The 115,343-nt window shown below is 62.1% G+C and carries 95 protein-coding genes, 7 tRNA genes and 2 other RNA genes (2 of these 104 cut by a window edge); 33 read left to right on the top strand and 71 right to left on the bottom strand.

The features are described from left to right. On the bottom strand, positions 1-24 hold the 5' end (the start) of the coding sequence (gene xcpS / locus PCA10_RS10015; RefSeq protein WP_016491957.1) for a GspF family T2SS innner membrane protein variant XcpS. 1,191 nt of this gene lie to the left of the window's left edge; the window shows 24 of its 1,215 coding nt (coding positions 1-24); its start codon is at positions 22-24; the stop codon falls past the left edge of the window. Next, the gene (gene gspE / locus PCA10_RS10010) at positions 25-1,512 is read right to left on the bottom strand and encodes a type II secretion system ATPase GspE (RefSeq protein WP_016491956.1); all 1,488 of its coding nucleotides are present in this window, start codon (positions 1,510-1,512) and stop codon (positions 25-27) included. Between the two features lie 265 nt (positions 1,513-1,777). Here gspE and PCA10_RS10005 point away from each other — a divergent pair, with 265 nt between their 5' ends. Together PCA10_RS10005 and gspD are read left to right on the top strand one after the other, a co-directional pair. Beyond that, complete coding sequence (locus tag PCA10_RS10005; RefSeq protein ID WP_016491955.1) at positions 1,778-2,425, top strand: type II secretion system protein N; 648 nt, start codon at positions 1,778-1,780, stop codon at positions 2,423-2,425. A 4-nt stretch (positions 2,426-2,429) separates the two neighbouring features. Further along, the gene (gene gspD / locus PCA10_RS10000) at positions 2,430-4,382 is read left to right on the top strand and encodes a type II secretion system secretin GspD (protein ID WP_016491954.1); all 1,953 of its coding nucleotides are present in this window, start codon (positions 2,430-2,432) and stop codon (positions 4,380-4,382) included. A gap of 570 nt (positions 4,383-4,952) precedes the next feature. Here gspD and PCA10_RS09995 read toward each other — a convergent pair. The 16 genes from PCA10_RS09995 to leuC all read right to left on the bottom strand — a co-directional run bounded on the left by PCA10_RS09995 (position 4,953) and on the right by leuC (position 23,312). Next, the gene (locus PCA10_RS09995; protein WP_016491953.1) at positions 4,953-5,732 is read right to left on the bottom strand and encodes an SDR family oxidoreductase; all 780 of its coding nucleotides are present in this window, start codon (positions 5,730-5,732) and stop codon (positions 4,953-4,955) included. Beyond that, positions 5,729-6,940: an O-succinylhomoserine sulfhydrylase gene (locus tag PCA10_RS09990; protein WP_016491952.1), complete on the bottom strand. Its 1,212-nt coding sequence runs from the start codon at positions 6,938-6,940 to the stop codon at positions 5,729-5,731. Before PCA10_RS09990 ends, PCA10_RS09995 begins: the two co-directional genes overlap by 4 nt. Before the next feature lie 77 nt (positions 6,941-7,017). After that, the gene (gene purF / locus PCA10_RS09985; RefSeq protein WP_016491951.1) at positions 7,018-8,523 is read right to left on the bottom strand and encodes an amidophosphoribosyltransferase; all 1,506 of its coding nucleotides are present in this window, start codon (positions 8,521-8,523) and stop codon (positions 7,018-7,020) included. Between the two features lie 88 nt (positions 8,524-8,611). Next, positions 8,612-9,124 (bottom strand): CvpA family protein, encoded by a 513-nt coding sequence (locus PCA10_RS09980; protein ID WP_041770609.1) that lies wholly within the window; start codon positions 9,122-9,124, stop codon positions 8,612-8,614. 95 nt (positions 9,125-9,219) lie between these two features. Beyond that, positions 9,220-9,927, bottom strand: coding sequence for an SPOR domain-containing protein (locus PCA10_RS09975; RefSeq protein WP_016491949.1), 708 nt, complete (start codon positions 9,925-9,927; stop codon positions 9,220-9,222). A gap of 5 nt (positions 9,928-9,932) precedes the next feature. Continuing rightward, positions 9,933-11,219 carry a bifunctional tetrahydrofolate synthase/dihydrofolate synthase gene (gene folC, locus PCA10_RS09970; RefSeq protein WP_016491948.1) on the bottom strand — a complete coding sequence of 429 codons (1,287 nt, stop codon included), beginning with the start codon at positions 11,217-11,219 and terminating at the stop codon, positions 9,933-9,935. Beyond that, on the bottom strand, positions 11,216-12,088 hold the full coding sequence (gene accD / locus PCA10_RS09965; protein WP_016491947.1) for an acetyl-CoA carboxylase, carboxyltransferase subunit beta: 873 nt from the start codon (positions 12,086-12,088) through the stop codon (positions 11,216-11,218). The genes folC and accD overlap by 4 nt, the downstream gene beginning before the upstream one ends. A 302-nt stretch (positions 12,089-12,390) precedes the next feature. After that, entirely contained in the window at positions 12,391-13,008 is a 618-nt protein-coding gene (locus PCA10_RS09960) for a phosphoribosylanthranilate isomerase (RefSeq protein ID WP_016491946.1), read from the bottom strand. 56 nt (positions 13,009-13,064) lie between these two features. After that, positions 13,065-13,925, bottom strand: a complete 861-nt coding sequence (truA, locus tag PCA10_RS09955) for a tRNA pseudouridine(38-40) synthase TruA (RefSeq protein WP_041770197.1) — start codon at positions 13,923-13,925, stop codon at positions 13,065-13,067. A gap of 3 nt (positions 13,926-13,928) precedes the next feature. Further along, complete coding sequence (locus tag PCA10_RS09950) at positions 13,929-16,868, bottom strand: motility hub landmark protein FimV (protein WP_016491944.1); 2,940 nt, start codon at positions 16,866-16,868, stop codon at positions 13,929-13,931. Between the two features lie 142 nt (positions 16,869-17,010). Beyond that, positions 17,011-18,039, bottom strand: a complete 1,029-nt coding sequence (locus PCA10_RS09945; protein WP_016491943.1) for an aspartate-semialdehyde dehydrogenase — start codon at positions 18,037-18,039, stop codon at positions 17,011-17,013. A gap of 110 nt (positions 18,040-18,149) precedes the next feature. Beyond that, entirely contained in the window at positions 18,150-19,262 is a 1,113-nt protein-coding gene (asd, locus tag PCA10_RS09940; RefSeq protein WP_016491942.1) for an aspartate-semialdehyde dehydrogenase, read from the bottom strand. Between the two features lie 56 nt (positions 19,263-19,318). Further along, positions 19,319-20,401 (bottom strand): 3-isopropylmalate dehydrogenase, encoded by a 1,083-nt coding sequence (gene leuB, locus PCA10_RS09935; RefSeq protein ID WP_016491941.1) that lies wholly within the window; start codon positions 20,399-20,401, stop codon positions 19,319-19,321. 42 nt (positions 20,402-20,443) lie between these two features. Further along, positions 20,444-21,208: a class I SAM-dependent methyltransferase gene (locus PCA10_RS09930; protein ID WP_016491940.1), complete on the bottom strand. Its 765-nt coding sequence runs from the start codon at positions 21,206-21,208 to the stop codon at positions 20,444-20,446. A 19-nt stretch (positions 21,209-21,227) separates the two neighbouring features. Next, a complete protein-coding gene (leuD, locus tag PCA10_RS09925; RefSeq protein ID WP_016491939.1) occupies positions 21,228-21,872 on the bottom strand; it encodes a 3-isopropylmalate dehydratase small subunit in 645 nt (214 codons plus the stop codon). Positions 21,873-21,887: 15 nt separating this feature from the next. Next, a complete protein-coding gene (leuC, locus tag PCA10_RS09920; RefSeq protein ID WP_016491938.1) occupies positions 21,888-23,312 on the bottom strand; it encodes a 3-isopropylmalate dehydratase large subunit in 1,425 nt (474 codons plus the stop codon). A gap of 170 nt (positions 23,313-23,482) precedes the next feature. Between leuC and PCA10_RS09915 the strand changes: the two genes are divergently transcribed. After that, complete coding sequence (locus tag PCA10_RS09915; protein ID WP_016491937.1) at positions 23,483-24,370, top strand: LysR family transcriptional regulator; 888 nt, start codon at positions 23,483-23,485, stop codon at positions 24,368-24,370. Positions 24,371-24,480: 110 nt separating this feature from the next. Further along, positions 24,481-28,152: a sensor domain-containing protein gene (locus tag PCA10_RS09910; protein ID WP_016491936.1), complete on the top strand. Its 3,672-nt coding sequence runs from the start codon at positions 24,481-24,483 to the stop codon at positions 28,150-28,152. A gap of 58 nt (positions 28,153-28,210) precedes the next feature. Here the strand turns inward: PCA10_RS09910 and PCA10_RS09905 are convergent, their stop codons facing one another. Continuing rightward, the gene (locus PCA10_RS09905; protein ID WP_016491935.1) at positions 28,211-28,657 is read right to left on the bottom strand and encodes an Hsp20 family protein; all 447 of its coding nucleotides are present in this window, start codon (positions 28,655-28,657) and stop codon (positions 28,211-28,213) included. A gap of 114 nt (positions 28,658-28,771) precedes the next feature. On the opposite strand from PCA10_RS09905, the gene PCA10_RS09900 reads away from it, so the two are divergent. Then, a complete protein-coding gene (locus PCA10_RS09900) occupies positions 28,772-29,518 on the top strand; it encodes an SDR family oxidoreductase (RefSeq protein WP_016491934.1) in 747 nt (248 codons plus the stop codon). Here PCA10_RS09900 and PCA10_RS09895 read toward each other — a convergent pair. After that, the gene (locus tag PCA10_RS09895) at positions 29,515-30,489 is read right to left on the bottom strand and encodes a tRNA dihydrouridine synthase (RefSeq protein ID WP_041770195.1); all 975 of its coding nucleotides are present in this window, start codon (positions 30,487-30,489) and stop codon (positions 29,515-29,517) included. The two genes, PCA10_RS09900 and PCA10_RS09895, sit on opposite strands and share 4 nt — an antisense overlap. Positions 30,490-30,613: 124 nt before the next feature. On the opposite strand from PCA10_RS09895, the gene PCA10_RS09890 reads away from it, so the two are divergent. Then, entirely contained in the window at positions 30,614-31,006 is a 393-nt protein-coding gene (locus PCA10_RS09890) for a hypothetical protein (protein ID WP_016491932.1), read from the top strand. A 3-nt stretch (positions 31,007-31,009) separates the two neighbouring features. On the opposite strand, the gene PCA10_RS09885 is transcribed toward PCA10_RS09890, so the two are convergent. From PCA10_RS09885 to PCA10_RS09830, 12 genes are all read right to left on the bottom strand, one after another. After that, complete coding sequence (locus PCA10_RS09885; protein WP_016491931.1) at positions 31,010-31,459, bottom strand: acyl-CoA thioesterase; 450 nt, start codon at positions 31,457-31,459, stop codon at positions 31,010-31,012. Continuing rightward, positions 31,456-32,106 carry a bifunctional 4-hydroxy-2-oxoglutarate aldolase/2-dehydro-3-deoxy-phosphogluconate aldolase gene (locus PCA10_RS09880; RefSeq protein WP_016491930.1) on the bottom strand — a complete coding sequence of 217 codons (651 nt, stop codon included), beginning with the start codon at positions 32,104-32,106 and terminating at the stop codon, positions 31,456-31,458. Before PCA10_RS09880 ends, PCA10_RS09885 begins: the two co-directional genes overlap by 4 nt. A gap of 112 nt (positions 32,107-32,218) precedes the next feature. Continuing rightward, entirely contained in the window at positions 32,219-33,061 is an 843-nt protein-coding gene (locus PCA10_RS09875; protein ID WP_016491929.1) for an alpha/beta hydrolase, read from the bottom strand. Positions 33,062-33,072: 11 nt separating this feature from the next. After that, positions 33,073-33,612, bottom strand: coding sequence for a TetR/AcrR family transcriptional regulator (locus PCA10_RS09870; RefSeq protein WP_016491928.1), 540 nt, complete (start codon positions 33,610-33,612; stop codon positions 33,073-33,075). Between the two features lie 169 nt (positions 33,613-33,781). Further along, positions 33,782-33,857 (bottom strand) — tRNA-Glu (locus PCA10_RS09865). 64 nt (positions 33,858-33,921) lie between these two features. Beyond that, positions 33,922-33,997: transfer RNA gene (locus PCA10_RS09860), tRNA-Ala, on the bottom strand. 43 nt (positions 33,998-34,040) lie between these two features. After that, positions 34,041-34,116, bottom strand: a tRNA-Glu gene (locus tag PCA10_RS09855). A 62-nt stretch (positions 34,117-34,178) separates the two neighbouring features. Beyond that, positions 34,179-34,254 (bottom strand) — tRNA-Ala (locus tag PCA10_RS09850). A gap of 43 nt (positions 34,255-34,297) precedes the next feature. Continuing rightward, positions 34,298-34,373, bottom strand: a tRNA-Glu gene (locus PCA10_RS09845). Positions 34,374-34,414: 41 nt separating this feature from the next. Next, positions 34,415-34,490, bottom strand: a tRNA-Ala gene (locus tag PCA10_RS09840). Between the two features lie 145 nt (positions 34,491-34,635). Next, entirely contained in the window at positions 34,636-36,117 is a 1,482-nt protein-coding gene (gene gltX / locus PCA10_RS09835) for a glutamate--tRNA ligase (RefSeq protein WP_016491927.1), read from the bottom strand. A gap of 26 nt (positions 36,118-36,143) precedes the next feature. Next, on the bottom strand, positions 36,144-37,064 hold the full coding sequence (locus PCA10_RS09830) for a LysR family transcriptional regulator (RefSeq protein WP_016491926.1): 921 nt from the start codon (positions 37,062-37,064) through the stop codon (positions 36,144-36,146). 107 nt (positions 37,065-37,171) lie between these two features. Here PCA10_RS09830 and PCA10_RS09825 point away from each other — a divergent pair, with 107 nt between their 5' ends. From PCA10_RS09825 to PCA10_RS09815, 3 genes are read left to right on the top strand one after another with little or no spacing between them, the layout of a single operon-like run. After that, entirely contained in the window at positions 37,172-38,218 is a 1,047-nt protein-coding gene (locus PCA10_RS09825) for an HlyD family secretion protein (protein ID WP_041770194.1), read from the top strand. Continuing rightward, on the top strand, positions 38,208-39,767 hold the full coding sequence (locus PCA10_RS09820) for an MDR family MFS transporter (protein WP_016491924.1): 1,560 nt from the start codon (positions 38,208-38,210) through the stop codon (positions 39,765-39,767). The genes PCA10_RS09825 and PCA10_RS09820 overlap by 11 nt, the downstream gene beginning before the upstream one ends. A 42-nt stretch (positions 39,768-39,809) precedes the next feature. Continuing rightward, complete coding sequence (locus PCA10_RS09815) at positions 39,810-40,709, top strand: EamA family transporter (RefSeq protein ID WP_016491923.1); 900 nt, start codon at positions 39,810-39,812, stop codon at positions 40,707-40,709. Positions 40,710-40,748: 39 nt separating this feature from the next. On the opposite strand, the gene uvrB is transcribed toward PCA10_RS09815, so the two are convergent. Continuing rightward, positions 40,749-42,764, bottom strand: a complete 2,016-nt coding sequence (gene uvrB / locus PCA10_RS09810; RefSeq protein ID WP_016491922.1) for an excinuclease ABC subunit UvrB — start codon at positions 42,762-42,764, stop codon at positions 40,749-40,751. 184 nt (positions 42,765-42,948) lie between these two features. Here uvrB and PCA10_RS09805 point away from each other — a divergent pair, with 184 nt between their 5' ends. Both PCA10_RS09805 and PCA10_RS09800 read left to right on the top strand, forming a co-directional pair. Beyond that, positions 42,949-44,145, top strand: a complete 1,197-nt coding sequence (locus PCA10_RS09805; RefSeq protein ID WP_016491921.1) for an amino acid aminotransferase — start codon at positions 42,949-42,951, stop codon at positions 44,143-44,145. Positions 44,146-44,214: 69 nt separating this feature from the next. Beyond that, positions 44,215-44,290 (top strand) — tRNA-Asn (locus PCA10_RS09800). A gap of 348 nt (positions 44,291-44,638) precedes the next feature. On the opposite strand, the gene PCA10_RS09795 is transcribed toward PCA10_RS09800, so the two are convergent. From PCA10_RS09795 to PCA10_RS09735, 18 genes are all read right to left on the bottom strand, one after another. Then, positions 44,639-44,956, bottom strand: coding sequence for a ComEA family DNA-binding protein (locus PCA10_RS09795; RefSeq protein WP_041770193.1), 318 nt, complete (start codon positions 44,954-44,956; stop codon positions 44,639-44,641). 62 nt (positions 44,957-45,018) lie between these two features. After that, complete coding sequence (locus tag PCA10_RS09790; RefSeq protein ID WP_016491919.1) at positions 45,019-47,022, bottom strand: polysaccharide biosynthesis protein; 2,004 nt, start codon at positions 47,020-47,022, stop codon at positions 45,019-45,021. Positions 47,023-47,105: 83 nt separating this feature from the next. Continuing rightward, positions 47,106-48,281 carry a DegT/DnrJ/EryC1/StrS family aminotransferase gene (locus tag PCA10_RS29555; protein WP_016491918.1) on the bottom strand — a complete coding sequence of 392 codons (1,176 nt, stop codon included), beginning with the start codon at positions 48,279-48,281 and terminating at the stop codon, positions 47,106-47,108. A gap of 32 nt (positions 48,282-48,313) precedes the next feature. Then, positions 48,314-48,937 carry a NeuD/PglB/VioB family sugar acetyltransferase gene (locus tag PCA10_RS29550; RefSeq protein WP_081663928.1) on the bottom strand — a complete coding sequence of 208 codons (624 nt, stop codon included), beginning with the start codon at positions 48,935-48,937 and terminating at the stop codon, positions 48,314-48,316. Continuing rightward, complete coding sequence (locus tag PCA10_RS09780; RefSeq protein ID WP_016491916.1) at positions 48,934-49,542, bottom strand: sugar transferase; 609 nt, start codon at positions 49,540-49,542, stop codon at positions 48,934-48,936. The genes PCA10_RS29550 and PCA10_RS09780 overlap by 4 nt, the downstream gene beginning before the upstream one ends. Next, a complete protein-coding gene (locus PCA10_RS29360; protein ID WP_016491915.1) occupies positions 49,539-50,741 on the bottom strand; it encodes a glycosyltransferase family 4 protein in 1,203 nt (400 codons plus the stop codon). The genes PCA10_RS09780 and PCA10_RS29360 overlap by 4 nt, the downstream gene beginning before the upstream one ends. 2 nt (positions 50,742-50,743) lie before the next feature. Then, positions 50,744-51,853 (bottom strand): glycosyltransferase family 4 protein, encoded by a 1,110-nt coding sequence (locus PCA10_RS29545; protein ID WP_016491914.1) that lies wholly within the window; start codon positions 51,851-51,853, stop codon positions 50,744-50,746. Next, the gene (locus tag PCA10_RS30280; protein WP_144276961.1) at positions 51,850-53,274 is read right to left on the bottom strand and encodes an O-antigen polymerase; all 1,425 of its coding nucleotides are present in this window, start codon (positions 53,272-53,274) and stop codon (positions 51,850-51,852) included. The genes PCA10_RS29545 and PCA10_RS30280 overlap by 4 nt, the downstream gene beginning before the upstream one ends. Continuing rightward, the gene (locus PCA10_RS30275) at positions 53,264-54,229 is read right to left on the bottom strand and encodes a glycosyltransferase family protein (RefSeq protein WP_016491912.1); all 966 of its coding nucleotides are present in this window, start codon (positions 54,227-54,229) and stop codon (positions 53,264-53,266) included. The genes PCA10_RS30280 and PCA10_RS30275 overlap by 11 nt, the downstream gene beginning before the upstream one ends. Positions 54,230-54,235: 6 nt before the next feature. Continuing rightward, positions 54,236-55,510 (bottom strand): flippase, encoded by a 1,275-nt coding sequence (locus tag PCA10_RS29540; protein ID WP_144276959.1) that lies wholly within the window; start codon positions 55,508-55,510, stop codon positions 54,236-54,238. Further along, the gene (locus PCA10_RS29535) at positions 55,458-56,768 is read right to left on the bottom strand and encodes a nucleotide sugar dehydrogenase (protein ID WP_144277030.1); all 1,311 of its coding nucleotides are present in this window, start codon (positions 56,766-56,768) and stop codon (positions 55,458-55,460) included. The genes PCA10_RS29540 and PCA10_RS29535 overlap by 53 nt, the downstream gene beginning before the upstream one ends. Before the next feature lie 228 nt (positions 56,769-56,996). Then, on the bottom strand, positions 56,997-58,046 hold the full coding sequence (locus tag PCA10_RS29530) for an LPS O-antigen chain length determinant protein WzzB (RefSeq protein ID WP_016491909.1): 1,050 nt from the start codon (positions 58,044-58,046) through the stop codon (positions 56,997-56,999). A 212-nt stretch (positions 58,047-58,258) separates the two neighbouring features. Continuing rightward, positions 58,259-58,543, bottom strand: coding sequence for an integration host factor subunit beta (gene ihfB, locus PCA10_RS09760; RefSeq protein ID WP_016491908.1), 285 nt, complete (start codon positions 58,541-58,543; stop codon positions 58,259-58,261). A gap of 149 nt (positions 58,544-58,692) precedes the next feature. Beyond that, on the bottom strand, positions 58,693-60,372 hold the full coding sequence (gene rpsA / locus PCA10_RS09755) for a 30S ribosomal protein S1 (protein ID WP_016491907.1): 1,680 nt from the start codon (positions 60,370-60,372) through the stop codon (positions 58,693-58,695). A 281-nt stretch (positions 60,373-60,653) separates the two neighbouring features. Continuing rightward, positions 60,654-61,826 (bottom strand): acetylornithine deacetylase, encoded by a 1,173-nt coding sequence (gene argE / locus PCA10_RS09750; protein WP_016491906.1) that lies wholly within the window; start codon positions 61,824-61,826, stop codon positions 60,654-60,656. After that, entirely contained in the window at positions 61,819-62,496 is a 678-nt protein-coding gene (locus tag PCA10_RS09745; protein ID WP_016491905.1) for a DUF1028 domain-containing protein, read from the bottom strand. Before PCA10_RS09745 ends, argE begins: the two co-directional genes overlap by 8 nt. An 11-nt stretch (positions 62,497-62,507) precedes the next feature. Beyond that, complete coding sequence (locus PCA10_RS09740) at positions 62,508-62,939, bottom strand: RidA family protein (protein WP_016491904.1); 432 nt, start codon at positions 62,937-62,939, stop codon at positions 62,508-62,510. 57 nt (positions 62,940-62,996) lie between these two features. After that, entirely contained in the window at positions 62,997-64,316 is a 1,320-nt protein-coding gene (locus tag PCA10_RS09735) for a flavin-containing monooxygenase (protein ID WP_016491903.1), read from the bottom strand. A 354-nt stretch (positions 64,317-64,670) separates the two neighbouring features. Between PCA10_RS09735 and PCA10_RS09730 the strand changes: the two genes are divergently transcribed. Beyond that, the gene (locus tag PCA10_RS09730; protein ID WP_016491902.1) at positions 64,671-66,302 is read left to right on the top strand and encodes a VRR-NUC domain-containing protein; all 1,632 of its coding nucleotides are present in this window, start codon (positions 64,671-64,673) and stop codon (positions 66,300-66,302) included. Between the two features lie 2 nt (positions 66,303-66,304). Continuing rightward, positions 66,305-68,551, top strand: coding sequence for an ATP-dependent DNA helicase (locus PCA10_RS09725; protein ID WP_016491901.1), 2,247 nt, complete (start codon positions 66,305-66,307; stop codon positions 68,549-68,551). Between the two features lie 131 nt (positions 68,552-68,682). Here the strand turns inward: PCA10_RS09725 and PCA10_RS09720 are convergent, their stop codons facing one another. Beyond that, positions 68,683-69,372 (bottom strand): endonuclease, encoded by a 690-nt coding sequence (locus PCA10_RS09720; protein ID WP_016491900.1) that lies wholly within the window; start codon positions 69,370-69,372, stop codon positions 68,683-68,685. A gap of 289 nt (positions 69,373-69,661) precedes the next feature. Here PCA10_RS09720 and PCA10_RS09715 point away from each other — a divergent pair, with 289 nt between their 5' ends. Next, a complete protein-coding gene (locus tag PCA10_RS09715) occupies positions 69,662-69,973 on the top strand; it encodes a hypothetical protein (protein WP_016491899.1) in 312 nt (103 codons plus the stop codon). Positions 69,974-69,993: 20 nt separating this feature from the next. On the opposite strand, the gene PCA10_RS09710 is transcribed toward PCA10_RS09715, so the two are convergent. Further along, positions 69,994-70,875 carry a DMT family transporter gene (locus tag PCA10_RS09710; protein WP_016491898.1) on the bottom strand — a complete coding sequence of 294 codons (882 nt, stop codon included), beginning with the start codon at positions 70,873-70,875 and terminating at the stop codon, positions 69,994-69,996. Positions 70,876-71,222: 347 nt separating this feature from the next. Here PCA10_RS09710 and PCA10_RS09705 point away from each other — a divergent pair, with 347 nt between their 5' ends. The 9 genes from PCA10_RS09705 (at position 71,223) to putA (ending at position 85,175) form a co-directional block, all read left to right on the top strand. After that, positions 71,223-72,356, top strand: a complete 1,134-nt coding sequence (locus PCA10_RS09705) for a PAS domain-containing protein (RefSeq protein ID WP_016491897.1) — start codon at positions 71,223-71,225, stop codon at positions 72,354-72,356. After that, complete coding sequence (locus PCA10_RS09700) at positions 72,353-73,831, top strand: sigma-54 interaction domain-containing protein (protein ID WP_016491896.1); 1,479 nt, start codon at positions 72,353-72,355, stop codon at positions 73,829-73,831. Before PCA10_RS09705 ends, PCA10_RS09700 begins: the two co-directional genes overlap by 4 nt. Positions 73,832-74,100: 269 nt before the next feature. Beyond that, complete coding sequence (locus PCA10_RS09695; protein ID WP_016491895.1) at positions 74,101-74,703, top strand: dimethylamine monooxygenase subunit DmmA family protein; 603 nt, start codon at positions 74,101-74,103, stop codon at positions 74,701-74,703. Next, positions 74,700-75,668: a PDR/VanB family oxidoreductase gene (locus PCA10_RS09690; RefSeq protein ID WP_016491894.1), complete on the top strand. Its 969-nt coding sequence runs from the start codon at positions 74,700-74,702 to the stop codon at positions 75,666-75,668. The genes PCA10_RS09695 and PCA10_RS09690 overlap by 4 nt, the downstream gene beginning before the upstream one ends. Before the next feature lie 13 nt (positions 75,669-75,681). Beyond that, positions 75,682-76,722, top strand: coding sequence for a heme-dependent oxidative N-demethylase family protein (locus PCA10_RS09685; protein WP_016491893.1), 1,041 nt, complete (start codon positions 75,682-75,684; stop codon positions 76,720-76,722). Positions 76,723-76,828: 106 nt separating this feature from the next. Further along, positions 76,829-78,355, top strand: coding sequence for an APC family permease (locus tag PCA10_RS09680; RefSeq protein WP_016491892.1), 1,527 nt, complete (start codon positions 76,829-76,831; stop codon positions 78,353-78,355). Positions 78,356-78,425: 70 nt separating this feature from the next. Beyond that, positions 78,426-79,850: a gamma-aminobutyraldehyde dehydrogenase gene (locus PCA10_RS09675; protein WP_016491891.1), complete on the top strand. Its 1,425-nt coding sequence runs from the start codon at positions 78,426-78,428 to the stop codon at positions 79,848-79,850. 467 nt (positions 79,851-80,317) lie between these two features. Next, the gene (locus tag PCA10_RS09670) at positions 80,318-80,887 is read left to right on the top strand and encodes a TetR/AcrR family transcriptional regulator (protein WP_041770188.1); all 570 of its coding nucleotides are present in this window, start codon (positions 80,318-80,320) and stop codon (positions 80,885-80,887) included. Positions 80,888-81,197: 310 nt separating this feature from the next. Beyond that, entirely contained in the window at positions 81,198-85,175 is a 3,978-nt protein-coding gene (gene putA / locus PCA10_RS09665) for a trifunctional transcriptional regulator/proline dehydrogenase/L-glutamate gamma-semialdehyde dehydrogenase (RefSeq protein WP_016491889.1), read from the top strand. A 332-nt stretch (positions 85,176-85,507) separates the two neighbouring features. On the opposite strand, the gene PCA10_RS09660 is transcribed toward putA, so the two are convergent. From PCA10_RS09660 to dnaX, 5 genes are all read right to left on the bottom strand, one after another. Then, complete coding sequence (locus PCA10_RS09660) at positions 85,508-86,041, bottom strand: PaaI family thioesterase (RefSeq protein ID WP_016491888.1); 534 nt, start codon at positions 86,039-86,041, stop codon at positions 85,508-85,510. Positions 86,042-86,256: 215 nt separating this feature from the next. Further along, complete coding sequence (locus PCA10_RS09655) at positions 86,257-87,405, bottom strand: acyl-CoA dehydrogenase family protein (RefSeq protein ID WP_016491887.1); 1,149 nt, start codon at positions 87,403-87,405, stop codon at positions 86,257-86,259. 108 nt (positions 87,406-87,513) lie between these two features. Next, the gene (recR, locus tag PCA10_RS09650) at positions 87,514-88,113 is read right to left on the bottom strand and encodes a recombination mediator RecR (protein WP_016491886.1); all 600 of its coding nucleotides are present in this window, start codon (positions 88,111-88,113) and stop codon (positions 87,514-87,516) included. Positions 88,114-88,292: 179 nt separating this feature from the next. Next, positions 88,293-88,619, bottom strand: a complete 327-nt coding sequence (locus PCA10_RS09645) for a YbaB/EbfC family nucleoid-associated protein (RefSeq protein WP_016491885.1) — start codon at positions 88,617-88,619, stop codon at positions 88,293-88,295. Between the two features lie 11 nt (positions 88,620-88,630). Then, on the bottom strand, positions 88,631-90,829 hold the full coding sequence (gene dnaX / locus PCA10_RS09640; protein ID WP_041770187.1) for a DNA polymerase III subunit gamma/tau: 2,199 nt from the start codon (positions 90,827-90,829) through the stop codon (positions 88,631-88,633). 142 nt (positions 90,830-90,971) lie between these two features. On the opposite strand from dnaX, the gene PCA10_RS09635 reads away from it, so the two are divergent. After that, positions 90,972-91,700 (top strand): substrate-binding periplasmic protein, encoded by a 729-nt coding sequence (locus PCA10_RS09635; protein ID WP_016491883.1) that lies wholly within the window; start codon positions 90,972-90,974, stop codon positions 91,698-91,700. Between the two features lie 28 nt (positions 91,701-91,728). On the opposite strand, the gene ffs (PCA10_RS29355) is transcribed toward PCA10_RS09635, so the two are convergent. Continuing rightward, an RNA gene (ffs, locus tag PCA10_RS29355) (signal recognition particle sRNA small type) lies at positions 91,729-91,824 on the bottom strand. A 146-nt stretch (positions 91,825-91,970) separates the two neighbouring features. On the opposite strand from ffs (PCA10_RS29355), the gene PCA10_RS09630 reads away from it, so the two are divergent. From PCA10_RS09630 to PCA10_RS09615, 4 genes are all read left to right on the top strand, one after another. Further along, entirely contained in the window at positions 91,971-93,290 is a 1,320-nt protein-coding gene (locus PCA10_RS09630) for a site-specific integrase (protein ID WP_016491882.1), read from the top strand. Between the two features lie 490 nt (positions 93,291-93,780). After that, a complete protein-coding gene (locus PCA10_RS30270; protein ID WP_016491881.1) occupies positions 93,781-94,545 on the top strand; it encodes a hypothetical protein in 765 nt (254 codons plus the stop codon). 716 nt (positions 94,546-95,261) lie between these two features. Continuing rightward, complete coding sequence (locus PCA10_RS09620; protein ID WP_016491880.1) at positions 95,262-95,486, top strand: hypothetical protein; 225 nt, start codon at positions 95,262-95,264, stop codon at positions 95,484-95,486. A 159-nt stretch (positions 95,487-95,645) separates the two neighbouring features. Beyond that, positions 95,646-95,849 carry a hypothetical protein gene (locus PCA10_RS09615; RefSeq protein WP_016491879.1) on the top strand — a complete coding sequence of 68 codons (204 nt, stop codon included), beginning with the start codon at positions 95,646-95,648 and terminating at the stop codon, positions 95,847-95,849. Between the two features lie 43 nt (positions 95,850-95,892). On the opposite strand, the gene PCA10_RS09610 is transcribed toward PCA10_RS09615, so the two are convergent. Beyond that, complete coding sequence (locus PCA10_RS09610) at positions 95,893-96,615, bottom strand: hypothetical protein (protein ID WP_016491878.1); 723 nt, start codon at positions 96,613-96,615, stop codon at positions 95,893-95,895. Between the two features lie 345 nt (positions 96,616-96,960). Between PCA10_RS09610 and PCA10_RS09605 the strand changes: the two genes are divergently transcribed. Then, the gene (locus tag PCA10_RS09605) at positions 96,961-97,668 is read left to right on the top strand and encodes a recombinase family protein (RefSeq protein WP_016491877.1); all 708 of its coding nucleotides are present in this window, start codon (positions 96,961-96,963) and stop codon (positions 97,666-97,668) included. A gap of 503 nt (positions 97,669-98,171) precedes the next feature. Here PCA10_RS09605 and PCA10_RS09600 read toward each other — a convergent pair. The 7 genes from PCA10_RS09600 to PCA10_RS09590 all read right to left on the bottom strand — a co-directional run bounded on the left by PCA10_RS09600 (position 98,172) and on the right by PCA10_RS09590 (position 102,549). Further along, a complete protein-coding gene (locus PCA10_RS09600; RefSeq protein ID WP_016491876.1) occupies positions 98,172-98,363 on the bottom strand; it encodes a hypothetical protein in 192 nt (63 codons plus the stop codon). 90 nt (positions 98,364-98,453) lie between these two features. After that, positions 98,454-98,864 (bottom strand): hypothetical protein, encoded by a 411-nt coding sequence (locus PCA10_RS09595; RefSeq protein ID WP_016491875.1) that lies wholly within the window; start codon positions 98,862-98,864, stop codon positions 98,454-98,456. Between the two features lie 66 nt (positions 98,865-98,930). Further along, the gene (locus PCA10_RS30265; RefSeq protein ID WP_016491874.1) at positions 98,931-99,236 is read right to left on the bottom strand and encodes a hypothetical protein; all 306 of its coding nucleotides are present in this window, start codon (positions 99,234-99,236) and stop codon (positions 98,931-98,933) included. Between the two features lie 320 nt (positions 99,237-99,556). Further along, positions 99,557-99,922: a hypothetical protein gene (locus PCA10_RS29525; RefSeq protein ID WP_016491873.1), complete on the bottom strand. Its 366-nt coding sequence runs from the start codon at positions 99,920-99,922 to the stop codon at positions 99,557-99,559. Further along, positions 99,922-100,353: a hypothetical protein gene (locus PCA10_RS29520; RefSeq protein ID WP_016491872.1), complete on the bottom strand. Its 432-nt coding sequence runs from the start codon at positions 100,351-100,353 to the stop codon at positions 99,922-99,924. Before PCA10_RS29520 ends, PCA10_RS29525 begins: the two co-directional genes overlap by 1 nt. A 360-nt stretch (positions 100,354-100,713) precedes the next feature. Then, an RNA gene (ffs, locus tag PCA10_RS29350) (signal recognition particle sRNA small type) lies at positions 100,714-100,810 on the bottom strand. A gap of 104 nt (positions 100,811-100,914) precedes the next feature. Then, complete coding sequence (locus tag PCA10_RS09590; RefSeq protein ID WP_016491871.1) at positions 100,915-102,549, bottom strand: methyl-accepting chemotaxis protein; 1,635 nt, start codon at positions 102,547-102,549, stop codon at positions 100,915-100,917. A 318-nt stretch (positions 102,550-102,867) separates the two neighbouring features. Between PCA10_RS09590 and PCA10_RS09585 the strand changes: the two genes are divergently transcribed. Next, positions 102,868-103,170 carry an HU family DNA-binding protein gene (locus PCA10_RS09585; protein ID WP_269451146.1) on the top strand — a complete coding sequence of 101 codons (303 nt, stop codon included), beginning with the start codon at positions 102,868-102,870 and terminating at the stop codon, positions 103,168-103,170. Positions 103,171-103,253: 83 nt separating this feature from the next. Here PCA10_RS09585 and ligA read toward each other — a convergent pair whose 3' ends face one another. From ligA to PCA10_RS09565, 4 genes are all read right to left on the bottom strand, one after another. Next, positions 103,254-105,626 carry an NAD-dependent DNA ligase LigA gene (gene ligA / locus PCA10_RS09580; RefSeq protein WP_016491869.1) on the bottom strand — a complete coding sequence of 791 codons (2,373 nt, stop codon included), beginning with the start codon at positions 105,624-105,626 and terminating at the stop codon, positions 103,254-103,256. A gap of 67 nt (positions 105,627-105,693) precedes the next feature. Beyond that, positions 105,694-106,509 carry a cell division protein ZipA gene (gene zipA, locus PCA10_RS09575; protein WP_016491868.1) on the bottom strand — a complete coding sequence of 272 codons (816 nt, stop codon included), beginning with the start codon at positions 106,507-106,509 and terminating at the stop codon, positions 105,694-105,696. A 236-nt stretch (positions 106,510-106,745) separates the two neighbouring features. After that, positions 106,746-110,234 carry a chromosome segregation protein SMC gene (gene smc / locus PCA10_RS09570; protein WP_016491867.1) on the bottom strand — a complete coding sequence of 1,163 codons (3,489 nt, stop codon included), beginning with the start codon at positions 110,232-110,234 and terminating at the stop codon, positions 106,746-106,748. A gap of 13 nt (positions 110,235-110,247) precedes the next feature. Continuing rightward, positions 110,248-110,907, bottom strand: a complete 660-nt coding sequence (locus PCA10_RS09565; protein ID WP_016491866.1) for a GntR family transcriptional regulator — start codon at positions 110,905-110,907, stop codon at positions 110,248-110,250. 497 nt (positions 110,908-111,404) lie between these two features. Between PCA10_RS09565 and xdhA the strand changes: the two genes are divergently transcribed. From xdhA to PCA10_RS30610, 3 genes are all read left to right on the top strand, one after another. Continuing rightward, complete coding sequence (gene xdhA / locus PCA10_RS09560) at positions 111,405-112,844, top strand: xanthine dehydrogenase small subunit (RefSeq protein WP_016491864.1); 1,440 nt, start codon at positions 111,405-111,407, stop codon at positions 112,842-112,844. Next, positions 112,837-115,233, top strand: coding sequence for a xanthine dehydrogenase molybdopterin binding subunit (gene xdhB / locus PCA10_RS09555; RefSeq protein ID WP_016491863.1), 2,397 nt, complete (start codon positions 112,837-112,839; stop codon positions 115,231-115,233). Before xdhA ends, xdhB begins: the two co-directional genes overlap by 8 nt. Positions 115,234-115,299: 66 nt before the next feature. Then, positions 115,300-115,343, top strand: partial view of a hypothetical protein gene (locus tag PCA10_RS30610; protein ID WP_158491040.1) — the beginning only. Its footprint extends 106 nt past the window's final position; 44 of the gene's 150 nt are visible here — the first part of the coding sequence; its start codon is at positions 115,300-115,302; its stop codon lies beyond the right edge, outside the window.

Below are 115,343 nucleotides of genomic sequence, written 5' to 3'. Positions count from 1 at the left end.
TGCGAGGTATTCGAATGCGGCCATTTATTCTTCCTGGGTCACCCGCAGCACTTCTTCCACCGTGGTGACCCCTTGCAGCACCTTGCGTCGGCCGTCCTCGCGGATGCTGGGGCTGGACAGGCGCGCGTGGCGGATCATTTCCTGCTCGGAGGCGACGCTGTGGATCAGGCTGCGCATGTGGTCGTCGAACACCACCAGTTCGTAGATCCCGGTCCGTCCGCGATAGCCCTGCTGGTGGCATTGCCCGCAGCCACGGGCGCGATGCAGGGTCGGTGCGCTGTCGGCTTCCACGCCCAGCAGCAGGCATTCGGCGGCATCGGCCTGGTAGGCCTCCTTGCAATGCGGGCAGAGCACCCGCACCAGGCGCTGGGCCAGCACGCCGAGCAACGACGACGACAGCAGGAAGGGTTCGACCCCCATGTCCACCAGGCGGGTGATGGCGCCGATGGCGCTGTTGGTGTGCAGGGTCGACAGCACCAGGTGACCGGTGAGCGATGCCTGGACGGCGATCTCGGCGGTTTCCTGGTCGCGGATCTCGCCCACCATCACCACGTCCGGGTCCTGGCGCAGGATGGCGCGCAGGCCACGGGCGAAGGTCATGTCGACCTTGGTGTTGACCTGGGTCTGGCCGATGCCCTCGATGTGGTACTCGATGGGGTCTTCGACGGTGAGGATGTTGCGGGTGCGGTCGTTGAGGGTCACCAGGCTGGCATAGAGGGTGGTGGTCTTGCCCGAGCCGGTGGGCCCGGTGACCAGCAGGATGCCGTGGGGACGACGCACGGTGTCTTCCAGCAGATGCCGGTCGCGCTCGCTCATGCCCAGGTGCTGCAGGGTCAGGCGCCCGGCCTGCTTGTCCAGCAGGCGCAACACCACGCGCTCGCCGTTGGCCGAGGGCAACGTCGAGACACGGATATCGACCTCCCGTCCGGCCACCCGCAGGGAAATGCGGCCGTCCTGGGGGATGCGTTTTTCGGCGATGTCCAGCCGCGCCATCACCTTGATCCGCGACACCAGCAGCGCCGCCAGCTCGCGCTTGGGTTCCAGCACCTCGCGGAGGATGCCGTCGACGCGAAAGCGCACCACCAGCCGCTTCTCGAAGGTTTCCAGGTGGATGTCCGAGGCGTTTTCCTTGATCGCCTCGCCGAGGATGGCGTTGATCAGGCGGATGATCGGCGCGTCGTCCTCCTGCTCCAGCAAGTCCTCGGTTTCCGGAATCTGCTCGGCCAGGGCGGCGAGGTCGAGGCTGCCGCCCAGGTCCTCGGCCAGCTGCATGGCCGCGGAGGAGTCATGCTGATAGGCCAGGGCCAGGGCCTGGTCGAAGGCCTCGCCCGTGAGCGGGCGCAGCGGCAGGCTGCGGCCGGCGAAGCGCCTGGCCTCGGCCAGGGCCACCAGTTCGACACCGGGACGGTGGGCCAGGCAGGGCTCGGTCCCGTCGATCAGCAACACGCCGTGTCGCTTGGCGAAGCCGAAGGGCAGCCGTCGCAGGGGCGATTCAACCAGTGGTGGGTTCATCCTTGGGTGCCTATTTCAAGTGAGTCCGCAAACAAGTATTGCAGCGCAATCTGACGCTTGTGCAGAGCCACGGTTCGATTCTTATGATGTGTGTGAACAAAACCACCTAAAGCCGTAAAAATTCACAGATATCTTTAGCACAGCGACACACTGCCAACATCCTCCAGATGGCCGAGCATGGTGTCCCAAGGCGCTGCTATGATCAAAGCAGTTCTGCGTACCTATAAGACCAAAAGAACAACACAGCATTAGGAGTCGTACCCACTTGCACGCACCGGAATCCGCGCATCGGCTGCAGCGCCATGCGCCAGCCCTCGTTGCTGCGCTGCTGGTTCTGGCCATGGTCGCCAGCTTCGCCTGGCAGACCCGGCAATGGCTGCGTCTGGTCGAGGCGCCGGTCGCGGCGCCGCAGCAACAGGGCACTCCGCTTGCCAGCGCGCAACCGCTGCAGAATCTCGAACCGCTGTTCGGCCCCGGGGTGAAGATCCAGCCCAGCGGCCCGCCCCCCACCACCAACCTGCGCCTGACCCTGCTCGGCAGCTTCGTCCATGCCGGGCCCGACAAGTCCATCGCCATCATCCAGTACGAAGGCGGCAAGCCGCGCCGCTTCGTGGCCGGAGACGAGATCACCAGTGGTGTGAAAGTGCACGGGGTGTATCGCAATCGCGTCGAGATCGAACGCAATGGTCGCCTGGAAAGTCTCAGCTTTCCGGCGCCGCGCTCGCGCTTCACCCCGGTGAACGGCAACGCCGCCGAAGATCCTTCCGCCGCCGTGATCGACGACCTCAATGGCCTGCAGGAAGACAACGCCGCCGAATTGCGCGAGCGCATGGAAAAGCTGCGCCAACAGATGGAGGACCCGGAGAACAGCGTCTCCGAGCCTCCCACCGAACAGCCCCAGGATAGCGAATGACACGATGACCCTGACCTTCTCGCGCCTCACGCTCGCCCTGATCGCCGCCGGGATGCTCGCCGCCCCCCTGCCCCTGCTCGCCGCAACGACGGCGCCGGGCAGCGCGCAGCAACAGCAGCAGGATGGCTGGACCATCAACCTCAAGGATGCCGACATCCGCGAGTTCATCGACCAGATCGCCGACATCACCGGCGAGACCTTCATCGTCGACCCGCGAGTGAAGGGCCAGGTCAGCGTGGTATCGAAGGCGCCTCTGGGGCTCAACGAGGTCTATCAACTCTTCCTTTCGGTGATGGCCACCCATGGCTTCACCGTGGTGACCCAGGGCGACCAGGCCCGCATCATCCCCAATGCCGAAGCCAAGGCCGAGGCCGGCAGCAGCCGCCCGGGCGCCGAGAGCCTGGAAACCCGCGTGATCCAGGTGCAGCACACGCCGGTGACGGAACTCATTCCACTGATTCGACCGCTGGTCCCCCAGTACGGCCACCTGGCCGCCGTGACCTCCTCCAACGCCCTGATCATCAGTGACCGCGCCGCCAACATCGCGCGGATCGAAGACCTGATGCGCCAACTCGACCAGAAGGGCGACCGCGACTACACCGTGCTGAACTTGCGCTACGCCTGGGTGATGGACGCCGCCGAGGTGCTCAACGCCTCCCTCAATCGCGGCCAGTCCAAGGGCACCTCGGGCACCCAGGTGATCGCCGACTCCCGCACCAACCGCCTGATCATCCTCGGCCCGCCGTCCGCCCGAGCCAAGCTGGCGGCACTGGCGCAATCCCTCGATACGCCGACCTCGCGTTCGGCCAATACCCGGGTGATCCGCCTGCGGCACAACGACGCCAAGACGCTGGCCGAAACCCTCGGCGAACTGTCCGAGGGCCTGAAAAGCGAAGAAGGCGGCGGCGAAGGCGCCCCAAGCGGCAGCGGCAAGCCGCAGAACATCCTGATCCGCGCCGACGAGAGCCTCAACGCCCTGGTCCTGCTGGCCGAGCCGGACGTGGTCACCGCCCTGGAAGACATCGTCCGCCAGCTCGACGTGCCCCGCGCCCAAGTCATGGTGGAAGCCGCCATCGTCGAGATTTCCGGCGATATCACCGACGCCCTCGGCGTGCAGTGGGCGGTGGATGCCCGTGGCAGTACCGGTGGCCTGGGCGGGGTGAACTTCGGCAACACCGGCCTCTCCCTGGGCACCGTGCTCAACGCCATCCGCGACGACGAGATTCCCGACAACCTGCCGGACGGCGCCATCATCGGCATCGGTTCGGAAGACTTCGGCGTGCTGATCACCGCGCTCTCGGCCAACAGCAAGAGCAACCTGCTGTCCACCCCGAGCCTGCTGACCCTGGACAACCAGAAGGCGGAAATCCTGGTGGGCCAGAACGTGCCCTTCCAGACCGGCACCTTCACCACCGACGCCTCAGGGGCGAACAACCCCTTCACCACCATCGAACGCCAGGATATCGGCGTGACCCTGAAGGTGACGCCGCACATTACCGAAGGCGCCACCCTGCGCCTGGAAGTCGAACAGGAAATCTCCTCCATCGCCCCTTCCGCCACCCTCACCGCCCAAGCGGTGGACCTGATCACCAACAAGCGCTCGATCAAGAGCACCATCCTCGCCGAGGACGGCCAGGTGATCGTGATGGGCGGGCTGATCCAGGAAGACGTCACCCAGACCGACTCCAAGGTGCCGCTGCTGGGCGACCTGCCCATCATCGGCCGGCTGTTCCGCTCCACCCGCGACTCCCACGTCAAGCGCAACCTGATGGTGTTCCTGCGCCCCTCCGTGGTGCGCGACGCCGCCGGCCTCGCGGCGCTGTCCGGGAAGAAATACAACGACATCCGCATAGTCGGCGAACACGAAACCGACGGCCGTCCGTCCGTCCTGCCGCGCAAACCGGTGGAGCTGTTCGACGGCCGGCAGGAGCCGGCGGTGGACCTGCGCAGGCATTGACCGCTAGCGCACACGGGATTTCGGGGAAGAGCTGTTCGCGCTGGATTGGCTATTGGGTGTGAGGTTCTGTTGCCCAGCTCATTGTCGAGTGGGCTGCAAGTTTCTGTTTCGCCTTCCCGGGCGACTTCCTTTGGCAGTCGTCGGAATGCCGCACCACCCAAAGGAAGCAAAAGGCTTGCCCCGACATCCGGGTTTGGCTGCGCCAAACTCCCCTCGCTACATCGTCGCTCCGGGGGCACGGCGCGAAGGGCCATCCATGGCCCTGCGCGCCTCTCGCGGCATCCATGCCGCTCGTCCCCCTTCACAACGATTCCACTCGACCTCCTGAAGGGGCGGAGTCCTTGCCTCATCTCTTCAGCAAGGTTGCAAGCCATGAGTGGGCATCAGGATTGTCTGTCGCTTGCCAACGCGAGTCGCCCCTCGCCCGCTTGCGGGAGAGGGGCGGGGGAGAGGGGCGGGGGAGAGGGAAGCATCCGCCGGCTAGGAGTCAGGTAGGGCAATCACAGCGAATTGCCAATCCGATACACCCAGCCTCCCGGTGCAGCCGCCCTGCCCTATCCCAGCCAAAGCTCAGCCGAGATAGATCATCTTGCGGGTCATGCCGCCATCGACGATGAACTCCTGGCCGGTGACGAAGCCCGCGTTATCCGAGAGCAACCAGGCCACCTGCGCCGCCACGTCCTCCACCAGGCCCACGCGACCTACCGGGTGCTGCCCGTGATCGGACTCGCCCAGCGGCGCCTCCAGCCGTGCGCCGAGGTCGCGGGCATCGATCCAGCCGGGGCTGACGGCGTTGACCCGAATGTCCGGCCCCAGGCTCACGGCCAGGGCATGGGTCAGGGCCAGCAGGCCACCCTTGCTCGCGGCGTAGGCCTCGCTGTCGGGCTCGGACTGATGGGCACGGGTGGAGGAGATGGTGACGATGGCGCCGCGATGGCCGCGCAGATAGGGCGCGGCGTGCTTGGCCAGGAGCATGGTGCCCGTCAGGTTGACCGCCAGCACACGGTTCCAGCGTGCCAACTCCAGGCTTTCCAGCGGCGGGTTGTGGGGTTCGGTGACGGCGGCGTTGCTCACCAGGGCGTCGAGGCGACCGAACTGTCCCAGCACCTCGGCGATGCCCACCGCCACCTGGCTTTCATGGGCCACGTCCATGGCGACGAACCAGGCATTTTCGCCCAGGGCCTTGGCGACCCTGGAACCGCGAACGCGGTCGACATCGGCGAGCACCACCTGCCACCCCTCGGCGATCAGCCAGGCGGCGACGCCCAGACCTATCCCGCGCGATGCGCCAGTGACCAGGGCGACCTTGCCGTTATGGGCACTGGCCGCCTTCAGGGTCCAGTCGATCACAGCGCCGCGAGCCCGCGCTCCAGGTCGGCCTTGAGGTCGGCCACATCTTCCAGGCCGATGGCCAGGCGTACCAGGCTGTCGCGGATACCCGCGTTGGCACGCTCCTGTGGCGACAGGCGACCGTGGGAGGTAGTGGCCGGGTGGGCGATGGTGGTCTTGGTATCACCCAGGTTGGTGGTGATGGAGATCATCCGGGTGGCGTCGATGAAGCGCCAGGCTGCTTCCTTGCCACCCTTGACCTCGAAACTGACCACGGCGCCGAAGCCCTTCTGCTGACGCTTGGCCAGTTCGTGCTGCGGATGGCTTTCCAGGCCGGAGTAGTAGACGCGCTCGACGCCGGGCTGGGTTTCCAGCCAGCGGGCGATTTCCAGGGCGCTGGCGCAATGGGCCTGCATGCGCACGCGCAGGGTTTCCAGGCCCTTCATCATGACCCAGGCGTTGAACGGGCTGAGGGTCGGGCCGGCGGTACGCAGGAAACCCACCACTTCCTTCATGTGCTCGGCGCGGCCGGCGACCACGCCGCCCATGGTGCGGCCCTGGCCGTCGATGTACTTGGTGGCCGAGTGCATGACGATGTCGGCGCCCAGCTTCAGCGGCTGTTGCAGAGCCGGTGTGCAGAAGCAGTTGTCCACCACCAGCAGCGCGCCCTTGGCGTGGGCGATGTCGGCCAGGGCGGGGATGTCCACCAGTTCGGCCAGGGGGTTGGACGGCGACTCGACGAACAGCAGCTTGGTGTTCGGCTTGATCGCCGCTTCCCAGCCGGCCAGGTCGGACAGCGCCGGGTAGTCGACCTCGATGCCGAAGCGCTTGAGGTACTTCTCGAACAGGCTGATGGTGGAGCCGAACACGCTGCGGGACACCAGCACGTGGTCGCCGGCGCTGCACAGGCTCATGGCGATGGCCAGGATCGCCGACATGCCGGAAGCGGTGGCCACGGCCTGCTCGGCGCCTTCCAGGGCGGCGATGCGCTCCTCGAAGGTGCGCACGGTCGGGTTGGTATAGCGCGAGTAGACATTGCCCGGCACTTCGCCGGCGAAGCGCGCGGCGGCATCGGCGGCGGTGCGGAACACGTAGCTGGAGGTGAGGAACATGGCCTCGCCATGCTCGCCTTCCGGCGAGCGGCGCTGGCCGGCACGCACAGCCAGGGTGTCGAAGGCGGCGCCTTCCAGATCACTGTCCAGCCTTCCGGCTTCCCATTCCTGCGTCATATCCCTACCTCTTCAGAAACGAAGCCCGGAGGTTATCCGGGCTACAGACTTTCAGCTCGCCGCCAACGGCTTGCGACTCAGTTGTTGTACAGATCGATGATGGCGCTGACCGCATGCGCCTTGACCTTGGCGAGGTCGTTGCGCGCCTGCTCGATCTTGTTCAGGTAGTTCTCGTCGACGTCACCGGTGATGTACTGGCCATCGAACACGGCGCAGTCGAAGTGGTCGATCTTCACCTTGCCGCCGCCAACGGCGTCGATCAGGTCCGGCAGGTCCTGGTAGACCAGCCAGTCGGCGCCGATCAGTTCGGCCACTTCCTCGGTGGAGCGGTTGTGGGCGATCAGCTCGTGGGCGCTGGGCATGTCGATGCCGTAGACGTTGGGGTAGCGAACCGCCGGGGCCGCCGAGCAGAAGTAGACGTTCTTGGCGCCGGCTTCGCGGGCCATCTGGATGATCTGCTTGCAGGTGGTGCCACGGACGATGGAGTCGTCCACCAGCATCACGTTCTTGCCGCGGAATTCCAGCTCGATGGCGTTCAGCTTCTGGCGCACGGATTTCTTGCGCGCGGCCTGGCCTGGCATGATGAAGGTACGGCCGATGTAGCGGTTCTTCACGAAGCCTTCGCGGAACTTGACGCCCAGGTGGTTGGCCAGTTCTAGGGCCGCGGTGCGGCTGGTGTCCGGAATCGGGATCACCACGTCGATGTCGTGCTCCGGACGCTCGCGCTGGATCTTCTCGGCCAGCTTCTCGCCCATGCGCAGGCGTGCCTTGTAGACGGAGATGCCATCCATGATCGAATCCGGGCGCGCCAGGTAGACGTGCTCGAAGATGCACGGGGAGTACTGCGGATTGGTGGCGCACTGGCGGGTGAACAGCTTGCCGTCTTCGGTGATGTACACCGCTTCGCCCGGGGCCAGGTCACGGATCAGGGTGAAGCCGAGCACGTCGAGGGAGACGCTCTCGGAGGCGATCATGTACTCCACGCCTTCGTCGGTGTGGCGCTGGCCGAAGACGATCGGGCGGATCGCATGGGGATCGCGGAAGCCGACGATGCCGTAGCCGGTGATCATCGCGACCACCGCGTAACCGCCACTGCAGCGCTGGTGCACGCCGGAAACCGCGGCGAACACGTCTTCCTCGGTAGGCTGCAGCTTGCCGCGGTGGGCCAGCTCGTGGGCGAACACGTTGAGCAGCACTTCCGAATCGGAGTTGGTGTTCACGTGGCGCAGGTCGGACTCGTAGATTTCCTTGGCCAGCTGCTCGACGTTGGTCAGGTTGCCGTTGTGCGCCAGGGTGATGCCGTAGGGCGAGTTGACGTAGAACGGCTGGGCCTCGGCGGAACTGGAGGAACCCGCGGTGGGATAGCGCACGTGGCCGATGCCCATGGAGCCCACCAGGCGCTGCATATGGCGCTGCTGGAAGACGTCACGGACCAGGCCGTTGTCCTTGCGCAGGAAGAGCCGGCCATCATGGCTGGTCACAATACCGGCAGCGTCCTGGCCGCGATGCTGGAGCACGGTAAGCGCGTCATACAGCGCCTGATTGACGTTCGACTTACCGACGATACCGACGATGCCACACATGTGACGCAACCCCTGCTAGTAGTTCAGGCTAATCAAGTACCCGACCAGGCCGTTTGGGCTTGGGCGGGCATGCTACTGCTGCGACGCATCAGCTGGGTGAGCTGATGCCGCTCGCGATCCACTGACTGGTGAAGCCCAGAATGAGGTTCTTCGACCAGTCGGCAACCAAAAGAAAATGCGGGAGCAGCGTGGAATGCTGCCACCAGGGATCCTGTTGTACCGGCGCCAGGCTGAGCAGGCCGACCAGCAGCACCACCAGCAGCGCGCCACGGGCGGCGCCGAAGGCCATGCCCAGCACGCGGTCGGTACCGTCCATGCCGGTAACCCTGACCAGCTCGCCGATCAGGAAATTGATCAAGGCCCCCACCAGCAGGGTGGCGACGAAGAGGATGGCGCACGCGGCGATGATTCGCGCCGAGGGCATTTCGATGAATTCGGTGAGGTGCAGTGACAGGGCGCCGCCAAAGGTCCAGGCGACGACGCCTGCGACTATCCAGGTGAGCAGCGAGAGCGCTTCCTTGACGAAGCCGCGTCTCAAACTGACCAGACTGGAAATGGCGATGATGGCGATGATCGTCCAATCGACCCAGGTTAATGCCACAGTGCAGCCCACAAACTGAAAAGGCGCTGCATTTTAGCAGAGCCCTTCAGCTCCGGTAACCCGCGGAACCGAAAGGGCTTAATTAACCTTGTCTATCAGCCTTTTTCAGGCTGGAAACGTACGACAAAGCCATTCAGATTCTGCTGACGGCTGAGCTGGTCACGCAGGCGGTTGGCTTCGGCGCGCTCGATCAGCGGACCGACGAAGACCCGATTCATGCCCTCGACACTGCGGATATAGGCGTTGTAGCCCTGGGTGCGCAGGTTCTTCTGCAGGTTCTCCGCACTGGAACGGCTGGACAGGCTGGCCAGCTGAACCGACCAACTGACCGGCAGGCCATTGACGTCCAGGCGCTTTTCCTCGGCCTTGACCGCAGCAACGGGAGCGGCCGGCGCCGGCGCGGGCACCTTGGCCTGCACCTGGGGCTGCGCCGGGGCGGGAGTCGGAACCGGGGCCGGAGCCGATGGCTGGGATTGTGCCGGGGCGGGAGCCGGTACGGCGGGAACGGCTGGCTGAGCCGGAGCGGTGTCCACCACAGGCGGCACACTGGATGCCAGCGCCTCGCCAGTGGGTTCCAGCGGCGGCACGGGTTCCTGGGGCAGCGCCTGGGGTTCGGGCACCTCGACCTGCTCCAGCTCCGCCTTCGGCATGTCCGGGGCCTTGGGCATCGGCGGCGCTTCGACCACCACCTGGCGCAGTTCGTCTTCACGACTGAACAGCATGGGCAGGAAGATCACCGCGAGCGCCACCAGCACCAGCGCGCCGACGATACGTTGCTTGAGTCCCTTGTCCAGTACAGCCATTTCCCCTACTCCCCCTTTGCTTGGCTTTCCAACCAGCTCAGCGCCTCGGCCACGCTGTAGAACGATCCGAACACCAGAATCTCGTCATCCGGCGTCGCCTGCTCGCACTGTGCATCCAGCGCGGCGGCGATAGTTTCGTGGACACTGACGCTTGCGTGAAGGTTCGTCAATGCCGCCTGCAGCTCGGCTGCGGAGCGAGTGCGAGGGGTCGGCAGCGGCGCCACCGCCCAGTGGGCCAGGCGCGCCTGCAGGGGGAGCAGGACGCCAGGGAGATCCTTGTCGGAAAGCAGGCCGAATACCGCCAGCCGGCGACCCGCGACCGGGCGTGCGGCCAGGCGTGCCGCGAGGTACTCGGCGGCATGGGGGTTGTGGCCGACATCCAGCAGCAGGGAAAGCGCCTTGCCGCGCCAGATGACGCTACGCCGATCCAGACGCCCGGCGACGCGGGTGCCCAGCAGTGCAGCCTGCAGCGCTTCCGGCTGCCAGGGCATGTCCAGCAGGGCATAAGCCTGGAGCGCGAGGGCGGCGTTCTCCATGGGCAGGTCGAGCAGCGGCAGCTCGTGCAGCTCCAGCGGCTCTCCCGAGGCCGCGAAACCGCGCCAGTGCCAGCTCCCCTCCCCCATGGCGAGATCGAAGTCGGGGCCGCGCAGCAACAGCGGCGCGCCCAGGGCGGCGGCCTGCTCCAGCAGGGGCTTGGGCGGATCGAGGTCGCCGCACAGGGCCGGCTTGCCGGCACGGAAGATACCCGCCTTCTCGAAGGCGACGCTCTCCCGGGTGTCGCCCAGCCAGTCGGCATGGTCCACGCCTATGCTGGTGACCAGGGCCAGATCGGCATCCACCAGGTTGACCGCGTCCAGGCGACCTCCCAGACCGACCTCCAGCACCACGGCATCCAGGCCGGCATGCTGGAACAGCCAGAAGGCCGCCAGGGTGCCCATTTCGAAATAGGTGAGGGAGATCTCGCCGCGCGCCGCCTCGACGGCAACGAAGGCGTCGCAGAGCGCCTGGTCGGACGCCTCGACACCATTGATCTGGACCCGCTCGTTGTAGCGCAGCAGATGCGGCGAGCTGTAGACGCCGACCGCCAGCCCCTGGGCGCGCAGCAGCGCGGCCAGGAATGCGCAGGTAGAACCCTTGCCGTTGGTGCCGGTGACCGTGATCACCTTCGGCGCCGGCCGGGCCAGGCCGAGCCGGGTGGCCACTTCACGACTGCGCTCCAGCCCCATGTCGATAGCCGTGGGGTGGAGCTGTTCAAGGTAGGAAAGCCAGTCGGCAAGGGTTCTCTGGGTCATGCGATAACCGGGGAGGGTTGACGCGTCATCTGCGCCAGCAGCCGACCAAGGCGCTCTCGCAGTTCCGCGCGGGGGATGATCATGTCGATGGCGCCGTGCTCCAGCAGGAACTCGCTGCGCTGGAAGCCTTCCGGCAGTTTCTCGCGCACGGTCTGCTCGATCACGCGGGGACCGGCAAAGCCGATCAGTGCCTTGGGTTCACCGACGATTACGTCGCCGAGCATCGCCAGGCTGGCGGATACGCCGCCATAGACCGGGTCGGTCAGCACGGAAATGAACGGAATGCCTTCTTCGCGCAGGCGCGCCAGGGCAGCCGAGGTCTTGGCCATCTGCATCAGGGAGATCAGGGCTTCCTGCATCCGCGCACCGCCGGAGGCGGAGAAGCAGACCAGCGGGCAGCGCTGCTCCAGGGCGGCGTTGGCGGCGCGGACGAAACGCTCGCCGACGATGGCACCCATGGAGCCACCCATGAAGGAGAATTCGAAGGCACAGGCGACGACCGGCATCTGGTGCAGGGTTCCGCGCATAGCGATCAGCGCGTCCTTCTCACCGGTATCCTTCTGCGCGGCGGTCAGGCGGTCCTTGTACTTCTTGCTGTCGCGGAACTTCAGGCGGTCCACCGGCTCCAGGTCGGCGCCGAGTTCTTCACGGCCTTCCGGATCGAGGAAGATGTCCAGACGGGTGCGCGCGCCGATACGCATGTGGTGGTTGCATTTCGGGCAGACGTCCAGCGTCTTTTCCAGCTCGGGCTTGTACAGCACCGCCTCGCAGGACGGGCACTTGTGCCAGAGGCCTTCCGGGACCGAGCTCTTCTTCACCTCGGAACGCATGATCGAAGGGATCAGTTTGTCTACCAGCCAGTTGCTCATGCTCTAGTTCTCCACAGCTTTCAGGCCCGAACACGCGCTAGCGGTTCATTGCCCCGCGCATGTTCTTCGGCGAATTCATGGTTGCGACCCCGGCAGTCAAGGCATGCCCGGCGGTCGCCCTGGCGATGGACCGGCCATCGCACTCAACAAAAACAGGCCCGATCGACGCAGCCTTGCCACGCGACCCGACAGGCTTCGCCTGTCTGGGCAACTCGCTTATGGACGGCAGCGAAACGCCGTCCGTCACATATGCAGGAGACGCACCAACAAACGGACGGGCAAAAGTTTCCGGCAGCGGCATTTCAGCTACGCGCTCGCTGGATGAAGGCCTGGATCTTCGCTGCATCCTTGATGCCCTTGGCAGCCTCGACGCCACCACTGACGTCCACCGCATAAGGCCGTACCTGGCGCACCGCCTCGCCGACGTTGTCGGGGGTCAGGCCACCGGCGAGGATCAGCGGCTTTGCCGCATCCTGGGGCACCAGGCTCCAATCGAAGGCCTCTCCGGTGCCACCCGGGACACCGGGCACATAGGTATCCAGCAACAGGCCGGACGCCTCGGGGTAACGGGAAACGGCGGCCGCGATGTCGTCGCCTGGTTTCACCCGCAGCGCCTTGATATAGGGCCGACCGAAACCCGCGCAATCTTCAGCGGACTCATCGCCATGGAACTGCAACAGGTCCAGCGGGACTTCACCCAGCAACTGGCGCAATTCGGCCCGCGGCATGTCGACGAAGAGGCCCACCGTGGTCACGAAGGGCGGCAGCGCCGCGATGATCGACCTGGCCTGGGCCGGCGTCACCGCACGCGGACTCTTGGCATAGAACACAAAACCTATGGCATCGGCCCCGGCGGCAACGGCGGCCAGGGCGTCCTCGATTCGGGTAATACCGCAGATTTTGATGCGAACGGCGGACAAGATGCAGGCACCTTATGGCTAAAGACCCAGGATGTTAGCAAAGGCCCGAGGCAGCGTCAGCTCAGGATATCCGGCAGACCGGAAAGAAAGTGCGGCCCCAGGTAGCGCTCGGGAAGCTCGAACGGCTCGGGGTACTCGACCCGCACCAGATAGAGCCCGTAGGGATGCGCAGTCACCCCGCCCTCGCGACGGATACGCCCTTCCAGCACCTGCTGGGCCCAGGCCACCGGCTGCTCGCCGGCACCGATGGTCATCAACACACCGGCAATGTTGCGCACCATGTGATGGAGGAAGGCGTTGGCGCGGATGTCGAGGACGATCATTCGACCGAACTCGAGCAGCTCCAGGTGATGCACCGTCTTGACCGGCGACTTGGCCTGGCATTGGCGGGCGCGGAAGGCGCTGAAGTCATGGGTACCGACCAGGCAGCGTGCGGCCTCGCGCATGCGCTGCAGATCGAGTGGCCGGTGGTTCCAGGTGACTTCCTCGGCCATGTGCGCCGGACGGATCTGGTCGTTGTAGATCACATAGCGATAACGCCGGGCCATGGCGCTGAAACGGGCGTCGAAGGTCTTCGGCATCTCCCTCGCCCAGGTGACGCTGATGTCCGGCGGCAGGTTGGCGTTGGCGCCCATGATCCAGGAGAGCTCGCTTCTGGACACCGGGGTATCGAAGTGCACGACCTGGCCGCAGGCGTGAACCATGGCGTCGGTGCGCCCGGCACAACTGAGGGTGACGGGAATGCCGCCGGCCACTCGGCAAATCGCCTTCTCCAGAGCGCCCTGGATCGAGGGAACCCCGTCGATCTGACGCTGGAAGCCACGATAGCGCGAGCCCTTGTATTCAACACCAAGTGCGATTCTGTAAATGCCAGCGGCAGCCTCAGGGGCTGCCGCTGCGGGTACTGCGTCTGTCATCTATCAGCTGAGTCGGGCGATGAGCTCGCGCGCTTCCTGTTGCTGGGTGTCGTTACCTTCGGACATCACTTCGTCGAGGATGTCGCGAGCACCTTCGGTGTCACCCATGTCGATATAGGCGCGAGCCAGGTCCAGTTTGGTCGCGGTTTCGTCGGTGCCGGAGAGGAAATCGAAATCGTCTTCCTCAGCCAGCCCCATGTCAGGCTCCGGCAGTTCGTCTTCCAGAACGGCTACCGGTTCCGGCGCCTGCTGCAGGCTGTCCGACAGCTGGTCCAGCTCGGCACTGACCTCATCCAGCTGGGCGGAGAAGCTGTCACTGTCGGTGATCGGCTCGGCAAGCGGCTCGTCGGGCAGGGACAGATCGAAGTCCGCCGGCAGGTCCAGCAGGTTGGCGCTGGTGGCCGGTTCCTGCGCAACGGCAGGCTGCTCGATGCTCAGCGGAGCGTCGAGGTCGCCGTCCAGGCTGAGGAGGAACTCGTCCTCTTCGGTGCTGGTCGGCTGGGCGGTCGGCTCCAGGTCGAGGCTGAAGCCGGCCAGGTCGTCGCTGAGTTCCAGGCTTTCGTTGCCGGTGAGCAGATCGTCACCGCCGATATCCAGGTCGAAGTCCAGGTCGTCGGCCTTGGCCGGTGCGGCCGGCGCGTCGAATTCCAGGTCGTCCAGGCTCAGCTCGTCGACAGGCGCCGGTGCGACGGCGGGCTGAACGGCAGCGGGCTTTTCCTCCACCAGGTCGAGATCCAGATCGGAACCCAGGTCATCCAGGCTCAGGTCGAAGGCATCGTCCAGGTCCGCACCAGCGGCCGGAGCGCTGCTCGGCGTGTCGTCCAGGGTCAGGTCATCGAGGCTGAAGCTGTCCAGGTCGTCCGCAGCGGAGAAGCCGGCGGCCGCGGTGCCGGCGGCAACGGCTGCCAGCGCCATGGCCGGGTACTTGCCCTTGAGCTGGTCGATTTCGCCGCTGACACCGCCGATTTCGCGGAGCTCGCTTTCCTGGCGAGCGAAGCCCTCGCGATCACCCAGTTCGGCGTAGACCTCCATCAGTTTCAGGCGCAGGTCACTGCGCTGGGGCTCGTCGTTGATGGCGTTCTGCAGCAGCTCGGCAGCCTGGTTGAAGCGGCCGTAGGCGACATAGATGTCGGCCTCGCTGATGACGTCGCCCGTCTGCGCGGTCACGCGGTCGTCGGCTTTGACAGGCGCGGCTTCCGGGGCATCAGCCACGTCACCCAGATCAACGCTGTCGAGGGCGTCAAGGCCGTCGTCTTTCAGGTCGAGGTCGCCGTCGAAGCTGTCGTCGCCCTCTTGCGCCGCGCGGCTGTTCTGCAGCTCGGCTTCCTTCAGCGCGTTGCGGCGGGACAACACCATCAGCAGCACCAGCAGGGCTACCAGGGCGCTACCACCGGCCATCAGGAGCAGCATGGGATTGGCCAGCACGTCGTCGATGATGCTGGACTTCGGCGGCTCGGCCACCGGAGCCGCCGGAGCGGTTTGCACCGGCTTGGCCGGGGCTGCGGGTTTGGCAGGTGCCGCCGGCTTGGCAGGCTCGGCCGGTTTCGCCGGAGCTGCTGCAACGGGCGCAGCGGGGGCGGCAGGCTGGGCAGGAGTTGCCGGAGCGGCTGCAACGGCCGGCTGAGCGGGAGCGGCGGCGGGCGCTACAGGCTGGGCGGGCGCGGTGGCGACCGGCGCGGCAGGCTGCGCTGCCGGGGCAGCCGGTGTGGCCCCCGGCTTGGCTGCTGCAGCAGGTGCGGTGGCGGCAGCGGCAGGAGCCGCAGGTGCCTGCTTGTCCTTGCCAGCCATATCGGCCTGAAGCTTGGCGAGTTGGTCGTCCTTCAGCTGAATCAGGCGCTGCAGCTTGTCCATCTGGCTCTGCAGGTCGCCCATGCGGCTTTTCAGCTCGTCATTCTCGCGACGGGTCGAATCCAGGCTTTCCTGGGTGACGGCCAGCTTGTCGTTGAGCGCCTTGCTATCGCCATTGACGCCCTTGTCATTGCCACTGGAGGCCTTGCCGCTTTCGCCGGAGACCAGGCGCAGATTGTCCTGGGTCTCGACTTTCTCGGGAGCGGCGCCAGCGCTGCCGCGCTTGGTGGCGTCCAGCTGGCGCTTGCCCTCGCCCGCCAGGCTGCGACCTTCACGCCAGGCAGTATTCTGTGCCTGGACCTGGCTGATGGCCTCGGCCTGGGAGCGGCTGGCAATCTGGTTCTCGTCCGGCAGGCGCAGCACCTGGCCGCTCTTCAGCCGATTGATGTTGCCGTCGACGAAGGCGTCCGGGTTCAGGTCCTGGATGGCCAGCATGGCCTGGTGCACCGAGCCGCCGGCCCGGTTGCGCTCGGCGATTTCCCAGAGGGTGTCGCGGGAGGTGGTGCGGTATTGGTCGGCCGGCGTCTTGGGGGCCGGGGCGGCTGCGGGCGCAGGCGCGCTCGGACGCGGCGCAGCGGCGACCGGAGCTGCCGGGGTGGTGCGCTGCGGCGCAGGGGTCACGGCCGGACGCGGTGCTTGCACCGGCGCGGCGATGGGTGCCCGCGGAGCGGCGGCGGCTGCGGCCTGGGGCGAATAGAGCGGCGGGTCGAGGAGCAGCGTGTACTCACGCAGCAGACGGCCATTGGGCCAGAGCACCTCGACCAGGAAGTTCAGGTAGGGCTCGCGAACCGGCTTGCTGGAAGTCACGCGGATGACGCTGCGGCCATTGGGCTTGACCACGGGGGTGAACTTCAGGTCCTGCAGGAAATACTGGCGATCCACGCCGGCCTTGGTGAACTCCTCGGCGGCGGCCAGGTTCGGCTTGACCTCGGCGGAGGCCAGGTCGCGCACCTCGAGCAGCTCGATCTCCGCATCCAGAGGCTGGTTCAAGGAGGACCGCAGGGTGACTTCCCCCAGCCCGAGGGCGTTGGCCACACCCGAAGTCAGCGCGGATGCAGCCGCGATTGCCAGCACAAGTTTGCGAACCCGAACCATAGAGTGATTCCCTTGTTTTATCTTTTTTCCCGCATAACGGGAGGAGGGTCTTAAGTCGCTGCCTGCGCACGCCGGATCGGCGGCTCCCCATCAACGATAAGGCCAAGCCAGTATTGTCAAGCTAGAAAGTTTCTACCAATTTTCAGGTAAGTATCTTTGACAGATAGTGTTTTATCAACAACTCGGCCGACTGCACAGCGTTGAGCGCAGCGCCTTTTCTTGCATTATCGGAAGCAATCCACAAATTGAGTTCGCAAGGGTCATCCAGGCCGCCGCGAACCCGGCCTACATATACCGAATCCTGCCCCACGGCGTCGCCGACAGCGGTCGGATAGTCGCCCTCCTCCTCCACAAATTCGACGCCCGGCGCCCGGCTCAGGCATTCACGCACCGCGGCGAGGTCCACCGCCTGCTCGGCCACCAGGGAAACCGCGAGGCTGTCGCCGAAGAACACCGGCGCCAGGGCGCAGGTGGCGGCCACGCGCAGACCCGGCTCACCGAGCAACTGCTTGATCTCGGCACCAAGGCGGCGCTCCAGGGCGATATGCCCCTGGGCGTCCGGCGCAGCGACCTGGGCAAAGATGTTGAAGGCGATCTGGCGATCGAAGAAGCGCGGTTCCAGCGGGCGTGCGTTGAGCAGCTCCGCGGTCTGCCGGGCCAGCTCGTTGACGCCTTCGCGACCACGGCTGGATACCGCCAGGTTGGCCAGCACGCTGAGGCGCTGCGGCTTGAGCAGGCCCTTGAGCGGCGCCAGCACGCAGGCCAGGGCGACCGCCGAGGCGCTCGGGCTGCTGAGGCTGTAAGGAGGCACCAGGCCTTCGAGCAGCTGCGGGTTGGCTTCCGGCACCAGGCTCGGCGCTTCACTGGCGTCCAGCGCGCCGGACAGGTCGATGATGGAGCAGCCCGCGCCGGTTGCGCTGGCCGCGAAACTGCGGGTCGCCGCCTCGCCTGCCGCGAAGAAGACCAGTTTTACCTGGGCAAAGTCGAAATCGGCCACGTCCCGTACGCGCAGGTTGCGCCCCTTGAAGGGCACGGAGGCGCCGGCGGATTCGCCGCTGGCGAGCAGATACAGGTTCCCGACCGGGAATTCCCGCTCTTCGAGGAGCTGGACGAGGGTTTCGCCAACGGTGCCGGTGGCGCCGATCACGGCGATATCGAGGGACTGGCTCATGGGGTACTACTTAATGGCGATGCGAGGAGCGGCACTGTAACCGCCACCCCGCATGCAAGCAATCAAGGGACTCAGGGTACCGACGAGCCTCATCGGCACCCTGCTCGCCGTCAACGCTCCAGCAGGATGCGCAGCATGCGGCGCAGCGGCTCGGCGGCGCCCCAGAGCAGCTGGTCGCCAACGGTGAAGGCGCCCAGGTACTGCGAGCCCATATTGAGCTTGCGCAGACGGCCGACCGGTACACTGAGGGTGCCGGTCACGGCGGTCGGGGTCAGCTCGCGCATGCTGATTTCGCGCTGGTTCGGCACCAGCTTCACCCAGGGGTTGTGCTGGCTGATCATGCCTTCGATGTCGGCGATCGGCACGTCCTTGTTCAGCTTGATGGTCAGCGCCTGGCTGTGGCAGCGCATGGCGCCGATGCGCACGCAGATGCCATCCACCGGGATCGGGCTCTTGAAGCGACCGAGGATCTTGTTGGTCTCGGCCTGGCCCTTCCACTCTTCACGGCTCTGGCCGTTGGGCAGTTCCTTGTCGATCCAGGGGATCAGGCTGCCGGCCAGGGGTACGCCGAAGTTTTCGGTGGGGAAGTCTTCGCCGCGCATGGCTTCGGCCACCTTGCGGTCGATGTCGAGGATGGCGCTGGCCGGGTTGGCCAGGTCATCGGCGACGGCCGCGTGGGTAGCGCCCATCTGCTTGATCAGCTCGCGCATGTTCTGCGCGCCGGCGCCGGAGGCCGCCTGGTAGGTCATGGCGTTCATCCACTCCACCAGACCGGCTTCGAACAGGCCGCCGAGCGCCATCAGCATCAGGCTGACGGTGCAGTTGCCGCCGATGTAGTTCTTGGTACCAGCGTCCAGCTGCTGGTCGATCACCTTGCGGTTCACCGGGTCGAGGACGATCACCGAGTCATCCTGCATGCGCAGGCTGGACGCGGCGTCGATCCAGTAACCCTGCCAACCGGCTTCGCGCAGCTTGGGGAATACCTCGTTGGTGTAGTCGCCGCCCTGGCAGGTGAGGATCACATCGAGGTTCTTCAGCTCGTCGATGCTATAGGCGTCCTTCAGCGGGGCAATTTCCTTGCCGACCGCGGGGCCCTGGCCACCGACGTTGGAAGTGGTGAAGAACACCGGCTCGATCAGGTCGAAATCCCGCTCTTCCAGCATTCGCTGCATGAGAACGGAACCCACCATGCCGCGCCAACCGATAAGACCTACACGCTTCATGACAACTACACCTTCTTGAAAAAGTGGGCCGCTGGTACCCCAGCGGGCCCGACAGATTACAGATTCCGCAGTGCTGCGACCACTGCATCGCCCATTTCGCGAGTACCGACCTTGGTCGCACCGGCGGAGTAGATATCGCCGGTCCGCAAGCCCTGATCCAGCACCAGGCTGACGGCCTTTTCGATGGCGTCGGCGGCAGCGGTCTGGTTGAAGCTGTAGCGGAGCATCATCGATACGGAGAGTATGGTCGCCAACGGGTTGGCGATGCCCTGGCCGGCGATATCCGGCGCCGAACCGTGGCAGGGTTCGTACATACCCTTGTTGTTCGAATCCAGCGAGGCGGATGGCAGCATGCCGATGGAGCCGGTGAGCATGGAAGCCTCATCCGACAGGATGTCGCCGAACATGTTGTCGGTGACCATCACGTCGAACTGCTTGGGCGCACGCACCAGCTGCATGGCGGCGTTGTCGACGTACATGTGGCTGAGTTCGACGTCCGGATAGTCCTTGGCCACTTCCTCCACGACTTCGCGCCACAGCTGGCTGGAAGCCAGGACGTTGGCCTTGTCCACCGAGCAGAGCTTCTTGTTGCGCACGCGGGCCATGTCGAAACCGACACGGGCGATGCGGCGGATTTCGCTCTCGCTGTACGGCAAGGTGTCGTAGGCCTGGCGCTCGCCGTTCTCCAGCACGCGCTGCTCGCGCGGTTGGCCGAAGTAGATGCCGCCGGTCAGTTCGCGGACGATGAGAATATCCAGGCCCGCGACCACTTCCGGCTTGAGGCTGGAGGCAGCGGCCAGTTGCGGGTAGAGGATGGCCGGGCGCAGGTTGCCGAACAGGCCCAGTTGCGAACGGATCTTCAGCAGGCCGCGCTCGGGGCGGATGTCACGTTCGATCTTGTCCCACTTCGGGCCGCCCACGGCGCCCAGCAGCACGGCGTCGGCCTTGCGCGCACGCTCCAGGGTCTCGTCGGCCAGGGGCACGCCGTGCTTGTCGATGGCGGCGCCGCCGATGACGTCCTCGGTCAGTTCGAAGCCTAGCTGGAACTTGTCGTTGGCCAGCTCCAGCACCTTGACCGCTTCGGCCATGATTTCCGGGCCGATACCGTCGCCGGGAAGAATCAGAATCTGCTTGCTCATGCTTTCCTCTCGTTAGGCGCACTCCGCGCCATGCAATGCGTTCTAGCGTCCGGCCCAGAGCACCAGTACATCGGTGCTGAAGGAGCCGTCCGCAGCAATTTCAAAATACTCGCGAACCTCTTCACCCTGGGCGTTCTGCAAGGCCAGGATGGCGTCGCGGAACACCGCCGGGGTGCGCATGCGCTCGATCCAGGAGCCGAACTCCAGGCGCAGGCGCTGACGCGTATGGCGATCGACGTGCAGGCCCGCTTCGCTCACCTGCCGCAGCCATTCGGCGGTCGAATAGTCGCGCACATGACTGGTATCGCGCAGCACCTCCACCGTTTGCAGATGGGTGTCGAGCAACGGGCTGCCCGGCGAGGCGACGTCGATGAAGGCCGCCACGCCGCCGGGCTTCAGCACCCGACGCACTTCGCGCAGGGCCAGGCCCAGATCGCTCCAGTGGTGCGCCGAGTAACGGCTGAAGACGAAGTCGAAGCTGGCGTCGGCGAAGGGCAGCCGCTCGGCCGCCCCGCGCTCGGTACGCACGTTCGCCAGGCCACGCTGCGCGGCAGCCGCGGCGACCACCTCGAGCATCTGCTCGGACAGGTCGTAGGCCACCACTTCGCCCACCAGTGGCGCGACATGGAAACTGACGTGCCCCGCGCCGCAGCCAAGGTCGAGGACACGGGCAGCGCCATGGCCTTGCACCGCCGCCTGCAGCAGCGAGAACTCCACGCCCTGGGCGTGCACGGCACTGCTCAGATAGGCACTGGCCTGCTCGCCGAACTGACGCTGGACAACCTGCTCATGGGCCTTGTCGCTCACCTTGTACTCCTCGGGTTGTTCAGGCGTCGCGGAACAGCCAGGGGCTGTTGGCGCGGTGCTTGCCTTCGAAGGTCTTGATCGCCTCAGCATCCTGCAAGGTCAGGCCGATGTCATCGAAACCATTGAGCAGGCAGTGCTTGCGGAACGCGTCCACCTCGAAGCCGTACTGCTTGCCATCCGGACGGGTCACGGTCTGCGCCGCCAGGTCCACGGTGAGCTGGTAGCCCTCGTTGGCCTCGCACTGCTGGAACAGCTCGTCGACTTCCTCGTCCTTCAGGATGATCGGCAGCAGGCCATTCTTAAAGCTGTTGTTGAAGAAGATGTCGGCGTAGCTCGGCGCGATGATGGCGCGGAAGCCGTACTCTTCCAGGGCCCAGGGCGCGTGCTCGCGGGAGGAGCCGCAACCGAAGTTCTCGCGGGCGAGCAGCACGCTGGCGCCCTGGTAACGCGGGAAATTCAGCACGAAGTCCTGGTTCACCGGACGCTTGGAGTTGTCCTGGTTCGGCTGGCCGACGTCCAGGTAGCGCCACTCGTCGAACAGGTTGGGGCCAAAGCCCGTGCGCTTGATCGACTTGAGGAATTGCTTGGGAATGATCTGGTCGGTATCGACGTTGGCGCGATCCAGCGGAGCGACGAGACCGGTGTGTTGTGTAAAGGCTTTCATCTCGACTCTCCTTCCTTACTTGAGCAGTTCGCGAACATCGACGAAACGACCGGTCACCGCCGCGGCGGCGGCCATGGCCGGGCTGACCAGGTGGGTACGACCACCGGCACCCTGACGCCCCTCGAAGTTGCGGTTGGAGGTGGACGCGCAATGCTCGCCACTCTCCAGGCGGTCGGGGTTCATCGCCAGGCACATGGAGCAGCCCGGCTCACGCCATTCGAATCCCGCCTCGATGAAGACCTTGTCCAGGCCTTCCTTCTCGGCCTGCTGCTTGACCAGACCGGAGCCCGGCACCACCAGCGCCTGCTTGATGGTCGCGGCGACCTTGCGGCCCTTGGCCACTTCGGCGGCGGCACGCAGGTCTTCGATCCGCGAGTTGGTGCAGGAACCGATGAACACGCGGTCCAGCTGGATATCGGTGATCGCCTGGTTGGCGGCCAGGCCCATGTATTTCAGGGCGCGCTCGATGGAGCCGCGCTTGACCGGGTCCGCTTCGGCGGCCGGGTCCGGCACGCGCTGGTCGACCGGCAGCACCATCTCGGGGGAAGTACCCCAGCTGACCTGGGGAATGATGTCTTCGGCGCGCAGCTCGACCACGGTGTCGAAGTGGGCGTCGGCGTCGGACACGAGGTCACGCCAGGCGGCCACGGCGGCGTTCCAGTCGGCGCCCTTGGGTGCGAACGGACGGCCCTCGACATAGGCGATGGTCTTCTCGTCCACCGCCACCAGGCCGACGCGGGCACCGGCCTCGATGGACATGTTGCAGATGGTCATGCGGCCTTCGACGGACAGGTCGCGGATGGCGCTGCCGGCGAACTCGAGGGCATGGCCGTTGCCGCCGGCGGTACCGATCTTGCCGATGACGGCCAGCACGATGTCCTTGGCGGTGACGCCGGCGGGCAGTTGGCCCTCCACGCGCACCTGCATGTTCTTCATCTTCTTCGCCACCAGGCACTGGGTGGCCAGCACATGCTCGACCTCGGAGGTGCCGATGCCGTGGGCCAGCGCCCCGAAGGCGCCGTGGGTGGAGGTGTGGGAGTCGCCGCAGACCACGGTCATGCCCGGCAGGGTGGCGCCCTGCTCCGGGCCCACCACGTGGACGATGCCCTGGCGCACGTCGTTCATCTTGAACTCGAGGATGCCGAAGTCATCGCAGTTCTCGTCCAGGGTCTTGACCTGGATGCGCGACACTTCGTCGGCGATCGCGTCGAGGCCGCCCTGGCGCTCGGCGCGGGTGGTCGGCACGTTGTGGTCCGGGGTGGCGATGTTGGCGTCGATGCGCCAGGGCTTGCGAGCGGCCAGGCGCAGCCCTTCGAAGGCCTGGGGCGAGGTCACTTCGTGGAGGATGTGACGGTCGATGTAGATCAGCGACGAACCATCGTCGCGGCGCTTCACCTCGTGTGCATCCCAGAGCTTGTCGTAGAGCGTCTTGCCGGCCATCGTCAGGTCCTCATCAGCGTGCTTCGTTGCGCAGGGGTCGAAAGCCCCTTTTGCTTGTGGGGACGATGCTAGGGGCTTGCATCGAATAACTCAAATTCATATTTTTTATTTAAAGCATTCCTTTGAGGAATGTATAAGCATACGAGCCCCAGCAATCACGGAGTCCATACATGGATCTGGCCAGCCTCAATGCCTTCATCGCCATTGCCGAGACCGGCAGCTTCTCGGAAGCGGGCGAGCGCCTGCACCTGACCCAGCCGGCGGTGAGCAAGCGCATCGCCTCCCTGGAACAGCAGCTCAGCGTGCGCCTGTTCGACCGCCTGGGCCGGGAAGTGAGCCTGACCGAGGCCGGGCGCGCGTTGCTGCCACGGGCCTACCAGATCCTCAATGTGCTGGACGACACCCGCCGCGCCCTGAGCAACCTGTCCGGCGACATCAGCGGCCGCCTGACCCTGGCCACCAGCCACCACATCGGCCTGCACCGCCTGCCGCCGCTGCTGCGCGCCTTCACCCGCGCCTACCCGCAGGTGGCCCTGGACATCCAGTTCCTCGACTCGGAAGTGGCCTATGAGGAAATCCTCCATGGCCGCGTGGAACTGGCGGTGATCACCCTGGCACCTGAGACCGCGCTACCGGTACAGGCGGTGCAGGTGTGGAACGACCCGCTGGATTTCGTCGCCGCGCCGGAACACCCCCTGGCCCGCGACAAGACCATCTTCCTCCCCGACGTGGCGCGGCACCCGGCGGTATTCCCCGGCGGCAACACCTTCACCCACCACATCGTCCGCCGCATGTTCGAGGCCGAGGGCCTGACACCGAACATCGCCATGAGCACCAACTACATGGAGACCATCAAGATGATGGTCTCCATCGGCATCGCCTGGAGCGTGCTGCCGCGCACCATGCTCGACGACTCGGTGGTGCGCCTGCCGCTGCAGGACATCCAGCTGTCGCGCCAGCTCGGCTACATCCTGCACACCGAGCGCACCCTGTCGAACGCCGCCAAAGCCTTCATGGCGCTGCTGGATGCCCAGCGCGATGACCTTGCGTACCTGTAAGCGCAAAGGCTAAGTTGAACCCCAGCCAATAAGAACAGGGTCGGGAAGGCGCCAGGATTGGCCACTCTTCACCGACCCACTCTCTGCCCTATCGCCGGAAAGGGGCGCGCATGCGCAAAGCCAGTGACCCGAATCCCCCGCTCCCCCATATCCCCGCCATCGACCCCAGCGCCTTCGAGCGATCCTGGCAGGATGCCCCCAGCCTGCTGGCTGCGCTGAACGGCGCGCGCCTCGGCGCCTGGTCCTGGGACATCGATTCCGGCCGGGTGAGCTGGTCCCGCGGCGCCCAGGCCCTGTTCGGCCTCGACCCGCACCGCCCCCTGCGCAAGCCGGTGGACTACATCGAACTGATTCCCGAGGAGGATCGCGGCGAAGTCCTGCGCCTGTTCCGCGACGTGCTCGATGGACGCCAGGCCGAGCGCGCCCTGCTCCACCGCATACGCTGGCCCGACGGCAGCCTGCACTGGCTGGAAATCAGCGGCAGCCTGCAGCCCATGACCGATGGCAAGCGGCGCATGATCGGCGTGATCCGCGACGTCACCGAGCAGCAGCAACACGCCCAGGACCTGATCAACTCCAGGCAACGCTACTCCAGCCTGTTCCACCTCAGCCCCGACGTGGTGCTGCTGGTGCGCCTGGCCGACAGCCTGATCGTCGAAGCCAACCAGCATTTCGAGAACCTGCTGGGCTGGCCGGTGGAGCAGACCATCGGCCGCACCACCCTGGAACTGGGCATCTGGGAAGACCTCGGCCAGCGCCAGTGGCTGCACGACAACTGCCACGGCAGCAGCGCGCCGGTGGCCCAGGAGGTCAAGCTGCGCACCCGCCAGGGCGGCGTGCTCGACGGCGTACTGTCCAGCCAGTACATCGAACTGGAAGGCCAGCCCTACCTGATCAGCACCTTCCTCGACACCACCGAACGCAAGCGCGCCGAGAACGCCCTGCGGATCAGCGAGGAAAAGTTCGCCAAGGCCTTCCGCAGCACCCCCGAAGCGGTGGTGATCACTGATCGCGCCAGCGGCTGCTTCATGGAGATCAACACCGGCTTCGAGCGCCAGTTCGGCTGGAGCCAGGAAGAAACCATCGGCCGCAGCTCCCTGGAACTGGGTATCTGGGAAGACCCGCAGCAGCGCCAGCGGATGCTCGACACCCTGCAGCGCCACGGCCGCCTCGACGAGCTGGAAGTCAACCTCAGGCGCCGTGACGGCAGCCCGGCCACCTGCCTGCTTTACGGCGAGGAAATCGAGCTGGGCAGTCGTACCTGCCTGGTGCTGACCGTTCGTGACGTGACCCTCCAGCGCGCCCAGGAGCAAGCCCTGAAGGACAGTCAGGAGCGCCTCAACCTGGCACTCGAATCCGCGGATCTCGGCACCTGGGACTGGCACATCGACGCCGGCACCCTCTACGGCTCCGCCCGCGCCTCGGCCCTGCACGGCCTGGCCCGGGAGCCCTTCGAGGGTGAGTTCCGCGACTTCTTCGTCTACGTGCCGGACGAGGACCGCCAGAACATGCGTCGCGCCTACCAGGAAGTGCTCGAGGGCGAGAGCGACGAATACCAGGTGACCTACCGCGCCCGCTTCGACAATGGCGAGGTGCACTACCTGGAAAGCACCGCCAGGCTCTACCGCGACGAACTCGCCCGGCCGGTACGGATGACCGGCATCCTCATGGACATCAGCGAACGGGTGCGCCGCGAGCAGCGGCTGGCGGCGTCGGAAGAGAAGTTCGTCACCCTGTTCCAGGCCAGCCCCGACCCGATCTGCGTATCGCGCATCCGCGACGGCCTGTTCATCGAGATCAACCCGAGCTTCAGCGAAGTGTTCGGCTGGCAGCCGGAGCAGATCGTCGGGCGCGCCGCGCCGCAGATCCAGTTCTGGGCCGACCCCGAGCAGCGTTCGCGGCTGTACGCCCAGATACTGCGCGACCAGGGCCTGGACAACGTCGAGGCACGCTTCCGCACCTTCGACGGCCGTCTGCTGACCTGCGTGGTGTCCAGCCGCTTCATCCGTGTCGAGCGCCAGCTCTGCATCACCACCACCTTCCGTGACATCACCGCCCGCCAGCAGGCCGAGGCGGCGCTCAAGGCCAGCCAGGAGAAGTTCGCCAAGGCCTTCCACTCCAGCCCCGACGCCATCACCATCACCGAGCGCGACACCGGCCGCTACATCGAGGTCAACGAAGGCTTCTGCCGCCTCACCGGCTACCGCGCCGACGAAGTCCTGGGCCGCACCGCCGGCGACATGAACATCTGGGCCAACCCCGGCGGCCGCGAGCAATTGCTCGAATTGCTCCGGCGCAACGGCCGCGTGCACCACCTGGAAATGCTCGGCCAGCACCGCGACGGCAGCCACAAGGTCGTTGAGGTCTCGGTGGAGCAGATCGAACTCGACGGCAAGACCTGCCTGTTGCTCACCGCGCGGGACATCAGCGCCCTCAAGGACGCCCAGGCGCAGATCCAGCACCTGGCCTACCACGATCCGCTGACCAACCTGCCCAACCGCGCGCTGCTGACCGACCGGCTCAAGCAGCAGATCGCCCTGCTGCGGCGCCATGGCATGCGCGGCGCCCTGCTGTTCCTCGACCTCGACCACTTCAAGCACATCAACGATTCCCTCGGCCACCCCCTGGGCGATGCGGTGCTGAAGATGGTCACCGCCCGCCTGGAAGCCAGCGTACGCATGGAAGACACCGTGGCGCGCCTGGGCGGCGACGAGTTCGTGGTGCTGCTGACGGGCCTTGAGGGCAAACGCTCGGCGGTCACCCGCCAGGTGCGCGAAATCGCCGACAAGCTGCGTAAGCTGCTGGCCGAGCCGATGTTGCTGGAAGGCCATCGCCTGCAGGTCACCCCGAGCATCGGTATCGCCCTGATCCCCGACCACGGCGACAGCCCGGCCGACCTGCTCAAGCGCGCCGACATCGCCCTTTACCGCGCCAAGGATTCCGGACGCAACGCGATCCAGATATTCCGCAAGACCATGCAGGAAGCCGCCAGCGAGCGCCTGCGGCTGGAGAACGATCTGCGCCTGGCCCTGGCCCGCGGCGAGTTCGAATTGCACTTCCAGCCCCAGGTGGATGCCCGCAACAACCGCGTGACGGGTGCCGAAGCCCTGCTGCGCTGGCACCACCCGACCCTGGGCCCGCAATCCCCCGGCCAGTTCATCCAGGTCCTGGAGGAAAGCGGCCTGATCCTCGAGGTGGGCGCCTGGGTGCTGGACGAGGCCTGCAACGCCTGCGAGCAACTGGTGGCCGAGGGGCTGGTCGATCCCCGCGACTTCAGCCTGTGCGTGAACATCAGCCCACGCCAGTTCCGCCAGAGCGACTTCGTCGAACGGGTCGAACGCAGCCTGCAACGCAGCCAGCTACCGGCCCAGCTGCTGAAACTGGAGATCACCGAAGGCATCGTCATCCAGAACATCGAGGACACCATCGGCAAGATGCGTCGCCTGAAGAAGCTCGGCGCGAGCTTCGCCATGGATGACTTCGGCACCGGCTATTCGTCCCTGACCTACCTCAAGCGCCTGCCGGTGGATGCGCTGAAGATCGACCAGTCCTTCGTCCGCGAGGCTACCCAGGACTCCAACGATGCGGAGATCGTCCGCGCCATCGTCGCCATGGCCCACAGCCTGGGCCTGGAAGTGATCGCCGAAGGGGTGGAACAGGCCGAGCAACTGGCCTTCCTCGAACAGCAGGGCTGCCACCTCTACCAGGGCTACCTGTACAGCCGCCCGGTGTCCCTGGCGGAGTTCCGAGCCCTGCTGGCGCGAACCTCGATGGCACCCTGACACGGGCATGAAAAAGGGCGCCCGCAGGCGCCCTCTTTCGTTCCGGCTTGTCCGGAGATCAGTTTTCCAGCACTGCCCGCTGGCCACCGATGGGGATGCGCTTGGCCTTGGCTTCCTCGGGCACCACGCGCACCAGGTCGATGTTCAGCAGCCCGTTCTGCAGGGCGGCGGACTTGACCTCGATGTGGTCGGCCAGGCGGAAGGACAGCTTGAAGGCGCGCTGCGCGATGCCGTGGTGCAGGTAGGTGACGGCTTCGTCGCTCTTCTCGCGCTTGCCACCGGCCACGGTCAGCACGCCACGTTCCACCTGGAGCTCCAGGTCTTCTTCCTGGAAGCCGGCGGCGGCGACGACGATGCGGTACTGGTCATCGCCATGCTTTTCGACGTTGTAGGGCGGGTAGCTGCTGCCACCTTCATTGCGCAGGGCGGATTCGAACAGGTCGTTGAAACGGTCGAAGCCCACGGAATGACGGAAAAGGGGGGCGAGGGAAAAAGCAGTGCTCATGTATCGATCTCCTGAGTAATCAGCAAGTGTTTCAAGTGCGGGACCCGACTTCGGCATCCCGCAGTAAACTAGATAGGGTCGGCCGAACGCATTTCAAGCCCCCGAGGAAATCCCATGCAGAAAGTCATGCTCATCACCGGTGCCAGCCGTGGCATCGGCGCCGCCACCGCTCGTCTCGCCGCCCAGCGCGGCTACGCCCTGGGCATCAACTACCGGCAACGCCGCGACAGCGCGGATGCGCTGGTACGGGAGATCGAGGCGGCGGGCGGGCGCGCCGTCGCCCTGGGGGCGGATGTCGGCGACGAAAACCAGGTACTGCGGATGTTCGAACAGCTGGACCAGGCCTTCGGGCGGCTGGATGTGCTGGTGAACAATGCCGGCATGCTGGAGCGCCAGATGCGCCTGGAGGACATGGATGGCGCACGCATCGAGCGGGTGCTGCGGGCCAACGTGCTGGGCAGCTTCCTCTGCGCGCGGGAAGCGATCCGGCGCATGTCCACGCGCCATGGCGGCCAGGGCGGCGCCATCGTCAACCTGTCGTCCATCGCCGCGCGCATCGGCGCGCCGGACGAGTACGTCGACTACGCAGCGGCCAAGGGCGCCATCGACAGCATGACCCTGGGCCTGGCCAAGGAGCTGGCCGGCGACGGCATACGCGTCAACGCCGTGCGGCCCGGCGTGATCCGCACCGAGATCCATGCCAGCGGCGGCGAGCCCGATCGCGTCGAACGGGTGCGCCAGGCGGTACCCATGGGGCGCGGCGGCGAAGCCGAGGAAGTGGCCGCGGCCATCCTCTGGCTGGCTGGCGAGGAGGCGTCCTATACCAGCGGGGCGATCCTGGATGTGGCCGGCGGACGCTAGACCGCTTCGGCCCAGTCCCGGGCGAGTTCAGGCACGCCAAGCAACGCATCGATGCGCGCGCAGTCGCTTTCCCGGCGTACTTCGGCGAACAGCACCACCGCCTCGGGATAGCTGCGGGTGAGCATGCCCAGCCACTGTTTGAGGCGCCCCGGCGCATAGCGCGGCGCCAGCTTGCGCCGGGCCTGGCGCCAGAAGTCCTGCAGCAACGGCTGGAGTTCGGCCCAGGTCATTTCCCGCACCGTCTCACCAGCCCGCGCCGCGGCGATCTGCCGGGCCAGGTCCGGGCGCGACACCAGGCCACGGCCGAGCATGATGTCCTCCACCCCGCTCACCTCGCGGCAGCGGCGCCAGTCGTCCAGGGTCCAGATCTCACCGTTGGCGAACACCGGCACCTTGACCGCCTCCTGCACCCGCGCCACCCACTCCCAGTGCGCCGGCGGCTTGTAGCCGTCGACCTTGGTCCGCGCGTGCACCACGATCTGCTGGGCGCCACCCTCGGCCAGCGCCCGCGCGCAATCCAGGGCGCCGTCCGGGCTGTCGAAACCGAGGCGCATCTTCGCCGTCACCGGGATGGCCGCCGGTACGGCGCGGCGCACTTCGCGGACGATGGCGTGCAGCAACTCCGGCTCCTTGAGCAGCACGGCGCCGCCCCGGGACTTGTTCACCGTCTTGGCCGGACAGCCGAAGTTGAGGTCGATCACCGGGGCGCCCAGCTCACAGGCAAAGGCGGCGTTGTCCCCCAGGCAGACCGGGTCGGACCCCAGCAGCTGCACGCGCATGGGCGTGCCGGCGGCAGTCCGGGCACCCTGTGCCAGTTCGGGGGCGAGTTTCTCGAAGGTACTGGCCGCCAGCAGGCGGTCGCAGACCCGGATGAATTCGGTCACGCACCAGTCGATGCCGCCGACACGGGTCAGCACATCGCGAAGGATCTCGTCGACCAGCCCCTCCATGGGGGCCAGGGCGATTTGCATGGGCAACAGGCTCGGAAGAAAAGGTGCGTAGTTTACGCAGCATGATGGACGGCGAATATCCCGGGGAGCATCAGGCAGGACTGGTGGTCGAAAAAACATCGATTCAGTGCAGGAGAACTGCTGGATGAATTCGCTCGTACCCGTGCTCGCCGCGCTCACACTGGCCTCCACCGTTGTTTTCGCCGCCAGCGAGGCGATCTTCGCGCCACCGTTGCAGCCGGCGCCGGACGCCCTGGGCGAGTTGCTGGTCAGCCGCGACGAGAACGCGGCGAACGCCTGCGATATCGACCTGTACGTACAGAACGAACTGGTGGCGCAACTGGCCCCCGGCGAGTCGGTGAGCATCCCGGTACGCGCCGGCGAGGTCGCCCTGCGGGTGGCGTCGAGCAGTTCCGGCTATTGCGCCGGGCAACCCGCCGGCAGCCCGCAGTCGGCGATCATCCAGCCTGGCGAAGTGCGCCACCTGCGCATCGTCCAGGAGCAGCATGAAGTGTTTCTCGCACCCGCTGCGGAATAGCCCTTACAACTCCATCGGGAACGGCGGCTGCAAGGCAGCGCCGTAACCGTCGACGAACTCGCCGGGCATGCGCTTGGGCCTGCCGCTGGAGAGCTCGATGCAGACGAAGGTGGTCTTGGCCCGCAGCAGCGTGGCGCCGTCCTCCGGCCGCACCAACTGGAAGCGCCGGTCCATCTTCAGGCGATGGTCCGACTCGACGATCCAGGTGCCGACCTGCAGCTCCTGCCCCTCGTAGGCAGCGGCAAGGTAGTCGATCTCATGCCGCAACACGGCCATTGCGCGGTCCAGGCGGCGGTATTCGGCCAGGTCCAGCCCCAGGCTCTGGGAGTGGCGCCAGGCGCAGCGCTCCAGCCAACTGACGTAGACCGCGTTGTTGGCATGGCCGAGGCCATCGATATCATCGGCGCCGACCTTGAGATCGATGACGAAGGGATTGGGCATGTCCCAGTTCATGAATGGAGCTCCAGGCTACCGGCCAGTTCACGTGCCTCACTGGCGAGTTGGGTGATCTGATCCCAGGCGCGGGCGCGGATCAGGCTTGTAGGTGCGATCCAGGTGCCGCCGACGCAGGCGACGTTGGGCAGGCGCAGGAAGGTCAGCAGGTTGTCGGGGGTCACCCCGCCGGTAGGGCAGAAACGGATGCCGGTGAAGGGGCCCTTGAGGCTCTTCAGCATCTTCACGCTGCCATTGCCATTGGCCGGGAAGAGCTTCAGCGAGCGGTAGCCATACTCCAGCGCCAGCAGTACTTCGGAGGGCGTCATCACGCCGGGCAGGTAAGGCAGGCCGGAATCCTCGGCGGCCGCGGCGAGACGCTCGGTGCAGCCGGGGCTGACGGCGAAATGCGCCCCGGCGTCGCGCGCCTCGAGGAACTGTTCGGTGTGGATCAGGGTGCCCGCCCCCACCAGCAGGTCAGGGAACTCCTTGCGGATCGCCGCCAGCGCGTCCAGCGCCCGCGGTGCGCGCAGGGTCACTTCCAGCACGTCGATGCCACCGGCCCTGAGCGCTCCCGCAAGATCCAGGGCCAGCCCGATATCCTCGATCACCAGCACAGGCAGAACCGGTCGCGCCCGCTGCAGCACCACATCCATCGTCAGGCTCATGTCCGTTCTCCACATCACAAAATTCTCCGCCCCGGGAGCAAACCACCACACCCGGCCGATGAACCTTGGAAGTAGAGCACCGACGGCGGGTCACCTGCCAGCCCCGCGCGCTTCAGGCGGACGCCTGCACCGTGCTCGCCGGCTCGCGCACCTGGGCCAGCAGCCTGAGCACCGCGTCCAGCACTCGGGCGTCGGCCAGCAGCCGCCGATGACCACCGCGCTCCAGGTGCAGCAACTGGCTGTCGAACCAGACGTCGTGAAGCGTCCTGGCTTCGCTGATCGGCACCTCCAGGTCGTCTTCGGCGTGCACCACGAGACCGGGGATATCCAGTTGGTAGCGCCTCGCGTCCAGATGCGCAGCGGGAATTCCGGCGTGGCTTTCCACTTCGCTGACGAAATACGCCCTCGCCTTCGGCGGCAGCCCCATGAAGCTGGCGAAACTGCGCAAGGGCCCGAGGATGCGGCTGGGCGCTGAAATACTCACCAGGGCCCTGGCACGCAGCCCCATCTGGCTGGCGAGCAACACGCTAGCGCCACCCAGGGAATGGCCGATTACCGCGTGCAACGGCGGCAACTCACCGGCGGCCTCCAGCAAGGCCCGCGCGAACAGCACCACATTGGCTTCGTGCCCCGGCGAACGCCCATGGGCGGGACCATCCAGCGCCACCACGCCGTAACCCTCCGCCACCAAGGCCTCGATCAGGCTGGCGAACTGGGTCGGCCGCCCTTCCCAACCGTGCATGAGCAGTACGGTCGGGCCGCTGCCCCAGCGCAGGGCGGACAGGCCGAAGCGCAGGGTGATGCGTTCGCCGCTGGTGAGCAGGGGCATTTCCCAATCCCGCGGCGGCAGGTTGCGCGGCGTCATGAACTGGCGGCGCATGCGGCGAGCGACGGTTTGCGGGGCCAGGCGGCCGAGAACGGCATTGACGCCACGGATAAGAGGCAGGTTATTCACGGTCGGTCTCCTCAGATCACCGCCGACTTGGCGGCACGCAGTACGCGATCGGACAAATCGCCTTCGCCCAGGGCGCGGGCCAGGGCCAGGCCGCCCACCATCAGGGCGATGTCGGCGAGGGCCTGGTCGACCTCCTCGGGGGAGTCGCACATCTGGGCACTGATCAACTCCAGGTGCTCGGCCAACAGCTCGCGATAGGCCTGGGGCAATTGCGGCATCGCCCCCAGGGAGCTGGGCAGCGGACAACCGGCGCGCGTGGCGTCGCGGTGCTTGCGCGACAGGTAGAAACCCGCAGCCAGGGCACGTCGCTCGGGGCCGGGCAAGCTCGGCTCGAGCAGCGCCATGAGGTCCCTGCGCTTGCGCAGCAGTTGCTCGAAGACCTCCAGCATCAGCGCATCCTTGCTGCTGAAGTGGGCGTAGAAGCCGCCCACCGTCAGCCCGGCGGCGGCCATCACATCCGCCACGCCGGGTTCCTGCGGGCCGTGCTGCAGCATGGCCGAGGCGGCAGCCTCCAGGATGCGCTCACGGGTCTGGGCTTTCTTTTCGCTCATGGCGGCCTCCGATTAAATTACACACATAATATTATTTGTGTAATACAACTTGGCAAGCCACTTGTGACGCCGTTCGTCGGCAGCGATTTTTCAAAGGGGGAGAAAAACAAAAGGGCCATTCCAGACTGGAATGACCCTTGAAAAGCCCGCAGTGCGGGAAATCTGAAAGTGGCGTCCCCTAGGGGACTCGAACCCCTGTTACCGCCGTGAAAGGGCGGTGTCCTAGGCCACTAGACGAAGGGGACAAGAACCTTCGAACAGCAGGGCCAGCACTTAGGCTGGCCCTGAGTGATGCACGTGGCATCGATTTGGTGGAGCTAGACGGGATCGAACCGTCGACCTCTTGCATGCCATGCAAGCGCTCTCCCAGCTGAGCTATAGCCCCGAATCACTTCGGCTACACCGGCATTGCCGGTGCTGCTGGAATATGGCGTCCCCTAGGGGACTCGAACCCCTGTTACCGCCGTGAAAGGGCGGTGTCCTAGGCCACTAGACGAAGGGGACAAATCCTTCTGAAAACAGGACCAGCGCTAGGCTGGTCCTTTTGATGCGTGGCGCATCGTGTTTGGTGGAGCTAGACGGGATCGAACCGTCGACCTCTTGCATGCCATGCAAGCGCTCTCCCAGCTGAGCTATAGCCCCGAATCACTTCGGCTGCACCGGCATTGCCGATGCTGCTGGAATATGGCGTCCCCTAGGGGACTCGAACCCCTGTTACCGCCGTGAAAGGGCGGTGTCCTAGGCCACTAGACGAAGGGGACGAAACCTTCATGCCTGTTCGCGACGATCCACCCTGAAAGAGTGGTGGAGCTAGACGGGATCGAACCGTCGACCTCTTGCATGCCATGCAAGCGCTCTCCCAGCTGAGCTATAGCCCCGTCGCGAGGACGGGGCGCATATTAGGTGCGCCCCCTCCTGCTGTCAACACTATTTTTTCAACAAGCCAAACTTTTTTATCTGGAAGAACAAACACTTACCCGACCTCGGCCGATGCGGGCCCGCCCAGCACCGGCCGCGGGACCATCAGGCGATGGCGCCGAGCAGCTTCTCCCACTCCTTGGTTTCTTTCTTCGACACGCCACCCAGCAGCTCGATGGCCTGGCGCAGACGGTAGCGACTGAGATCGGCCCCGAGAATCTCCATGGCATCGAGCACCGACACCGAGCTCGCCTGACCGGTAATCGCCGGGAACATCAGCGGCATCACGTCACGCAGCTTGAGCTCCAGGTGTTCGGCGACGGCCTGGATACAGCCGGTGATGCGATCCTTTTCCCATTGGCGCAGGGATTCGAGTTTCCACAGCACCAGCTGCATGACCTGGCGCACCTGATCCGGGCTCAATTTCTTGTGCTCGAACAGCTTGGCGTCCAGCGGCACGGCACCGGAGAAGAAGAAGCCGGCCAGCGGTGCGATCTGGCTGAAGGTTTCCACCCTGCCCTGCACGTGCGGCGCAATGCGCATCAGGTACTCGGGATTGAGCGCCCACTTCTGCACCTCGGCCGCGAAGCGCTCTACCGGCAGCTCGCGAATCCACTGGCCGTTCAGCCAGGAGAGTTTCTCCAGATCGAAGATCGGCCCGCCCAGGGACACCCGCGACAAGTCGAAGTGCTCGATCATCTCCTCCAGGGAGAACTTCTCGCGCTCGTCCGGCATGGACCAGCCCATGCGCCCCAGGTAGTTGAGCATCGCCTCGGGCAGGAAACCCATGCGCTCGTAGAAGGTGATGGACGTGGGGTTCTTGCGCTTGGACAGCTTGCTCTTGTCCGGATTGCGCAGCAGCGGCATATAGCAGAGCTTGGGCTGCTCCCAGCCGAAGTATTCGTAGAGCTTGATCAGCTTGGGCGCCGAAGGCAGCCATTCCTCGCCACGCAGTACGTGGGTGATGCCCATCAGGTGGTCGTCCACCACGTTGGCGAGGAAGTAGGTGGGCAGCCCGTCGGTCTTCATCAGGACCTGCATGTCCATGCGGTCCCACGGGATCTCGACATCGCCACGGAGCATGTCCGGCACCACGCAGACGCCTTCGCTCGGCACCTTCATGCGCACGACGTGGGGCTCGCCGGCGGCGATGCGCTGGTCGGCCTCATCCCGGGTAAGGTGCATGCAGTGACCGTCGTAGCGCGGGGTTTCCTTGCGCTCGGTCTGCTCGGCGCGCAGCTTGTCCAGGCGCTCGGCGGTGCAGAAGCAGGGGAAGGCGTGACCCTTGTCCACCAGCTCCTTGGAGTACTGCTTGTAGATCTCGCCACGCTCGCTCTGCCGATACGGGCCGTGGGGACCGCCCACGTCCGGACCTTCGTCCCACTCCACACCGAGCCAGCGCAGGGCGTCGAAGATCTGCTGCTCGGACTCGCGGGTGGAGCGCAGCTGATCGGTGTCTTCGATGCGCAGGATGAACTGACCGCCGTGCTGGCGCGCGAAGCAGAGGTTGAACAGGGCGATGTAGGCAGTGCCCACGTGCGGGTCACCAGTGGGCGACGGCGCGATTCGGGTGCGGACGGTGGTCATGGAGTGGTCTCGAAACAGAGGGTCGATCAAAGGCGCGATCTTATCAGGCTGGCAGCCGCTGGCTCCAGCAAGTGTCCTTCCTGCACCGGCAGGCTGCGCATGAGGAAGTCGAGGAAAGCCTTGACCTTCATCGCCTGGAAGCGCCGCGACGGGTAGACGGCGTAGATCTCGCCACTGGGCAGGCGCGCCTCGGGCAGCAGTTCGATCAGCTCGCCGCGCTGCACGGCGGGCTCGGTGAACATCAGTGGCAGCGCGGCGATGCCGGCGCCGGCCATCACCGCCTCGCGGGCGAAGGTGATGTTGTTGCAATAGAGCACGCGCTGGCAGGGCACGCTCTCCCCCTGCAGCATCCAGTAGCGCTGGGAGTCCTGGGGCAGCAGCACGGCGCGATGGCCGGCTAGCGCCTCCACCGTACGCGGCGTGCCATGGGAGGCGAGGTAGTCCGGACTGGCGCAGAGCCGGCGAGCGCTCTCGAACAGCTTGCGGGCGATCAGGGTGGAATCCTGGGGCTGGCCGATCATGATGGCGATATCCACGCCCTCCTCCAGCGGATCGACATTGCGCGAGGTGATCTCCACTTCGGCGGTGATCTGCGGGTACTGGCGCATGAAGCTGCCGAGCACCTTACCGAGGAACAACTGGCCGAACTCGATGGGCGCGGTGACCCGCAGCAACCCGGAAGGCTCCTGCTGCAGTTGCATCACCGCCTGCTCGGCCTCGGCGAAGTCCAGCATGATCTGCCGGCAACGCTCGTAGTACGCCTGCCCCACTTCCGTCAGGCGCAGCTTGCGGGTGGTGCGATTGAGCAGGCGCACGCCAAGGCGCTCCTCCAGCAGGGCGATACGCCGGCTGACGGTGGATTTCTGCATACCCAGGCTTTGCGCCGCCTGGGTAAAGCTGTGGCATTCGACCACGCGGGTGAAGATCAGGGCGTCATCAAGGCCCATTATTGTTCCCTATAAGCAACAAAGTTTCTGAATTGTACCGTCTATTAGCGAGCACGGAACACTGCTAAATTTGCAACATTCTGAAAAACTTGAGCCGCCTTTTCCCCATGCCCGCCAAACTTCAACGCCGCATGTTCGTCTTCCTCGCCCTGGTGGCACTGGTCATCGCCGCGGTCTTCGCCCATTGGCTGCTGATCGGCCGCTTCGTCGAAACCACCGACAATGCCTACGTCCAGGGCGAGATCACGCGCATCTCCAGCCAACTCGGCGCGCGCATCGACGAAGTGCTGGTCAACGACAACCAGCAGGTCAAGAAAGGCGACCTGCTGGTTCGCCTGGAAGCCGACGACTTCAAGCTGAACCTGGAACAGGCTCGCGCCCTGCGCGCCACCCGCGAAGCCGAGCTGGCCCAGGCGCAGAGCAAGCTGGCCCAGCAGTCCAACCTCATCGCCGCCAGCCAGGCCGACGTCAGCGCCAGCCAGGCCAACCTGGGCCGCACCCAGATCGACCTGTCCCGCGCCGAGACCCTGCGCAAGCCGGGCTTCATCTCCGAGGAGCGGGTCACCACGCTCTCCGCCGACTCCCGGGTGGCGAAATCCCAGGTGGCCAAGGCCGAGGCCGACCTCAAGGCCCAGCGCCAGCAAGTGGATGCCCTGAACGCCGAGATCAAGCGCCTGGAAGCCCAGATCACCACCGCGCGCGCCGAAATCGCCCAGGCCGAGCTGAACCTCGGCCGCACCGAAATCCGCTCGCCCATCGACGGACGCGTCGGCCAGCGCGCCGCGCGCAATGGCCAGTACACCCAGGCCGGCGCCTTCCTGCTGTCCGTGGTGCCGGATTCGAACATCTGGATCCAGGCCAACTTCAAGGAAACCCAGATCGAGCACATGCAACCCGGCCAGACCGCCGAACTGGTGTTCGACAGCTTCCCCGGCACCCCGATCGAGGGCCGCATCGACAGCCTGTTCGCCGCCTCCGGGGCGCAGTTCAGCCTGCTGCCGCCGGATAACGCGACCGGCAACTTCACCAAGGTGGTACAGCGCATTCCGGTGAAATTGACCTTCGCCGCCGACAATCCGCTCCAGGGCCGCATCCGCCCGGGCATGTCGGTGCAGGTCAAGGTTCGCCTGAAGGCCGAAAACCATGGCGGCTGACGCACTGCTCCGTCCCACGGGCGAGCCGAGCCGACGCGACTGGATAGCGGTGATGAGCGCCATGCTCGGCGCCTTCATGGCGGTGCTGGACATCCAGATCACCAACTCCTCGCTCAAGGACATCCAGGGCGCCCTGTCCGCCACCCTGGAGGAAGGCTCCTGGATTTCCACCTCCTACCTGGTGGCGGAGATCATCATGATCCCCCTCACCGCCTGGCTGGTGCAGCTCCTCTCGGCACGGCGCCTGGCGGTCTGGGTATCGGTCGGCTTCCTCATCTCCTCCCTGCTCTGCTCCCAGGCCTGGAGCCTGGAAAGCATGATCGTGTTCCGTGCCATGCAGGGATTCACCGGCGGCGCACTGATCCCCCTGGCGTTCACCCTGACCCTGATCAAGCTGCCGGAGCACCACCGAGCCAAGGGCATGGCGTTGTTCGCCATTTCCGCCACCTTCGCCCCCTCCATCGGCCCCACCGTGGGCGGCTGGCTGACGGAGAACTTCGGCTGGGAATACATCTTCTACATCAACGTGCCACCGGGCCTGCTGATGATCGCCGGCCTGCTCTACGGCCTGGAGAAGAAGGCACCGCACTGGGAACTGCTGAAGCAGACCGACTACGCCGGCATCCTGACCCTGGGCCTGGGCCTGGGCTGCCTGCAGGTGTTCCTCGAAGAAGGTCACCGCAAGGACTGGCTGGAGTCGAGCCTGATCGTCGGCCTGGGCAGCGTCGCCCTGGTCAGCCTGGTCCTGTTCGTCATCCTCCAGGTCTCCCGGCCCAACCCGCTGATCAACCTGGGCATCCTGAAGAACCGCAACTTCGGCCTGTCGAGCATCTCCAGCGTCGGCCTGGGCATGGGCCTGTACGGCTCCATCTACGTGCTGCCGCTCTACCTGGCGCAAATCCAGGGCTACAACGCGTTGCAGATCGGTGAAGTGATCATGTGGATGGGCATTCCGCAGCTGTTCCTGATTCCGCTGGTGCCCAAGCTGATGAAGGTGATTTCGCCCAAGCTCCTCTGCGCCCTGGGCTTTGGCCTGTTCGGTTACGCCAGCTTCGCGTCCGGCGTGCTCAACCCCGACTTCGCCGGGCCGCAGTTCAACCAGATCCAGCTCATCCGCGCCCTCGGCCAGCCCCTGGTGATGGTGACCGTGTCGCTGATCGCCACCGCCTACCTCCAGCCCCAGGACGCCGGATCCGCCTCCAGCCTGTTCAACATCCTGCGCAACCTGGGTGGCGCCATTGGCATCGCCTTGCTCGCCACCCTGCTGGACGCCCGCGCCAAGGTCTACTTCGACTACCTGCGCGAATCCCTGGTACCCGGCAATCCGCAGGTGGCCGAGCGCCTGGCGCTGCTGGCGGACAAACTCGGCAGCGAGCAGGCCGCCCTTGGCAAGCTCAGCGAGATCGCCCACCAGCAGGCCAGCATCATGGCCTACAATGACGCCTTCCATTTCATCGGCATCGTCCTCGGCATCAGCATGGTCGCCGTGCTGTTCACCCGCGCCCTCCCCGCCGGCAACACCGCAGGCGCCAGCGCCGCCGCCCACTAATCCCGCGCCGGGTATCCGGCGCTCCGTTTTTTCAGGCTGTACATGTCTTCCCAGGCTTCATCCCGCCGCACCCTTCTGCTGATCGGTGCCTTCGCCATGATCTACATCGGCTGGGGCACCACTTACCTGGTCAACCACTTCCTCCTGCGCGAGCTGCCGCCTTTCGTCATCGCCACCCTGCGCTTCCTCTTCGCCGGTCTCCTCGCCCTGGGCTGGGTGCTGGCCAGCGGCAAGGCGCAGGTGCAGCGCAGCGACCTGGGTGGCGCACTCATCGGTGGCGTGCTGCTGATAGCCGTCGGCCAGGGTGCGCTGATCTACGCCAACCAGTACCTGCCTACCGGCATGCTGGCGATGCTTTACACCACCCTGCCCCTCTGGAGCGTGGCCCTGGAGTGGCTGCTGGACCGCCAGCCGCCGCTGTGGGTGCTCTGCGGCCTGGCACTGGCCAGCGGCGGCATCGTGATGCTGATGGGCAGCGCGCTGGGCATGGACGCCGGCGTCGAACAGTGGTTCGCCGGCGGCCTGGTGGTCACCGCGACCCTGCTCTGGGCCGTAGGCGCCTGGCTGCTGCGCCAGCGGCCGCCGTTCCGCTCCAGCTGGATGGGACTCAGCCTGCAGATGCTCACCGGCACACTGGTTCTGGCGATATTCGGCGCCTGGCGCGGCGACTGGCAGGGCTTGGCGTTGAGCGGCGTGAGCGGCGATGCCTGGCTATGGATGGCCTATCTGGTGGTGCCGGTAAGCCTGGGCGTCTACCCGGCCTATTTCTGGCTGTTGCGCGAAGTGAAACCGAGCCTGGTGTCGACCTTCACCTTCGTCAATCCGGTGGTAGCCCTGCTACTGGGCTTCCTGATCCTCGACGAACGGCTGGAGGCCACCGCCCTGCTCTCCTGCCTGGCGATCCTGGTCGGCGTGGTCATGATCATTTTCGGCCGCCGCTGAGCGCAAACAACAAGGGCGCCCGCTGGCGCCCCTTTCCCATCACAGCTTGAGCAAGCGCTCCCGCAGCTTCTGAATCTCGTCGCGCAGCTGGGCCGCTGCCTCGAACTCCAGGTCGCGCGCCAACTGGAACATCTTCTCTTCCATCTGCCGGATGCGCTTGGTGATCTCGCTGGGTGAGCGCAGCTCGGCCTCGTAGCGGGCGTTCTCCTCCGCCGCCTTGGCCATGGCCTTGCGCTTGTTGCTGCGCGAACCGGGCACGGTGGCGCCTTCGAGGATGTCCTGGACATCCTTCTTCACACCCTTGGGCACGATGCCATGGGCCTCGTTGAAAGCCACCTGCTTGATACGCCGCCGCTCGGTCTCGCCCAAGGCGCGCTGCATGGACCCGGTGACGTTGTCGGCGTAGAGAATCGCTCGCCCGTTGAGGTTGCGCGCGGCGCGACCGATGGTCTGGATCAGCGAGCGCTCGGAGCGCAGGAAACCCTCCTTGTCCGCATCGAGGATGGCCACCAGAGACACCTCCGGCATGTCCAGGCCCTCGCGCAACAAGTTGATCCCGACCAGCACGTCGAACGCGCCGATTCGCAGGTCGCGGATGATCTCCACCCGCTCCACGGTGTCGATGTCCGAGTGCAGGTAACGCACCCTGACGTCGTGGTCGGCCAGGTAGTCCGTCAGGTCCTCGGCCATGCGCTTGGTCAGGGTAGTGACCAGCACGCGCTCCTCCACGGCCACGCGCTTGCGGATTTCCGAGAGCAGGTCATCCACCTGGGTGGTGGCTGGGCGAACCTCCACTTCCGGATCCACCAGGCCGGTGGGGCGTACCACCTGTTCGATCACCCGGCCGGCGTGCTCACCCTCGTAAGGGCCAGGCGTGGCGGACACGAAGATGGTCTGGGGGCTGATGGCCTCCCACTCGTCGAAGCGCAACGGGCGGTTATCCAGCGCCGAGGGCAGGCGGAAGCCGTACTCCACCAGGGTTTCCTTGCGCGAACGGTCGCCCTTGAACATGGCGCCGACCTGGGGAACGGTGACGTGGGATTCATCGATCACCAGCAGGGCATTGGCCGGCAGGTAGTCGTACAGAGTGGGCGGCGCCTCACCCGGCGCGCGGCCGGAGAGGTAGCGGGAGTAGTTTTCGATGCCGTTGCAGTACCCCAGCTCGAGGATCATCTCCAGATCGAAGCGGGTGCGCTGCTCCAGCCGCTGCGCCTCCACCAGCTTGTTGGCGGTGCGCAGCTGCTCCAGGCGCTCCTTGAGCTCGTCCTTGATCTTGTCCACGGCCTCCAGCAGCACTTCGCGGGGCGTCACGTAGTGGCTCTTGGGATAGAAGGTGAAGCGCGGCAGCTTGCGAATCACCTCCCCGGTGAGCGGGTCGAAGGCCGCGAGGCTTTCCACTTCGTCGTCGAACAACTCGACGCGGATTGCCTCGAGGTCGGATTCGGCCGGGAAGATGTCGATGACATCGCCACGCACGCGGAAAGTGGCGCGGGCGAAGTCCATGTCGTTGCGGGTGTACTGCAACTCCGCCAGGCGCCGCAGCAGGGTGCGCTGGTCGAGGCGATCGCCACGGTCGATGTGCAGCACCATTTTCAGGTAGGACGCCGGGTCACCCAGGCCGTAGATCGAGGAGACCGTGGCGACGATGATGGCGTCGGGCCTCTCCAGCAGGGCCTTGGTCGCCGACAGACGCATCTGCTCGATATGGTCGTTGATCGAAGCATCCTTCTCGATATAGGTATCGGAGGACGGGACGTAGGCTTCCGGCTGGTAGTAGTCGTAGTAGGAAACGAAATACTCCACCGAGTTGTTCGGAAAGAAAGAGCGAAATTCTCCGTACAACTGCGCGGCCAGGGTCTTGTTCGGCGCCAGAACCAGCGTCGGACGCTGTACCTGGGAGATGACGTTGGCGATGCTGAAGGTTTTCCCCGAGCCGGTCACCCCCAGCAAGGTCTGGTGCGAGAGGCCGGCTTCCAGCCCTTCCACCATCTGGCGAATGGCCTCCGGCTGGTCGCCGGCGGGCTCGAAACGGGTGACAAGCTGGAACTCCGACATGCTGACCTCGACTTGGGATGTGACACCTCGGCGGAACGGGCGTCATACCTGAGCGGAAAGCTTGCACGCGATGTCGCCGCAAGCTGTCTGGGTCGCTATAATACCGGCCCGATTGCGCAACCCCTAGCGCACATCGTTCGGGGTTGCATCCCATCCTCTTCTTCCTCCTCCGAGCTGCCGCATCATGAGTCTGTTTTCTGCCGTCGAAATGGCTCCGCGCGATCCTATCCTGGGTCTCAACGAAGCGTTCAACGCCGACACCCGCGCCGACAAAGTCAACCTGGGCGTAGGCGTCTACTACAACGAGCAAGGCCGTATCCCGCTGCTGCGCGCTGTAGCCGAAGCGGAAAGGGCCCGCATCGAAGCACACGCACCGCGCGGCTACCTGCCGATCGAAGGCATCGCTGCCTACGACCAGGCCGTGCAGAAGCTGCTCTTCGGTGCCAACTCCGAACTCCTCGCCCAAGGCCGCGTAGTGACTACCCAGGCCGTGGGTGGCACCGGCGCACTGAAGACCGGGGCCGACTTCCTCAAGCGCCTGCTGCCCAACGCGGTCGTCGCCATCAGCGACCCGAGCTGGGAAAACCACCGCGCCCTGTTCGAGTCCGCCGGCTTCCCGGTGCAGAACTACCGCTACTACGATGCCGCCACCAACGGTGTGAACCGCGCCGGCCTGCTGGAAGACCTCAAGGCCCTGCCGGCACGCTCCATCGTGGTCCTGCACGCCTGCTGCCACAACCCGACCGGTGTGGACCTCGAACTGGACGACTGGAAAGCCGTGCTGGAAGTACTGCGCGAGCGCGAGCACGTGCCCTTCCTCGACATCGCCTACCAGGGCTTCGGTGCCGGCATCGATGAAGACGCCTTCGCGGTACGCCTGTTCGCCGAGTCCGGCCTGCAGTTCTTCGTGTCCAGCTCCTTCTCCAAGTCCTTCTCCCTCTACGGCGAGCGCGTCGGCGCCCTGTCGGTAGTGACCAGCTCGAAGGAAGAAGCCGGCCGCGTCCTGTCCCAGGTCAAGCGCGTGATCCGCACCAACTACTCCAACCCGCCGACCCACGGTGCCACAGTGGTCGCCTCGGTGCTCAACAGCCCCGAGCTGCGCGCCATGTGGGAAGAAGAACTGGGCGAAATGCGCAGCCGTATCCACAGCATGCGCCTGGCCATGGTCGAGCAACTGGCCGCCCAGGGCGCCAAGCGTGACTTCAGCTTCGTCGCCCGCCAACGCGGTATGTTCTCCTACTCCGGCCTCACCGCCGAACAGGTGGAGCGCCTGCGGAGCGAGTTCGGCATCTACGCCGTCAGCACCGGCCGTATCTGTGTCGCAGCGCTGAATAACAGCAACCTGGAAGGCATCACCCGCGCCATTACCCAGGTGATCTGAGAAAGTCATGGAGAAGCTCAAGTAGATGCTTGACTTCTCCTTTCTAATCAGTAAGATACGCGCATCCGATCCGCGATAGCTCAGTCGGTAGAGCAAATGACTGTTAATCATTGGGTCCCTGGTTCGAGTCCAGGTCGCGGAGCCAAACAGAAAGCCCTCGGCACATGCCGGGGGCTTTTTCTTTCTGGGCTGGACTCTCACCAGGGACTACGTCCCAGGTTATTCGGTCCTCCGGCCCTCACCCCTTCGGGGCCGCGCTGAAGCGCGTTCGGCTTACGCCGTCGAGTCCAGGTCGCGGAGCCAAACAGAAAGCCCTCGGCACATGCCGGGGGCTTTTTCTTTCTGGGCTGGACTCTCACCAGGGACTGCGTCCCAGGTTATTCGGTCCTTAGGCCGCGCTAAAGCGCCCCTCGACAGCGCCACATTCCCTCTGCGGATAGCGCCCCCCAACAAAAAAGCCGGCACATGGCCGGCTTTCTGATGCACTAGTTACTCACTCCACGCTGAGCCTGTCGCGATTCTGCTCCAGCGTCTTGGCGCCTATCCCCTTGACCTCCAGCAGGTCATCCACCGAGGAGAACGGGCCGTGCTCATCGCGATGCTGCACGATGGCTCGAGCCTTGGCCTCTCCGATGCCAACCATCTGCCCCTGGAACGCAGCCGCATCGGCCGAGTTGATGTTCAGCGCACCCTGTGCCGCCGCGCTCGCCGCCACGGCGGGTGCCTCCTGAGCGGCACTGGCAACCTGCGCATAGCCCAGGCAGAAGGAACAGAGTACGAAGAGCAACGAAACGATTCGAGAACGAAGCATGTTGAACACTCCCTGTCATCAGTATTGGAAAGGGCGGTACTTCCTAAACCGCCCAAACCAAACTAGTGCCTGGAGTTGGAAGGCTCAATCCGACGCTGCTGATGGATCCAGTCAACAATTTCTTCTTCAGGGGTGTAACCGTTAACGGTTTCACGTAGGAGCTGACGAACACGAACGTAGTCATCCTTCTCTACCGCAACGAACAACTCGGCCAGAACACGCTTGTAGACATCCCAGGACAAATGCTCTTCGTTGGCCCGCATGATCATCGGATGCTCGGTCGGACTGACGTTGTCACCGATCAACAGCTCCTCATAGAGCTTCTCGCCCGGACGCAATCCAGTGAACTCGATAGAGATGTCGCCACTGGGGTTGCGCTCGGAACGCACGGTCAGACCGGACAAGTGGACCATCTTCTCGGCAAGCTCGGCGATTTTCACCGGCTGCCCCATGTCCAGCACGAAAACATCACCGCCCTGCCCCATGGAACCCGCCTGGATCACCAGCTGTGCGGCTTCCGGGATGGTCATGAAGTAACGCGTGATATTCGGGTGGGTAACCGTGATAGGCCCACCACGCTTGATCTGCTCACGGAAAAGCGGGATCACCGAGCCGGAAGAGCCCAGCACGTTGCCGAAGCGAACCATGGTAAAGCGGGTCTTGTTGACCCGATGCACCGCTTCGCTGTCGCCATACATCACCGGAGCGGACTCGCGACTCAATGCCTGCAAGGTCATTTCGGACAGGCGCTTGGTGCTGCCCATCACGTTGGTCGGACGTACCGCCTTGTCCGTGGAGATCAACACGAAATTCTCCACGCCCGCCTGCACTGCAGCCTGTGCGGTATAGAGAGTGCCCATCACGTTGTTCAACACACCTTCGGCAATATTGTGCTCGACGATGGGAACATGCTTGTAGGCGGCGGCGTGATACACGGTATCCACATCCCATGTCCGCATCACATCCACCAACCGCGCCAGGTTCCTCACGGAACCGAGGATCGGGATCAGCTGAACGCTTTGAGATTCACGCGCAATGCGCCGCTCAAGTTCGATCTGGATGTTGTAGAGGTTGAATTCGCTGTGCTCGAAAAGTATCAGCGTCTTGGGCCCACACCCCAGGATCTGCCGGCACAACTCGGAACCAATCGAACCACCGGCGCCGGTGACCATCACTACCTTGCTCTGGATGCAGCGCTCGAACAGCTCCTTGCGCGGCGGTACCGCATCACGACCCAGCAGGTCGGCGATATCGACTTCCTGGATGTCATCAACCTTGACCCGGCCACTGGCCAGGTCCATGAACCCTGGAACGCTACGTACATGCAGGGGATAGCCTTCCAGAGTGGCCAAAATCTCGCGACGACGAACTCGAGTTGCGGAGGGAATGGCCAGAAGCACTTCCTGCGCACCGGTTTGATCGATCATCTGCTGGATATGCTTGGGCTTGTACACCTGAAGCCCGCTAATGGTACGCGTAGCAATGCTGCTGTCATCGTCGATGAATGCTACGGGCCTCATGGCCCTCCCCATGCGCAACGCAGTGACCAGTTGATTACCCGCAGCGCCCGCACCATAGATCGCCACGCGAGGCAGGCCGTTATCTTTCGGACCGAATGGTATGGCCTGGCTGGCAACATACCAATCACCCAGAAAGTATTGGCGGATTGCCAAGCGCAAGCCGCCAATGAGTACCAAGCTGAGCCACCAGTAATTGAACACAATCGAACGCGGCACAACCTCAGGAGCGTCGCGATACCAGTAAACGGCCAGCGCTAGCAGTAGAGCCGAAAGCGATACGGCTTTAGCTATACCTACCAGCGCATCATTTCCGAAGTAACGCAGCACCGCACGGTACATACCCAAACGAACGAATAGAGGGATCGCAATCAGAGGCGCACAGACGAACAGCCACGCGTGACCGCCTAGAGGATCAACAAGCCTGTCTGTCCCAAGGCGCACCACGAACGCCAACCATAATGCCAGCCAAACGAGCAGCACATCAGCAATCACTTGAAGGATACGCTTACGCTGTCGACTCAGCCCCAGTAATCGCTCACGTAACATCGGCAACTCCTAACCCGACCAATCTTATGGTCTTGACTCACGGCCCATTGCAAAAAAGCAAAAGCACCGAAAAGAACATTCCATTATTCAGTGGCGTCTCTTATTACACTGGACAATACTTCACAAGTCTTCTGAATTTCGCTCTCTGTAAGCGTAGGATGGACTAAGAACATAAGGCTAGTCTCACCAAGCTCTTGAGCCACGGGTAAGCGTGCAACTGGCTGCCAACCAGTTCCTTCAAACGCCTTTTCCAAGTAGACCTCAGAGCAGGATCCGGAGTAACAAGGGACACCGCGAGAGGTGATTTCATTCAGAAGCCGGTCTCGTGTCCAACCAGCTTTTAGCTTTTCTTGCTCGACAAACACATATGCTTTGTAGGCAGCATGCTCGATGTTTGCCGGAATACTTGGAACTCGTAAAGCAGGCAATTGACTCGCGCATCGCCAAATGGATTGGGCGTTCTTTTTACGTAGTTCATGCCACTGAGCCATACGTTGCAATTGAATCCGCCCAATAACGGCCTGGATCTCCATCATGCGCCAATTGGTACCGAAGCTTTCGTGCAGCCACCGAAATCCCGGAGCGTGCTGCCGCTCGTAGACCGCGTCCCAACTCTTGCCATGATCCTTGTATGACCACATCTTAGACCAAAGGTTGCGGTCGCGGGTCGTAACCATACCGCCCTCGCCCCCGGTAGTCATGATCTTGTCCTGACAGAACGACCATGCCCCGATGTGTCCTATAGAGCCTACAGGGCGCCCTTTGTACATTGCGCCGTGCGCTTGGGCACAATCCTCTATTACAAAGAGCCCGCGTTCTTCAGCGAGTTCCATGATTGGATCCATATCGCACGGCCATCCGGCCAGATGGACGCAAATCACAGCCTTCGTCCGTGAAGTCAAAACAGCCCCGATAGATTCAGCTGTAATATTTTGCGACTCGCGGTCTATATCGGCAAAAACCGGAACAGCGCCCGCCGTAACAATTGCCGACGCAGACGCCAGGAAAGTTCGCGAGGTTACAACCACTTCATCGCCCGCGCCAATTTCCAATGCCTTGAGAGCCAAATCGAGAGCGACCGTTCCATTGGCCAGGGCGATCGCATACTCCGTTCCAGCCCATGCCGAAAACTCCCTTTCAAATTCGCGACACTCTTGACCAGTCCAATAGTTAACCTTATTAGATAGGATAACATCACGGACAGCATCGGCTTCCTCTTCGGAGAACGAGGGCCACGGAGAAAAAGACGTATTCAGCATTTAGGTATCCTGTCAAAACTCTGAATTATATATCACTTAACTAGCTGACGTGCAGGTACACCTACAACGGTCAGTCCGTCAGGAACATCATCGACTACAGCAGCTCCGGCCCCTACGACAACAAACCGACCGATATTAACGAGTTGACGAACGCAAGAACCAATCCCAATCCAACTTTGCTCACCAACCTTAACCCCACCCGCCAACCTAGCACCTGGACTTATATGTACTGCGGTCGACAATCGACAGTCATGATCCACACTGCATCCGGTATTTAAAATACAGCCAAATCCAATATGCGCACCCGCGTTTACCTGCACACCAGCAAATACAACCGTACCCACTTCAAGCAATGCATAGCGACTTACAAAAGCTTGGGGGTGGAGCAAACTAACCAGTGGCGCGCCAGCGTTCTGAAGCTCCATAAGCAACTTGTGGCGTACAGCATTATTACCTACCGCCACCACTACACCTTCAAAATCGAGGAGCCGGCTATATAGAGCTTCACTTCCACCACTTATGGGCCAAATATCATTTTTGCTTTGAATCTGAGGGGCATCATCAAAGAACTCTATCTGGCGCCATCCGCAGTTTTCAGCAGTATCTGCAACAACCTTTCCATGACCACTAGCACCGAGAATCGCCAATCGTTTCAAGAGCGTCCCCCTTTAAACTTCGACATGGTCGCCTCTCCTTTGCTAGTGATACCCTCTCGCGCTATCACTTTCCTTACGGTAAGTAGGAGTATTTTCATGTCAAGCTTGAATGACTGATTCTCGACATACCACACATCCAGCTCAAACCTCTCGTCCCAGCTTAGCGCATTTCGGCCATTTACTTGCGCCCAGCCAGTTATCCCAGGTCGCACCTCATGACGACGAAACTGTTTTTTATCGTACAAGGTCAAGTATTCCATAAGCAGTGGACGAGGCCCAACAAGACTCATATGACCTCGAAGTACATTCCACAGCTCAGGTAACTCATCCAAGCTAGTAGAGCGCAGAAAAATTCCCAGCTTTGTTAGACGCTCCGAATCAGGCAAGGAGCGGCCACTTGAGTCATGGCTATCCACCATCGTCTGAAATTTTACCATCTCAAATGGGATACCATTAAGTCCCGGCCTGATTTGGCGAAAAAAAACCTTGCCAACATCGAGCTTAACCCACATGGCAATAAATAAAAGCAGAGGAAACAAAAACACAAGCAAAACCAATGCGACCAAAAAATCAAAAAAACGCTTAAACGATCTAGAAATATTCATACAGCCGTTTCCACGAATATCTTCTCTAAATTCATGGCCAGTACGTCTCTATTGTACATGGACTCAGCTAAAGATTTTGCCCGCTCACCACTAGCTTTAACAAGCCGATCGTCAGACAAAAACTCAACCACTTCACGTGCGGCCTGCTCCACATCTCTAGAGATTACCAAACCCACTCTTTCCCTTTTAATTATTTCCTTCTGCCACCCACCATAATTGATTGCGATTGGCCGAGAAGCTGCGAGAGCATCAAAAAATTTATTGGCAGAATTATCTTCCAACTCAGGAACATCAATAATCAACGAAACAATTATCGAAGAGTCCCGCAGCGCATAGACCAACTCATCCTTTGGAAGTGGCGGCAGGACAAAGAAATTAACACCATTGACCCCTAAAGTATTCGAGAGCTCTACCACTTCATCGAGTTCGATACCGTCACCAACAACAACAAAATTAATATTTTTTTCTATTCTTATAGTCGCGGCAGCAAGCTCCGCAAGATAACCGACGCCGTTAACCTTCCCAATGGTCCCGGGATATAGAACTATAGGACCATCCGGAATATGAGGATTCTTTTTTCTAAACTCACCCCCCCTGATACTCTCATTAGAAAACAACTCCAAATCACAGCCATTTGGAATTACCGTTATTTTTCTCCTTGAGACACCACGAGAAGCTATGCCATCAGCCATGCCTGGAGACAACGCAACTATATGAGATGAATACCAATAGGTAAAACGCTCTAAAATATTTGCCAAAAAAATCAATATGGGATTTCTCAAAACCCCCATCGCGATAGGAATTCTTGGCCATTGGTCACGAACTTCAAAAACCAATGGAACACGCTTGAAGAATGAAGCAATAACCCCAGGGACAGCCACAGTCAATGGAGTGCTGGTTGCAAAGACTACGTCCGCCCTCAATCTTATAGCCTTTAACGAGGAAAGAATCGCAAACAAAAAAAATGACTTCACACGAGAAATAAATCCCATCTTGTTATTATAGTCAACGCCAATCCAATGCACCTTTATCCCTGAAACTTCATCCACGCCTCCATCAACCAACTCTTCCTTTGGACGCGAGCTAATCATATTTACTTCATGACCTGCTGCAACCAACCTTCTAGCCATTTCATAGGATCGAGTCCCCCCGGCATCCTTTGGGGTTTTGAAATATTGATGGATATAAACAATTCTCACCTTCATCCCTCTTTCGAAATAGAAGTATAAAATCTTTTAGCTATTCTATCCCAACTAAACTCCTGCAGTTTCTCCCTCAACTCTCCTGACATCACCCCTTCTGGATATTTTTCAATTAGCTCAATAGAACAAATAGATAGCTGATCTATATCCCGGCAATGCGCCGACCTAACGAAATCACAACCATCAAAATATCCATCTATCCCCTGCCCCTTAGTGTGAACAACCGCGCACCCCTGGGTCAGGGCCTCAATATAAACAAGACCAAAAGTTTCACTCTTCGACGGAACAATCAGAACGGACGACTTCCTATACAAATCCAGAAGCAGATTCTTATCTGCTACTTTACCAACCACATCTACTCCAGGAGGAATCCCGCCGGCACCGATCAATCTCTCAACATCTTCACTATCTCCCCCAACAATTCTCAGATTGCTCGACACCCCCTTATGAGACAACCGTTCATGAACATCCACGACCACATCTATATTCTTATTTCTATCCAAACGCCCAACAAAAATAAGACCTTTCCTTGGGGTTGATCCGGCATATATATTATCCAACCAAAACCTATCTACGCCATTTGGCAATATAATTCGCCTACTTATAACTCGATAAAGGCATGGATATTTAACTTTGAAAACATCCTCTTGAGCAGGACTCAAAAACACAACAAGATCAGAATACCGAAGCATTAACCACATCAAAGGCCTATAATGTGGTAGCTTAGGGATAAAGAAATTTATATCCGTCCCCCGCACAAACAAACAGTACTTCCGCCTCCGTATGCAACTATAAAGAAATGCAGGCAGACCGTCTGACCATAGGCTATGCGCAACAACATAGTTCTCTTTATTTTTTGAGAAAGCCGAAATGAAGCGAACTGCAACCCAAAGAGCCTTCATTAGAGGAAAATACTTAAGCACTGGAAATATGCAGTAGTCGTAAACAACAGATACGCCAGATCCAGATATAGAATTCACACCTCGATCCGTCCTTCGACGAATAGGAACATAGATCTTTTGCGTAATAACATCGCCACCCAACGCAAGTATAAGATTGCAATGAACCTTGCTTGAAATAAAATTATTGCATATATGTAGAAAATTCATTTTTTTGCCATCCCAGGCCTGCCAACTCTATAAACAAGATATATTAAAGAACAGACTACAAACGTAGGCAAAAACAACCAGACCGCACTACCGAAAGCCGAAAGCTCCAATTTAGGCAGCATGAAAATGAATCTAAACAATATCGACGAATAAACGAAATACACTAGGAAGCTTCCACGCCCTCTAGCATATAGATAGAAGGTTCTAAAAATGAAACCCGCAACTATCGAAAACACGACTACAAAAGGAATCCCTCCATTTGCAAAAAGCTCTCCAAAAAAAGTAGGTGGAAATCCACCCGGTCGACCTGGATAAAAATTCTCCTTTATCTCATGCCCGAGGAAAATGACGTCATATCCTGGAACGAAATAACTAAGCCAATAAAAGAACGTCTTCCCCAAGTAAAAATCTTGAGTCTCAGAATAGTAATGAACAACCTCCATCAGGATTGGAACTGATGGAACATTACTTCTTCCAAAAATAAAAACCAAAAACCCCGTCAGAAAATCATTCCCAATCTCTGCATCAAAACTACCTTCCTTCCCGATATATAGTAAATTACTATAATATCTCAAAAAATATACAGAAATAATAAACAGAAGAAATAGGACAGAGTATTTTGCCAACCTTTTGTAGCTAACTGTTAGTCCGGAAAAGTGCGCCAGAGCCAAGAATACAAAAAATAGAGAAATGCTGTACCAGATGCGACCAGTGGACAAGAGGATGCAAAGACCCAATACGAATATTATTTTGTATAAAACTCCAATGCTCCCAAAGTAAGCCACCCTCCTTAGCATTAGAAAGAAGAGTCCAACCACTATAAAGTTGTATCCAAAGGTAGAATAGAAAGAAACATCTTCAGCGCGATGATCTCGTGCGCCAAAATCTTTCAACAACAACAGAAGGTCCCCACCGCCATACATATAAGCATTCAAAATATAATTAAATATCCCAACAGCGATACTTACTCCTCCTAAGAACAGTAGTGATCTATTTGAAAAGACACACGTCACCTCACCCTTCGCCTCTGCATATCTATAGAGGCCAGCGAAATAATCACCGACCCAATAGCCTATAACTCCTATAGTGAAAACAAATATCGCATCGAATAGAAGCGAGTACCTATCAGGACGATTGGAAAAATTATCGTGATATAAAAAATCAAACCCATAAAAACAAATAATACCTGCAAAAACATAGAATAGAGACGACATCAAATAGAACCATGTTATTGGTTCGAAGACAGAAAGTCCGCCTCTAACGACGATCAAAATAGAGACAACAAGAACAGATAAAAAAACAAAAAAATATGCAACCCCGGAATTTTCATCAACATAAATACTGGAGAGGCAATAAATTAGCAGGATAACCAAACTAATAAACACCGCAAGCACGGTGGAAGGAAGTAATTTACTGTTCATTCTTCACACCGTCTGCGAGTGCGTCCATTAGCCCTCTCGTTAGAGTCTTTGAATCCCAGTTTTCAACTGCATATCTTGCGCCGTCCATATTAACGGCCCTACTCGCATCACGACGCTTTGCTAACGCATCACTGAATGCCTTGGAAATGCTTAAATCATTTCCAAATACCGCCTTTTCACAATATGGAAGGTCGTACGTATAAACTACGTGACACCCGTATGCGAGTGCCTCCCTAACTGTCCCACCAATTGCGTCATGTGAGACCAGCCTTAATAAAATTGGTTTAACTCTCAAGAGCGAGTCTATATCTTTTACCCAGCCGAGAAACTTCAAGTTACGTTGTGACTCTAAAGTCCAGCGACCCTCTCCACCGATTACAAAAAAGTCTATCTCGGGATATGCCCTGGACAAAGCCAGTACCTGCTCTCCTCCGTAAAATTCATGACGCTCATCTGGTATATACGTCAAGACAAAAAACCGATCTGGCGCCAACTCTGTGACTTCTGAAAAATTAATTTGCAACGGAAATATGGAAGACTTTGCGTCGAGCCCTAAAGGCAATAATTCTTGTGAAAACCAAGGAGCACCTGCCAAGTGAAGATTCTTTTTAGAAAGCTCTAAGAATAAAGTATTTCTATCTACCTCTTTAGATGCCATGACTACGTCGGTACCAATCCAGTAAACACAATAAACAGCACGTGACTTTAACGATGAAAAAAAGAACCATACACAATCAAACAGAAACATCTTCCAGTTTCTTGCTCCGGGACGAAGCCCGACTCGAACAACCACATCAGACCTCATCAGGTGAAATAACAATCGAGGGAATGTTTTCACACCCAATGAGAGTCCTGTAGCGAATGCAGATTGGCTGTCGTACGAATTAACGAGACGAGCTAATCGCTGCGGCCAATTGAGAGTCCCTATGAACAATACCTTCTTAATTTTTTTCATTATTTATTAAAATCTTTTATATACAAACCAACCAAGAAAGAACGCGACCCCATAAGATATCGAGGTCGCGGAAGCTGCACCCACTGCACCATATAATGGGATTAAGTAATAATTCAGTGTAGCGCTAAATAGAAGGCAGGTTAAAGACACTACAACCATGACACCCACACGACCAGCGGCCCCTGTAGCACTCGCAAGGACTCTGGAAACATTGAATAGCACCATCCCTGGGAGCAGAATTTTTATAAGAGTTGACGCCTCAGCATATCTGTCACCAAATACCAAAACGATTGCCCAGTCGACGACAACGAATAGAATCAACAGCCCCAAAAATGATGAAATAAAAACCCATTTCAATGACTTCTTGACGATGAGATCTACCCCGTCGCTATCATTTTTTGACTTCATTGATGCGAGGCTCGGGAACATCACCGTAGAAATGGCTTGGGATATCATCCAAAATCTCTCTACTACTTGTTGAGCCACTGAGTAAATACCAACAGTTGAAGCCCCCCAAAAGATACCCAAGATATAGATATCCACTCTATACACTAGGAAAGAACAAAGATTCGCGACGTGCACCTTCCAACCATAAGAAATGGACCGCAAAAATTTGTCCTTTGAAATGGAGCCACGAGAAAGCTCATCCCTAAAATGGAAAGCCATAAAGAAAAATGAACTTATATTTCCTAGCCCCCAACCCAAAAAATACATGCGATGATCACGAACACCAAACATGACTAAAGAAATGGTTATTGCTAGAAAAAAGGCAGAAGGAAGAATCATTGAAAAATTGTAATATTCGAATCTCAGAAGGCCTTGCAAAGCCCCTAATAACCAACTATTACAAGCAATAAAAGTTCCAAAAAAAACAACACCATATAGATAGGTCCAGTCGTCATCAGTGACTGTCAGAAACTGTCTGGAGACAGCCAGCCCACCCAAAAATATGCATAAGTAGAGGAGCATCATGGTTACAGATGTTGAAACCACTGATGACGCAGTTGTTTCACCACGACCAATAAAATAGGCGTTTGCTTGCCCAAGCCCAAGATTTATCATTAGGCCAAATGTTAACGCAGCAGTCATCGCGAGAGAAAAGGCCCCATTCCCTTCTGGCCCGAGATAACGAGCAATAATAAGTATGCTAAAAAAATTTAAAATGGCAGACATTCCCTGCCTGCCAAATGCCATTAGAACTAATTTTAAATATTTTTTCCCCTTCATCTTAAGCCTTGACGATGTTTCCTCGGCTTTCTCTGAACTTTCCTCGCGTGTCAACAATCAGTCTTGCGGACTTTTCAATCAATCGATAATCAAAAAGGTCATGGTCCGTAGTCAGAACCAGTACGTCATACTCTCTTATGGTGTCATCATTCAAAGCAACACTAGTCAAGCCAGTTTTATGACCATGATGATCAACAAAATCAGATACATGTGGATCACTATAGTCCACTCTCGCACCTTTATTCCCCAGCATAGCCATAATTTCTACCGCCGGTGACTCACGCATATCATCGATGTTCTTTTTATACGCGACACCAAGCACAAGAACACGACTACCCTTCAGTGATTTCCCATGAGAATTTAGTGCATCTATGGTTTTACCAACCACCCACTCGGGCATATTCCGGTTTACTTCCCCAGCCAGCTCAATAAATTTTGTATTGACGCCATACTCCCTCGCCTTCCAAGTCAAATAGAAGGGATCAATGGGAATGCAATGCCCACCCAATCCGGGTCCCGGGTAATAAGGAGTAAAGCCGAATGGCTTGGTGGCCGCAGCGTCGACTACTTCGAAGATATCTATGCCCATTTTATCGGCAACTACCTTCATTTCATTAACCAGCCCAATATTTACAGCTCGGTGGATATTCTCCAGCAACTTTGTCATCTCAGCTGCTTTGGTAGAACTCACCTCAACGATACGGTCTATCGCCTGTTCATAGAGAGCAACACCAACCTCTAAGCATTCGTTAGTGTGTCCACCAACTACCTTTGGAATCGTTCTGGTTTCAAAGTTTGGATTACCGGGGTCCTCTCGCTCAGGCGAGTAAATCAAGAAAATATCCTTTCCGACTTTAAGTCCATTTTCCTGAACTCTAGGGAGCAGTTCCTCTTCGGTCGTCCCAGGATAGGTTGTACTTTCTAGAGATACCACTTGCCCTGCTCGCAAGTATGGTTTAAGCGCGTCAGTCGTGCTAATCACGTAGCTGATATCAGGCTCTCTGTACTTATTTAGAGGAGTTGGAACACAAAGTATCAGCGCATCACATTCGGCAGCTCTAGAGAAATCAACTGTCGCCTCAAAACCAGTTCCTCGCGCTTTTTCTATTCTTTCCGATGAGATATGCTCAATATAACTCTTCCCCGAATTCAACTGAGATACTTTCCTGGCATCAATATCAATACCCAAAACACGGAAACCAATAGAATTATATCGCAACATCAACGGGAGCCCGACATATCCGAGCCCAACTATACCAATAACTGACTGCTTATTTTTCAGCCTACCAATCACATCCTGCTTGCAGTTCAATTCCACGACTCACTCCACATAAAATAATTGATCAAATAATTTAAAATCTCTATCCCTAAGCACTATTCCCGATCAATCATCCCCCAACACGTAAAAATATCTGCATTCATAACCCACATACCGTATCTCGGATACAAAAAAACATGAACCATCCGCACACTATTACGTATAAATTCAATAATTAAGAGATAGCTATGACTACACTAATTACAGAGAAGAGGATTGCGCCTAGTTTCTGCGCTTTCGAGAGAGCGCAGAGCTAGCTAACACAGCACAGATGCTAACCGTAAATCCTGCGATAATACTAAGAAGCATAATGGGCAAGACCTGAGGTTTGACTGGTTGTTCAGAAGCCTCAATTTCACCATCTAAATTAGATACAGCAATAGCGCCCATATCTACGCTAACGCCAGTATACCGAGAATAACGCTCTTCTAGGTCTCGCAACCCAGGAATGAAAGGGTCATCCGACTTGCGGTTTTCCAGTAGATTCAGCTCTGCTTTGAGGGCTTTAGATCCTCGCATGTACATTAGCTCCCCCTCCATCACGGCAGATAATTGCCTCTGCAACTGAGCGGTAACAACAGGCGGGTTATCCATTCCTATCTCATCCGCAATCGCCAATGCTTCTTTGAGTCTTATAATCCGATCTTCCCGACGAACCTTAGCCGCATCTTTCACAATTTGAATTCGATGAAGAACCGAATCAGCCTTCATCGACAACTGGCTTCGGGCGTTGTTCAGCATATCCTGACTCGCATCGTTCGATACCATCTGAATATACTGCATAAGCCATTTTGCTGCTTGCTGAGGATCCGTATGCAGAAACGTTAGCGTGTATCGATCAGGTCGCGCCTTGTCTCTAGTCTCTATCCTAAAACTATTTATGAGCCTTCGATATAAGGCACTTTGTTCAGACACAGATGAATCATGAAAGGCTGGGAAATAGTACTCTTTAAAAAATTTACCTAGACTCTCATCAGATATAAGTCGCTGCTTGAAAACGGCATATACATCGTTCGGGCTAAAGGGTGCCAAACCGTCCCCCTTATCCCGCCCAGTATTGAATCCTGTTACTTGGCTAATTTTAGGTGCCTGTACGGATACTTTTGCCTCATAAATCGGCTCAACATATATTAGATATGCACCTGCAACTGCCACACAGATCAGCACTACAGAAAGAACTAACCAGCGCTGCTCCCACAGATCGGAAACCATCTTAAAAATATCAATGGCTTCGCCACTGGTAGGGTCTGCGTTCTGATCACGATCAATCACTTAAATTTAGCCCCTACTACAAAAGTGCCAGAATTCATAAACCCTGAAACCTTATATACCTTCCAAAAACAAAAAATCACAAACACAAACACAAACACAAACACAAACACAAACACAAACAAGGACTATAAAGTCCCTTATAAATTGATGCAAAATCCTAAATATTCTCTTAGCTTACTAGCACCAATGGCAACAAGGTAATAACTTATAGTTTATTCAATTTCGTTCACTCTATCTCGGAGCTCCTTGCCCGGTTTGAAATGCGGCACGAATTTACCGTCCAACCTCACCGACTCCCCTGTCTTTGGATTACGCCCTACGCGTGGCGCACGGAAATGCAGCGAGAAGCTGCCAAAGCCACGAATCTCGATACGATCGCCTGTCGCCAGCGCCTGGGACATCTGCTCAAGCATCGTCTTGATGGCAAGCTCTACGTCCTTAGACGACAGCTGGCCCTGATGAGTAACAATTCGTTCGATCAACTCCGACTTGGTCATGGTTTTCCCTTCTAATTCAAGCGGCTAGATCAGCTCTAGGAGTTTTTAGCACGCTAGGGAGGCTTTGAACAGCCCAAACGCCGGAGGAGAAAACGCGGACAACAAAAAGGGCGGCCTAGGCCGCCCTTTTTGCTAACGGAGAGGGGTGATTAGCCCTGGTTCTCCATCTGAGCACGGATCAGGTCACCAATGGTGGTCGGGCCGGTGGACTCGACTTCCTGCTTACGCAGTTCCTTCATGGCGTCCTTCTCGTCATCAACGTCCTTGGACTTGATGGAGAGGCTGATTACGCGGCTCTTACGGTCGATGCTGATGATCTTGGCTTCGACTTCTTCGCCTTCCTTCAGCACGTTGCGCGCGTCTTCAACGCGGTCACGGCTGATTTCGGAAGCCTTCAGAACACCTTCGATCTCGCCGCCGAGGCTGATTACAGCGCCCTTGGCGTCGATTTCTTTCACGGTGCCGCGAACGATGGTGCCTTTCTCGTGCATCGAGGCGTAGCTGGAGAACGGATCGTCTTCCAGTTGCTTGATGCCCAGGGAAATGCGCTCACGCTCCGGATCAACGGAGAGGATGACGGTTTCCAGCTCGTCGCCCTTCTTGAAGCGACGTACGGCTTCTTCGCCAACTTCGTTCCAGGAGATGTCGGACAGGTGAACCAGACCGTCGATGCCGCCTTCCAGGCCGATGAAGATACCGAAATCGGTGATCGACTTGATGGTGCCGGAGATCTTGTCGCCCTTGTTGAAGCGGCTGGAGAAGTCTTCCCACGGGTTGGACTTGCACTGCTTGATGCCCAGGGAGATACGACGACGCTCTTCGTCGATGTCCAGAACCTGAACTTCCACTTCGTCGCCAACCTGAACGACTTTCGACGGGTGGATGTTCTTGTTGGTCCAGTCCATTTCGGAAACGTGTACCAGGCCTTCCACGCCCTCTTCCAGCTCGGCGAAGCAGCCGTAGTCGGTGAGGTTGGTAACGCGGGCAGTAACGCGAGTGCCTTCCGGGTAACGCGCCTTGATGGCGACCCATGGGTCTTCGCCCAGCTGCTTCAGACCCAGGGAGACGCGGTTGCGCTCGCGGTCGAACTTCAGGACCTTGACGTCGATCTCGTCACCAACGTTGACGATCTCGGACGGGTGCTTGATACGCTTCCAAGCCATGTCGGTAATGTGCAGCAGGCCATCTACGCCGCCCAGGTCAACGAACGCACCGTAGTCGGTGAGGTTCTTGACGATACCTTTGACTTGCTGGCCTTCCTGCAGGGATTCCAGCAGAGCTTCGCGCTCGGCGCTGTTCTCGGCTTCCAGGACGCTGCGACGGGAAACGACAACGTTGTTGCGCTTCTGGTCCAGCTTGATGACCTTGAACTCGAGTTCCTTGCCTTCCAGGTGAGTGGTGTCGCGCACAGGGCGCACATCCACCAGGGAGCCCGGCAGGAACGCGCGGATGCCGCTGACGTCGACGGTGAAACCGCCCTTGACCTTGCCGTTGATAACGCCTTTGACCACTTCTTCGGCGTTGAAGGCAGCTTCCAGAACCAGCCAGGACTCGGCACGCTTGGCTTTTTCGCGGGACAGCTTGGTTTCACCGAAGCCATCTTCCACCGCGTCGAGCGCTACGTGGACCTCGTCACCCACCTTGATGGTCAGCTCGCCTTGTTCGTTGTAGAACTGCTCGACCGGGATGACGCCCTCGGACTTCAGGCCAGCATGGACGGTGACCCAGTCACCATCGATGTCGACCACGATGCCGGTGATGATTGCACCCGGCTGCATGTCGAGGGATTTCAGGCTTTCTTCAAAAAGTTCTGCAAAGCTTTCGCTCATGTTCATACCTGTAGTCAAAGGCCAGGAAAGGCCCTATTCCGCACTCCAGCCAATGCGGTCAGATCATCAATAGAGGCGACGGGGATCGAAGCTGGTATCCCGCGCCACCCCGGTGGCGCCGTTTCCCGCAGATGCGAGCTACGACGCAAAACTCAGGGTTGACATTGGCTCTTTCAGCCTCCAGACGGAGAAATCGAGCCAACATAAGGGCTGGAATGGTAGCAACGGGGCAGACGCCCGTCAATCGGGCGCCCAGCCATTTCCAGCGAGGGTCGGGCAGTTTACCGCAGCGGGTCGTCGGCCTGCAGGTGAAGCGCCAGACGGCGCAGCATGGCGTCGCAGCCGCCCAGCTGTTCGACGCTGATGAACTCATCCGGCTTGTGCCCCTGGTCCATGCTCCCCGGCCCACAAACCACGGTGGGAATGCCCGCCTGATCGAACAATCCGCCCTCCGTGCCGAAGGCGACCGTGCCGAACTCGGTCGAACCACTGAGCAGCGCCAGCAGACGCGCCGCCTCGCTATCGGGCGATGTGGCCAGCCCCGGATAGGCGCTCAATGGCTGCAAGCGAATGCCGGTATCGGCCACCACCGCACGCATTTTTGGCAACAACTCGACCTCGGCGTAACTCTGCAGCTCCTCCGCCACCTGATGGGCATCGAAGCCCGGCAAGGCGCGCACCTCGAAATCGAACTCGCACTCCGCCGGCACGATGTTCAGTGCTCGGCCGCCCTTGATGGTGCCGGTCTGCACAGTCGTGAAAGGCGGATCGAACCGCTCGTCATGTCGCTCCGGCCGCGCCAGGTCCGCGCCGATTTCCCCCAGCTTGCCGATCATTCGCGCGGCGTACTCGATGGCATTGACGCCATAGGGTGCGTAGGCGGAGTGACAGGCGGCTCCCTGCACCTGGCAGCGCATGGCCAGCTTGCCCTTGTGGCCGAGCACGGGCTTCAGCTCGGTTGGCTCGCCGATCAGGCAGAGGCGCGGCTTGTGCGTGCGCCTCTGCAGGTCCTCGAGCATGGAGCGAACCCCCAGGCAGCCAACCTCCTCGTCATAGGAGAAGGCCAGGTGAACCGGCAGCTTCAGCGGCCGCTCCAGAAAAGCCGGCACGGCCGCCAGAACCGAAGCGATGAAGCCTTTCATATCCGCGGCGCCACGCCCGTACAGCCGCCCTGCCCGTTCCGTCATCTGGAATGGCTCGACCGTCCAGGCCTGGCCATCCACCGGCACCACATCCGTATGCCCGGAGAGCACGACGCCACCCCGGTCACGAGGACCGATGGTGGCAAACAGGTTGGCCTTGGTGCGTTCCGGGTTGTGGAACAACTCGCACTCCACCCCCAGCCCGGCCAGGTAATCCCGGATGAAGGCGATCATCTCAAGGTTGGAGTCCCGGCTGACCGTGGCGAAACCGATCAGCCGCGCGAGCAACTCGCGACTGGAAACCTCACTCATCGCCCGGCACCCCGTAGCTGGGCGCCGCCGTCGGGTCCAGCGCGCGGGTCAGGTAGTCCTGCATCTGCGGCCGATAGGCTTGCCACAGTCCGTCCAGCTGACCGATGGGGTCTTCATCCGCCCAATCGACGCGCAGATCCACGATCGGCCAGGTCAGGTCGCCCACCACCTTGAGTGCCGCCGAGTGCACCGGGCCCGCCTCGCCACCGGCCGCCATCGCCGCATGCATCGCCGCCAGCAGGCGGTCGGCCAGCATCCCCGGCGCCGCCTCGAAGGCCTGCACCATGGCCTCGATCACCTCCGGCCCCGACAACAGGTTGCCGGCGGCGGCGCACTGTTCGCCGGCCACGGCGTTGTGCGTGCCCAGGGCCTCGCTGCCACTGAACAGCGCGACACGCCCCTGGCTGTCGATCACGGTGACTTGCCGATACTGGCTCCAGCCGTTCGAGCTCAGGGCCCGGTCCAGTGCGCTCGCCGGCTCCAGCTGCTGGGTATCGAGCAGGTCGAGAATCTGCGGCCCGAGGGCCGGCAGGGTGACGTTCTGCGTCGCCACCGCTCCCACCCCGGCGCGTACCCAGGGGCAGCGAGCCCCCACGGCAATGCTGGATGAGCTGATGGCGATACCAAGCTGGCCGGTTTCGGGGCAGCGACCGATGATGGAGAACGTCATGTTGCTGCTCCTTATGCCTTGGCCGGTTGCCAGTCGTCCGGGATCACCGCGATCACGTCGATCTCCATCAGCCACTGGGGCTGACCCAGGGCCGACACCACCAGGCCGGTGGAGATCGGGAACACGCCCTTCAGCCACTTGCCCACTTCCTGGTAGACCGGCTCGCGATAGCGCGGGTCGATCAGGTAGGTGGTGGTCTTGACAATGTGCGACAGGTCGCTGCCCGCCTCTTCCAGCAATTGCTTGACGTTTTTCATGGCCTGTTCCGTCTGCGCGCGCGGGTCGCCCAGCCCAACCAGCCGGCCTTCGAAATCGGTACCCACCTGGCCGCGCACGTAGACCGTGTTGCCGGCGCGTACCGCCTGGCACAGGTCATTGTCGAGCGTCTGGTTCGGGTAGGTGTCTTTGGTGTTGAACATGCGGATGCGGGTATGGGTAGGCATCAACTTACTTCCATCGATCTGGTTGCTTGAACGTATGTGTCGAGGCTGTTCTTTCGATCAGTCTTGCGCCTGGCGTTGCGAGGCATCGCGATAGTCGAGGTACTTGCGTTGCGTGGCGATGTGGTCGGCGATGTGCTTGGCGTCGTGCCACACGCCCCAGATGAAGGTCGAACCCCGGCGCGACAGCCAAGGCAGGCCGACGAAGTAGACCCCCGGCTCACTCGACACGCCCCGCTGGTGTTGCGGCTTGCCCTTGGCATCGAACGCGTTGACCTGCAGCCAGCTGAAGTCGACCGCGTAGCCGGTGGCCCAGATGATCGAGGTCACGCCCGCCTCGACCAGGTCGAGTTCGAGAATGGGATTGGTCACGCACGCCGGCTCCGGGAAGGTACGGCGGGCTTCGGGTTCTTCCGGCAGGTCAAGGCCGTTGCGGGCGATATAGGCATCCGCCGCATCCAGCAGCGACAGGTAGTTCTCATCGCCACGCGCCAGGTTGTCCGCAAGGTCGGTCTGGAAGGTCACCACACCATCCTTGAAGGCCTTGGTCAGCCCCACCAGCGTGATGCCCTGATGGGCCAGGCCGCGGAAGTCCACGGTGTGGCCACCACGAGCACCGCTCACCGCGATGGTGACGTGCTCCTTGCCGGGCTGCGCGGCTTCCGCGTCCCACAGGCCAAGCACCCCCAGCCACCAGCAGAAGTCGCGGTTGCGATAGGCGCGCGGCGGACGGTCGTGCGGTCCCACCGAGAGAAAAACCTGCTTGCCGGCACGCTGCAGTTCATCTGCGATCTGCACGCCCGACGAACCGGCGCCCACCACCAGCACGGCACCTTCGGGGAGTTGCCCGGGATTGCGGTACTGGGCGGAGTGGATCTGGGTGATCCGCTCATCCTCGGGAGCGATCGGTGGAATGATGGGACGCTGGAACGGCCCGGTCGCGGAAACCACGCGATTGGCCTGGATAACACCTTCGGAGGTTTCAACGGTGAAGCCTGGCCGATCGCCGTTGCGCACCACCTTCTTCACTTCCACGCCGGTGCGGATAGGGGCGTTGAACTGCTTCGCATAGGCCTCGAAGTAAGCCGCGACCTGCTCCTTGGGGGCGAAGGCGTCGGGATCGAGCCCCTCGAACTCCATGCCGGGAAAACGATCGTGCCAGGCCGGGCCGTTGGCAACCAGCGAGTCCCAGCGACCGGTACGCCAGCCTTCGGCGATACGGTTGCGCTCCAGGACGAGGTGGGGCACACCGAGCTTGCTCAGGTGTTCGCTCATGGCCACGCCTGCCTGGCCTGCACCGACGATAAGGGTATCGATTTCCAGTGTTTCGACTGGCGCGCCGGCGTAATTCTGCAAGGCGGGTTGGTTCAGATCGGTCATGACTTGCCTCCTCTGACTCTGATCGTTGTTGTTCTGTTGTTGCGGCTAGCGGTGACTGTTGGCCGCATTCTGTTCAGTGCCGAGGATTCGCGAAATTATGATTTTTGTAGTCGCTGGCTAGGAAAAAACTGCGCGCGCGCAAAAGCGCCGGGCCCGCATGGCAGAAGGCTTCGGCTATAGATTTTTTAGTTTCAGGGGCGACATATCGACTAGCGTCCCGCGCCCGCCCGGCCTCCAGGGTGGCCGCCGCCGAACGCCCGGCAAGCCCCCACTGATCCAAATCCGGTTGCCGCCGGCCGGCCAGGCCTGATATCTGTATGAATACACAGTACAAGCCTGCACCTCCTCGCCCTCATGCCAGCCGCCCTCGAAGACCCCTTCTATTACCTGCACAACTTCCACAGCCTGCTCGACTGGATCAGCGAGCGTTACGGCGACCTGCTGGATGCCGAGGAACAGGCGTTCATCGAGGGTTTCCGCAGCCTGCCGCGCACATCGCAAGGGCTGCTGGTACGCATGGTGATGCGCAAAGGCACGCAATTTCGCGCCAGCAAGCTCAACTACGGGGAGATCGGCGACACCCTCGAAGCGGCGGCGCCCCTGGTGGCCAAGGGCTGGCTGGACGACGCCCCTGAACTTGACCTGGCCCAGCTGTTCGCCCTGCTGACCCTGCGCGAGATCGACGCCTGCTTCGGCAGGGCTGTCGGACGCAAGGCCGAGCGCCTCCAGGCGCTGCTCGCCGAACACGACGCCGCACAGACCTTCGCCGCCTGGTATCCCGCCAGCGAGGACCGGGTCTTTGCCCTCGGGCTGATGGACATCTGCGATCGGCTGCGGCTGATGTTCTTCGGCAACCTCTACCAGGACTGGTCGGAGTTCGTCCTCGCCGACCTCGGCATCCATCAGTACGAGAAGGTCGAGATCGACGCTGCGGCCCGGGGCTTTCGCGAGCGCGCCGACCTCGACTACTACCTGCGCCTGCACCGCTGGCGGGAACGCTTCGAGTGCGGCGAGGAACTGGGCGAACTGCTGCCGGAACTGCCCCTGGAAGCCCACGGCAACCCCTGGCTGGACGCCCGCCGGCGCAAATTGCTGTTCCAGGTGGGCCAGCAATGCGAGCGCTGCGAACTGCTGGAGGCGGCCCTGGGGCTCTATGGCCTCTGCCAGTACTCCGGCGCGCGGGTGCGGCGCATTCGCGTGCTGGAGCGCCTCGACGCCCAACGGGAGGCCTTCGATCTGGCGCAACTGGCCCTCGCGGCCCCCGAGAGCGAAGAGGAGCAGCAACACCTGGCGCGCATCCTGCCGCGCCTGCGGCGCAAGCTGGGGCTGGCCAAGGAAGCCACGAACGACCGCGCCCCGGTGCAACGCATCGACCTGATCCTGCCGGCACCAGAGCAGCCGATGTCGGTGGAGCAAGCCGTACTGCTGCACTTCCATGAGGAAGGCGCGCCGGTGCACTACGTCGAGAACACCCTGCTCAACTCGCTGTTCGGCCTGCTCTGCTGGGACGCCATCTTCGCCGCGCTCCCCGGCGCCTTCTTCCATCCCTTCCACAACGGTCCAGCGGACCTGCTCAGCCCCGACTTCCACGGGCGCCGTGCCGCGCTGTTCGACGCCTGCCTGGCGCAACTGGACAGCGATGCCTACCAGGCCGCCATCCGCCGCACCTACGCCGCCAAGCAGGGTCTGCTGTCGCCCTTCGTCTACTGGGGCAACCTCGATGAACGCCTGCTCGACCAGGCCCTGGCCTGCCTGCCGGCGGCGCAACTGAAAGCCTGCTTCCAGCGCATCCTTGCCGACATCAAGGCCAATCGCTCCGGCCTGCCGGACCTGATCCAGTTCTGGCCGGAACAGCGCCGCTACCGCCTGATCGAAGTGAAGGGCCCGGGCGACCGGTTGCAGGACAATCAGCTGCGCTGGCTGGAGTTCTGCGCCCAGCACGAGATCCCCGTGGAAGTCTGCTACGTGCAGTGGGCCGACGCCTGAACATGGCCTACACCGTCGCCGTGCGCGCACTCTGCGAGTTCACCGCCAAGGGCGGCGACCTCGACCTGCGCTTCACCCCGGCGCCCACCGCCCAGGAAGGCATTGCCGGCCACGCGCTGGTGGCCAGCCGACGGGGCGAGGGCTATCAGTCCGAGGTGGCCCTCAGCGGCGAATTCGGCCCGCTGCGGGTGCGCGGGCGGGCGGACGGCTACGACCCGGCGCGCAACCGCCTGGAAGAGGTGAAGACCTATCGCGGCGACCTGCAGCGCGTGCCGGAGAACCACCGGCACCTGCACTGGGCCCAGGTCAAGGTCTATGGCTGGCTGCTCTGCCAGCAGCTGGGCCTGGACGAGATCGAACTGGCCCTGGTCTACCTCGATATCGGCAGCCAGCAGGAAACCCTGCTCTGCGAACGCCACGCCGCCGCCGACCTGCGGCAGTTCTTCGAGGAACAGTGCCGGCACTTCATCGCCTGGGCCGAGCAGGAGCTGGCCCACGGCACTGCGCGCAATGCCCGCCTCGAAGCCCTCGCCTTCCCCCATGGTGCCTTCCGCCACGGCCAGCGCCAGCTCGCCGAAGCGGTGTACAAGGCGGCCAGCACCGGCTGCTGCCTCATGGCCCAGGCACCCACCGGCATCGGCAAGACCCTCGGCACCCTGTTCCCACTGCTCAAGGCGGCACCGCGCCAGGGCCTGGACAAGATCTTCTTCCTCGCGGCGAAGACACCGGGCCGCCAGCTCGCCCTCGATGCCCTCCGGCAGCTAGCCGCCGAGCCCCTGCGCGTACTGGAACTGGTGGCCCGCGACAAGGCCTGCGAGCACCCGGAGAACGCCTGCCATGGCGACTCCTGCCCCCTCGCCAAGGGCTTCTACGACCGCCTGCCGGCAGCCCGCAAGGCAGCGGCGGAGCATGGTTGGCTGGATCGCCAGGCGCTACGCGACGTGGCCCTGGCCCATCAGCTCTGCCCCTACTACCTGGCCCAGGAAATGGCGCGCTGGAGCGACCTGGTGGTCGGCGACTACAACTACTACTTCGACAGCAGCGCCCTGCTCCACGGCCTGACAAGTGCCAACCAATGGCGCGTGGCGGTGCTGGTGGACGAGGCCCATAACCTGGTGGAGCGCGCGCGCAGGATGTATTCGGCGGAGCTCGACCAGCTCGGCCTCAAGTCCCTGCGCAAAAGCGCACCGTCCGCGCTGAAGAAGCCCCTGGAGCGGGTCGGTCGCCACTGGAGCGAACTGAACCGGGACCAGGCAGAGGACTACCGCGCCTACGACGCGCCACCGCAGAAACTGCTGCACGCCCTGCAAGGCGCCGTCACCGCGATCACCGACTACCTCGCCGACAACCCCACGGCCCTGGATGCCGCCCTGCAGGACTTCTACTTCGAAGCCATGCAGTTCGGGCGCATGGCCGAGCTGTTCGACAGCCACTCGCTGTTCGATATAAGCAAACGCCCCGGCAGGGGCAGCGGCAGCCTGTCACGCCTGTGCCTGCGCAACCTGGTGCCGGCGCCCTTCCTCGGCCCGCGTTTCGCCGCCAGCCGCTCCACCGTGCTGTTCTCCGCCACCCTGACGCCACGCCACTACTACAGCGACCTCCTGGGCCTGGCGCCGAACACCCCCTGGCTGGAAGTGGACTCCCCCTTCAGCGCGGAACAACTGCACGTGCGGGTCTGCGCCGAGGTCTCCACCCGCTACCAGCACCGCGCCGCCTCCCTGGCGCCCATCAGCCGCCTCATGGCCCGGCAGTTCGAGGAACGCCCCGGCAACTACCTGGCCTTCTTCAGCAGCTACGACTACCTGCAGCAAGCGGCCGGACTGTTCGCCCGCGAGCATCCCCACGTACCTGTCTGGCTACAGGGACGGCAGATGGATGAAGCCGAACGCCAGGCCTTTATCGAGCGCTTCGCGGCGGATGGCCAGGGCATAGGTTTCGCGGTGTTGGGTGGCGCGTTCGGCGAAGGCATCGACCTGCCCGGCGACCGCCTGATCGGCGCCTTCATCGCCACCCTGGGCCTGCCGCAGCTGAACCCGGTGAACGAGCAACTGCGCCAGCGCATGGCCAGGCTGTTCGGTGCCGGCTACGACTACGCCTACCTCTACCCCGGCCTGCAGAAGGTTGTGCAGGCCGCCGGCCGGGTCATCCGCACGCCCTCCGACCGAGGTGTCGTGCACCTGATCGACGATCGCTTCGCCCAGCCCCAGGTGCAGCGCTTGCTGCCGAGCTGGTGGGCGGTGGAAAAGTAGGATGGGTTGAGCGGAGCGATACCCATCACATCGGTCGATGGGTATCGCAGGCTCGCGGATCGTCGCCCGCCCCATCTACGAACTGCCCTCCTGGCGGCTCCGGAAAAACAGGCGGGCTCCCGGCCATGGCCTCAACGCTTGCAGACGCTCATATCCACCTTGCCCACGAAAGGATTGCCGTAGCCCATCACGCAGGCCACGCGCTGGTTGCGGTTGCGCTCCCAGGCTTCCACCGGGTACTGGCGGTTCCAGGCGTTGTAGAGCTTGCGGTCCTGGCTGGCGAGGCGCAGGCCATAGCGGTCGCTCATATAGAAATAGGTGCGTGCGATCATCCCGCGGATCTGCTGGCGCGGCATCGCCTTGCGCGCCTTGAAGTCCACCACCATGGGACAGGCGCCGTACTGGCTGGGCTTCTGCGGCAGCCAGGCGAAGCTGTAGTTGCTACGGTCGCCGTTCACCTCGCCGATGCTCGGCACCAGGTTGTGCAGGTCCGCCTCGGCGCGCTGGTAGGTGGGATCGTTCTCCGCGCAGTTCTTGCGCCCGCCCTTCTGCCAGCACTGGCGCTGATGGCCGATCACCCAGGCCGGCACTATGTGCTCCCACTCGATCCTCGCCGCCCGCTGCGGCGTCTTGCGCGGCACATAGCCACAACTCTTCAAGTCCACCCGATTGCCCTGGTAGCGGCAGCCGCAATAGAACTCCACGGGGTGGGTGGCATAGAGCTTCCAGGCAACCTTCTTGGCTTCGTTGAAGGTACGGGGAGCGGTGGCGTGCGCAGCGGCGGAGAACAACAGGCAAAGCAGCAGGATAGAGCGGATCATCGGACTTCTTGTTCCTGGGAACTGCATCAGGGGAAATGACTGACAGCAGATTTTTCCTTTGGTTTGGTTGCCATCAGATGGCGGCAACTGCTATCTGTATAAATATACAGTAATCCAGGAAAAGTCCTATGCCTGTATCAGCCCCGATCCGACTGCCAAAACCCGAACAGCCTGCTCCATCGAACGTGCCCCTGCCCTATCAGCTGCCGCTGCCCTTTCCGCCACGGGGCCGGGCGCAGCCCCTGTTCGCCGGCCGGCGGCTGCACTGAACCCGCCCGAGGAAGCCCAGATGCTGGATGTACGTCAGTTGAAATACACGGTGAGCCGCATGGCTCCGGAAGAAATCCGCGAAGCGGTGGACGAGCTGCGCCTGGAAGGCCTGGTAACCGATGGCAAGACGCCCTTCGGCCGCCTGCACTTCAATACCTGCCTGGCGGAGATCGAGGCCCTGTTCCAGCGCGCCGGCTATCACCGGCCACTGGACGTGGTGGGCTACCAGGGCCAGGCCTATGCCCTGTTCGACCCGACCCGCTGGGAGCCGGTGCAAGTGCTCAGGTGGCTGAAGGACTACGTGGACACGCGTCAGATGGAAAGCGCCTGACCTCTGCCCGTGCGACCCCGTCAGCGCTTCTGCGCGTAGGCCATGAACAAGCCGCTGCCGACGATGATGGCGATGCCGAGCAGGCCGAACTGGTCCGGCGCGTGGTTGAACAACAACAGGCCGAGCAGGCCGGCGAACACGATCTGCCCGTAACCGAAGGGCGCCAGCAACGGCGGCGAGGCATGGCGGAAGGCCTGGGTCAGCAGCATGTGCCCGCCCATCCCGCAGGTGCCCAGGGCCAGCATGAACAGGCTGTGCTCGAGACTCGATGGCAGGTGCCAGAAGAACGGCACCAGCAGGCTCATCAGCAGCGTGTTGGTCAGGCCGGTGATGAAATTGCTGGTGGCGGAACTGTCGGTGCGGGCCAGGATGCGCGTCAGCACCTGGTACAGGGCGAAGCACACGGCGGCGGACAGCGGATAGAGGATGGTCGGCGTAAACAGCGTGCCGCCCGGCCGTACGATCAACAGGACCCCGCCGAACCCCACCAGCACCGCCACCCACTGCCCCCGGGTGACCCGTTCTTTCAGTAGCGGCACCGACAACGCGGTGACCAGCAAGGGCGCCAGGAAGATCACCGAGGTCGCCTCCGCCAGCGGGATATGCCGCAAGCCGGTGGTGAACAGCAGGCTCACCCCCACCAGGCAGAACGCCCGCACCACCTGCAGCAGCGGCCGCTTGGTCCGCAGCACCCGCAGCCCCTCCCGGGGCAACAGGAAGCCGGCCATCAGCACGGTGTGCACCACATAGCGCACCCAGACCACCATCACGATGGGATAGAAGGCCGAGAGGTACTTGGAAATCGCATCGTGGCTGGAGAACAGGAAGGTGGCCAGACAGACCAGCACAATGCCTTTCAGCGGCTGGTCGATACGATTCGACAGGGGGCTTTGGGAGCTCATCAGGGGTCCGGATCGTCTGCTGGAGAAGGGCTTGGTAGCAGACTAATGATTAGGCGACTCAAGATATCGACTAAGCCCGCGTCACTCAAGCGTCCATTGGCACGCACATCACCGCCGGTGATACCGAGCTTCGACCATTTCGCCCCCGGCGCACAGAAGCCGCCCGACTACTGCCCCCTGTCGCCCATCGCCCGACCGGAGGCGCTGTGGCCCTGCACAGAGGTGCTGTAAAAATGCAGCATCCGCACTTCGCGCCCGGCTGCAGGCCCCAAGTCTCCTGCCCCTGGCGTCTGGCACGCAATGTGCGGGTTGAATTCCGAATCTCGCACAGCACTTCTGGAATCGACATGGACTCATTGCACCTGCTGGCCGAACGCGGCCTGCTGCTTTCCACCACGCTCTCGGTCAACGGCCAACTGCTGAACATCTCCCCCAGCCTGAGCGACCAGCTCGGCTTCGCGCCGGACGAGTTGCCGGGCCTGGGCATCGAGCAAATCTACACCGCCGAGTCGGTCCGTACCCTGCAGCAGCTGTTCGCCAGTCCACCCGCCGACGAGCGGGTGCAAGAGCTGGAACTGACCCTCATCCGCCACAGCGGCGGCCTGATGCCGGTCATCGCCAGCGGCATCCTCGAGTGGCGCGCAACGCCCTCGCCGCGCCTGCACCTGATCATGATGCCGCTGGGCTCCCTGAGCCGCCGCATCAGCGAGCAGCAGAACGCCAACGAAGTCATGAGCCACATGCTCTACAGCGCCAAGGTCGCCTACTGGTGCATCGAGTGGGCCGAACCGGTGGACGTCACCCAGACACCCGACGAGGTGGTGCGCCAGGTGTTCGAGAACCGCTCCCACTGGCGCATGTGCAACCGCGCCATGGCCGAAGTCTACGAGATGCCCGCCGACGTCGACTTCAACCAGCAGCCAGTCCGGCTCTACTGGCCGCGCAGCCCGGCCAACGAAGAGTTCGTGCGGCGCCTGGTGGAAACCGGATTCTGCGTCGACGGCGCGCTTTCCGTGGACCGCCGCCACGACGGCTCCCCCGCCTATGTGGAGAACGACGTGCGCGCCACCATCCAGAATGGCCGCCTGCTGCGGATGTGGGGCAGCATCCGCGACGTCAGCCAGGAACTGCGCATGCAGCACGACGCCGAGCAGCGCATCGATGCCCTGCGCCGGGTGTTCGACGCGGTGCCCGACGCGGTGGTGGTGATCGACGAAGAACTCCAGCCGCAGTGGCGCAACGCGGCCTTCGAGAACCTCTTCGGCATCACCCAGGGCACCAGCATCGCCCAGACCCTGCTCGATACCTCGCTGCCCGAACGCACCTGGCACAGCCTGGAGCTGCCCGACCTCAGCGGCCGCACCCAGCAGTTCAACGTGCACTGCTCGCGGATCCTCATGCAGGAAGGCGTGGCCTGGAAGGTCGCGGTGCTGCGGGCCACCGAGCGCAACCAGCGGCACAGCGGCGAGCTGCATCCATGATCGAGAAACCCCTCCTGCCGTCCTTGAAAATGGGCATGCGCTCGTCGATCAACGTCAGCAGCGAAGTGCTCTCGGCGCTGCTGGAAACCCCTGCGCTGCACGCCCTGCTCGACAGCTTCAGCGAAGCCATCGTCCTCTGCGACGGCGACGCGCGGGTGCGTTTTCTCAACCTCGCCGCCGAGCGCATCAATCGCCTGTCCCGCCAGGACGTCGTGGGCTTGCCCAACACGGAATTCTTCCAGCGCTCGGCCCTGGCCTTCGAGGACTTCCAGCAGGCCGTCAGCCGTGGCGCCAACAGCGCGTTGACCCGTTCCCGCGATGGCCGGATGTTCCTCACCAGCACCCAGGCCGTGCCCACCGGCGCCTACGAGAAGCCCTACAGCCTGCTGATCCAGCGTGACTTCGAAGGCCGCGAGAGCCAGCGCCGCACCTCCCGGGAGGCCTTCGTGCCAGCGGAGAACAACGGCCTGGGCGACCCCCAGGACAACGCACTGCACCTTTCCCCCTTGCTCTCCAGCATCGCCGACACCGGCGTGCGCGCCTTCCGCCGGCGGGCACGGCTGCTCCTGCTGGGCGAGCCCGGCGTGGGCAAGACCGCCATCGCCCGTCACATCCACCGTGCCGCCGGCTGGGGCGATCGGCCCTTCATTCACGTGAACTGCGGCAGCATTCCGGAGAGCCTGTTCGAGTCCGAGATGTTCGGCTACGAACGCGGCGCGTTCACCGGCGCGCTCCAGGGCGGCAAGCGTGGCTACATCGAAAGCGCCTCGGGCGGCACCCTGTTCCTCGACGAAATCGGTGAAATCCCCCTGCACGTGCAGGCCAAGCTGCTGAAGTTCCTCGAGGACGGCAGCATCCAGTCGGTGGGCTCGCCGCTCTCCAAGACCGTCCAGGTGCAGGTGATCGCCGCCACCAACAAGGACCTGCGGCGACTGGTGGAGACCGGCGAATTCCGCGCCGACCTCTACTACCGCCTGGCGGTCCTGCCGGTGGAGATACCGCCGCTGCGCCAGCACCTGGAAGACCTGCCGGTGCTGATGGATATCCTGCTGATACGCATCAACCGCGACCGCCAGCCGACCCTGCGGCTCTCCGGCGGCTGCCGCCAGCGCCTGTTGAACTACGACTACCCGGGCAACATCCGCGAGCTGGTGAACATCTTCGAGCGCCTGGCCGTCCTGGCCGACGACGAAGCCGGCGAACAGCACCTGCCGCCGGAGCTGCTGGGCCTGATCCCGCCGATGTTCTCCCGTCCCGCCACGCCGCAACGCAAGCCAGAGCCGGAACTGGAGCAGGAGCCCGAGACCCTGGCCGCAAGCGGCGACGATACGGGCAGCAACCTCAAGGCCCATGTGCAACGCTTCGAGCGCCAGCTCATCCTCCAGGCGGTGCAGAGCCGGGGCAGCAAGCGCAAGGCGGCGCAATACCTGGGCATCGACATCGGTACCCTGATCCGCAAGCTGCAACGCGACTGATCCCAAGGCACAGGGACGTGCCCGGCGCTGCGCCCCCCTTCCAGAATCCCCCCTCCCCGACCTCCGCAACAACGCTGCAAGAATGCCTACAACGCAGTTCATTTTTGCCTACATATCGTCTTACACAAAAAATTAAATCCTTTATTTTTCAGTAACTTACATAGTTGGCACAGCATGTGCTCTAGCAACCTGCAACCCATCCACGTGAGTGGGTCAACGCATAAAAAGCCGGCCCCATAGGCACCGGCGGTTCTGGAGGCAAAACAACAATGCTGATCACAGGCATCAAGAGTCGGCCGGTCTACGACCAGCTGCATCCACTTCCAGGTGGCACCCACCACCTGATCGCGGGCCAGGGCAGCGGCGGACTCGCCATGCTGCGCCTGCTGGACGACATGGCAGGGGAAGGCCTGAACATCACCCTGCTCTACTCCCGCGAATCCTTCTCCGGCCAGGACTTCCTCGCCCAGTTGCAGCAGCGGGACATCGCCGACCTGCGCATCTATCCCAGCAACCAGGCGCTGGTGGACGACCTCAATCGGGTCCTGGGCGACGCCCGCATGGGCACCCGCCTCTACCTCTCCGGCTCGGAAAGCTTCATCGGCACCGCCATGCAGGTCGCCACCCGCTACGACATGAACAGCGACGAAGTGCTGCGCGAGCACGCGGGTTCCTTCGTCCGCCGCGTCTGGTGCGTGCACTGCGACAGCTACACCGAGAACGTCACCCAGCGCGTGTTCCAGTGCCCCGGCTGCAGCTCGATGCTGGTGGTGCGTGACCACTACTCCCGCCGCCTCGCCGCCTTCCAGGCCGTGAAGGCCGACGCCGAAGTCCCCGGCGAACTGCCGGTCGCCGAGGAGCTCGACACATGAGCCTGAGCAACGGAACCCTGAACGTGCGGGTCGCCCGCATCGAAGCCGTCACCCCGGAAATCAAGCGCTTCACCCTGGTGTCCACCGACGGCGCGCACCTGCCGCCCTTCTCCGGCGGCAGCAACGTGGTGGTGCTGATCCCCCACGCGAGCGGCACCTACCGCAACGCCTACTCGCTGATGAGCTCGCCCTACGACTCCAGCGCCTACCAGATCGCCGTGCGCCGGGTCGAGGATGGCCGTGGCGGTTCGCGGCAGATGCACCAGGCGGTGAATGAAGGCGACGTGCTGGAAATCCTCCGCCCGGTGAACCTCTTCCCGCTGAGCAAGCACGCCCGCCTGCACCTGTTCATCGCCGGCGGCGTGGGCATCACCCCGGTCTGCTCGCAACTGGCCGAGCTGCGCCTGCGCGGCACCCCCTTCGAGGTACACCTGGCCGTGCGCGGCGCCGAGCACGCGCGTCTGGGCGAAGAGCTGCAGCGCGAGTACGGCGATGCGGTGCGCCTGTACCGCAACGACATCGACCAGCGCCTGGACATAGCCGCGGTGGTCGCCGACCGTCCGCTGGGCAGCCACCTGTATGTCTGCGGCCCGGAATCCATGATCCAGGGCGCCATCGACAGCGCCCGCGCCCAGGGCTGGACCGACAGCCACATCCACTACGAGCGCTTCCTGGAGCAGGGCAGCGCCGGCGAAGCCTTCAGCGTAACCCTCGCCCGCAGCGGCGCGACGATCGAGGTCTCCCCCGACCAGAGCCTGCTGGAAGCGGCCGAGGCCGCCGGCCACGAAATCCCCTACCTGTGTCGTGGCGGCGCCTGCGGCATGTGCGAGACCGACGTCCTGGAACTGGACGGCGAGATCCTCCACACCGACGACTGGCTGTCCGACGAGGACAAGGCCGCAAACAAGAAAATCATGCCCTGCGTATCGCGCGCCAAGTGCTCGCGGCTGGTCATCGACTGCTGAACGGAGAACCCCCATGACCATCCAGTTCCGACCCGACGAAACCTACCGCGACGACTACACCTACGCGAACAGCCCCGAGTGCATCGCCCGCGCGCCCTTCCCCTTCCCGGACGACGAGTACATGTACTCGATGAACCTGGAGCCCCACGTGTCGGTGGGTGATGCCGCGCTGAAGGCCGTGTTCGACATCGACGAGCACTACATCAGCGAATGCCGCGACCGTGCCATCACCCTGGAGAAGGACCCGGGCATGCACTACGTTTCGGCGCCGCACATGATGGAAGCCCAGTGGGACCTGCTGGAGCTGATCATGGAATCCTACGCCAACGACTACCCCGAGTACTTCAGCCTGGAGAAGGACGGCAGCCGCTGGCACTGGACCAACAAGCTGCTGGGCATCGACGACCGCTTCACCTTCGGCGACCCGGCCACACTGCCCTATGAGCCGATGGAGTACATCACCCGCCAGGCCCAGGGCGACTGGGTGCTGCAGGAAGAACGCGACGGCACCCTCTACTGGGGCGCTGGCATCGCCACCCAGCGCGCCGACTACTCGCTGCGCTTCAACCTCGGCATGGCCTGGCACGAGTTCCACGGCCCGGTACCGCTGGTGAAGGAAACCGGCATGCTCGACCGCGCGCTGAAGTTCCTCCTGCGCCTGCGCTGCGGCCACCCGGTGCGTCGCCTGAACTGGTCGCTGACGGTCAACCCGCGCCTGGACGTCTCCGCCGAAAGCCTGCCGGACTGGGCGCCGGACCGCACCACGGTCACCGCCGAGAACGCCGGCAAGCTGGTCTACCTGCGCATCGAGCTGCAACCGCTGCACCGCCTGCCGCGCAGCAACGCCATCGTGTTCCCGATCCGCACCTACCTGCTGAACCTGGAAGACATCGCCACCAACCCGGCCTGGGCCAAGCGCATGCACCGCGTGCTCAAGTCCCTGAACCAGGACCTGGTGGACTACAAGGGCTTCACCCGTTACCGCGACGCCGCCGTCGAGTGGCTCTCGCAGTTCGACGACGGCCGCGACGAAGAGGTGGCCAAGGCCGGGTAAGACCGCATCACGCTTCACCCAAAACAACAAATGCCCCTCGATGGGCACCGGCGGACGACCGTCCGCCGGCCAAGCAAACGACTGCCATTCAAATGAGGAAAACAATATGAGTGGGTCTTCTGCGGCGCGTGCAACCGCTTCGATCGATCAAGACGCCGAACAGCTTCGCGCGCTCGGCTACAGCTCCAACTTCAACCGCAGCATGAGCCTGTGGGAGAACTTCTCCCTGGGCTTCACCTACCTGTCACCGGTAGTGGGCGTCTACACCCTGTTCGCCCTCTGCCTCGCGGCGGGCGGCCCGCCGATGTTCTGGTCCTACCTGCTGATCGGCCTCGGCCAGCTGCTGGTGTGCCTGGTGTTCGGTGAAGTGGTTTCGCAGTTCCCCATCTCCGGCGGCGTCTATCCCTGGGCCCGTCGCCTGGTGGGCAAGCGCTGGGCCTGGATGGTGGGTTGGGTCTACGCCTGGGCGCTGTGCGCCACCATCGCCGGCGTGGCGGTGGGTGCTGGCCCCTACATGGCCGCCATGCTCGGTTTCGAGGCCGGCCCCAACACCGGCATCTATATCGCCCTCGGCCTGATCCTGCTGTCCACCGCGCTCAACCTGGTGGGCACCAAGCTGCTTGCCCGCGTGGCCATGTTCGGTTTCCTCTGCGAGCTGATCGGCGCCATCCTGGTGGGCGGCTACCTGCTGATCTTCGAGCGTCACCAGCCCTTCAGCGTGCTGTTCAACACCTTCGACATCGAGATCAACGGCTCCTACCTGCCGGCCTTCCTCGCCGCCTCCCTGGCGGGCCTGTTCCAGTACTACGGCTTCGAAGCCTGCGGTGACGTGGCCGAGGAAACCCCCAACCCCGGCAAGCGCATCCCCAAGGCCATGCGCATGACCATCTACATCGGTGGCGCCGCCGCCATGTTCGCCTGCCTGGCGCTGATCCTCGCGGTACCGGACATCCAGAAGGTCATCAACGGCGAAGACACCGACCCGGTTTCCACCATCCTCAACAACGCCTTCGGCCCGGTGGGCTCGCGCCTGGTGATGGCCGTTGTGATGGTGTCCTTCATCTCCTGCGTGCTCAGCCTGCAAGCCGCCGCCAGCCGCCTGCTGTTCGCCTATGCCCGTGACGAGATGATCGTCGGCAGCAACCTGCTCAAGCGCCTGTCCGCCGCCCAGGTACCGTCCTTCGCCCTGGTGGTGAGCGGTGTCGTACCGGCGGCCATCGTCTGCCTCGGCCTGTTCATGGCCGACGCCGTGGCCACCATCGTCGGCTTCGCCGCCATCGGTATCTACGTCGCCTTCCAGCTGATCGTCATCGCCGCGCTGATCGCCCGCGCCAAGGGCTGGCGCCCGAGCGGCCAGTTCAGCCTGGGCGGCTGGGGCCTGCTGGTGAACGTCGCCGCGCTGATCTACGGCCTGGGCGCCATCGTCAACATGGTCTGGCCGCGCAGCCCGGACGCCGCCTGGTACATCAACTACTCGATGATCCTGACCACGGTCGTGGTGATGGGCGCGGGCTTCCTCTACATGCTGCTGGCCAAGCCCTACGACAAGGGCACCGCCCCGGCCGGCGACGCCTGGAAGTTCTCCAAGCCCGCTCCGAAGGCCGCTGATGTAGCCGGCGTGCCGGCGCAGTAATCCAGCCTTCGCTCCCTCGAACTTCTCCCCTCTCCCTTCAGGGAGAGGGAACCACTACGAGAACCGAACCATGCAAACCAAACTCCTGATCAACGGCCAGCTCGTCGCCGGTGAAGGCCCCGGCCTCGCCGTGCTCAACCCGTCGCTGGGCAGCGCCCTGGTGGAAATCGCCGAGGCCAGCCCGGCCCAGGTCGACGCCGCCGTGCGCGCCGCCGATGCCGCCTTCCCGGCCTGGTCGCAGACCCCGCCGAAGGACCGCGCCGGCCTGCTGCTCAAGCTCGCCGACAAGATCGACGCCCAGGCCGAGGAACTCGCCCGCCTGGAATCCCTGAACTGCGGCAAGCCCTACACCGCGGCGCTGAACGACGAACTGCCGGCGGTGGCCGACGTGTTCCGCTTCTTCGCCGGCGCCAGCCGCTGCCTGTCCGGCTCCGCCGCCGGCGAATACCTGCCCGGCCACACCTCGATGATCCGCCGCGACCCGGTGGGCGTGGTCGCCTCCATCGCGCCGTGGAACTACCCGCTGATGATGGCCGCCTGGAAGCTCGCCCCGGCGCTGGCCGCCGGCAACACCGTGGTGCTCAAGCCCTCCGAGCAGACCCCGCTGACCGCGCTGAAGCTCGCCGAATTCATCAACGAGCTGTTCCCCGCCGGCGTGGTGAACCTGGTGTTCGGCCGCGGCCCCAGCGTCGGCGAACCCCTGGTGACCCACCCGAAGGTACGCATGGTCTCCCTCACCGGCTCGGTGGCCACCGGTTCGCGCATCATCGCCGGCACCGCCGACAGCGTGAAACGCATGCACATGGAACTGGGCGGCAAGGCCCCGGTGATCATCTTCGACGACGCCGACATCGACGCCGCCGTGGAAGGCATCCGCACCTTCGGCTTCTACAACGCAGGCCAGGACTGCACCGCCGCCTGCCGCATCTACGCGCAGCAAGGCATCTACGAGAAGTTCGTCGCCAAGCTGGGCGAGGCCGTCGGCAGCATCCAGACCGGCCTGCAGGACGACCCGGCCACCGAGCTCGGCCCGCTGATCACCGAGCAGCACCTGGAGCGCGTCGAAGGCTTCGTCCAGCGCGCCAGCGCCGTGCCGCACATCCAGGTGGTCACCGGCGGCAAGCGCGTCGACGGCCCGGGCTTCTTCTTCCAGCCCACGGTGCTCGCCGGCGCCCGCCAGGACGACGAAATCGTCCGTCGCGAAGTCTTCGGCCCGGTGGTCTCGGTCACCGCCTTCGACACTGAGGAGCAGGTGCTGGACTGGGCCAACGACTCCGACTACGGCCTGGCCTCCTCGGTCTGGACCTCGGATGTCGGCCGCGCCCACCGCCTGTCCGCACGCCTGCAGTACGGCTGCACCTGGGTCAACACTCATTTCATGCTGGTCAGCGAAATGCCCCACGGCGGCGTCAAGCACTCCGGCTACGGCAAGGACATGTCCATGTATGGGCTGGAGGACTACACCGCCATTCGCCACGTCATGTTCAAACACTGATCCGGACGCCGCTCGCGGGCCCGGGCGTTGTTGAGGAGAACGTCGAAATGCTCATGTACTGCAGTACATTCCGCTTTCTCCGCCCTCCTCGCCTGGCCCGCTCCGCGCGCGCGACGCCCGGATTCGTGCCGCTGTTGTTGTAGGGGCGAATTCATTCGCCAAGGGCGAAGCAGTCGCCCCCGAGGATGCCGTCAGGCAGTCCTGCGGACTGCTTGGCGATTGAAATCGCCCACCTACAGGCTCATCAACCCACCCGCCTCATCCCACCAGGATCACCGCCATGCACGACACCTACAGGGGCTTCCGCCTCATCCTCCTCGGCGTCCTGGCCGAATTCGCCCTGGCCTCCTGAGTTTCCCCGCGCCCTCCCGCGAGGGCGCCCCACCTACCGCTGGGCCATTCCGCTCGCATGTCGGGGAATGTGGAATTACACTCGCAATATCAATCTTGCGAACGAGGCCATCGACATGCGCTACCCAGAAGACCACAAGGCCGAGACCCACAAACGCATCGTCTCCGAGGCGTCTCGGCGCTTCCGTGCCGACGGCATCGATGCCACCGGCCTGCAACCGCTGATGAAGGCCCTGGGCCTGACCCATGGCGGCTTCTACGCGCACTTCAAGTCCAAGGATGCCCTGGTGGAAGAAGCCCTCCAGGCGGCGGCGAACGATGCCAACGCGCAATGGGTCAAGGCCTTCACCAAGGACCAGCCGCTGAAGACCTTCTTCGAGCGCTACCTCTCGCCCCAGCACCGCGCCCACCCGGAACAAGGCTGCCCGCTGCCCACCATGTCGGCGGAACTCGGCCAGCGCGGCAACGCCAGCCCCATCACCGACACCGTGCTGAACAACCTGCTGGTACTGCTGGAGAAGGAAACCGGTAGCGCCGAGCAGAGCCTGGCCATGCTCTCCACCCTGGTGGGCGCCCTGTCCCTCGCTCGCAGCGTGGCCAGCGAAGAGTTGTCCGACCGTATCCTCGCCAGCGCCCGCAACACCCTCCTCGCCCAGGTGGAAGCCGCCCGCGCCGCCCAGGCCTGAGCCCCACCACCATCCGTCGCCGCCCTCGGCATTCGCCAGGGGCGGCCTATGCTTTCCGGGGTAGGGTCGAAACCGGCTGCACCCTGGTTGCACCCCTCCACAGTAGCCGCACCTATCCAGCTTGACGCCTGACAGCGCTGGCTTTGACACCATTCAGGCGCAACCTTTTTCGACCTAGTGGGCGACCTTTCATCCGGAGATCGCCGCCAGACTCTCCCGCAATGGTTGCACCCGGTTGCACCCCTTGTAGGACAACGCTAATCTTTGCGCCGCTAATGCCGTGCGACCGCGGCTGAAAAGAGGACAAGAAATGGCTACGAGCACCACCCTTGGCGTGAAACTGGACGAAGCGACCCGCGATCGTCTCAAGGAAGCTGCGCGCAAGATCGAGCGCACCCCGCACTGGCTGATCAAGCAAGCGATCTTCAGCTACCTCGAGGCACTGGAAAGCGGCATGACCCTGCCGGAACTCCAGGGCATCGCCCAGCGCCTGGCCGAAGGTGACCACGACGCCCTCGAAGCCCTGCCCGAGTCCTCCCACCAGCCGTTCCTCGAATTCGCCGAGAGCATCCTGCCGCAGTCCGTGCTGCGCGCGGCCATCACCGCCGCCTACCGCCGCCCCGAGCAGGAAGCCGTGCCCATGCTGCTGGAGCAGGCCCGCCTGCCCGCCGACATGGCCGACGCCGCCTACAAGCTGGCCTATGGCATCGCCGAGAAGCTGCGTAACCAGAAGAGCGCCGGCGGTCGCGCCGGTATCGTCCAGGGCCTGCTGCAGGAGTTCTCCCTGTCGTCCCAGGAAGGCGTGGCGCTGATGTGCCTGGCCGAAGCCCTGCTGCGCATCCCGGACAAGGGCACCCGTGACGCCCTGATCCGCGACAAGATCAGCAACGGCAACTGGCAGCAGCACCTGGGCCAGAGCCCGTCGATGTTCGTCAACGCCGCCTCCTGGGGCCTGCTGATCACCGGAAAGCTGGTGTCCACCCACAACGAATCCGGCCTCTCCAGCTCGCTGAACCGCATCATCGGCAAGAGCGGCGAGCCGCTGATCCGCAAGGGCGTGGACATGGCCATGCGCCTGATGGGCGAGCAGTTCGTCACCGGCGAAACCATCGCCGAGGCCCTGGCCAACGCCACCAACTTCGAAGCCAAGGGCTTCCGCTACTCCTACGACATGCTCGGCGAAGCCGCGCTGACCGAGGAAGACGCCCAGCGCTACTACGCCTCCTACGAGCAGGCCATCCATGCCATCGGCAAGGCCTCCCACGGTCGCGGCATCTATGAAGGCCCGGGCATCTCCATCAAGCTCTCCGCCCTGCACCCGCGCTACAGCCGCGCGCAGTACGAGCGCATGATGGGCGAGCTGTACCCGCGCCTGCTGTCCCTCACCCTTCTGGCCAAGCAGTACGACATCGGCCTGAACATCGACGCCGAAGAAGCCGACCGCCTGGAAATCTCCCTCGACCTGCTCGAGCGCCTGTGCTTCGAGCCGGGCCTGAAAGGCTGGAACGGTATCGGCTTCGTCATCCAGGCCTACCAGAAGCGCTGCCCGTACGTGATCGACTACGTCATCGACCTCGCCCGCCGCAGCCAGCACCGCCTGATGATCCGCCTGGTGAAGGGCGCCTACTGGGACAGCGAGATCAAGCGCGCCCAGGTGGACGGCCTGGAAGGCTTCCCGGTCTACAGCCGCAAGGTCTACACCGACGTGTCCTACATCGCTTGCGCCCGCAAGCTGCTGGGCGTGCCGGAAGTGATCTACCCGCAGTTCGCCACCCACAACGCCCACACCCTCTCGGCCATCTACCAGATCGCCGGGCAGAACTACTACCCGGGCCAGTACGAGTTCCAGTGCCTGCACGGCATGGGCGAGCCCCTGTACGAGCAAGTGGTGGGCAAGGTCGCCGATGGCAAGCTGAACCGCCCGTGCCGCATCTACGCACCGGTCGGCACCCATGAAACCCTGCTGGCCTACCTGGTTCGCCGCCTGCTGGAAAACGGCGCCAACACCTCCTTCGTCAACCGCATCGCCGACCACAGCATCTCCATCAAGGAGCTGGTGGAAGACCCGGTTGCCAGCGCCGAAGCCATGGCCAGCGTCGAAGGCAGCCTGGGCCTGCCGCACCCGCGCATCCCGCAACCCAAGGCCCTGTATGGCGACGCCCGCGCGAACTCCAGCGGCATCGACATGGCCAACGAACACCGCCTGGCGTCCCTGTCCAGCGCCCTGCTCAGCTCCGGCCACGCCGATTGGCGCGCCCAGCCGATGCTCGGCTGCCCGGCCAGCGAAGGCCCGAGCGAGCCCGTGTTGAACCCGGCGGACCACCGCGACGTGGTCGGCCACGTGCAGAACGCCACCACCGCCGACGTCGGCAATGCCGTGCTGGCCTCCATCACCGCCGCGCCGATCTGGCAATCCACCCCGCCGGTGGAGCGCGCCGCCGCCCTGGATCGCGCCGCCGACCTGATGGAAGCCGATATCCAGCCGCTGATGGGCATCCTCGTCCGTGAAGCCGGCAAGACCTTCGCCAACGCCATCGCCGAAGTGCGCGAGGCCGTGGACTTCCTGCGCTACTACGCCGCCCAGGCCCGCCACGACTTCGCCAACGACAGCCACCGCCCGCTGGGCCCGGTGGTGTGCATCAGCCCGTGGAACTTCCCCCTGGCGATCTTCAGCGGCCAGGTCGCCGCAGCCCTCGCCGCCGGCAACACCGTGCTGGCCAAGCCGGCCGAACAGACCCCGCTGATCGCCGCCCAGGCAGTGCGCATCCTGCTCCAGGCCGGCATTCCGGAAGGCGTCGTGCAACTGCTGCCGGGCCTCGGCCACACCGTGGGCGCCGCCCTGGTTGCCGATGAGCGTGTCAAGGGCGTGATGTTCACCGGCTCCACCGAAGTCGCCGGCATCCTCGCCCGCAACGTCGCCGGCCGCCTGGACGCACAAGGTCGCCCGATCCCGCTGATCGCCGAAACCGGCGGCCAGAACGCCATGATCGTCGACTCCTCGGCCCTGGCCGAGCAGGTGGTGACCGACGTGATCGCCTCCGCGTTCGACAGCGCCGGCCAGCGTTGCTCCGCCCTGCGCGTACTGTGCGTGCAGGAAGACGTGGCCGACCGCGTGGTGGAAATGCTCAAGGGCGCCATGGCCGAGTGCCGCATCGGCAACCCCGAGCACCTCAATGTGGACATCGGCCCGGTGATCGACGCCGAAGCCAAGGGCAACATCGACAAGCACATCCAGGCCATGCGCGGCAAAGGCCGCAGCGTGTTCCAGATCGCCCGCACCGAGGGTGACGTGATGCAGCGCGGCACCTTCGTGATGCCGACCCTGATCGAACTGAGCAGCCTCGCCGACCTCGAGCGCGAGATCTTCGGCCCGGTCCTGCACCTGCTGCGCTTCAAGCGCGAAGACATGGACGCCCTGCTCGACGAGATCAACGGCACCGGCTACGGCCTGACCCTGGGTGTGCACACCCGCATCGACGAGACCATCGCCAAGGTGGTGGACAAGGCCCATGCCGGCAACCTCTACGTCAACCGCAACATGGTTGGCGCCGTGGTCGGCGTGCAGCCCTTCGGTGGCGAAGGCCTGTCCGGCACCGGCCCGAAGGCCGGCGGCCCGCTGTACATGTACCGCCTGCTGGCCACGCGCCCGGCGGATGGCGTCAGCCGTACCTTCCAGCGCCTGGATGGCGCGACCGTCGCCGACACCCTGCAACGCAGCGCCCTGCAGGAACGCCATGGCAAGCCCCTGGAAGCCTTCAAGGCCTGGGCCGCGAAAAACGGCAAGGATGGTCTGGCGAGCCTCTGCGACAGCTTCGCCGAGCAGTCCCAGAGCGGCCTGAGCCGCGTACTCCCCGGCCCGACCGGCGAGCGCAACACCTATGTGCTGCTGCCCCGCGAGACCGTGCTGTGCCTGGCCGACGACGAAGCCGACCTGCTGACCCAGCTGGCCGCCACCCTGGCCGTTGGCAGCAGCGCCCTCTGGGCCACCAGCGAGCTGACCGGCAAGCTGCGCGGCGCCCTGCCCAAGGCCGTGCAGGCGCGCATCCAGCTGGTGGCTGACTGGACCCAGGCCGACGTCGCCTTCGACGCCGTCCTGCACCATGGCGACTCCGACCAACTGGGTGGCGTCTGCCGCCAGGTCGCCGCTCGCAAGGGTCCGATCATCGGCGTCCAGGGCCTGTCCAAGGGCGAGACCGCGATCCCGCTGGAGCGCCTGCTGATCGAACGCGCCATCAGCGTCAACACCGCCGCCGCCGGCGGTAACGCCAGCCTGATGACCATCGGCTGACGGCCCGCCGCGCCCTCGGGCGCGGCACGCTTCCACCCCGACGCTGGCCCACAAGGCCGGCGCCGGGCGCTACATCGGAGGTTCGACCTCCAGGCGACTCATCCTTACCGGGATGCTGGCGCCCACTCTTCGACGGTTGGCTGTCTTTTCACTGACGGCAATGGGGGCACGCCACAAGCGTGCCCCCTTTTTTGCACCAATGAATCCTGGATTGTTTCTTGTAGGGGCGAATTCATTCGCCATGGGCAGCGCAGCTGCCCTCACCCCTGCCTGGCAAACCTGCGGCCTGCTTGGCGATTGAAATCGCCCCTACAGACTTCTCCCGCCCCGCGCTACTTCCCACCCAGGATCAGGCAGGTGGTGGAGCCGGTGGCGTAGAGCTTGCCGTCCACGTCATAGATGCGTCCTTCGGCCAAGGCGGTGGAGCGGCCGACATGGATGATGCGCCCTTCGGCTCGCACCGGGCCGGTCTTGGTGGTCAGGGCACGGATATAGCTGATGCGCAGGTCGGTGGTGGTGTAGCCCTGGCCCTTCTCCAGATTGGCGTGGATCGCGCAGCCCATGCACGAGTCCAGCAGGGTCGCGGCGTATCCGCCGTGCACCGAACCGATGGGGTTGTAGTGCTGCATCTGCGGTACGCCCTGGAAGACGAAGCTGGTCTTCGACCATTCGATGGGCACGAACCCCATCAGCTCGCCAATCGGCGGCGCGGGAAACTCGCCACTGCCGATGCCATCGAAGAACTCCAGCGGGTTGAGCGCCGCCACGTCCGCAATGGCCATGGTGCCGGGCTTGAGGCGCGCCCGTATCTCGGCTTCGGCGGCCAGCCAGACCTGCAGTTTCTCTTCGCGGGACATATCGCTCATCGGGGTTCTCCTGGGTCAATCGGTCGAGTTGCATGTTGGTCGTAATATATCTGAATCGAAGAAAACCGGAACGCCCTTTCGGAGGTTCCGGCTCTTTCTCAGATTCCTTCATCGGAACCCGTAGGAGCGAGCTTTGCTCGCGAAGCTTTGCTACGGGTCTATCGCGAGCAGAGCTCGCTCCTACGATCCCAGCCCCCATTGCATGTCTGCCCTGCCTAGAGGTTCATCTGCTTGGCGATGATCTCGTTCATGATTTCCCGCGTACCGCCACCAATGGAAAGGATGCGGTTGTCACGGTACAGCCGCTCCACCAGGCTCTCGCGCATGTAGCCCATGCCGCCGAGCATCTGCACCGCATCGTACGTGAGGCGGTCGGCGATATCGGTGGCGAAGTTCTTCGCCATGGAGATTTCCTTGATCACGCTCTTGCCGGCCGCCATCTTCGCCGCCTGGCGGTAGCTGAACTCGCGGGACACCTCCAGCTGGGTGGCCATTTCCGCCAGGCGGTGGCGCAGCACCTGGAAACGGCCGATGGGCTTGCCGAAGGCTTCGCGCTCGCGAACCCAGGCCAGGGACTCTTCCAAGGCGAGCTGCGCGGTCATGTTGGCCATGATGCACAGCGCCAGGCGCTCGCTCTGGAAGTTGGCCATGATGCAGGCGAACCCCATGTTCTCCATGCCGATCAGGTTTTCTACCGGCACCTTGCAGTCGTCGAAGAACAACTCGGCGGTATCCGATGCCCACCAACCCATCTTCTTCAGCTTGCGTCCGACGCTGAATCCGGGGGTGCCCTTCTCCACCAGCAGCAGGCTGACGCCACCGAAGCCTTCGCCGCCGGTGCGCACCGCCACTGTGTAGTAGTCGGCCCGCACACCACTGGTGATGAAGGTCTTGCTGCCGGAAACGCGGTAGTAGTCACCGTCGCGCACCGCTCGGGTCTTGAGGTTGGCCACATCCGAACCGCCGGATGGCTCGGTAACGGCCAGGGCGATGATCTTCTCGCCGGTCAGCACCTCGGGCACCACGCGATTGCGCAGCTCCTCACGCCCCCACTTGAGCACCGGTGGCAGCCCGATATCCAGGGAGCCAAGGCCGGCCACCAGGCCGCCCGAACCGCTGCGCATCAGCTCCTCGCTGGCCGCCACCTTGGCGAACAGGTCACCCTCATGGCTGCCACCAAAGCGTTCCGGGTAGCCGATACCGAGGATACCGGCGGCGCCGGCCTTGAGGTACAGCTCCCGGGGAAACTCCTCCGCCTCTTCCCAATCAGCGATGTGAGGAAGGATTTCCCGCTCGACGAAGCGTCGAACCGAGTCCCGCACCAGTTGATGGGACTCGTCGAAGTATTCCTGGTAGGCAGACATGGCAACGCTCCCCGGTAAGATCGAACGAACTTACCGAGCGCTTGCTTGGTTATCAAGATGCGAGTTACGCCATCGATTCGGGCGTATCGGCCTCGGGCGGACGCGAAATCAGAGCCCGATGGGCCGGCGACCCGCCAGGGCGTGGGCCAGGGTGCCGCCATCCACCAGTTCCAGCTCGCCGCCCAGGGGCACGCCATGGGCGATGCGCGAGACGACGATGGCCTTAGGCGCCAGCAACTGGGCGATGTAATGAGCGGTGGCCTCGCCTTCCACGGTGGGGTTGGTGGCCAGGATCACCTCGGCGAACTGGCCGCTCTCGATACGTGCCAGCAGCTCGGGAATGCCGATGGCCTCCGGCCCGAGTCCGTCCAGGGGCGACAGGTGCCCCTTGAGCACGAAGAAGCGGCCGCGATAGCCGGTCTGCTCCACCGCGAACACATCCAGCGGGCCTTCCACCACGCAGAGCAACGAATCGTCGCGGCGCGGATCGGCGCACTGCGGGCAGAGCTCTTCCTCGCTCAGGGTCCGGCAGCGCTTGCAGTGCCCGACGCCCTCCATGGACGCCGTCAGCGCCTGGGCCAGGCGCAAGCCGCCACTGCGGTCACGCTCCAGCAGCTGCAGCGCCATGCGCTGCGCCGTTTTCTGGCCCACACCGGGCAGGATGCGCAGGGCGTCGATCAGTTGGCGGATCAGCGGGCTGAAACTCATGGATGTCTCGAATTGGCGGGAAAGAGTTCCGGCGCCACTCACCACAAACCGTCAGGGGCGACCAGACGGTATGCAGTGCAAGGCGCGAGCGGCCACGGGCACCGGAGTTTACGACTGTAAATGAGGATGCCCGGGGCCGCTTGCAACACAGCAATGCGTGCCGGCTGGGCGTCACTCACTTAGAACGGCATTTTGAAGCCGGGGGGGAGCTGCATACCTGCGGTCATGCCGGACATCTTCTCCTGGCTGTTCTGCTCGATCTTGCGCACGGCATCGTTCACCGCGGCGGCGATCAGGTCTTCGAGGATTTCCTTGTCTTCCTGCATCAGGCTGTCATCCAGGGAGACGCGCTTGACGTCGTGGCGACCGGTCATCACCACGCTCACCAGGCCGGCGCCGGACTGGCCGGTGACTTCGGCGTTGGCCAGCTCTTCCTGCATCTTCTGCATTTTTTCCTGCATCTGTTGGGCCTGTTTCATCAGGCCTGCCATGCCACCTTTCATCATGGTGATTGTCCTCAGCGGTCAAGTGGTTCAATGGTATCGGCACGCACCTGGGCGCCGAACTGTTGGATCATTTTCAGCACCAGCGGATCGCTGGCAATGGCTTCTTCCGCCTGGCGCTGACGAGCGGCACGCTTGCGTGCGGCGGCCTGGGCCGGGGTTTCCTGCTCGGGGCGGCGCACCTCGACTTCGAGCTTGAGGGGGCGGCCGTGGTACTGGTTCAGCGCATCGTTCAGGCGGCGCTGCTGGGTGGCGTTGTACAGCGCGCTCTGCGCCGGGTCCAGGTGCAGGCGCCAGACATCGCCCTCCACCGCCACCAGGCTGCAGTTTGCGCCGATATTGCCGGTCATGCCCGACAACCCCAGGCGCGGGAACAGGTCCAGCCACTCGGCCGCGAGCCCCGTGGCCGGCTGGGAGGCAGGCAGCACTTCCGGCGCGGCGCTGGCTTCTTCCGCCGGGGCGAAATCATCCAAGTAGGCGATGCTGTCGGCACCAGCTTCGTAGTAGTCGTCGTAATCACCGGGCGGCGGCTCGTCGTCGGCATCGTCGCTGGCCACGGCCACTTCGGGTTGAACTTGTGCGACCGGCTCGGCCGCCACAGGTACGAGCGCGACCTCCGCAATGGTCTCTGCGGCGGGTACGGGCTCGGGCTGCGGGTCGGCGACAGGGGCGGCGGCAAGCGGAGCGGCTGGCTCCTCCCACGGCAGGTCGATCGCCTCGGCCGGGGCTTCGACGGCCACGACCGGCACGTCCACCGCAGCTTGCGGAACCGGCTCGACGACTACCTCGGCAACCGCTTCGACAGCAGGCTCAGTCGCGGCAACCACCTCGGCCACGGGCGCGATGGCGGCAACCGGCGCGGCTTGCTCGACGGCGGCCTCGCTCGGCTCGACGACCACAGGTGCGGGCGCTGTCGCTTCGACCACCGGAGCCGGAGCCGGAGCCGGAGCCGTGACAGGCTGGCTGACGGCGGGCGCTGGGGCAATCACAGGTGCGGGTGCCGGTTGCGACGGAGCAACGGCAACCGGGGCCGACGGGGCGGCTCCGGCCACTTGACTGGTCCGGGGATCAACCGTGGCCTGGCTGATCCCCGGGTCCTTTAGCTGGACCTTTGGCGTGCCATCGGCATCCGCCGGACGGAACGCCAGCATGCGCAACAGCACCATCTCGAAGCCGCTACGGGGGTCCGGCGCCAGGGGCAGGTCACGGCGGCCGATCAAGCCCATCTGGTAGTAGAACTGCACGTCTTCGGCAGGCAGCGCCTGGGCCACCGCCATCACGCGGTCGCGGTCACCCTGGCCATTGTCGACGGCATCCGGCAGCACCTGGGCGATGGCCACGCGGTGCAGCACATTGAGCATTTCCGAGAGCACGCCGATCCAGTCGGGGCCCTGTTCGGCCAGCTGGCGCACGGCTTCCAGCAGCGCGCGGGCGTCGCCCTGCAGCAGGGCATGGAGCACGCCGTAGACCTGGCCGTGATCGAGGGTACCGAGCATGGCGCGCACGTCGGCAGCCAGTACCTTGCCTTCACCGAAGGCGATCGCCTGGTCGGTGAGGCTCATGGCATCGCGCATGGAACCGTCGGCGGCGCGACCCAGCAGCCACAGCGCATCGGACTCGAACGGCACGTTCTCGGCGCCGAGCACGTGGGTCAGGTGCTCCACCACCCGCTCCGGCGGCATGTTCTTCAGGGAGAACTGCAGGCAACGGGAGAGGATGGTGACGGGCAGCTTCTGCGGGTCGGTGGTGGCCAGCAGGAACTTGACGTGGGGCGGCGGCTCTTCGAGGGTCTTCAGCAAGGCGTTGAACGAGTGCGTGGAGAGCATGTGCACTTCGTCGATCAGGTAGACCTTGTAGCGACCGCGGCTGGGGGCGTACTGCACGTTGTCGAGCAGTTCGCGGGTGTCTTCCACCTTGGTGCGGCTGGCGGCGTCCACTTCGATCAGGTCGACGAAGCGACCCTCATCGATCTCCCGGCAGACCGAGCACTGGCCGCAGGGCGTGGAACTGATGCCGGTCTCGCAGTTCAGGCACTTGGCGAGAATTCGCGCGATGGTGGTCTTGCCCACGCCACGGGTACCGGTGAACAGGTAGGCGTGGTGCAGGCGCTGGTTGTCCAGGGCATTGATCAAGGCCTTCAGCACATGGGTCTGGCCGACCATTTCGCGGAACGAGCGCGGGCGCCATTTGCGTGCAAGAACCTGATAACTCATTGAAATCCATCGCGTCTGAAAAGCAGAAGGGGCTAATGCTAGCGGAGCGTTGGACAAATTGCATCCGATGCGAACGGTGCCCTGTTCAATCCGCCCGGCAACGGGCATTGTTGAGCACCGCCCACCCAGACAAGGGAGCCCGATGCGCTCATTTGTCCTCGCCCTGCTCCTGTGCTGGAGCGCCGTCGGCAGCGCCGCGCCGGCCAAGCTGCGCTTCTCGGCCGTGGACAGCTGGGCCATGCCGCTGGCCGAGTTCCGGGAGAACCGACTGGTGGGCGGCATCCTCCACGACCTGATCCTGCGCCTGGCCGAACACCTCGACATGCCGGCGCAGATCCAGGTGCTCCCACGCAACCGCGTGGAACTGGCACTGATACAAGGCGAAATCGACGTTCGCTGCTACATCAGCCCGAAATGGGTCGCCAACAGCAACGAATACCTCTGGAGCCTGCCGTTCATCTATCAGCGCGACCTGATAGTCGCCCGCCAGGGCAGCCAGCCACTGGCCAGCCCGGACGTCCTCGCCGGAGAAAGCATCGGCACCGTGCTGGGCTACACCTACCCGCGCCTGCAACGCTTGTTCGACCGAGGCGCCCTGCAGCGCGACGAAGCCCGCACCCAGGAACTGGTGTTGCAGAAACTGCTGGCCGGGCGCTACCGCTACGCCTTGAGCAACGAACTGGCCCTGGGCTGGTTCAACCGCGACCTGCCGGATGCGGACCATCTGGTGGACGTGGGCACACTGGAGGAGGAACCGATCGGCTGCCTGGTGCGCAATGACCCGGCCGTGCCCGCGCAGCGCATATTGCGCACACTGGTACAGATGAAGGAATCGGGGGAGATCGAGGAGATTCTGGCGCGTTACCGCTGAGACGGGTAACGGGAGAGATTGGAGGTGACCCCACCAGCCACACCCCGGCACACGATTTCACCGCTGCGGCTGCTCCCTTCCGGGCCTGACCGGGTTGGCAGGCAAGCCTGCTCGCTGATCGTTTAAATCCTTATGGTACGGGGCTTTCAGGCTGATACGGGCGTCATTTCAATAGCCATTTCTGGCTCAATTTCGAACTTGATAGGCCGTCAAAAGTCTGGGGTGTGACTAGCCGTGTTCCACTCTGCTGTACCACTCTGGTGTACCACTTTGTCCTACATCACTCGACGCGGAGCCGCGTACTACCTGAACTTGCGGCTACCTAAGCACCTCTACCCCGACCGCACCACTCTCCGCTTAAGTCTCGGTGTCAGGGACCGTCAAACCGCCGTAATCATCGCATCTGAGCTTGCCCGTCGAGTACACGAGCACATCAGTAGCCACCCCCTAACTGAACCTCGCAAGCTGCTGGCCTTGTGTGCAGAGTGGCGAACCAGCACACCAGTTCCGACGATCACAGCCAGCCCGGCAAAGACTTCGACCAAGCGCGTCAGCAAAGCAACGGACGGCCCAACACTGGCCAGTCTGGCGAAGCTGTATATAGAGGAAGGCAAGCGGAGCAGTGTTTGGCGAACCGTCAGCACGCTCGACGTGGAACGCGCCCTACGCGATTTCTTCGAGTTGATGGGCGATATGCCTGCCTTGTCGTTTGGTATGGAGCAATCCCGAATCCTCAAGGAACGACTGGCAAGGTGCCCGCAGTATTTTGCCCAACGCCCCGAGTTCAAAGGCATGACACTGCGGCAGGTGGTCGACTCGACGATGACCTACCAGACCATCACCGCCGTAACGATCAATAACCGGCTACGGAAGCTGACGGCCTTCTTTAATTGGTGCAAGGCCAACGGCTACATCGAACAGAATCCGCTGACTGGAATGAAGGTCATGGCTGGCGCTGCAAAGGATGCTCGCCTCTCATTCGAACCCAGCGAGCTACGAACCCTGCTCAACCGTGAAACGCTTGCCAACGTGGCCCGCAAACATCCGTGGCGATACTGGCTGCCCCTCCTAGCCCGATTCACTGGTGCTCGACTAGAAGAGCTTTGCCAGTTGCACGTCGATGACGTCACTACCGTGCAAGGCATTCCGTGCATCCGCTTTGACGACAGCCGCAAAGGTCAGCAACTCAAGAACCAGAGCAGTCGCCGAATACTGCCCATACACCATGAGCTACTGAGTCTCGGACTGCTGGAGCATGTGGAGGCCGTCAGAGCTGCTGACCACTCCCGCCTGTTTCCCGATCTGGAAGCGACTCGCGACAAGTATGGCCATGCTCCCAGCAAGTGGTTCGGTCGATACAAGGTCAAGCTCGGTATCAACGATCCGCGAAAGGCATTCCACAGCTTCCGGCACACTTTCATTGACGACCTGCGGGAAGCTGGCGTGCAAGACTCACTGGTAAAACGAATGGTTGGCCACGAGGACGGTTCGGTGACGTTCGGTGTATACGGGAGCCGACTACCGCTGAAGGCGATGCTCGATGCCATCACGTCAATCCAATGCCTCGAACCTTCATCCCCTCAGAATTGACGTATACGCGACGATCGTACCCCGACCCTACAGGATGACCTACAAGAAGCCGAAGCGCCTCGTAAACGCAGCGTAGGAGGTTTTGACGGGGGTATGTTGAATTGTACAAAAATGACACCACGCAACAGGCCTCTGAACAGCCGACTAACAATTAATTTAAAATTGTACAAACACAGATCATCGGAGCCGAACCCCAGATACTGCAGTGGTTACAGTGGGAGTTGTTAAGCCAACCCGCTCCTCTCCCCTGTTTTCTAAATTATCTAAAACTTGGCAGCTCGAAATCATTACAGCAGTTGCAACCATCAACGCACTCAAATATAATCGCCAACCTGCCCAGCAGACACTCTCAGAACGAAAACCTCCACGCGACCATTGCCGAAAAGCAATGCCTTGCACGGAGGTTTTTTCGTTTCTGGGTTTTGCAAATCGGCAGCACCAACCTACATAGGAAATCGCCTATGAATTGAAACTCAATAAGGAAACTAAAATGAATCATAGCGTCAACAGTACCACCCAACATACTACCGCCTTCGATCTCTCTGACATCCATCTTGCTCTTCTGGAAAAGCGAGCAATTGTTGTAGATGGCAGCGTCGTCAATAGAAAAACCGGTGAAATTATAGGTGAGTATATTCACTCTCAGTACGATCCGGAACCGTACGACTACCACACTCCCACCACGCCGAAAGAGCTTTTCCTTGAGATTGAGACAAGACGCTTCTTTTCAATCGATGGGATTTCTGAACTCGCACCCCAAGACCAAGACCAAGACCAGCAAGTCAAACTCAATACAGAGGAATCCACATCAAAGAATATTATTCAGTTTCCCAAATCGAAAAGAGGGCGCCCTGCGAAGACTGTAGAGAACCCACTGGCCCAAGTCATGCAAATTGCAGCGACAAACAAGCCATCTTGGCTTGATGATTTTATTGTTGGAGGAATCCATACAGGGCCCGGCGTTATAAATGGACGTTACAGTGTATCCCCTGCCGATGTAATACGGGTCTTGTGCATGTCTGCCATTTCAGTTCAAGGCGTCATGCAATCGATTCTAAACCACGACTTCGAACCCATGAGTGCAAGGCAGGCCCAACGTCTCGTGAAGGCAGCAAGCGTTGCATTAGGTGGAATTACCCTCTACCTCGACCGTCATCCGGCTACGCTGGTGCAATTGGAGCAAGAAATTGGCATATGCGGATTCGATGATGTGTATGAATTCTGCGACGATACACCGGAATTCTTGATAGCTTGAATTAACGACAGATATAGAAGGGGACATCCGACAAAGGTTGTCCTCGCTGTCAACTGTAAAACTATTTAACGACAGATATAGAAAGCATCTGATCATGCGGTCATGACTGAAGCGAAGCGAGATCCGCATGGGTGGTACATCTCTCTTTGAAATCCCAAATACTATAAATGTATCGAATTAAATGACCTTCCGTCATCCGATTTGATACGCACTACACAGAGTATTAACTCGCCCTAGCAGGGCCATCCTCCCGACCCGCGAGGGCGCCCGAGGGCGGGGGCGAAGAGCCCCTCGGTTACCCCCTAGTAAATGTAAACGCCTCATTCGTAGTGCATGGTCGCCCGACCATGAATTACAAATATAAGGGCTCTGTGGGCCGGGGATTGGTACATTTGTACCCCGGCTCGCCTTCTGATAAATGCTCTATGGGAGTGTATCCTTCAACGCATGATGGCAGCATCATGGACTTGATACGTGACCCAATGCACGCATAGAGACGGACAAACATATGCAGCACCTCGCTTCGCTCAAGCATGGCTGCATAGGTCGCATCCTCTGATCTACAAGCTGAACCCATTCTGAATGCATTCACTTAACCCTGCATGTAGAGCGCAATTATCGCTGACCTCTCTACACGTTCATATAGCGCTGGCCAGAGCCATTCCCTTCCATTCAGGGTTAAGTCATAATCCCCAAACCCGTAGGGAGGGGAATCCATGAGCTTTAACATAAATAGTCGTAAAGGTTGGTTCAGACTGTGGGTGTTGGCTTCGTTGATCTACCTGTTCGGTTTGTTCGTCTACATCGAAAATGTGATGTGGGGTGGCGGAAAGGATGACGCTTTCATCCTCTGGGGGATCATCGGTGTGGCTGGAATGCAAGTGGTGGGATGGTTGGTTGTGTGGGTTATTCGCGGATTCCGACAGCCTGTTAAGCAATAAGAAAAGCCCCGACCAAGTGTCGGGGCTTTTCATTCTCTGGAAAACGGCGTGCCAAAAGTGGAATTTTATAGATTTCCAAGATGACACTTACGTCAACGTTTGAACCGTCAACTTAATTGTGTTGACGTAAGCAGGCCCAACCACACTGGAGACAGCCCCATGAAAGCCTATTACCCCATTGCAGAGTCCATTGCAGAAGGCACTTTCCCGGATTGCATCAATGCATCCCACAAGGATTTCAAGCTACTCAAAGAAATGTATGAAGGCGGTTATGTTGCCGCTGTAGACGCCTCAGATGACGATGGCGGCGAGTTTATGGAGATACGCTTGCTCCCAGCAGGCAGGAAGCTTCTGGATTATTGATAGTGTAAAAGCAAGCCCCTGCGAATACCGGGGCTTTTTGTTATTAGTCTTTTAGACTTTTATCAAATTTATGCAAGTATTCCCTTGCTCCACGATAACCATGGAGGATTCTTTTTAGGTTCCATTTGTAGTCGATGGTTTTTATCGGGTCTGGCTGTTCATCTTGCCAAGTCATGAATTCGTAAATGACGTATACAGAATTATGCTCCAATGCTTCATCGCCATATTTACCTTTTTCAAAGTAAGTAGGTAAATTGGATACTAAAAACATCTCATTTTCTGGGTCGAACAAGTTTCTGAACTGCCCCCGCCAATGTTCACGCTCGCTTTCGTACATCGCCTTGAAGCCAGCGGTTTTAATGTTATTCGCCATTGATTCGGCTGTCAGAATGAGTCGCGCGCACTCTAGCCATAGCAATCGGCTTCTCAGGGGAAAGCTTCGATTTGGATTCGGCCTAACCTTGCTAAAGGCCCGCTCCAAACAAACAACGGCTTGCTTTACGTAGCTCTCGTCATCACGAAGCTGCCACTCCTTCCGCATAGCTTGGTTTTGCTGAATCACGTTCAACATCAAGCCGCCGAAGCTAAGGGCTGCAAGGATCGTTGCGAGTGTTCCGCCGATGTAGTCGCCAAACTGGCCCCAGTGGGCGGGGTCGTCGCTCCACAGGTGATTGTGAAAGTTCCCAATCCACGGTAGGGCAGTTACAAGAGTGGCAAGCACAAGGACGCCAAGTCCCGCCCATATCCAAGTACGTTTGCTTTCCATTCCATCAATCCTTAACAAGCGGATAACAGGGCGCCTATTCCCTGAGAACGTGGCTGATGGTAGCCCGTGGCCTGCATGGAATCACAGTGTTTCCAAGCCCTGTACATATGGATTGCCCAGCCAACGCACTTTTCTACGCCTGATTTTCAGAACAGCTCCCATAAGTACAAATGGATTCAGATTCTCAGAAAACAGTGTTGCTCAAAATTTAACCAGCCGTAGGCGGCCTGCATGACAGCGGCAGAAGCGGGGAAGTTGGTTACTTTTCAATCATTACGCATTGCTGATGGTCGTCAGCATATTGTAAAATTAGCCCTAAGCCATGTTGTAAAGGGAGTTACCGTAATGAACGTTGTTGCCTACTACCGCGTATCCACTCGCTCGCAAGGTGAATCCGGGCTGGGTCTGGAAGCCCAACAGGATTACATCCGCTTTGCTGCTGGCCAGCAGGGATGGAACGTGGTGGCGGAATACACCGACAGCGGGGTATCTGGTTCCGTGCATCCATTGGACCGCCCAGAAGCTTCCAAGGCGTTTACACATGGCCTGCCTGTGGTCGTGGCCAAGCTCGACAGACTTTCGCGTGACGTTGAACACATCGCCGGTTTGATGAAGCGCAGCAAGTTCATGGTTGCCACCATGCCCAAAGCGGACACGATGCAACTCCATCTGTACGCAATGCTGGCGGAACAAGAACGTACGTTCATTAGTCAGCGTACAAAGGATGGGTTAGCCAGCCTCCAACAACGGGCCGATAAAGGCGACGAAGCCGCACAGGCCAAGATTGCCAATCGGGACAATGGTAGGAAGGCCGCTAACGTCGCACAGTCCTATAAGGCTGCCCAAGCTGCTAACCGTGCCAAGGCTGATAACAAGGCATTGGCGTATGACAGCCACATCAAGGCGGCAATGTTCGAAGGTGTGAAAACGCTATCTGCCTTGGCTGGCTGGATGAATGCCAAGGCGATTGCTAGTCCGCGTGGCGAGGTAGGGAAGTGGCAAGCTGTTCAGGTTCAGCGCCTGCTGTCCCGCTTGGAAATCAAGTTTCCGTAAGCGTCAGACGCCTCAACGTCTGGATATTTCCATAAAAGGGCAGCTTGAGTAGACCCCCTGTGCGATGTGTTGAGAGCCTACGAGAGAGCGCAGTCATTTTGGAAAAGGCTGGTGATACTTTGCCGGGCTGAAATTCTCCCGCCAGAAAAGGGGGCAAAAATTTTGGCGGGAAATTGGTTTTTTCGATTTTGAAAAAGGGGCGTGGGAAAAATTCCCCCGCTTGTCACCTGCACTCCCGAACGTATACAGCCGGCCTATGCTGGAGTTGTCCCAGAAGAGGACGAATGACCACTCGATTAAGGTCGTCACGGGGAATTCATCCTCCCCTGAAATGAATGCTCGCAAACCGTGACGGCCTCTTTTTCTGCCGTTTATCACTGCCACGCTTGCTCAGGCGCACAGGGCGTAGTCTGAAAGTATCCCACCAAGAGGACTGAAAGCCATCGCACGCCCCCTCCCCATCGGGCACATGGAACGCGGTGGCTTTCCTGTTTGGGCGAATGCTAGGGGAGCGTCATCGCCAGATACAGGGTGAAACACCCCGCAGCGGCAACCGTTGCAAGCACAAGACCATTCACCAGCTTCACGGTTCTTTCTTCATCTGAATTGCCGGTGTAGCTAACCGCAGCAATCAACCCCATGTGCATCAACCAGATGGCGGCAGCTATCCCAGCCAGTACGTATTCCCTTTCCACGACTCACCACGCTCCTTGTTTTCGGCAAGCGTAGATTATTGGTCGAGACACGGGGGCGGGGGACAGGATTTTCCAACTTGGAAACTGGGCTTATGACTGTATAACCTGAGCTACGGCAGTCCCTACAGCTACAACAATTGCGATGGTAGAAAGCCATGTGGAGATTTTGAACTTACTGTCTTCTTCTTGCATACCAGCAAGCACCGACGCAAGAAGTGGGAAATTGACGCATTTTTGGTCGTTCCCAGCCTGTAACAAGAAGAACGCTACTCTGGAGTCATCGTCTCGGCGGTAGCCGTACTTTTGCTCCATGTGGTAGTAGAGACGCCCGAAGATTATGTCCCCATCAGTATCGAGTTCGTCGGCAATCATCTGGCAGTCAATTGGCACGAAGATTTTCGTTTTTCTTCCGTTCTCTACTTCCGTGGAAAAGTTTTTATATTCTTCGTAATACAGCTTGTAAATTTTACTCAGAATTTTGATATCGGAAGGGGCTTTCATGCTGCGGCATCCTGCGTGCTGATTCACTTCTGGCGTTTGAGCTTTTCCAATTTGGAAGCGTCCACGTCAACTGAACGCCATCAAGATTTTTTGGAGCGGTTGCAGCCATTCCTCCCGGAAGAAGTACAGAAAGGCAATGCCACCAATTAGCAGGATGAGCGTCAATCGAGCCTGAAGGGCATCTTCTTTTGCCGCAGCCACCTTATCTACCTTGGAATGGTTGGGCACTTCGCCCCACGCCTCCTTGCCCGAACTAGTCCAAGCACCTAACGGTGTAGTCCCTCTGCCGTAGACGGGGGCTCCACAGTTCGGGCAGGAAGTCGCAAGCGAGCTGATTTCGCGCTTGCAGTCGCCGCATTCAATCAACGCCATTTCGCTCCCTCGATGGTGGTGTGATCTCAGTGTGCCAGCCAACCACAGAGGGCAGCAACAGCGAACACAAGGAAAGCAGTGCAGCAGCGGCCCCATGGCAGAGTCACAGAGCGCGAGGATTTACGTACAACGGCTACGTAAAACTGTAAAAAAAGCCCCGGAACTCGTTGAGTTACGGAGCTTTTCTATATATAGCGAGAGGATATGAATTTGAATCTTTATTTAAAATTACCAGCCCTGCACAAATTCTTGCAACTCAGGAAATTATAAAGAACAACAAATCCAAACTTTTACTACCACCTCTATTATTCCTACGTCAATCAGAGGTCTGAGTCAATGATATCGCTTAGCACCTCATCCATTCCGTAAGCCTTCTCTTTCAGAATTGAATAAAGTTCTCTAAAAGAATCAATAGCCTCTTTATCTGCCAAATCCCTTGTATTGTAACTAACTCTTTTCGTAAACCTATCCCATTCATCCTCATCAAGTACCGCAATATGATTTAGGTCTTGATCTCCCGGATAAAAATGCAAGTAGTACGCACCACCATTACCGATAAGCATAGACCACTTATGCTTGCCATCGTATATAAAAAAATACTCCGAATCAGTATAACCACCAACAACATCGGTTATGCGACTAGAATTAGAAATCATCACATTAATAGCTTGAATGATTTTACTCATCAACTTTTCCCTACCAAGCTGTCGATGTTAGCTGCGTTAACATTTCGCAGCCTTTCCCTTAATTCGCTCACTACGCGTCTTTTGTATGCATCTGTGCTGAATTTCGGGCCCGCGCCAAATTTTTCCATCTTGTTAACCACAGACGAAAGATGCTGCTCTAATCGTTCATTCCCGCTTATTTGGCCGATTATGTCATGCATAATGCTTTCAATTTCTGATTTTTGATCTGAATCAGAAGGATTCAAATCATTCAACTTCTCCAGCTTCTCTTTTATCTCTGAAAGAGAAAGTTGATAGGTATAGTTGAGAAGCAAAGAAAAAACAGAAGAAACCTGCTCACGCTTTGCAACAAAAAGATAAACAGCAACACCGGAAGCTGCAATCGTAAATAAATCTGAGAAAAATGACACCACGGAGATCAATTTATCCAATTCAACCAGTCCTTTGCCATTTCATTTCCTTTAACGGCATACCATCGCCTCGTCACCTATTTTTTAATCGCTATCCCGCGTATTGATTTGGCAAGCATGATCGCACCCAACGCCATTAGTTGGCCACTATACAACGAATAGGTCGAATACCAAATTCTCAAATGAATAAGATGAGGACGACAGCAAGCCGTAGAGCCAACGAGAAGGAGGCGTTACAGAAGAGATGCTTGGAGGGAAAGGAATCAGTCGACTAGAATGCCCAGCACAGTGCACCACTTAGGTGTACCTAAACGCTGTTCCACTCTTCGATTTTTGGCGAGAAAAGTCCTTTAGAATTAAGGACTTAGGAATTGGAGGTGACCCCACCAGCCACACCCCGGCACACGATTTCACCGCTGCGGCTGCTCCCTTCCGGGCCTGACCGGGTTCACGGCTGATCGTTGCGGGGGGACCGGCAGGGCCACCATCACGCAGCTCGCCAGATCGGCGAGCCGCGCCATTGTACCGGCTCTTCGCCAACTTACAACCGGTAAAACCGGTTTCCTTACAAGCACTTGCGAATCAGACCCGGAAGCGTCCCACCAACTGGGCCAGGCCACTGGACAGCTCGGACAGGTGCTGGCTGGCCTGGGTGCTCTGCTCGGAGGTCTGCGCCGCCTCGTTGGAGAGATCGCGGATATCGGTGATATTGCGGGCGATCTCCTCGGTCACGCTGCTCTGCTCCTCGCAGGCGGTGGCGATCTGCGCGGCCATGTCGTTGATCCGCTGTACCGAGTCGCCGGTATCGGACAACGCCTGGTCGACGCCCGCCGCCCGCTCCACGCTGTCCCGCGCCTTCAGGCTGCCCGAGCGCATGGCCTGCACGGCATCCTGCACGCCGACCTGCAGGCGCTCGATCATCAGCTGGATGTCCTTGGTGGAATCCTGGGTTCGCGCCGCCAGGGCACGGACCTCGTCGGCCACCACGGCAAAACCGCGACCCTGCTCGCCCGCCCGCGCCGCCTCGATGGCAGCGTTCAGCGCCAGCAGGTTGGTCTGGTCGGCAATCCCCTTGATTACCGCCAGCACGGCGCCGATGTTGGCGGTTTCCTGCTCCAGGGTGCCGATGGTGGCGGACGCGCTGTCCACTTCCACCGCCAGCTGGCGAATGGCGGCGATGGTCGCACCCACTACCTGGGCGCCCTCGCGGGACTGTTCCTCGGCGAAGCGCGCCGCATCCGCCGCGCTCTGGGCATTGCGCGCCACCTCGTGCACGGCCGCGCTCATTTCGGTGGCGGCGGTGCTCACCTGATCCACCGCGGCGTGTTCGCTGCTGATCAAGCGGTCGTTGGCGGCAGCCAGGCCGGCCAGGCTGCGCGCCGAATCGGCTACCTCACCCGTCACCCGGCTGACTTCGCGGATCAACGGTTGCAGCTTGTCGAGGAAGCGGTTGAAGGCGTGGCTGAGCTTGCCCAGCTCATCCCGCGACAGGACTTCCAGGCGCACCCGCAGGTCGCCGTCGCCATCGGCAATCTGCTCGATGCGCTCCAGCAGGCTATGCAGCGGGCGGGTCACCAGGGCCGGGAAGCCGACCACCAGCAGCAGGCACAGCGCCAGGCCGATGCCGATGGCCAGGCCCTGCTGCCAGGCGCGGGCATCGCCAAGGGCGATGGCACCCTGCCCTTCTGCGTTGGCGGCCTGGTCTTCGAGCTCGCCGAGCTTGTCGATGGCATCGCGCATGGCCTCGAACTGGCGCTCGCTGCCACCGAAGCTTAGTGCGCTCGCCGCATTGGGGTCCTGGGTGGAGAGCTGCACCACTTGCTGGGACGTAGCCTTCCACTGGGCGAAACCGCGATCGAACTGCGCCACCAACTGCTTCGCCTCCGCGCTGACATCCATGGCGGCGTACTGGTGCACGCGGTCATAGGCCTGCTGCAGGTTTTCCCCATGGCTGTCCTTGAGCGCCTGGGCATGCTCGCCGGCCGCCTCGTCCAGCAGGCTGCGCTCGGCGATGAAGGCCTGGTAGAGGTCGCGATCGGCGTTGAGCAGCAGGCTGATGGCGGGCAGGTAGCGATTGGTGAGCTGCTTGCTGGAGTCGGCGACCTGGGCGATGCCCTGCATGCCGAGGCCACCCACCAGCACCATCAACAGCGCGAGCATCAGGATGGGCAAGGCGATTTTCCAGCGGAAGCCCAGATCGGCGAAGGCACGTAGCATGGCGACTCTCCTTATCGCGTGGCATCACAAGGCCAAGCGTAGTCGTTCGAAGGAATTCAGGGTCGGCGACAACGGTGTGACCGCCAGCCTTGATAGACGACCATTTCTCGCTTCCAGTGACGACCTGTCGTCGGCTGCCACGGCCCGATGGAAGGTTGCGTCAAATCGACGCAAAGATCGCCCTCGCTCACGGGCCACGCAGCCCTTTTGTGCTAGCTTCCCCCGGTCGCCATCGCGGCAAGCCTGCGCCGCACTTCCGGACGCGCCGCTTGTCACATCAGGGCCGGCGCAACCGGCAAGGCCACAAGCCAGACACTCATTGAATGGAGCTACACCACCATGGCACTCACCAAAGACCAGCTGATCTCCGACATCGCCGAAGCTACCGACACCACCAAGGCCGCTGTGCGCGCGGTACTCGAACAGCTCGGCGAGATCGTCAGCGACTCCCTGGAGAACAGCGATGAGATCACTCTGCCGGGCATCGGCAAACTGAAGGTGGGCGACCGCCCCGCTCGCACCGGCCGCAACCCGCAGACCGGCAAGGCCATCGAGATCGCCGCGAAGAAAGTCGTCAAGTTCGTCCCTGCCAAGGCCCTGACCGACGCCGTGAACAAGTAACACCGCAGGACGGGGTCGGAGGCCGACTGGCCACACCCCAATGAAAAAGGCCGGGCATATGCCCGGCCTTTTTCGTTCATGCTTCAGAGCGCCACGCCCAACCCCTTGAGCTCGACGAGAAACGCCTCTTCGTCCAGCACGCGGACGCCCAGCTCATTGGCCTTGGCGAGCTTGGAGCCCGCCCCGGGCCCGGCCACCACGCAGTGGGTACGCGCCGATACCGAACCGGCGACCTTGGCACCGAGCGCCTCCAGCTTCTCCTTGGCGACGTCGCGGCTCATCAGTTCGAGGGTGCCGGTGAGCACCCAGGTCTGCCCGGCCAGGGGCAGCCCTTCAATGGTCTTCTTCTCGCTCTCCCAGTGCATGCCGAATTCACGCAGCTGCGCTTCGATCAGCGCCGCGCGCTGGGCATTGGCCGGGTTGTCGAAGAAATCGCGCAGCGACTTCGCTGCCTTCTCGTTGAGCCGCTCGACCTGGCGCAGGTCGAGCCAGTCGGCCTTGATGATGCCTTCGAGGGTGCCGAACTTCGCCGCCAGCTTCTCGGCGCCGGTGGCGGCGATGAAGGGGATGTTCAGCTTGTCGATGAAACCCGGCAGCGTCGCACAGGCAGCGAACTCGGGGTTGAGGTCTCCCTCCTCCTGCAAGCTCAGGCCTCGGGCCAGCAGGGCTTCGATCACCTGTTGGTTGTGCTCGTCGGCGAAGAAGTTGTGGATCTCCGACGCCACTTCCAGGCCCACGTCAGGCAGGTAGGTCAGCACCTCGGGCAGCGCCTTGCGGATGCGCGCCAGGGAGCCCAGGGCGCGGGCCAGCACCTTGGCGGTCTCCTCGCCCACATCGGGAATGCCCAGGGCATAGATGAAGCGCGCCAGGGTCGGCTTGCTGCTGTCCTTGATGGCGTTGATCAGGTTGCGGGTGGACAGGTCGGCGAAACCCTCCAGCGCCACCACCTGGTCATAGGCCAGGGTGAACAGGTCGGCCGGCGAGGCGACCAGGCCGGTGTCCACCAGTTGCTCGACGATCTTGTCGCCCAGGCCTTCGATGTCCAGGGCACGGCGCGAGGCGAAGTGGATGATCGCCTGCTTCAACTGGGCGGCGCAGGCCAGGCGACCGACGCAACGGTATACCGAACCCTCGCTGGTGGTGGCCTTGCCCTTGCTGCGCTTGACCAGTTGGGTGCGCTCCACCGCCGAGCCGCACACCGGGCACTGCTCGGGGATGTGCACAGGCCGGGCATCGGCCGGGCGACGCTCGGCAACCACTTGCATGACCTGGGGAATCACATCGCCGGCGCGACGGATGATTACCGTGTCGCCGATCATCAGGCCCAGGCGCGCCACTTCATCCATGTTGTGCAGGGTGGCGTTGGCCACGGTCACGCCGGCCACCTTCACCGGCTTGAGCCGCGCCACCGGGGTTACGGCGCCGGTACGGCCGACCTGGAATTCCACGTCCAGCAACTCGGTGAGCTCTTCCTGGGCCGGGAACTTGTGCGCCAACGCCCAGTGCGGGGTGCGCGCGCGGAAGCCCAGCTGCTGCTGGTCTTCGATGTTGTTGACCTTGAACACCACGCCATCGATGTCGTAGGGCAGGTCCATGCGCCGTTCGCCGATATCGCGGTAGTAGGCCAGGCACTGCTCCACGCCCTTGGCCAGCTTCAGCTCGCGGCTAATGGGCACGCCCCAGGCCTTGAGCTGCTGGAGCATGCCCACCTGGGTCGCGGGCAGTTCGCCGCTGACCTGGCCGACGCCATAGCAGCAGAACTCCAGGGGCCGGCTGGCGGTGATCTTCGGGTCCAGCTGGCGCAGGCTGCCGGCGGCGGCGTTGCGCGGGTTGGCAAAGGTCTTGCCGCCGCTTTCGGCCTGGCGCACGTTGAGTTCGTCGAAGCCGGCCTTGGGCATGTAGACCTCGCCGCGCACTTCGAGCAGCTCCGGCCAGCCCTCGCCCTGCAGCTTCAGCGGCACATTGCGGATGGTCCGTACGTTGCTGCTGATGTCTTCGCCGGTACTGCCATCGCCACGGGTGGCGCCGCGCACCAGTTGGCCGTTGCGGTACAGCAGGCTGACCGCCAGGCCATCGAGCTTGGGTTCGCAGCTGTACTCCACCTCGGCGCCGCCGCCAAACAGGTCGCCGGCCGAAAGACCGAGCCCGCCTTGCACGCTGCGGTCGAAGGCGCGCAGGTCCTCTTCCTCGAAGGCGTTGCCCAGGCTGAGCATGGGGACTTCGTGGCGGACCTCGCCAAACTCGCTGAGCGCCTCGCCGCCCACGCGCTGGGTCGGCGACTCCGGCGTCACCAGCTCCGGATGCTCGGCCTCCAGGGCCTGCAGCTCGCGGAACAGGCGGTCGTACTCGGCATCGGGCACGCTGGGCTCGTCCAGCACGTAGTAGCGATGGTTGTGCGCATCCAGCTCGGCACGCAGCGCGTGGATGCGATTGGCGGCGGTTTGGGCATCGGTCATGGTTCAGGCTCTTTCTCTTGAAACAAAAAGAGCAGCCGGGGCTGCTCTTTCGTTGACTGGCACTGGATCAGCGCTTCTGGGTCATGTGCTTGCGTTCGAACTCGACGATACGCTGGCGATAGTGCTCGATGGTCTGGGCGGTCATCACGCTGCGCTGGTCGTCCTTCAGCTCGCCGTTCAGCTCCTGGGACAACTTGCGGGCGGCGGCAACCATCACGTCGAAGGCCTGCTTCGGATGGCGCGGGCCCGGCAGGCCGAGGAAGAAGCTCACGGCGCGGGTGCTGAAATGGTCGATGTCGTCCAGGTCGAAGGTGCCCGGCTTGACGCCGTTGGCCATGGAGAACAGCACTTCGCCGTTGCCGGCCATGCTTTCGTGGCGATGGAAGATGTCCATGGCGCCGAAGCGCAGGCCGCTTTCCAGGATGTTCTGCAGCAGGGCCGGGCCTTTGAAGCCGGCTTCGTCGCGGGCGACCACGTTGATCACCAGGACTTCTTCCACCGGCACTTCCTGGGTCTGCAGCTGCGGCTGGGCCTTGCCGTTCTTCTTGCCTTCGTCAACCGGGTTGAGCAGGGTCGGCACCGGCTCGTCGAGGTTCAGGTCACCCTGGTGCGGCTCGCCGCGACGCTTGCTCGGATCGCGAGCACTCAGCGATGGCAGGTCGGCCTCGTCCAGGGAGGGTTCCTGGTGCGAGCGATCCTTGACCCGTGCCGGGCCAAGCAGATTCGGATCTTCTTCTTCGTCAGGGGCATTGGAGAAACTGCGATCCAGCCTGAACTTGAGTTTCCCCTTGCCGCCACTCATGCGGCGCCAGCCATCGAACAGAATGCCGGCGATTACGATGATGCCAATGACAATCAGCCACTCGCGCAGACCGATATCCATTTAGTCCTGTGTCCCCTAGTGAAAAATGCAAACGAACAATCGTGAAGAAAGGACATCCCGTCCCCTGAAACGTGGCGCCCAACTCCATGTTCTGAATGGCGTTTTCCACGTGCAACAAAATTGGGCATAAAGCTAGCACGACCAGCCCAGCAGAGAAACCTCTGATAGAGGCTTCGCACGCAGGCGATGCGAATTTGATCCACTTGCCGATCCGGAGTTCGCATCCACCGTCATGGCTAGGCTTCAACCATAGACATCGCCTCCTCCACGTCCACTGCCACCAGGCGCGAGCAACCGGGTTCGTGCATGGTCACACCCATCAGCTGGTCGGCCATCTCCATGGCGATCTTGTTGTGGGTGATATAGATGAACTGCACCTTCTCGGACATTTCTTTCACCAGTCGCGCATAACGGCCGACGTTGGCGTCATCCAGCGGCGCATCCACTTCGTCGAGCATGCAGAACGGCGCCGGATTGAGCTGGAAGATGGCGAATACCAGGGCCAGGGCGGTCAGCGCCTTCTCGCCACCGGACAGCAGGTGGATGGTGCTGTTCTTCTTGCCCGGCGGGCGGGCCATGATGGCCACGCCAGTGTCCAGCAGGTCTTCGCCGGTGAGTTCCAGGTAGGCATGCCCGCCACCGAAGACCTTGGGGAACAGCGCCTGCAGGCCGGCGTTGATCTGGTCGAAGGTCTCCTTGAAGCGGTTGCGGGTTTCCTTGTCGATCTTGCGGATGACGTTTTCCAGCGTTTCCAGGGCTTCCACCAGGTCGTCGTTCTGCGCATCCAGGTAGCGCTTGCGCTCGGACTGCTGCTGGTACTCGTCTATGGCCGCCAGGTTGATCGGGCCTAGGCGCTGGATACGCGCGGCGAGGCGCTCGAGTTCTTCCTCCCAGGCGCCCTCGCTGGCCTCGGTCGGCAGCGTGGCGAGCACGCCGTGCAGGTCGTAGCCATCCTCGTGCAGCTGGTCCTGCAGGGTCTTGCGACGCACCGTCAGGGCCTGCCACTCCATACGCTGCTGCTCCAGCTGGCCGCGCAGCAGTTGCGACTGCTGCTCGGCCTGGCTGCGGCGCTTCTCGGCGTCGCGCAGCTCGCGGTCGGCGTCCTCCAGGGCGAGGCGCGCCAGCTTGAGTTCCTCTTCCACGCCCAGGCGCTTGTCCAGCAGCTCCTCCAGCTTCAGGCGCAGCTCTTCCAGCGGCGCGGCGCCCTCCTCCAGGTTGAGATTGAGCTGCTCACGACGCTCTTTGAGGCGCTCGAACTGCAGGGCCAGGCGCTCCAGGGCCTGGCGGGTGGAATCGTGTTGCGCCCGCAGCGAGCCAACGCGCACGGCGAGCTGGTGGGCATGGTCCTTGTGCTGGCGGGCTTCCTGGCGGATACGGTCGAGGCGCTCGCGCAGGCCATCGCGCTCGGCCAGCAGCTTTTCGCGCTGCTCGGTGTCGCTGGCCATGGCGTCCAGGGCGTCCTGCAGGGTCAGGCGGGCCTCGCCCAGCTGTTCGTGCTCCAGGCTGCGCTGTTCGTCCAGCTCGCGCAGTTCCTCGTCCAGGCGACGACGGCGCAGAGCCAGCTGCTCGACCTTCGCCTGCTGAGCGGATAGACGCGCCTTGAGCTCGCCCAGGGTGCGGGATTCCTCTTGCAGCAGGCGGCGCTGCTGCTCGCGGGCTTCTTCCTGCTGGCGCTGGCCGTCGCGCAGTTGTTGCAGGCGCTCCTCCAGCAGCTCCAGGGCTGCTTCGCGCTCCTCGCGTTCAGCGTGCAGGCGCTCCAGCTCCTGGCCTCGGGCCAGCAGGCCGCTCTCGGCTTCACTGGCGCGCCGGACCCGCAGGAAATTGCGGCCGACCCAGTAACCATCGCGGCTGATCAGGCTCTCGCCCTCGCCCAGCGCAGCACGGCGCGCCAGGGCCTGTTCCAGGCTCTCCACCGGCAGGACCTTGGCCAGCCAGGGCGCCAGGTCCATCGGCGCCTCCACCTTGTCCAGCAGGCTGCCCGGCGCGCGAACGCCCGGGCGACCGGCACTGGCCAGGCGCAACTCGCCCTGGTCGAAGCCGGACAGGTCGAGACCGGCGAAATCGTCCAGCAGCACGGCCTGCAGGTCGGCGCCGAGCACGGTTTCCACCGCCAGCTCCCAGCCCTGCTCCACACGCAGGCCTTCGGCCAGGCGCGGGCGCTCGGCCAGCTGCTGCTCGCGCAGCCATTCGGCGGCACCCTTGCCGGGGTTCAGCGCGGCCTGTTGCAAGGCTTCCAGCGAGGCCAGGCGGCCATTCAGGCGCTGCAATTCGCCCTGAGCCTGCTGCTGGGCCTGACCGGCCTGCTGCAGCTCTTCGCGCAGGGTTTCCAGCTGTTCGACCAGCGCCAGCTCGGCGGCCTGGAGTTCCTCCTGGCGCATTTCGCCCACGGCCAGCTCTTCGAGCATGTCCTGGACGGCGGCGTCTTCCGGGTCGGCGGCCAGCTGGCTGTTCTCGTCATTGAGGCGACGCCCGCGCTCCATCAGGCGTTCCAGGCTCTGCTCCAGCTGCTGGATTCGCGACTGCTGCACTTCGGCCTGACGGCGCGGCTCGGCGCTGCGCTGGTTGAAGCCGTCCCACTGCTCCTGCCAGACCTGCATGCCGGAGTCGGCCTCCTCCAGCTGGGCGGAGGCTTCCTCGGCGGCGGCCGCGCTCATTTCCTGCTCGGGGCCGAGCATTTCCAACTCCTCGCCCAGGGTGGCGAGCAGGGTGCGGTCGTGCCCCAGGTGGGATTCGGTTTCCTGGCGAGCGTGCTCGGCTTCGCGCAGGTCGTCCTGCAACTGCCGCAGGCGCTGCTGGCCATGCTGGATGCTCTGTTCCACCCGGGCGATATCGCCGCCCACGGAATAGAAGCGGCCTTGCACCAGGTTGAAGCGCTCGGACAGTTCGTGGTGCCCGTCGCGCAGCCGTTCGATGCTGGCGTCGGCGTTGCGCTGCTCGGCCACCAGGGCCTCGAAGCTGACCTCCTGGTTGCCGATCACCGCTTCGCGCTGGCCGACCTGGTCATTCAGCGCCCGCCATTTCAGCGCGGCGAGCTGGGCCTTCAGCTGACGCTCCTCGGCCTTGTATTCCTGATACTTCTCGGCGGACTGGGCCTGGCGATGCAGGCGTTCCAGCTGACGCTCCAGCTCCTCGCGCAGGTCGGTCAGGCGCGCGAGGTTTTCCTGGGTACGGCGGATGCGGCTCTCGGTCTCGCGGCGGCGCTCCTTGTACTTGGAGATGCCGGCGGCTTCCTCGATGAAGTTGCGCAGGTCCTCGGGCTTGGCTTCGATCAGCTTGGAGATCATCCCCTGCTCGATGATCGAGTAGCTGCGCGGCCCCAGGCCCGTGCCGAGGAAGATGTCGGTGATATCCCGGCGTCGGCACTTGGTGCCGTTGAGGAAGTAGGTGTTCTGGCCATCGCGGCTGACGCGGCGTCGGATGGAAATCTCGGCGAAGGCGGCGTATTCGCCCACCAGGCTGTTGTCGGAGTTGTCGAAGATCAGCTCGATGCTGGCCTGGGCCACCGGCTTGCGGGTGTTGGAGCCATTGAAGATGACGTCGGTCATCGACTCGCCCCGGAGGTTCTTCGCCGAACTCTCGCCCATTACCCAGCGTACGGCGTCGATGATGTTCGACTTGCCGCAACCGTTGGGGCCGACCACGGCCGCCATGTTGCTGGGGAAGCTGACAGTGGTCGGGTCGACGAAGGACTTGAACCCGGCCAGCTTGATGCACTTCAGCCGCATTGGCGCGCTCCGCTCAACGTTCTGCCAGTGCCGCGAGCACCAGCTCGCAGTTCTGCTTGCCGTAATCGAGCAGCACTTCGCGGATGCGCACCGGGTCGCGGGCGATCACCGCCTGCAACAGGCCGTCGAACACCGCGCCGAGCTGGTGCATTTGGCCACGGCGGCGCTCAAGGGCGATGTAGTAGGTACGGGCGATGGCCGGCTGCAGGTTGTCCAGCGTCTGCTGCAGGTAGGGGTTGTCGGCGAAGGGATAGGCCGCCTGCATGATGGCGAAGCTGGAATCGACGAAGGCCAGGATGTCTTCGCGCTCGCGGGCTTCGGCCAGGCGCTGCTGGATGGCGCGGAAGGGCAGCAGGTCCTCCTCGCGACGCCAGTGCTCGGCCACGGCGTACCCCAAGAGGATGTACAGCTCCATCACCAGGGTGTAGAGGCTGCGCACGTGCTGCGGGGTCAGTTCGGAAACCTGGGCGCCACGGCGCGGCAGGATGGTGATCAGGTGGCGGCGCTCGAGGATCAGCAGCGCCTCGCGCACCGAGCCCCGGCTGACGTTCATGGCCTGGGTGACCTTCTGCTCCTGGATGCGCTCACGCTCTTTGAGCTCGCCACGAATGATGCGCTCGGCCAGATGATGGGCAATCTGCTCGGAGAGGCTGTCCGGTGCCTGGAACGTCATGTTTTTCCTTTGAACTGAGGGACATTGTGCGCAGCAACGGGAGCTTTCCCGCTCAACGGCTCCGGCGCTGACAGTACTACGGGTACGGGCAGTGGGTGCAAGAGCGGTTGGGGAATTTTCGGCTCCACCGCAGGACGCGGGCAGGTGGCGGAGTTTATCACAAGGCGGCGAGTGGCTCTTGTGGGGGCGAACTCATTCGCCAAGGGCTGCAAAGCAGCCCCCCCCGACACCGTCAGGGCAGACCTGCGGCCCGCTTCGCGAATGAATTCGCGCCCACAGGAAAAAAGCGCCCCCTACCTCCGCTTCCTACACTTAAGTCAGGTGGCACGAATCGCGCTTGAACCTTGAGGCAGAGCGGGCGCAGCGGGCTAATAACCGAAAGAGATGAAGAATTCCTGACTTTTGAGTCAATTATTTATTGACCGAAAAGTCAGACACCTCTAAATTTGCCCTCATACGAGCCCTCGTAAAAACAATAAAGTGCCTGGAGGTCGTCCTTGATCCAGTTTTTACTCAATCGGGAGCTGTGCACCGAGCATGCCCTCGATCCCAATGTCACGGTGCTCAACTACTTGCGTGAGCACGCGGGCAAACCCGGTACCAAAGAAGGCTGTGCCTCGGGCGATTGCGGTGCTTGCACCGTGGTGGTCGGCGAGCTGGAAGGGGACCGCATCCGCTACCGCACCCTCAACTCCTGCCTGACCTTCGTTTCCTCCCTGCATGGCAAGCAACTGATCACCGTGGAAGACCTCAAGCACCAGGGCCAACTGCATTCCGTGCAGCAGGCCATGGTGGATTGCCATGGCTCCCAGTGCGGCTTCTGCACCCCCGGTTTCGTCATGTCGCTGTTCGCCCTGCAGAAGAACAGCAACGGCTACGACAAGGGCCAGACCATGGAAGCCCTGGCCGGCAACCTGTGCCGCTGCACCGGCTACCGCCCGATCATCGACGCCGCCGAGCAGGCCTGCTGCCAGAAGCAGCCCGACCAGTTCGACGCCGCCGAAGCCCAGACCGTCGCCCAGCTGAAAGCCATTGCACCGCGTGAAACCGCCGAACTGAACAGCGGCGACAAGCGCTGCCTGGTACCGCTGACCGTGGCCGACCTGGCCGACTTCTATGTCTCCAACCCGCAGGCCCGCCTGCTGGCCGGCGGCACCGACCTGGCCCTGGAAGTCACCCAGTTCCACCGCGAGCTGCCGGTAATGATCTATGTCGGCCATATCGACGCCATGAAGCGCATCGAACAGAGCGCGGACTTCATCGAGATCGGCGCCGCCACCCCGCTGTCCGACTGCTACGAGAGCCTGGCCCAGGAGTACCCGGACTTCGGCGAGCTGCTGCACCGCTTCGCCTCCCTGCAGATCCGCAACCAGGGCACCCTGGGTGGCAACATCGGCAACGCCTCGCCCATTGGCGACGCCCCGCCGCTGCTGATCGCCCTGGGCGCCGAGATCGTCCTGCGCAAGGGCAACCAGACCCGCATCCTGCCGCTGGACGAGTACTTCCTCGATTACAAGGTCACCGCCCGCCAGGAATCCGAGTTCATCGAGAAGATCCGCGTGCCGCGTGCCCGCAAGAACCAGGCCTTCCGCGCCTACAAGGTCTCCAAGCGCCTGGACGACGACATTTCCGCCGTCTGCGCCGCCTTCAACCTGGTGATCGAGAATGGCGTGGTACGCAAGGCCCGCGTCGCCTTCGGCGGCATGGCCGGCATTCCCAAACGCGCCAGCGCCTGCGAGCAGGTCCTGGTCGGCTCCGCCTGGTACCCGGGCACCGTCGAACGCGCCTGCGAGGCCCTGGCCAAGGACTTCACCCCGCTTTCGGACTTCCGCGCCAGCAAGGAATACCGCCTGCTGACCGCGCAGAACCTGTTGCGCAAGTTCTTCCTCGAGCTGCAATCCCCAGAAGTCGAAACCCGGGTGACCGCGTATGTCTAACCACTTCCACCACAAGACCCAGGAAGAGCTCGCCGAACTGTTCCGCGCCGACATCACCACCGGCGTGGGCAAGAGCGTCAAGCACGAAAGCGCGCCCAAGCACGTCTCGGGTGAAGCGGTGTACGTCGACGACCGCCTGGAGTTCCCCAACCAGCTGCACGTTTACGCCCGCATGAGTGACCGCGCCCATGCGCGCATCACCCGCATCGATACCACGCCCTGCTACCAGTTCCCCGGCGTGGCCATCGCCATCACCGCCAAGGACGTTCCCGGCCAGCTGGACATCGGCCCGGTGGTGGCCGGTGACCCGCTGCTGGCCGACGGCAAGGTCGAGTACGTCGGCCAGGTGGTCCTGGCCGTTGGCGCCGACAGCCTGGAAACCGCGCGCAAGGCGGCCATGGCGGCGATAGTCGAATACGAGGACCTGGAGCCCGTGCTGGACGTGGTCGACGCCCTGCGCAAGAAACACTTCGTGCTGGACAGCCACCAGCACAAGCGCGGCGACTCCGGCAGCGCCCTGGCCAGCTCCAAGAACCGTCTGCAGGGCACCCTGCACATCGGCGGCCAGGAGCACTTCTACCTGGAAACCCAGATCTCCTCGGTGATGCCTACCGAGGACGGCGGCATGATCGTCTACACCTCCACCCAGAACGCCACCGAAGTACAGAAGCTGGTGGGCGAAGTGCTGGGTGTGCCGATGAACAAGATCGTCATCGACATGCGCCGCATGGGTGGCGGCTTCGGCGGCAAGGAAACCCAGGCGGCCGGCCCGGCCTGCCTCTGCGCGGTGATCGCGCACCTGACCCGCCGGCCCACCAAGATGCGCCTGCCGCGCATGGAAGACATGAGCATCACCGGCAAGCGCCACCCCTTCTACGTCGAATACGACGTGGGCTTCGACGACGACGGCCTGCTCAAGGGCATCGAGCTGGAGCTGGCGGGCAACTGCGGTTACTCGCCGGACCTCTCCGGCTCCATCGTCGATCGCGCGATGTTCCACTCGGACAACGCCTACTTCCTCGAAAACGCCACCATCAATGGTCATCGCTGCAAGACCAACACCGCGTCGAACACCGCCTACCGCGGCTTCGGCGGCCCCCAGGGCATGGTAGCGATCGAAGAGATCATGGACGCCATTTCCCGCCACCTGGGCAAGGACCCGCTGGAAGTCCGCAAGCTGAACTACTACGGCAAGGACGAGCGCAACGTCACCCACTACTACCAGCCCGTCGAACACAACATGCTCGCCGAGATGACCGAGGAGCTGGAGGCGAGCAGCGAGTACGCCAAGCGCCGCGAGGAAATCCGCGCGTTCAACGCCAGGAGCCCGGTGCTGAAGAAAGGCCTGGCGATGACCCCGGTGAAATTCGGCATCAGCTTCACCGCCACCTTCCTCAACCAGGCCGGCGCGCTGGTGCACATCTACACCGACGGCAGCATCCACCTGAACCATGGCGGCACCGAGATGGGCCAGGGCCTGAACACCAAGGTCGCCCAGGTGGTGGCCGAAGTCTTCCAGGTGGACATCGAGCGTATCCAGATCACCGCCACCAACACCGACAAGGTGCCCAACACCTCGCCGACCGCGGCCTCCAGCGGCACCGACCTGAACGGCAAGGCCGCGCAGAACGCCGCCGAGACCATCAAGGGCCGCCTGGTGGAGTTCCTCACCAATCACTTCAAGGTGACCAGCGAGGACGTGCAGTTCAAGAACGGCCAGGTGCGCGTGCGCGACCACTTCCTCTCTTTCGAGGAAATGATCCAGCTCGCCTACTTCAACCAGATCTCGCTTTCCAGCACCGGCTTCTACCGCACGCCGAAGATCTTCTACGACCGCGACAAGGCCGCCGGCCGCCCCTTCTACTACTTCGCCTACGGCATGGCCTGCGCCGAAGTGATAGTCGACACCCTGACCGGCGAGTACAAGATGCTGCGCACCGACATCCTGCATGACGTGGGTGCCTCGCTGAACCCGGCCATCGACATCGGCCAGGTGGAAGGCGCCTTCGTCCAGGGCATGGGCTGGCTGACCATGGAAGAGCTGGTGTGGAACGCCAAGGGCAAGCTGATGACCAGCGGACCGGCCAGCTACAAGATCCCGGCCATCGCCGACATGCCCATCGACCTGCGGGTGAAGCTGGTGGAGAACCGCAAGAACCCGGAGCAGACGGTGTTCCACTCCAAGGCCGTGGGCGAGCCGCCGTTCATGCTAGGCATCGCCGTCTGGTGCGCCATCAAGGACGCCGTGGCGAGCCTGGCGGACTACCGCGTGCAACCCGCGATCGACGCGCCCGCCACCCCCGAGCGCGTGCTCTGGGGCGTCGAGCAGATGCGCAAGCTGCAACAACCGGCCACGGCCAGCGCCCCGGCGCAGACCGAACCGGCATGACCCGCGCGAACCGGTCCCGCAGCCAGCTGCGGGCCGGTTCCGCTAACTGAAAAACGGTGCAGAACAATGACAACATCCACCGATCGACCGAAAACCGCGCAGCAGGGCGA

The sequence above is a fragment of the Pseudomonas resinovorans NBRC 106553 genome (assembly GCF_000412695.1).
GTDB classification, from domain to species: Bacteria; Pseudomonadota; Gammaproteobacteria; order Pseudomonadales; family Pseudomonadaceae; genus Metapseudomonas; species Metapseudomonas resinovorans_A.
This window is presented reverse-complemented; position numbering and strand designations above follow the sequence as displayed.

Excerpts from the sequence above, each read along its gene's own strand:
- gspE (WP_016491956.1), bottom strand. The coding sequence starts at position 1,512 with ATGAACCCACCACTGGTTGAATCGCCCCTGCGACGGCTGCCCTTCGGC.
- gspD (WP_016491954.1), top strand. The coding sequence starts at position 2,430 with ATGACCCTGACCTTCTCGCGCCTCACGCTCGCCCTGATCGCCGCCGGG.
- PCA10_RS09990 (WP_016491952.1), bottom strand. The coding sequence starts at position 6,940 with ATGACGCAGGAATGGGAAGCCGGAAGGCTGGACAGTGATCTGGAAGGC.
- purF (WP_016491951.1), bottom strand. The coding sequence starts at position 8,523 with ATGTGTGGCATCGTCGGTATCGTCGGTAAGTCGAACGTCAATCAGGCG.
- PCA10_RS09975 (WP_016491949.1), bottom strand. The coding sequence starts at position 9,927 with ATGGCTGTACTGGACAAGGGACTCAAGCAACGTATCGTCGGCGCGCTG.
- folC (WP_016491948.1), bottom strand. The coding sequence starts at position 11,219 with ATGACCCAGAGAACCCTTGCCGACTGGCTTTCCTACCTTGAACAGCTC.
- accD (WP_016491947.1), bottom strand. The coding sequence starts at position 12,088 with ATGAGCAACTGGCTGGTAGACAAACTGATCCCTTCGATCATGCGTTCC.
- truA (WP_041770197.1), bottom strand. The coding sequence starts at position 13,925 with ATGACAGACGCAGTACCCGCAGCGGCAGCCCCTGAGGCTGCCGCTGGC.
- PCA10_RS09950 (WP_016491944.1), bottom strand. The coding sequence starts at position 16,868 with ATGGTTCGGGTTCGCAAACTTGTGCTGGCAATCGCGGCTGCATCCGCG.
- PCA10_RS09945 (WP_016491943.1), bottom strand. The coding sequence starts at position 18,039 with ATGAGCCAGTCCCTCGATATCGCCGTGATCGGCGCCACCGGCACCGTT.
- asd (WP_016491942.1), bottom strand. The coding sequence starts at position 19,262 with ATGAAGCGTGTAGGTCTTATCGGTTGGCGCGGCATGGTGGGTTCCGTT.
- leuB (WP_016491941.1), bottom strand. The coding sequence starts at position 20,401 with ATGAGCAAGCAGATTCTGATTCTTCCCGGCGACGGTATCGGCCCGGAA.
- leuD (WP_016491939.1), bottom strand. The coding sequence starts at position 21,872 with ATGAAAGCCTTTACACAACACACCGGTCTCGTCGCTCCGCTGGATCGC.
- leuC (WP_016491938.1), bottom strand. The coding sequence starts at position 23,312 with ATGGCCGGCAAGACGCTCTACGACAAGCTCTGGGATGCACACGAGGTG.
- PCA10_RS09915 (WP_016491937.1), top strand. The coding sequence starts at position 23,483 with ATGGATCTGGCCAGCCTCAATGCCTTCATCGCCATTGCCGAGACCGGC.
- PCA10_RS09910 (WP_016491936.1), top strand. The coding sequence starts at position 24,481 with ATGCGCAAAGCCAGTGACCCGAATCCCCCGCTCCCCCATATCCCCGCC.
- PCA10_RS09905 (WP_016491935.1), bottom strand. The coding sequence starts at position 28,657 with ATGAGCACTGCTTTTTCCCTCGCCCCCCTTTTCCGTCATTCCGTGGGC.
- PCA10_RS09900 (WP_016491934.1), top strand. The coding sequence starts at position 28,772 with ATGCAGAAAGTCATGCTCATCACCGGTGCCAGCCGTGGCATCGGCGCC.
- PCA10_RS09895 (WP_041770195.1), bottom strand. The coding sequence starts at position 30,489 with ATGCAAATCGCCCTGGCCCCCATGGAGGGGCTGGTCGACGAGATCCTT.
- PCA10_RS09890 (WP_016491932.1), top strand. The coding sequence starts at position 30,614 with ATGAATTCGCTCGTACCCGTGCTCGCCGCGCTCACACTGGCCTCCACC.
- PCA10_RS09885 (WP_016491931.1), bottom strand. The coding sequence starts at position 31,459 with ATGAACTGGGACATGCCCAATCCCTTCGTCATCGATCTCAAGGTCGGC.
- PCA10_RS09880 (WP_016491930.1), bottom strand. The coding sequence starts at position 32,106 with ATGAGCCTGACGATGGATGTGGTGCTGCAGCGGGCGCGACCGGTTCTG.
- PCA10_RS09870 (WP_016491928.1), bottom strand. The coding sequence starts at position 33,612 with ATGAGCGAAAAGAAAGCCCAGACCCGTGAGCGCATCCTGGAGGCTGCC.
- gltX (WP_016491927.1), bottom strand. The coding sequence starts at position 36,117 with ATGACCACCGTCCGCACCCGAATCGCGCCGTCGCCCACTGGTGACCCG.
- PCA10_RS09830 (WP_016491926.1), bottom strand. The coding sequence starts at position 37,064 with ATGGGCCTTGATGACGCCCTGATCTTCACCCGCGTGGTCGAATGCCAC.
- PCA10_RS09825 (WP_041770194.1), top strand. The coding sequence starts at position 37,172 with ATGCCCGCCAAACTTCAACGCCGCATGTTCGTCTTCCTCGCCCTGGTG.
- PCA10_RS09820 (WP_016491924.1), top strand. The coding sequence starts at position 38,208 with ATGGCGGCTGACGCACTGCTCCGTCCCACGGGCGAGCCGAGCCGACGC.
- PCA10_RS09815 (WP_016491923.1), top strand. The coding sequence starts at position 39,810 with ATGTCTTCCCAGGCTTCATCCCGCCGCACCCTTCTGCTGATCGGTGCC.
- uvrB (WP_016491922.1), bottom strand. The coding sequence starts at position 42,764 with ATGTCGGAGTTCCAGCTTGTCACCCGTTTCGAGCCCGCCGGCGACCAG.
- PCA10_RS09805 (WP_016491921.1), top strand. The coding sequence starts at position 42,949 with ATGAGTCTGTTTTCTGCCGTCGAAATGGCTCCGCGCGATCCTATCCTG.
- PCA10_RS09795 (WP_041770193.1), bottom strand. The coding sequence starts at position 44,956 with ATGCTTCGTTCTCGAATCGTTTCGTTGCTCTTCGTACTCTGTTCCTTC.
- PCA10_RS09790 (WP_016491919.1), bottom strand. The coding sequence starts at position 47,022 with ATGTTACGTGAGCGATTACTGGGGCTGAGTCGACAGCGTAAGCGTATC.
- PCA10_RS29555 (WP_016491918.1), bottom strand. The coding sequence starts at position 48,281 with ATGCTGAATACGTCTTTTTCTCCGTGGCCCTCGTTCTCCGAAGAGGAA.
- PCA10_RS09780 (WP_016491916.1), bottom strand. The coding sequence starts at position 49,542 with ATGAATATTTCTAGATCGTTTAAGCGTTTTTTTGATTTTTTGGTCGCA.
- PCA10_RS29545 (WP_016491914.1), bottom strand. The coding sequence starts at position 51,853 with ATGAATTTTCTACATATATGCAATAATTTTATTTCAAGCAAGGTTCAT.
- PCA10_RS30280 (WP_144276961.1), bottom strand. The coding sequence starts at position 53,274 with ATGAACAGTAAATTACTTCCTTCCACCGTGCTTGCGGTGTTTATTAGT.
- PCA10_RS30275 (WP_016491912.1), bottom strand. The coding sequence starts at position 54,229 with ATGAAAAAAATTAAGAAGGTATTGTTCATAGGGACTCTCAATTGGCCG.
- ihfB (WP_016491908.1), bottom strand. The coding sequence starts at position 58,543 with ATGACCAAGTCGGAGTTGATCGAACGAATTGTTACTCATCAGGGCCAG.
- rpsA (WP_016491907.1), bottom strand. The coding sequence starts at position 60,372 with ATGAGCGAAAGCTTTGCAGAACTTTTTGAAGAAAGCCTGAAATCCCTC.
- argE (WP_016491906.1), bottom strand. The coding sequence starts at position 61,826 with ATGAGTGAGGTTTCCAGTCGCGAGTTGCTCGCGCGGCTGATCGGTTTC.
- PCA10_RS09745 (WP_016491905.1), bottom strand. The coding sequence starts at position 62,496 with ATGACGTTCTCCATCATCGGTCGCTGCCCCGAAACCGGCCAGCTTGGT.
- PCA10_RS09740 (WP_016491904.1), bottom strand. The coding sequence starts at position 62,939 with ATGCCTACCCATACCCGCATCCGCATGTTCAACACCAAAGACACCTAC.
- PCA10_RS09735 (WP_016491903.1), bottom strand. The coding sequence starts at position 64,316 with ATGACCGATCTGAACCAACCCGCCTTGCAGAATTACGCCGGCGCGCCA.
- PCA10_RS09730 (WP_016491902.1), top strand. The coding sequence starts at position 64,671 with ATGCCAGCCGCCCTCGAAGACCCCTTCTATTACCTGCACAACTTCCAC.
- PCA10_RS09725 (WP_016491901.1), top strand. The coding sequence starts at position 66,305 with ATGGCCTACACCGTCGCCGTGCGCGCACTCTGCGAGTTCACCGCCAAG.
- PCA10_RS09720 (WP_016491900.1), bottom strand. The coding sequence starts at position 69,372 with ATGATCCGCTCTATCCTGCTGCTTTGCCTGTTGTTCTCCGCCGCTGCG.
- PCA10_RS09715 (WP_016491899.1), top strand. The coding sequence starts at position 69,662 with ATGCTGGATGTACGTCAGTTGAAATACACGGTGAGCCGCATGGCTCCG.
- PCA10_RS09710 (WP_016491898.1), bottom strand. The coding sequence starts at position 70,875 with ATGAGCTCCCAAAGCCCCCTGTCGAATCGTATCGACCAGCCGCTGAAA.
- PCA10_RS09705 (WP_016491897.1), top strand. The coding sequence starts at position 71,223 with ATGGACTCATTGCACCTGCTGGCCGAACGCGGCCTGCTGCTTTCCACC.
- PCA10_RS09700 (WP_016491896.1), top strand. The coding sequence starts at position 72,353 with ATGATCGAGAAACCCCTCCTGCCGTCCTTGAAAATGGGCATGCGCTCG.
- PCA10_RS09695 (WP_016491895.1), top strand. The coding sequence starts at position 74,101 with ATGCTGATCACAGGCATCAAGAGTCGGCCGGTCTACGACCAGCTGCAT.
- PCA10_RS09690 (WP_016491894.1), top strand. The coding sequence starts at position 74,700 with ATGAGCCTGAGCAACGGAACCCTGAACGTGCGGGTCGCCCGCATCGAA.
- PCA10_RS09685 (WP_016491893.1), top strand. The coding sequence starts at position 75,682 with ATGACCATCCAGTTCCGACCCGACGAAACCTACCGCGACGACTACACC.
- PCA10_RS09680 (WP_016491892.1), top strand. The coding sequence starts at position 76,829 with ATGAGTGGGTCTTCTGCGGCGCGTGCAACCGCTTCGATCGATCAAGAC.
- PCA10_RS09675 (WP_016491891.1), top strand. The coding sequence starts at position 78,426 with ATGCAAACCAAACTCCTGATCAACGGCCAGCTCGTCGCCGGTGAAGGC.
- PCA10_RS09670 (WP_041770188.1), top strand. The coding sequence starts at position 80,318 with ATGCGCTACCCAGAAGACCACAAGGCCGAGACCCACAAACGCATCGTC.
- putA (WP_016491889.1), top strand. The coding sequence starts at position 81,198 with ATGGCTACGAGCACCACCCTTGGCGTGAAACTGGACGAAGCGACCCGC.
- PCA10_RS09660 (WP_016491888.1), bottom strand. The coding sequence starts at position 86,041 with ATGAGCGATATGTCCCGCGAAGAGAAACTGCAGGTCTGGCTGGCCGCC.
- PCA10_RS09655 (WP_016491887.1), bottom strand. The coding sequence starts at position 87,405 with ATGTCTGCCTACCAGGAATACTTCGACGAGTCCCATCAACTGGTGCGG.
- recR (WP_016491886.1), bottom strand. The coding sequence starts at position 88,113 with ATGAGTTTCAGCCCGCTGATCCGCCAACTGATCGACGCCCTGCGCATC.
- PCA10_RS09645 (WP_016491885.1), bottom strand. The coding sequence starts at position 88,619 with ATGATGAAAGGTGGCATGGCAGGCCTGATGAAACAGGCCCAACAGATG.
- dnaX (WP_041770187.1), bottom strand. The coding sequence starts at position 90,829 with ATGAGTTATCAGGTTCTTGCACGCAAATGGCGCCCGCGCTCGTTCCGC.
- PCA10_RS09635 (WP_016491883.1), top strand. The coding sequence starts at position 90,972 with ATGCGCTCATTTGTCCTCGCCCTGCTCCTGTGCTGGAGCGCCGTCGGC.
- PCA10_RS30270 (WP_016491881.1), top strand. The coding sequence starts at position 93,781 with ATGAATCATAGCGTCAACAGTACCACCCAACATACTACCGCCTTCGAT.
- PCA10_RS09620 (WP_016491880.1), top strand. The coding sequence starts at position 95,262 with ATGAGCTTTAACATAAATAGTCGTAAAGGTTGGTTCAGACTGTGGGTG.
- PCA10_RS09615 (WP_016491879.1), top strand. The coding sequence starts at position 95,646 with ATGAAAGCCTATTACCCCATTGCAGAGTCCATTGCAGAAGGCACTTTC.
- PCA10_RS09610 (WP_016491878.1), bottom strand. The coding sequence starts at position 96,615 with ATGGAAAGCAAACGTACTTGGATATGGGCGGGACTTGGCGTCCTTGTG.
- PCA10_RS09605 (WP_016491877.1), top strand. The coding sequence starts at position 96,961 with ATGAACGTTGTTGCCTACTACCGCGTATCCACTCGCTCGCAAGGTGAA.
- PCA10_RS09595 (WP_016491875.1), bottom strand. The coding sequence starts at position 98,864 with ATGAAAGCCCCTTCCGATATCAAAATTCTGAGTAAAATTTACAAGCTG.
- PCA10_RS30265 (WP_016491874.1), bottom strand. The coding sequence starts at position 99,236 with ATGGCGTTGATTGAATGCGGCGACTGCAAGCGCGAAATCAGCTCGCTT.
- PCA10_RS29525 (WP_016491873.1), bottom strand. The coding sequence starts at position 99,922 with ATGAGTAAAATCATTCAAGCTATTAATGTGATGATTTCTAATTCTAGT.
- PCA10_RS09590 (WP_016491871.1), bottom strand. The coding sequence starts at position 102,549 with ATGCTACGTGCCTTCGCCGATCTGGGCTTCCGCTGGAAAATCGCCTTG.
- ligA (WP_016491869.1), bottom strand. The coding sequence starts at position 105,626 with ATGACCGATGCCCAAACCGCCGCCAATCGCATCCACGCGCTGCGTGCC.
- zipA (WP_016491868.1), bottom strand. The coding sequence starts at position 106,509 with ATGGATATCGGTCTGCGCGAGTGGCTGATTGTCATTGGCATCATCGTA.
- smc (WP_016491867.1), bottom strand. The coding sequence starts at position 110,234 with ATGCGGCTGAAGTGCATCAAGCTGGCCGGGTTCAAGTCCTTCGTCGAC.
- PCA10_RS09565 (WP_016491866.1), bottom strand. The coding sequence starts at position 110,907 with ATGACGTTCCAGGCACCGGACAGCCTCTCCGAGCAGATTGCCCATCAT.
- xdhB (WP_016491863.1), top strand. The coding sequence starts at position 112,837 with ATGTCTAACCACTTCCACCACAAGACCCAGGAAGAGCTCGCCGAACTG.